This window comes from Rhizobium sp. X9 (assembly GCF_018873185.1).
Classification (GTDB): domain Bacteria; phylum Pseudomonadota; class Alphaproteobacteria; order Rhizobiales; family Rhizobiaceae; genus Agrobacterium; species Agrobacterium oryzihabitans.
The window spans coordinates 403701-519043 of record NZ_CP071312.1 but is presented as its reverse complement, the minus strand read 5'-3'; the positions used below and the strand labels follow the sequence as shown (position 1 = coordinate 519043).

Annotated in this window: 96 protein-coding genes and 1 riboswitch (1 of these 97 only partly in view); of the genes, 48 read left to right on the top strand and 48 right to left on the bottom strand. The window is 59.7% G+C overall.

What is annotated here, in order from left to right; translation table 11 throughout:
• The first annotated feature begins 110 nt into the window (after positions 1 to 110).
• Entirely contained in the window at positions 111 to 1208 is a 1098-nt protein-coding gene (locus tag JZY08_RS17340) for a TRAP transporter substrate-binding protein (RefSeq protein WP_003500548.1), read from the top strand.
• 194 nt (positions 1209 to 1402) lie between these two features.
• Here JZY08_RS17340 and JZY08_RS17335 read toward each other — a convergent pair whose 3' ends face one another.
• Together JZY08_RS17335 and JZY08_RS17330 are read right to left on the bottom strand one after the other, a co-directional pair.
• The gene (locus JZY08_RS17335) at positions 1403 to 3253 is read right to left on the bottom strand and encodes a TRAP transporter large permease subunit (protein WP_216332783.1); all 1851 of its coding nucleotides are present in this window, start codon (positions 3251 to 3253) and stop codon (positions 1403 to 1405) included.
• A gap of 1 nt (position 3254) precedes the next feature.
• Positions 3255 to 3824 carry a TRAP transporter small permease subunit gene (locus JZY08_RS17330; RefSeq protein WP_137038929.1) on the bottom strand — a complete coding sequence of 190 codons (570 nt, stop codon included), beginning with the start codon at positions 3822 to 3824 and terminating at the stop codon, positions 3255 to 3257.
• A 418-nt stretch (positions 3825 to 4242) separates the two neighbouring features.
• Here JZY08_RS17330 and JZY08_RS17325 point away from each other — a divergent pair, with 418 nt between their 5' ends.
• Positions 4243 to 4467: an aa3-type cytochrome c oxidase subunit IV gene (locus JZY08_RS17325; protein ID WP_082185721.1), complete on the top strand. Its 225-nt coding sequence runs from the start codon at positions 4243 to 4245 to the stop codon at positions 4465 to 4467.
• A 48-nt stretch (positions 4468 to 4515) separates the two neighbouring features.
• Positions 4516 to 5049, top strand: coding sequence for a hypothetical protein (locus tag JZY08_RS17320; RefSeq protein ID WP_216332782.1), 534 nt, complete (start codon positions 4516 to 4518; stop codon positions 5047 to 5049).
• Positions 5050 to 5109: 60 nt separating this feature from the next.
• Here JZY08_RS17320 and JZY08_RS17315 read toward each other — a convergent pair whose 3' ends face one another.
• The gene (locus JZY08_RS17315; RefSeq protein WP_216332780.1) at positions 5110 to 6363 is read right to left on the bottom strand and encodes an FAD-binding oxidoreductase; all 1254 of its coding nucleotides are present in this window, start codon (positions 6361 to 6363) and stop codon (positions 5110 to 5112) included.
• 331 nt (positions 6364 to 6694) lie between these two features.
• On the opposite strand from JZY08_RS17315, the gene JZY08_RS17310 reads away from it, so the two are divergent.
• Positions 6695 to 8431, top strand: a complete 1737-nt coding sequence (locus tag JZY08_RS17310) for a PAS domain-containing methyl-accepting chemotaxis protein (RefSeq protein ID WP_216332777.1) — start codon at positions 6695 to 6697, stop codon at positions 8429 to 8431.
• A 79-nt stretch (positions 8432 to 8510) separates the two neighbouring features.
• Here the strand turns inward: JZY08_RS17310 and JZY08_RS17305 are convergent, their stop codons facing one another.
• The 8 genes from JZY08_RS17305 to JZY08_RS17270 form a co-directional block, all read right to left on the bottom strand.
• Positions 8511 to 9830, bottom strand: a complete 1320-nt coding sequence (locus JZY08_RS17305; protein ID WP_216332775.1) for an LLM class flavin-dependent oxidoreductase — start codon at positions 9828 to 9830, stop codon at positions 8511 to 8513.
• 18 nt (positions 9831 to 9848) lie between these two features.
• On the bottom strand, positions 9849 to 11195 hold the full coding sequence (locus tag JZY08_RS17300) for an MmgE/PrpD family protein (RefSeq protein WP_216332772.1): 1347 nt from the start codon (positions 11193 to 11195) through the stop codon (positions 9849 to 9851).
• Between the two features lie 4 nt (positions 11196 to 11199).
• Positions 11200 to 12000: an amino acid ABC transporter ATP-binding protein gene (locus JZY08_RS17295; RefSeq protein ID WP_216332770.1), complete on the bottom strand. Its 801-nt coding sequence runs from the start codon at positions 11998 to 12000 to the stop codon at positions 11200 to 11202.
• A gap of 12 nt (positions 12001 to 12012) precedes the next feature.
• Complete coding sequence (locus JZY08_RS17290; RefSeq protein ID WP_216332769.1) at positions 12013 to 12795, bottom strand: amino acid ABC transporter permease; 783 nt, start codon at positions 12793 to 12795, stop codon at positions 12013 to 12015.
• On the bottom strand, positions 12792 to 13535 hold the full coding sequence (locus tag JZY08_RS17285; protein WP_137038924.1) for an amino acid ABC transporter permease: 744 nt from the start codon (positions 13533 to 13535) through the stop codon (positions 12792 to 12794). Before JZY08_RS17285 ends, JZY08_RS17290 begins: the two co-directional genes overlap by 4 nt.
• 193 nt (positions 13536 to 13728) lie before the next feature.
• Positions 13729 to 14568, bottom strand: coding sequence for a transporter substrate-binding domain-containing protein (locus tag JZY08_RS17280; protein ID WP_082185727.1), 840 nt, complete (start codon positions 14566 to 14568; stop codon positions 13729 to 13731).
• A 407-nt stretch (positions 14569 to 14975) separates the two neighbouring features.
• Entirely contained in the window at positions 14976 to 17264 is a 2289-nt protein-coding gene (locus tag JZY08_RS17275) for an NADP-dependent malic enzyme (protein WP_003500574.1), read from the bottom strand.
• A 160-nt stretch (positions 17265 to 17424) separates the two neighbouring features.
• A complete protein-coding gene (locus tag JZY08_RS17270; RefSeq protein WP_216332768.1) occupies positions 17425 to 18324 on the bottom strand; it encodes a LysR family transcriptional regulator in 900 nt (299 codons plus the stop codon).
• A gap of 399 nt (positions 18325 to 18723) precedes the next feature.
• Here JZY08_RS17270 and JZY08_RS17265 point away from each other — a divergent pair, with 399 nt between their 5' ends.
• Both JZY08_RS17265 and JZY08_RS17260 read left to right on the top strand, forming a co-directional pair.
• Positions 18724 to 21153 (top strand): glucose/quinate/shikimate family membrane-bound PQQ-dependent dehydrogenase, encoded by a 2430-nt coding sequence (locus tag JZY08_RS17265; RefSeq protein ID WP_216332767.1) that lies wholly within the window; start codon positions 18724 to 18726, stop codon positions 21151 to 21153.
• A gap of 278 nt (positions 21154 to 21431) precedes the next feature.
• On the top strand, positions 21432 to 22862 hold the full coding sequence (locus JZY08_RS17260) for a mannose-1-phosphate guanylyltransferase/mannose-6-phosphate isomerase (protein WP_216332766.1): 1431 nt from the start codon (positions 21432 to 21434) through the stop codon (positions 22860 to 22862).
• A gap of 70 nt (positions 22863 to 22932) precedes the next feature.
• Here JZY08_RS17260 and JZY08_RS17255 read toward each other — a convergent pair whose 3' ends face one another.
• A complete protein-coding gene (locus JZY08_RS17255) occupies positions 22933 to 23655 on the bottom strand; it encodes a CPBP family intramembrane glutamic endopeptidase (protein ID WP_216332765.1) in 723 nt (240 codons plus the stop codon).
• 251 nt (positions 23656 to 23906) lie between these two features.
• Between JZY08_RS17255 and JZY08_RS17250 the strand changes: the two genes are divergently transcribed.
• From JZY08_RS17250 to JZY08_RS17225, 6 genes are all read left to right on the top strand, one after another.
• Complete coding sequence (locus JZY08_RS17250; protein ID WP_216332764.1) at positions 23907 to 25139, top strand: ABC transporter substrate-binding protein; 1233 nt, start codon at positions 23907 to 23909, stop codon at positions 25137 to 25139.
• Positions 25140 to 25283: 144 nt separating this feature from the next.
• Complete coding sequence (locus JZY08_RS17245; RefSeq protein ID WP_216332762.1) at positions 25284 to 26186, top strand: carbohydrate ABC transporter permease; 903 nt, start codon at positions 25284 to 25286, stop codon at positions 26184 to 26186.
• A complete protein-coding gene (locus JZY08_RS17240; protein WP_082185733.1) occupies positions 26179 to 27120 on the top strand; it encodes a carbohydrate ABC transporter permease in 942 nt (313 codons plus the stop codon). The genes JZY08_RS17245 and JZY08_RS17240 overlap by 8 nt, the downstream gene beginning before the upstream one ends.
• A gap of 5 nt (positions 27121 to 27125) precedes the next feature.
• A complete protein-coding gene (locus tag JZY08_RS17235; RefSeq protein WP_216332760.1) occupies positions 27126 to 28214 on the top strand; it encodes an ABC transporter ATP-binding protein in 1089 nt (362 codons plus the stop codon).
• A gap of 60 nt (positions 28215 to 28274) precedes the next feature.
• Complete coding sequence (locus JZY08_RS17230; RefSeq protein ID WP_216332758.1) at positions 28275 to 29039, top strand: sugar phosphate isomerase/epimerase; 765 nt, start codon at positions 28275 to 28277, stop codon at positions 29037 to 29039.
• 25 nt (positions 29040 to 29064) lie between these two features.
• Positions 29065 to 30198, top strand: a complete 1134-nt coding sequence (locus JZY08_RS17225; protein ID WP_216332756.1) for a Gfo/Idh/MocA family protein — start codon at positions 29065 to 29067, stop codon at positions 30196 to 30198.
• A 260-nt stretch (positions 30199 to 30458) separates the two neighbouring features.
• Here the strand turns inward: JZY08_RS17225 and JZY08_RS17220 are convergent, their stop codons facing one another.
• Positions 30459 to 30596, bottom strand: coding sequence for a hypothetical protein (locus JZY08_RS17220; protein ID WP_216332754.1), 138 nt, complete (start codon positions 30594 to 30596; stop codon positions 30459 to 30461).
• Positions 30597 to 30819: 223 nt separating this feature from the next.
• On the opposite strand from JZY08_RS17220, the gene queC reads away from it, so the two are divergent.
• From queC to queE, 3 genes are read left to right on the top strand one after another with little or no spacing between them, the layout of a single operon-like run.
• Positions 30820 to 31530, top strand: a complete 711-nt coding sequence (gene queC / locus JZY08_RS17215; protein ID WP_216332752.1) for a 7-cyano-7-deazaguanine synthase QueC — start codon at positions 30820 to 30822, stop codon at positions 31528 to 31530.
• Complete coding sequence (gene queD, locus JZY08_RS17210; protein WP_082185738.1) at positions 31530 to 31886, top strand: 6-carboxytetrahydropterin synthase QueD; 357 nt, start codon at positions 31530 to 31532, stop codon at positions 31884 to 31886. Before queC ends, queD begins: the two co-directional genes overlap by 1 nt.
• The gene (gene queE / locus JZY08_RS17205) at positions 31883 to 32638 is read left to right on the top strand and encodes a 7-carboxy-7-deazaguanine synthase QueE (RefSeq protein ID WP_216332751.1); all 756 of its coding nucleotides are present in this window, start codon (positions 31883 to 31885) and stop codon (positions 32636 to 32638) included. The genes queD and queE overlap by 4 nt, the downstream gene beginning before the upstream one ends.
• 242 nt (positions 32639 to 32880) lie before the next feature.
• Here the strand turns inward: queE and JZY08_RS17200 are convergent, their stop codons facing one another.
• The 6 genes from JZY08_RS17200 to JZY08_RS17175 all read right to left on the bottom strand — a co-directional run bounded on the left by JZY08_RS17200 (position 32881) and on the right by JZY08_RS17175 (position 38956).
• The gene (locus tag JZY08_RS17200; protein ID WP_216332748.1) at positions 32881 to 33930 is read right to left on the bottom strand and encodes a Gfo/Idh/MocA family protein; all 1050 of its coding nucleotides are present in this window, start codon (positions 33928 to 33930) and stop codon (positions 32881 to 32883) included.
• Between the two features lie 6 nt (positions 33931 to 33936).
• Positions 33937 to 34722 (bottom strand): ThuA domain-containing protein, encoded by a 786-nt coding sequence (locus JZY08_RS17195; RefSeq protein WP_026363971.1) that lies wholly within the window; start codon positions 34720 to 34722, stop codon positions 33937 to 33939.
• A 59-nt stretch (positions 34723 to 34781) separates the two neighbouring features.
• A complete protein-coding gene (locus tag JZY08_RS17190; RefSeq protein ID WP_216332747.1) occupies positions 34782 to 35810 on the bottom strand; it encodes an ABC transporter ATP-binding protein in 1029 nt (342 codons plus the stop codon).
• A gap of 11 nt (positions 35811 to 35821) precedes the next feature.
• Positions 35822 to 36655, bottom strand: a complete 834-nt coding sequence (locus JZY08_RS17185) for a carbohydrate ABC transporter permease (protein ID WP_216332745.1) — start codon at positions 36653 to 36655, stop codon at positions 35822 to 35824.
• Positions 36652 to 37626, bottom strand: coding sequence for a carbohydrate ABC transporter permease (locus JZY08_RS17180; protein WP_082185742.1), 975 nt, complete (start codon positions 37624 to 37626; stop codon positions 36652 to 36654). The genes JZY08_RS17185 and JZY08_RS17180 overlap by 4 nt, the downstream gene beginning before the upstream one ends.
• 64 nt (positions 37627 to 37690) lie before the next feature.
• A complete protein-coding gene (locus tag JZY08_RS17175) occupies positions 37691 to 38956 on the bottom strand; it encodes an ABC transporter substrate-binding protein (protein WP_003500633.1) in 1266 nt (421 codons plus the stop codon).
• 268 nt (positions 38957 to 39224) lie between these two features.
• On the opposite strand from JZY08_RS17175, the gene JZY08_RS17170 reads away from it, so the two are divergent.
• From JZY08_RS17170 to JZY08_RS17160, 3 genes are all read left to right on the top strand, one after another.
• Positions 39225 to 40238, top strand: coding sequence for a substrate-binding domain-containing protein (locus tag JZY08_RS17170; RefSeq protein ID WP_216332743.1), 1014 nt, complete (start codon positions 39225 to 39227; stop codon positions 40236 to 40238).
• Positions 40239 to 40412: 174 nt separating this feature from the next.
• Entirely contained in the window at positions 40413 to 40610 is a 198-nt protein-coding gene (locus JZY08_RS17165; protein WP_035243556.1) for a hypothetical protein, read from the top strand.
• Positions 40611 to 40834: 224 nt separating this feature from the next.
• Positions 40835 to 40993: a hypothetical protein gene (locus tag JZY08_RS17160; RefSeq protein ID WP_003500641.1), complete on the top strand. Its 159-nt coding sequence runs from the start codon at positions 40835 to 40837 to the stop codon at positions 40991 to 40993.
• A gap of 5 nt (positions 40994 to 40998) precedes the next feature.
• On the opposite strand, the gene JZY08_RS17155 is transcribed toward JZY08_RS17160, so the two are convergent.
• Positions 40999 to 41574 (bottom strand): DNA-3-methyladenine glycosylase, encoded by a 576-nt coding sequence (locus tag JZY08_RS17155; RefSeq protein ID WP_216333436.1) that lies wholly within the window; start codon positions 41572 to 41574, stop codon positions 40999 to 41001.
• Positions 41575 to 41671: 97 nt separating this feature from the next.
• Between JZY08_RS17155 and JZY08_RS17150 the strand changes: the two genes are divergently transcribed.
• The 4 genes from JZY08_RS17150 to JZY08_RS17135 all read left to right on the top strand — a co-directional run bounded on the left by JZY08_RS17150 (position 41672) and on the right by JZY08_RS17135 (position 44854).
• Entirely contained in the window at positions 41672 to 42055 is a 384-nt protein-coding gene (locus JZY08_RS17150) for a hypothetical protein (RefSeq protein WP_216332740.1), read from the top strand.
• A complete protein-coding gene (locus JZY08_RS17145) occupies positions 42052 to 42837 on the top strand; it encodes an SDR family NAD(P)-dependent oxidoreductase (protein ID WP_216332738.1) in 786 nt (261 codons plus the stop codon). The genes JZY08_RS17150 and JZY08_RS17145 overlap by 4 nt, the downstream gene beginning before the upstream one ends.
• Positions 42838 to 42993: 156 nt before the next feature.
• The gene (locus JZY08_RS17140; protein ID WP_216332737.1) at positions 42994 to 44049 is read left to right on the top strand and encodes a murein L,D-transpeptidase family protein; all 1056 of its coding nucleotides are present in this window, start codon (positions 42994 to 42996) and stop codon (positions 44047 to 44049) included.
• 19 nt (positions 44050 to 44068) lie between these two features.
• Positions 44069 to 44854 (top strand): L,D-transpeptidase, encoded by a 786-nt coding sequence (locus JZY08_RS17135; RefSeq protein WP_082185746.1) that lies wholly within the window; start codon positions 44069 to 44071, stop codon positions 44852 to 44854.
• 112 nt (positions 44855 to 44966) lie between these two features.
• Here JZY08_RS17135 and JZY08_RS17130 read toward each other — a convergent pair whose 3' ends face one another.
• Positions 44967 to 46787 (bottom strand): methyl-accepting chemotaxis protein, encoded by a 1821-nt coding sequence (locus JZY08_RS17130; RefSeq protein WP_216332736.1) that lies wholly within the window; start codon positions 46785 to 46787, stop codon positions 44967 to 44969.
• A 146-nt stretch (positions 46788 to 46933) separates the two neighbouring features.
• Positions 46934 to 48268 carry an aspartate aminotransferase family protein gene (locus JZY08_RS17125; protein ID WP_003500656.1) on the bottom strand — a complete coding sequence of 445 codons (1335 nt, stop codon included), beginning with the start codon at positions 48266 to 48268 and terminating at the stop codon, positions 46934 to 46936.
• 146 nt (positions 48269 to 48414) lie between these two features.
• Between JZY08_RS17125 and JZY08_RS17120 the strand changes: the two genes are divergently transcribed.
• The 4 genes from JZY08_RS17120 to JZY08_RS17105 all read left to right on the top strand — a co-directional run bounded on the left by JZY08_RS17120 (position 48415) and on the right by JZY08_RS17105 (position 53060).
• On the top strand, positions 48415 to 48963 hold the full coding sequence (locus tag JZY08_RS17120; protein ID WP_003500658.1) for a cupin domain-containing protein: 549 nt from the start codon (positions 48415 to 48417) through the stop codon (positions 48961 to 48963).
• Between the two features lie 620 nt (positions 48964 to 49583).
• Entirely contained in the window at positions 49584 to 50264 is a 681-nt protein-coding gene (locus JZY08_RS17115) for a sugar transferase (RefSeq protein ID WP_003500662.1), read from the top strand.
• Positions 50265 to 50455: 191 nt separating this feature from the next.
• Entirely contained in the window at positions 50456 to 51742 is a 1287-nt protein-coding gene (locus JZY08_RS17110; protein WP_216332735.1) for a polysaccharide biosynthesis/export family protein, read from the top strand.
• A 7-nt stretch (positions 51743 to 51749) separates the two neighbouring features.
• Entirely contained in the window at positions 51750 to 53060 is a 1311-nt protein-coding gene (locus tag JZY08_RS17105) for an O-antigen ligase (RefSeq protein WP_216332734.1), read from the top strand.
• Positions 53061 to 53137: 77 nt separating this feature from the next.
• Here the strand turns inward: JZY08_RS17105 and JZY08_RS17100 are convergent, their stop codons facing one another.
• The 5 genes from JZY08_RS17100 to JZY08_RS17080 all read right to left on the bottom strand — a co-directional run bounded on the left by JZY08_RS17100 (position 53138) and on the right by JZY08_RS17080 (position 60504).
• Positions 53138 to 53632: a hypothetical protein gene (locus tag JZY08_RS17100; RefSeq protein ID WP_003500669.1), complete on the bottom strand. Its 495-nt coding sequence runs from the start codon at positions 53630 to 53632 to the stop codon at positions 53138 to 53140.
• Positions 53633 to 53717: 85 nt separating this feature from the next.
• A complete protein-coding gene (locus JZY08_RS17095; protein ID WP_003500670.1) occupies positions 53718 to 55076 on the bottom strand; it encodes an HlyD family type I secretion periplasmic adaptor subunit in 1359 nt (452 codons plus the stop codon).
• An 8-nt stretch (positions 55077 to 55084) separates the two neighbouring features.
• Entirely contained in the window at positions 55085 to 57286 is a 2202-nt protein-coding gene (locus JZY08_RS17090) for a type I secretion system permease/ATPase (RefSeq protein WP_216332733.1), read from the bottom strand.
• 78 nt (positions 57287 to 57364) lie between these two features.
• On the bottom strand, positions 57365 to 59383 hold the full coding sequence (locus JZY08_RS17085; RefSeq protein ID WP_216332732.1) for a hypothetical protein: 2019 nt from the start codon (positions 59381 to 59383) through the stop codon (positions 57365 to 57367).
• Positions 59384 to 59535: 152 nt separating this feature from the next.
• Positions 59536 to 60504 (bottom strand): MSCRAMM family adhesin SdrC, encoded by a 969-nt coding sequence (locus JZY08_RS17080; RefSeq protein ID WP_216332730.1) that lies wholly within the window; start codon positions 60502 to 60504, stop codon positions 59536 to 59538.
• 915 nt (positions 60505 to 61419) lie between these two features.
• Between JZY08_RS17080 and JZY08_RS17075 the strand changes: the two genes are divergently transcribed.
• Positions 61420 to 62184, top strand: a complete 765-nt coding sequence (locus JZY08_RS17075; protein ID WP_246231433.1) for a helix-turn-helix transcriptional regulator — start codon at positions 61420 to 61422, stop codon at positions 62182 to 62184.
• A gap of 57 nt (positions 62185 to 62241) precedes the next feature.
• On the opposite strand, the gene JZY08_RS17070 is transcribed toward JZY08_RS17075, so the two are convergent.
• A complete protein-coding gene (locus JZY08_RS17070; protein ID WP_003500681.1) occupies positions 62242 to 62592 on the bottom strand; it encodes a hypothetical protein in 351 nt (116 codons plus the stop codon).
• A gap of 395 nt (positions 62593 to 62987) precedes the next feature.
• Here JZY08_RS17070 and JZY08_RS17065 point away from each other — a divergent pair, with 395 nt between their 5' ends.
• Genes JZY08_RS17065 through JZY08_RS17045 form a run of 5 tightly spaced genes read left to right on the top strand, consistent with a single transcriptional unit; the run spans position 62988 to position 68413 of the window.
• On the top strand, positions 62988 to 64010 hold the full coding sequence (locus tag JZY08_RS17065; protein ID WP_003500682.1) for a UDP-glucuronic acid decarboxylase family protein: 1023 nt from the start codon (positions 62988 to 62990) through the stop codon (positions 64008 to 64010).
• A gap of 1 nt (position 64011) precedes the next feature.
• A complete protein-coding gene (gene galE, locus JZY08_RS17060; protein WP_216332728.1) occupies positions 64012 to 64995 on the top strand; it encodes a UDP-glucose 4-epimerase GalE in 984 nt (327 codons plus the stop codon).
• A gap of 56 nt (positions 64996 to 65051) precedes the next feature.
• Positions 65052 to 66920: a glycosyltransferase family 2 protein gene (locus tag JZY08_RS17055; RefSeq protein WP_253204165.1), complete on the top strand. Its 1869-nt coding sequence runs from the start codon at positions 65052 to 65054 to the stop codon at positions 66918 to 66920.
• 15 nt (positions 66921 to 66935) lie between these two features.
• The gene (locus JZY08_RS17050) at positions 66936 to 67439 is read left to right on the top strand and encodes a DUF995 domain-containing protein (protein WP_035243559.1); all 504 of its coding nucleotides are present in this window, start codon (positions 66936 to 66938) and stop codon (positions 67437 to 67439) included.
• A gap of 11 nt (positions 67440 to 67450) precedes the next feature.
• Complete coding sequence (locus tag JZY08_RS17045; protein ID WP_035243560.1) at positions 67451 to 68413, top strand: glycoside hydrolase family 26 protein; 963 nt, start codon at positions 67451 to 67453, stop codon at positions 68411 to 68413.
• Positions 68414 to 68466: 53 nt separating this feature from the next.
• Here JZY08_RS17045 and JZY08_RS17040 read toward each other — a convergent pair whose 3' ends face one another.
• Positions 68467 to 69651, bottom strand: a complete 1185-nt coding sequence (locus tag JZY08_RS17040) for an AGE family epimerase/isomerase (RefSeq protein ID WP_253204130.1) — start codon at positions 69649 to 69651, stop codon at positions 68467 to 68469.
• Positions 69652 to 70084: 433 nt separating this feature from the next.
• On the opposite strand from JZY08_RS17040, the gene bcsN reads away from it, so the two are divergent.
• The 5 genes from bcsN to JZY08_RS17015 all read left to right on the top strand — a co-directional run bounded on the left by bcsN (position 70085) and on the right by JZY08_RS17015 (position 79154).
• Complete coding sequence (gene bcsN, locus JZY08_RS17035; RefSeq protein ID WP_216332724.1) at positions 70085 to 70984, top strand: cellulose biosynthesis protein BcsN; 900 nt, start codon at positions 70085 to 70087, stop codon at positions 70982 to 70984.
• An 82-nt stretch (positions 70985 to 71066) separates the two neighbouring features.
• On the top strand, positions 71067 to 73256 hold the full coding sequence (bcsA, locus tag JZY08_RS17030) for a UDP-forming cellulose synthase catalytic subunit (protein WP_216332722.1): 2190 nt from the start codon (positions 71067 to 71069) through the stop codon (positions 73254 to 73256).
• Positions 73253 to 75760, top strand: coding sequence for a cellulose biosynthesis cyclic di-GMP-binding regulatory protein BcsB (locus JZY08_RS17025; protein ID WP_216332719.1), 2508 nt, complete (start codon positions 73253 to 73255; stop codon positions 75758 to 75760). The genes bcsA and JZY08_RS17025 overlap by 4 nt, the downstream gene beginning before the upstream one ends.
• Positions 75757 to 76812 carry a glycosyl hydrolase family 8 gene (locus tag JZY08_RS17020; RefSeq protein WP_216332717.1) on the top strand — a complete coding sequence of 352 codons (1056 nt, stop codon included), beginning with the start codon at positions 75757 to 75759 and terminating at the stop codon, positions 76810 to 76812. Before JZY08_RS17025 ends, JZY08_RS17020 begins: the two co-directional genes overlap by 4 nt.
• Positions 76803 to 79154: a cellulose synthase gene (locus tag JZY08_RS17015; RefSeq protein WP_216332715.1), complete on the top strand. Its 2352-nt coding sequence runs from the start codon at positions 76803 to 76805 to the stop codon at positions 79152 to 79154. The genes JZY08_RS17020 and JZY08_RS17015 overlap by 10 nt, the downstream gene beginning before the upstream one ends.
• Before the next feature lie 27 nt (positions 79155 to 79181).
• Here the strand turns inward: JZY08_RS17015 and JZY08_RS17010 are convergent, their stop codons facing one another.
• Both JZY08_RS17010 and JZY08_RS17005 read right to left on the bottom strand, forming a co-directional pair.
• Positions 79182 to 80336, bottom strand: a complete 1155-nt coding sequence (locus JZY08_RS17010; RefSeq protein ID WP_216332713.1) for an amidohydrolase — start codon at positions 80334 to 80336, stop codon at positions 79182 to 79184.
• A 60-nt stretch (positions 80337 to 80396) separates the two neighbouring features.
• Positions 80397 to 82043 (bottom strand): GNAT family N-acetyltransferase, encoded by a 1647-nt coding sequence (locus tag JZY08_RS17005; RefSeq protein ID WP_216332711.1) that lies wholly within the window; start codon positions 82041 to 82043, stop codon positions 80397 to 80399.
• Between the two features lie 235 nt (positions 82044 to 82278).
• Here JZY08_RS17005 and JZY08_RS17000 point away from each other — a divergent pair, with 235 nt between their 5' ends.
• The gene (locus JZY08_RS17000) at positions 82279 to 83013 is read left to right on the top strand and encodes an SDR family NAD(P)-dependent oxidoreductase (RefSeq protein WP_216332710.1); all 735 of its coding nucleotides are present in this window, start codon (positions 82279 to 82281) and stop codon (positions 83011 to 83013) included.
• Positions 83014 to 83050: 37 nt separating this feature from the next.
• Positions 83051 to 84403, top strand: coding sequence for an aspartate aminotransferase family protein (locus JZY08_RS16995; protein WP_216332709.1), 1353 nt, complete (start codon positions 83051 to 83053; stop codon positions 84401 to 84403).
• 58 nt (positions 84404 to 84461) lie between these two features.
• On the opposite strand, the gene JZY08_RS16990 is transcribed toward JZY08_RS16995, so the two are convergent.
• Positions 84462 to 84899, bottom strand: coding sequence for an EamA family transporter (locus tag JZY08_RS16990; RefSeq protein WP_216332708.1), 438 nt, complete (start codon positions 84897 to 84899; stop codon positions 84462 to 84464).
• Between the two features lie 191 nt (positions 84900 to 85090).
• Entirely contained in the window at positions 85091 to 86437 is a 1347-nt protein-coding gene (locus JZY08_RS16985) for a dicarboxylate/amino acid:cation symporter (RefSeq protein WP_216332707.1), read from the bottom strand.
• 236 nt (positions 86438 to 86673) lie between these two features.
• Between JZY08_RS16985 and JZY08_RS16980 the strand changes: the two genes are divergently transcribed.
• Complete coding sequence (locus tag JZY08_RS16980) at positions 86674 to 88515, top strand: sensor histidine kinase (protein WP_216332706.1); 1842 nt, start codon at positions 86674 to 86676, stop codon at positions 88513 to 88515.
• Between the two features lies 1 nt (position 88516).
• The gene (locus JZY08_RS16975) at positions 88517 to 89881 is read left to right on the top strand and encodes a sigma-54 dependent transcriptional regulator (RefSeq protein ID WP_216332705.1); all 1365 of its coding nucleotides are present in this window, start codon (positions 88517 to 88519) and stop codon (positions 89879 to 89881) included.
• 196 nt (positions 89882 to 90077) lie between these two features.
• Here the strand turns inward: JZY08_RS16975 and JZY08_RS16970 are convergent, their stop codons facing one another.
• Positions 90078 to 90581, bottom strand: coding sequence for a BA14K family protein (locus tag JZY08_RS16970; protein WP_082185763.1), 504 nt, complete (start codon positions 90579 to 90581; stop codon positions 90078 to 90080).
• Positions 90582 to 90758: 177 nt separating this feature from the next.
• On the opposite strand from JZY08_RS16970, the gene JZY08_RS16965 reads away from it, so the two are divergent.
• Positions 90759 to 91469, top strand: coding sequence for a GntR family transcriptional regulator (locus JZY08_RS16965; protein WP_082186079.1), 711 nt, complete (start codon positions 90759 to 90761; stop codon positions 91467 to 91469).
• A gap of 74 nt (positions 91470 to 91543) precedes the next feature.
• Here JZY08_RS16965 and JZY08_RS16960 read toward each other — a convergent pair whose 3' ends face one another.
• Both JZY08_RS16960 and alr read right to left on the bottom strand, forming a co-directional pair.
• Entirely contained in the window at positions 91544 to 92800 is a 1257-nt protein-coding gene (locus tag JZY08_RS16960) for a D-amino acid dehydrogenase (RefSeq protein WP_216332704.1), read from the bottom strand.
• A 7-nt stretch (positions 92801 to 92807) separates the two neighbouring features.
• The gene (alr, locus tag JZY08_RS16955; protein WP_216332702.1) at positions 92808 to 93974 is read right to left on the bottom strand and encodes an alanine racemase; all 1167 of its coding nucleotides are present in this window, start codon (positions 93972 to 93974) and stop codon (positions 92808 to 92810) included.
• 127 nt (positions 93975 to 94101) lie between these two features.
• On the opposite strand from alr, the gene JZY08_RS16950 reads away from it, so the two are divergent.
• Positions 94102 to 94560: an Lrp/AsnC family transcriptional regulator gene (locus JZY08_RS16950; protein WP_003500727.1), complete on the top strand. Its 459-nt coding sequence runs from the start codon at positions 94102 to 94104 to the stop codon at positions 94558 to 94560.
• A gap of 221 nt (positions 94561 to 94781) precedes the next feature.
• On the opposite strand, the gene thiD is transcribed toward JZY08_RS16950, so the two are convergent.
• The 11 genes from thiD to JZY08_RS16895 form a co-directional block, all read right to left on the bottom strand.
• Positions 94782 to 95579 (bottom strand): bifunctional hydroxymethylpyrimidine kinase/phosphomethylpyrimidine kinase, encoded by a 798-nt coding sequence (gene thiD, locus JZY08_RS16945; protein ID WP_216332700.1) that lies wholly within the window; start codon positions 95577 to 95579, stop codon positions 94782 to 94784.
• Positions 95576 to 96238: a thiamine phosphate synthase gene (thiE, locus tag JZY08_RS16940; protein WP_216332698.1), complete on the bottom strand. Its 663-nt coding sequence runs from the start codon at positions 96236 to 96238 to the stop codon at positions 95576 to 95578. The genes thiD and thiE overlap by 4 nt, the downstream gene beginning before the upstream one ends.
• A complete protein-coding gene (locus tag JZY08_RS16935; protein ID WP_216332696.1) occupies positions 96225 to 96965 on the bottom strand; it encodes a hydroxyethylthiazole kinase in 741 nt (246 codons plus the stop codon). Before JZY08_RS16935 ends, thiE begins: the two co-directional genes overlap by 14 nt.
• Positions 96966 to 96967: 2 nt before the next feature.
• A complete protein-coding gene (locus JZY08_RS16930) occupies positions 96968 to 97912 on the bottom strand; it encodes an ABC transporter substrate-binding protein (protein ID WP_003500731.1) in 945 nt (314 codons plus the stop codon).
• Complete coding sequence (locus JZY08_RS16925) at positions 97909 to 98694, bottom strand: ABC transporter permease (RefSeq protein WP_216332694.1); 786 nt, start codon at positions 98692 to 98694, stop codon at positions 97909 to 97911. Before JZY08_RS16925 ends, JZY08_RS16930 begins: the two co-directional genes overlap by 4 nt.
• Before the next feature lie 128 nt (positions 98695 to 98822).
• A riboswitch (TPP riboswitch) is annotated at positions 98823 to 98925 on the bottom strand.
• Positions 98926 to 98961: 36 nt separating this feature from the next.
• Entirely contained in the window at positions 98962 to 100953 is a 1992-nt protein-coding gene (locus JZY08_RS16920) for an alpha-glucosidase (protein ID WP_216332692.1), read from the bottom strand.
• Between the two features lie 12 nt (positions 100954 to 100965).
• Positions 100966 to 101823: a carbohydrate ABC transporter permease gene (locus JZY08_RS16915; RefSeq protein WP_003500737.1), complete on the bottom strand. Its 858-nt coding sequence runs from the start codon at positions 101821 to 101823 to the stop codon at positions 100966 to 100968.
• Positions 101824 to 101827: 4 nt separating this feature from the next.
• Positions 101828 to 102739 carry a carbohydrate ABC transporter permease gene (locus JZY08_RS16910; protein ID WP_003510821.1) on the bottom strand — a complete coding sequence of 304 codons (912 nt, stop codon included), beginning with the start codon at positions 102737 to 102739 and terminating at the stop codon, positions 101828 to 101830.
• A 175-nt stretch (positions 102740 to 102914) separates the two neighbouring features.
• Positions 102915 to 104150: an ABC transporter substrate-binding protein gene (locus JZY08_RS16905; RefSeq protein ID WP_216332690.1), complete on the bottom strand. Its 1236-nt coding sequence runs from the start codon at positions 104148 to 104150 to the stop codon at positions 102915 to 102917.
• 53 nt (positions 104151 to 104203) lie between these two features.
• Positions 104204 to 105280: an ABC transporter ATP-binding protein gene (locus JZY08_RS16900; RefSeq protein ID WP_216332688.1), complete on the bottom strand. Its 1077-nt coding sequence runs from the start codon at positions 105278 to 105280 to the stop codon at positions 104204 to 104206.
• A gap of 336 nt (positions 105281 to 105616) precedes the next feature.
• Entirely contained in the window at positions 105617 to 106321 is a 705-nt protein-coding gene (locus JZY08_RS16895; RefSeq protein WP_216332685.1) for a GntR family transcriptional regulator, read from the bottom strand.
• Positions 106322 to 106421: 100 nt separating this feature from the next.
• Between JZY08_RS16895 and JZY08_RS16890 the strand changes: the two genes are divergently transcribed.
• The 5 genes from JZY08_RS16890 to JZY08_RS16870 all read left to right on the top strand — a co-directional run bounded on the left by JZY08_RS16890 (position 106422) and on the right by JZY08_RS16870 (position 113778).
• Positions 106422 to 107579: an LLM class flavin-dependent oxidoreductase gene (locus JZY08_RS16890; RefSeq protein WP_216332684.1), complete on the top strand. Its 1158-nt coding sequence runs from the start codon at positions 106422 to 106424 to the stop codon at positions 107577 to 107579.
• Complete coding sequence (locus tag JZY08_RS16885) at positions 107579 to 108472, top strand: aldo/keto reductase family oxidoreductase (protein WP_216332683.1); 894 nt, start codon at positions 107579 to 107581, stop codon at positions 108470 to 108472. Before JZY08_RS16890 ends, JZY08_RS16885 begins: the two co-directional genes overlap by 1 nt.
• On the top strand, positions 108472 to 108996 hold the full coding sequence (locus tag JZY08_RS16880) for a flavin reductase family protein (protein WP_216332682.1): 525 nt from the start codon (positions 108472 to 108474) through the stop codon (positions 108994 to 108996). The genes JZY08_RS16885 and JZY08_RS16880 overlap by 1 nt, the downstream gene beginning before the upstream one ends.
• A 238-nt stretch (positions 108997 to 109234) precedes the next feature.
• Positions 109235 to 113212, top strand: coding sequence for an autotransporter domain-containing protein (locus JZY08_RS16875; protein WP_216332681.1), 3978 nt, complete (start codon positions 109235 to 109237; stop codon positions 113210 to 113212).
• The gene (locus tag JZY08_RS16870; RefSeq protein WP_216332680.1) at positions 113212 to 113778 is read left to right on the top strand and encodes an invasion associated locus B family protein; all 567 of its coding nucleotides are present in this window, start codon (positions 113212 to 113214) and stop codon (positions 113776 to 113778) included. Before JZY08_RS16875 ends, JZY08_RS16870 begins: the two co-directional genes overlap by 1 nt.
• Before the next feature lie 55 nt (positions 113779 to 113833).
• On the opposite strand, the gene JZY08_RS16865 is transcribed toward JZY08_RS16870, so the two are convergent.
• Positions 113834 to 115343: the 3' end of an efflux RND transporter permease subunit gene (locus JZY08_RS16865; RefSeq protein ID WP_216332679.1), read on the bottom strand. It continues 1631 nt past the right edge of the window; 1510 of the gene's 3141 nt are visible here — the last part of the coding sequence; the start codon falls outside the window, past its right edge; its stop codon occupies positions 113834 to 113836.

Sequence of the window (115343 nt, the reverse complement as noted above, 5' to 3'; positions counted from 1 at the left end):
CGCGGGTGCTTGTCAGCCGGGCGGTAACCGTGCTTACTTTGCTGCGATGCCTGAACAGCAAAGAGGGGAATTCAAAGCTGCGGGCAGCGTTCATATCTGGGAGGATATAGATGGATCGCCGTTCCTTTATGAAAAAAGGTGCGCTTGCGGGAGCCGCCACAGCGGCCCTGGCCGCACCCGCCATTGCACAGCAGAATACCAAGATTACCTGGCGCCTGACCTCGTCGTTTCCGAAATCGCTCGATACGATCTATGGCGGCGCCGAGGATATTGCCAAGCACGTTGCTGCCGCGACCGATGGCAATTTCACCATCCAGACCTTTGCCGCCGGTGAAATCGTGCCCGGCCTGCAGGCGGCCGATGCCGTGTCATCCGGCACGGTGGAAATGTGCCATACCTGCTCCTATTATTACGTCGGCAAGGACCCGACCTTCGCCATCGGCACGGCGATACCCTTCGGCCTTAACGCCCGCTTGACCAACTCCTGGTTCTATGAAGGCAACGGCAACAAGCTGCTTAACGAGTTTTACGCCAAGCATAATCTCTACGGCATGATCGCCGGCAATACCGGTGCGCAGATGGGCGGCTGGTTCCGCAAGGAAATCAACACCGTCGACGATTTCAAGGGCGTGAAGATGCGCATTGCCGGCCTGGCCGGCAAGGTGGTGGAAAAACTCGGCGTCGTGCCGCAGCAGATCGCCGGCGGCGATATCTATCCGGCGCTTGAAAAAGGCACCATCGATGCCGCCGAATGGGTCGGTCCCTATGACGACCATAAGCTCGGCTTCTACAAGGTTGCGAAATATTATTATTACCCGGCGTTCTGGGAAGGCGGCCCTGTCATCCATTCCTTCGTCAATCTGGAGAAATGGAACAGCCTTCCGAAGAATTACCAGATGGTGCTGCAGGATGCATGTGCCTTCGCCAATACCAGCATGATGGCGAAGTACGACGCCAAAAACCCGATTGCGGTGCGGCAACTGGTGGCGGAGGGTGCTATCCTGCGGCCATTCAGCCAGGAAATCCTTGAGGCCTGTTACAAAGCGGCGCTGGAAGTTTACGCCAGCATTTCCGCATCAAATCCTGACTTCAAGAAGATTTACGAGGATCAGGTGGCCTTCAAGCGTGAGGGTTATCTCTGGATGCAGCTTGCGGAATATACGTTCGATACCTTCATGATGATTCAGCAGCGCAACGGAAAGCTCTGATCTTTCGGTAAAAGGCGGACCGGCAAAAAGCCCCCGAAGCTTCGGACTCGGGGGCTTTTTGTGTGTTTGCAACAATGATTTCAGGGCCGCGAGGCCTCTGGATGAATGTGCAACTGGTTGCGAATTCATTGCGGGGCATTGGGAAAGCGCAGCGCTGCCGGGCCGATCTCCCGGATCAACGCTGCGCCATGCCGCTACGGTCCGATCTTGGGCGGTTGGCCAAGATCGGGCTGGGTGTTCTCCGGTTGCGGTCCACCCAAATTAAGGGGTGGCAGACCGAGCGCCGGCTGCGGGGCCGGTGGCTGACTTTCCTGACCTGACGTTGTGGGTGACGGCCCGCCAAGGTTGAGCGGCGGCAGTCCGATGGACGGCTGCTGCGGAGAAGCGCCGCCGCCGAGAGGCGGCAGGGAGAAGCCGCCGCTTCCTGGGCCGCCGGGTATCTCGATCTTGATCGTACTGGGATCGACGCTGGTGTGGCTGCTCTTGTAGTTCATCACCAGGCCGGGAAACGCTATGACCACAAGGATCATCACGAACTGGATGACGATATAGGGAAATACCCCCTTATAGATTTCCGTTGTTTTCACGCCGGGCATCTTTTTACCCGTCACTTTGTCCACCCATGTCGAGTTCGGAGCGATGGAGCGCAGGAAGAATAGCGAAAACCCGAAGGGGGGCGTCAGGAACGAGGTTTGCAGGTTGATGCCGAGAATGATGCCGAACCATACCAGATCGATCCCGAGCTTGTCTGCCACCGGCGCCAACAACGGCACCATGATGAAGGCGATCTCGAAGAAATCCAGAAAGCAGCCAAGAATGAAAATAATGATCGTGACCACGATCAGGAAGCCGTACTCCCCGCCGGGCAGGGCAAGCAGCAGTTCTTCGATCCAGACATTGCCATTGATGCCGTAGAAGGTGAGGCCGAAAACGCGGGCGCCGATGAGGATCATCATAACGAAGGCGGAAAGCTTCGTTGTCGCGTCGAGCGCATTTTTGACCGTTGCAATGGAGAGTCTGCCCTTGGCGAGCGCCAGGATCAGTGCTCCGGTTGCGCCCATCGCGCCGCCCTCGGTCGGTGTGGCGATGCCGAGGAAGATTGTGCCGAGAACGAGAAAGATAAGTGCCAGAGGCGGCACCAGAACGATGATGACCTGTTCAGCCAGGCGCGAAATGATCTTGGTACTTGCCGCGCTATTAAAGAGGGCGACGAGATAAACCGCGACCACGGCAAAGGCGAGCGCGGCGACCAGCTGCCATTCAGGGCTTGTTATGCCGGAGAAGAGGACGTGCATGCCCAGGAAATATAGCGCTATCGAAATGGCAATCATCACGAAAAGCGAGGTAATGCCGTTGCCAAGCGTGCGGGCCTCCTTCGGAAGGGCGGGCACGAGTGACGGTTTGAAGATAGAGATCGCAAAGATATATGCGCAATAGGCCGCCACGATCATAAGCGCGGGGTAAAGCGCGCCGACATACATATCGCCGACGGAGCGGCCGAGCTGGTCCGCCATGACGATCAGAACCAGAGAGGGCGGAACGATCTGCGCAAGAGTGCCCGAAGCGGCAATGGTGCCTGCGACGAGGGGGCGACTATAACCATAACGCATCATGATCGGCAGCGAAATGAGGCCCATGGCCATGACGGAAGCCGCTACGACGCCGGTGGTGGCGCCCAGCAGAGCGCCGACAAGAATGACCGCATAAGCGAGACCGCCACGAATAGGGCCGAAAAGCTGACCGATCGTATCGAGGAGATCTTCGGCCATGCGGGAGCGCTCAAGAATGATGCCCATGAATGTGAAGAACGGGATGGACAGCAGGGTGTCGTTGTACATGATCCCGTAGATGCGTTCGGGATGGGATTGCAATAGCGGCCAGAACAGTCGGATTTCCGGGGAAATCCACGATAGTTCCACGCCCAGTACGAAATAGATGAGGCCGCCGGCGGCGAGCGTAAAGGCGACGGGATAGCCCAGCAAGAGCATCAGCATCACGCTGCTGAACATGACCAGCGGCAGGTTATGCGCAATCAGATCTATCATGTCAGTTTCCTGCCGTTCCGTTGGTTTCTGCTTCGGATTCCGACAGTACCGTCTCACGGGGATCGGCAATATATCCGGCAATCACCGCATAACGCTTGATGATTTCCGAGAATGCCTGGACGAGAAGCAGGGCAAAGCCCAAAAGGACGACAAATTTGGCGGGCCAGATGATAAGGCCGCCGGCATTGGACGACATTTCTCCAGAATTGAAGGAATTCCAGAACCATGGCCAGGCGAGATAGGTCATCAGACCGGCGAAAGGAACGAGGAAAATGATATGGAGGACAAAGTCGACGATATCGCGCGTGCGCTTCGACCACGTGGACGACAGTATGTCGATCCTCACATGCTCGTTCTTGAGGAGCGCGTAAGCTGCCGCCAGCATGAAAACGGTGCCGTAAAGATACCATTGAACTTCGAGCCATGCATTCGACGACATGTCGAACATCTTGCGCACCACCGCGTTGGTGGCGCTGATCAGCACTGCGGCCAGCAATAACCAGGACACAGATTGGCCGATAACCGTGGTGACCGTGTCGACGGCCCGGCTTATTCCCAATAAAAACTTCACTTTCCCCTCCTCAGGACCAGATCCAAGGTCCGGACCGCGGCTTTTTTATCGGCGTTTTATTTGCCATTTCGACCGGCAAGTCCGATTTTTTCTTGTTTGCGGGTGCTTATTGAACAGCTTTTCGAAAATCAACTCCGAACGGTCATTCTTCCTCCAAGAATTCTGTACGGCATGCACCCTGTAACGATTTATCGTGCACTGATTTTATCTGGCGCGCTACAGGATGCGCCCAATTTGCAGTGCATTAATTTTACTTTTCCAACGTTACGGAAGGCAATCGGGTGGCTGACGATCCATTGCGCTTCTGCATGACTTCATGTTACCTCTGCGGATGGAGAATCCGGCATAAGCCCGCCATTGTTTGCAGGATGATGGTCTTGCGCGGCGGATCTGCGGATGGAGCATAAGGGGAAGCGAAATGAGCGAACACCATACGGGTCCGGTCGAAGTTGGCGCCGAGATGAATTACGGCGAGCACGAAAAGACCTATAACGCTTTTCTGGCCATGACGAAGTATGGCACGATGCTGGTATGCGTGCTGATGCTGGCCATGGTCGCTGGTTTCTTTACCTCAGCCGGTTTCCTTGGCGGATTGATCGTCTTTGTCTTCCTTTCGGCCGCAGGCTTCGTGCTGCTGCGCTGAACGACCCCACATAATGGAGCGGTGCCGGCCAACCCGAAAGGCAAAGCCATGAGACGCCTGTTATCCTGTCTGCTCTTGCTGGCGGCGATGTCGCATCATGCCTGGGCTCGCGATCTTTCGCCGTCCGAGCAGGACAAGCTCAAGACGCAGATCGAACGGTTCAGCACGGCGCTGAATACGCAGGATTTCGAGACCGTCGGCAGGACTGTGCCGCCGAAAATCTTCGAGTTCATTGCAGGCGACGCGGGTATTTCCGTCGACCAATTGCGCAGCGCCTTGACGGCGCAGATGCAGATGGCGCTTGCGGCGGTCAAGATAACCGAATTCACCATGGATACAGGGGCGATCAGCGTCGGGGAAACGCCCGACGGAACGCCTTATGCGCTCATTCCGACAAAAACGGTGATGGAAACCGGTGGCCAGACGATCGAGGCGAAATCCCACACGCTGGCGCTGATCGATGACGCAGACTGGTATTTGCTGCGTGTCAGCGACCAGCAGCAGGTGACCATCCTGCGGAAGGTCTATCCGGCCTTCGCTAACGTGAAGTTCCCTGAAGATTCAATGCAGCCTGTCAAATAAAGCAGTGTTTCCGTTTAAACCGGAAACACTCGAGCTGGCATTAACCGGGATCCCGCACGCTCAGGAAAAACGCCCCGGACGGAAGGGATCAACCGAGATCGCGGTCTCTTCGCCACTTGCGAGTTGCGTCACGAGGCGGGCGGTGGCTGCCGATTGCGTCAGTCCCAGATGGCCGTGGCCGAAGGCATAGATGACGGAGGGCGTGGCGCGCGCCGTGCCGATGACGGGAAGACAGTCCGGCATTGACGGGCGAAAGCCCATCCATTGCCGGCCGCCTTCCACCTTGAGGCCCGGCAGGAAACGTCCCGCCTTCTTGAGCATGGCTTCGGAGCGTTTGAAATTCGGTTTCAACTCCAGCCCGCCAAGTTCGACAGCGCCGCCGACGCGGATGCCGGAGGACAGCGGCGTCACGACGAAACCATGGTCGTTGAAATAAAGCTGCCGCGTAACGTTGAAGGCGTCGGCAGGCAGGGTGGTGTTGTAACCGCGCTCGGTTTCCAGCGGCACGATGTTGCCAAGCGTGGCGGCAAGTTTCTTCGACCATGCGCCGCAGGCGATCACCACCTTGTCAGCGTCGATCTTGTCGCCGTTTTCCAGCGTCACGATCGTGCTTTCGCCAACGGCATCGATGCGTTCGGCCTCGCCCTTGCGAAGGCTTGCCCCACGGGCGATCACCAGATCGAAAATCGCACGGGTGAAATCGTAAGGGTCGGAGACCTGCAGGCCGTCCGGCGAGAACATGGCATGACGGAACTGCGACGCAAGACCCGGCTGCAGCGTCTCGATTTCGGCGCGGCCGACGCGCTCAAAGGAGAAACCGGCCTGTTCCTTCTCATTCCAGTCCTTGAGGGCGGCATTAAAGCTTGTTTCGCTATCATAAAGATCGAGCGTGCCGGTCTTCGACACGAAGGGGGAAAGCTCCGGCATGGCGGTGACATGGGCCATTTCCGTGGCCGCCAGCCGGTTGATGTCGCTGAGCGCCTTCAGGCCGTAGCGGAAATTTCGCTCGGCGCTGGCGCGCCAGAAACGCCACAGCCAAGGGGCGATCCTCGCCGCATAGGCAGGCGGCACGCTGAGAGGACCGAGCGGGTCGAACAGCCAGCGCGGTGCCTTTTTCATGATGCCGGGAGCGGGAATGGGAATGATTTCCGGAAAGGCCAGGATGCCGGCATTGCCGGAACTCGCACCGCGGGCGATTTCGCCGCGCTCCAGAAGAACGACCTCGCGCCCGGCATTTTGCAGGTAAAGCGCCGCCATGGAACCGATAATGCCGCTGCCGATCACCAGCACGTCGCATTTCAGGGTTTTGGTCATCGGCGCTCCTGCAACACAAATCTTTCAGGCCCGCCATAACAACGAATGCTGTCTGGATGAAAGGCCGCATTGTGCCGCGGCTGCAGAAATATCAGCACTGTGGCAAATAAGCGGTGCCCATCCGGGAAAGATTCACAGGTAAAGGGCGCGTGTCTGAAGAATTTTTCGCTGGCAGATTCAGTCGTCGGATCAATAGTTATGGATCATTATTAATCGCTATTTAACGGTGTCGCGCTAGGTTGCGCGTGCAGGCAGACCGATCCGTTTTTTCATCTCTCCAGCATCGAGGGGGAGAGGTCCGCATACTGGTCATCTTTGGGGGTTCAAAGGCATGTCTCAATTTTTCAAACTCGGTACGGATGCATCCGCGGTGCTTGATGCACTCAGCCGCTCTCAGGCCATCATCGAGTTCGATCTGACCGGCAAAATTTTGAAAGCAAATGACAATTTCTGCAAGGCGATCGGCTATCAGGAGGCTGAAATCGTCGGACGGAGCCACAGCATGTTCCTGTCTCCCGATGACGCCGCCTCAGCAGAATACAAGACCTTCTGGGCAAAGCTGTCGCGCGGCGAATATGATCAGGGCCAGTACCGGCGCCGCGCAAAGAACGGCGACGATATCTGGATCGAGGCCTCCTACAATCCGGTTTTCCGTTTCGGCAAGCCTTACAAGGTCGTCAAGATCGCAACCGACATCACATCGATCAAGCGCAAGAGCGCCGAGGATGATGGCAAGCTGGCGGCACTTTCCCGGGCGCAGGCCATGATCGAATTTACACCCGACGGAAAAATCCTCAGCGCCAATGAGAATTTCCTGGCCGCACTCGGTTACACGGCGGAAGAAATCGTCGGCAAACATCATTCGATGTTCTGCGAGCAGGCCTATGCCCAGTCCCAGGATTATCGCAGCTTCTGGGACGAACTCCGGACTGGCAGATTCTCGTCCGGACAGTTCATGCGGCTTGGCAAGGATGGTAAACGCGTCTTCATCCAGGCTTCCTATAATCCGATCCTCGATGACCGGGGCCATGTCTTCAAGGTCGTAAAATTTGCTTTCGACGTCACCGACCGGATGCACGCGGTTGAAGAACTGGGTGCTGCACTCGAGCGGCTTTCACAGTGCAATATCCGTGTCACGCTGGACAAACCATTCGTGGGCGAATTTGAAAGGCTGCGCCGGGATTTCAACAAATCCATCGCGGAATTCCAGAAGACGCTGGAGAATGTTCTCGGCCAGACCGACGATCTGACCAGAAGCAGCCAGGAAGTCAGCGAAGCCTCCGTCAATCTCGCCGAGCGCTCGCGCGAGCAGGCGGTAGCGCTCGAAGAAACCTCGGCAGCGCTTGAAGAGATCACCGCCACGGTTCGCTCATCGACCGAAAATACCAAAGAGACCCGAAAGCTCGTTCAGAGCGCCCGGACATCCACGGCTGCTTCAACCGAAGTCGTCGAACGGACCGTCAACGCCATGCAGCGCATCGAGACGGCATCGCGTGAAATCAGCCAGATCATTGGCGTAATCGATGAGATTGCCTTCCAGACGAACCTTCTGGCGCTGAACGCCGGCGTGGAAGCGGCGCGTGCGGGCGAAGCCGGCAAGGGCTTTGCCGTGGTGGCGCAGGAAGTGCGCGAACTTGCCCAGCGCTCCGCCAATGCCGCAAAGGAAATCAAGGCGCTCATCAACAATTCCGGCACCGAGGTTCTCGAGGGCGTCAGGCTGGTGGGCGAGACCGGCGAGGCATTGAAGCAGATCGACGCGCTGGTAAGGCATATCGACGGCAACGTCGACATGATTGCCAAGGCAGCCGACGAACAGGCCATCGGCATCGGCGAAATCAACAAGGCGGTTAACCGGCTCGACCGGATGACGCAGGAGAACGCCGCCATGAGCGCCCGCACCACCGCGATCAGCACCACGCTGGCGCAGGGAGCCGATGTGCTCGCACAGCTTGTCAGCCTGTTCAAACTCAACCGCCGCACGACCCAGCGCGAAGACGGGTCGTCCATCCGGTCGGAGTTTTCGAATCCTAGCCGGCGCGATCAGCAGCCGGGGCGAGCGGCCGCGTGAAGGGGCGGGCTTTTGCCCGCTTCAACGTGTTGATGAGGTTTGGTGATGCGGATGCGTCTGGTGAGGCATCCGCATTCCGTCATCCGCGCAATGCCGGTCGTTCGATGCCGAGGTGATCGCGCAGCGTCGAGCCTTCGTACTCCCGGCGGAACAGGCCGCGTTCCTGCAGCAGCGGCACCACTTCGCGGTTGAATTCCTCCAGCCCGCCGGGGAAGAAGGGCGGCATAACGTTGAAGCCGTCGGCGGCGCCGTTTTCGAACCATTCCTGCATGCGGTCGGCCACGTCTTTTGCCGTGCCCATGACGATGTGGTGGCCGCGACCTGCGGCAACGCGCAGCGCAAGTTCACGGATTGTCAGCTTTTCGCGGCGCGCCAGCTCGGTCAGAAGTTCGGCGCGGCTGCGCAGCTGGTCGGAGATCGGCAGGTCCGGCAAGGGGCCGTCGAGATCGTATTCGGCAAGGCTGTGGCCGATGCGCTCTTCCAGCAGCGGCATGGCGCTTTTGATGTCGGTCCAGCGGTTCAGTTCCTTCAGCTTTTCGCCGGCCTCTTCGAAGCTCCTGCCGATGATCGGCATGAAACCCGGCATTACCGCGACGCTGGCCGGATCGCGGCCAAACTTCGCGACCCGCGCCTTGAGGCTGGTGTAGAAGGCCTGCGCTTCGGAAATAGCCTGCTGGGCGGTGAAGACGATATCGGCGGTGCGGGCGGCAAGATCCTGGCCCGGGCCGGAGGAGCCGGCCTGAATGAGAACCGGGTGCCCCTGCGGCGAGCGCGGAATATTGAGCGGTCCCTTGACCGTGAAATATTTGCCTTCGTGGTTGAGAATATGGACCTTTTCCGGATCGACGTAACGACCTGCCTGCTTGTCCTTGACGAAAGCGTCGTCATCCCAGCTGTCCCACAGACCGCGCACCACATTCACATATTCTTCCGCCACCGCATAACGCTCGTCATGCTCGGGGTGGTCCTTGGAAAAGTTTGCCGCCGTGCGGGCATAGGAGGTGGTGACGATGTTCCACGCTGCGCGGCCGTGGCTCAGATGGTCGATGGAGGCGAAGGCGCGGGCGGTGTGGTAGGGCTCGCCATAGGTGGTGGAGGCGGTGGCAGCCAGACCGATCTTGTCGGTCACCATCGCAAGCGCCGCCAGCAGGGTCAGCGGCTCGAAACGGGCGATCATCGAGGGATGGGCGTCGACGCCGCTGGTGAGGCCATCGGCCAGGAATACCATGTCGAATTTTGCCGCCTCGGCCATTTTCGTGACGCGGGTCAGGAGATCGAAATTCTCGCTGCCGGCCTCCGCATCCGGGTGGCGCCAGCCGGAAACGTGGTGTCCGGCGCCCTGCAGGAAAAGGCCGAGATGCATCTGTCTTTTGCGGGTCGTGGTGGTCATGGGGATCATGCCTTCATGTCGGTCGAGTTATATCTGTGTTGCCAGAAGCGTATCGAGCTTCCTGAGGTCGGCTGCGGTTTTCATGGACCGCACCAGTGCCGGAATTCCGGCGAATTTTTCACTGCCACCGGTGGCGTCGGCAAATTTTTCGGTCGGGTCATCGATGCCCGGAAGGCCGTCGATACGGCGCGATAGCACCGTGCCATCCTTCTTCGTCACGTCGATGACGACGAAACGGGTGGTCGGATCGGGTGAGAGACGGCGGGCGGTTTCATCATGCTGGCGCGAGACTTTTGCCGAAAGTGCGAGCAGGTCGGCGCGGGCCGGGCGTTCGTCGAAATGGCCGATGCCGAGTGCACCATCTGCCAGCGCTGCGGCAAAGACATATTCGGCGCTGAAGCGCGCATCGATGCCGGTGGCGGGAGAGGCTGAGCCGACAAGGGCGGCATCGCCGCCGGGCGGAAAGGTTATGACGACGGTTTCGACCTCGTCCGGCGTCAGTTCATGCGCGTTGCGCAGGGCAATTGCGCCGACGGCGACCGGGTGGCTGGCGGTGCAGCAGGGAAAGGCCTTGAGCGTCAATCCGGGAGAGATGATCTGCCATGGTGCGCCCCAGCCGGAGAGAACGCGCTTGGGCTGCTCCGCGCCGAAGGCGAAGGCGGAATAAAAGCCGATGGGATTTTCCAGAAAATCCGGTGCGCCCTGAAACCCTGATCGTGCCAGCCGTGCAGCCGTTAGGCCGGCGCGCGTGGCAAGCCCGGCATGCAGGGGCTTCGCATCAAACCCGAATTGCAGGCGCAGCCCGGCCGATTGCGTGGCGGCAAGCCCGAGCGCCACCGCCGTGGTTTGCGGATCGAATTTCAGAAGATGGGCGATGGCTGCCGCAGCACCGATCGGACCAAGCGTGGCCGTGGCATGGAAGCCATTTTCATAATGTTTGGTGCCGAGTGAGAGGCCAAGCCGCGCCATTGTTTCGAGCCCGACGATATAAGCGGCGATGAAGGCGTCGGCCGTCGAACCTTCCTCGACTGCAACAGTCAGCAGGCCGGGAATGATGGCGACAGTCGGGTGCCCGCGCACGCTGCCATGCACATCATCATAGTCAAGCACATGCCCGGCATGGCCATTGATGAGGGCCGCGGTAAAGCCATCCGTGCGCAGATCATGGCCGATAATGCCTGCGGTGCCTGATGTGCCCGGTGTAAAAGTGTCGATGAGGATTTTCGTGCTTCTGTCCGAAGCACCGCCCAGCACGCACGCGAAAAAGTCGATCAGCGCGGTGCGGGCGATTGTCACCGCTTCGTCGTCACGCAGCGGATCTGAGGCGGCGATGGCTTCGGCCAGATGAAGGGTGAGTTTTTCGTCGGCTGTCATGGCGTCAGATCCCTTCGCCGTCAGTGACCCGCGCCACCTGTCCCCCGAGACCCTTGACGAAGGCATTGATACGCGGATTGGTCGACTTGTAGAAGATATGCTCCGGCGTACCCTGATCGACGATCAGGCCGTTTTCCGTGAAGACGATATTGTCGCTGATTTCCTCGGCAAAGCGCATTTCATGGGTGACGAGAATGCTGGTCATGCCGTCATTAACGAGATCGCGGATGACGGCGAGCACTTCACCCACGGTTTCCGGGTCGAGCGCGGAGGTGACCTCGTCGAACAGCACCAGTTCCGGCCGCATCGCAAGTGCGCGTGCAATCGCCACGCGCTGCTGCTGGCCGCCGGAAAGCTGGCCGGGATAGGCGTCGACCTTTTGGGAAAGACGGACTTTTTCCAGCAGTTCGCGGGCATGACGTTCGGCTTCCGCCTTCGGCGTGCCGAGGATTTTGATGGGTGCGATGGTGATGTTTTCCATCACCGTCAGATGCGGGAAGAGGTTGAACTGCTGGAAGACGATGCCGATGCGCTTGCGCAGCGCGATACGCTCCGCCTCGGTCTTTAACAGGTCCACCCGGGTGCCGCCGACGGTGATCTTGCCGGATTGCGGGATCAGCAGGCCGTTGATGCAGCGCAGGATCGTGGATTTGCCGGAGCCGGATGGGCCGATGATGGAAACGGCGTCGCCCTTGTTCACCGAGAGGTCGATGCCCTTCAGGACCTGATTGTCGCCGAAGGACAGGTGTACGCCTTCAAGCTCAACCAGAGCTTTGGCGGCGGTTTGTGGTGCGGATGCGGACATGGCTTGTTCCAATCAGCGGGAAGCGAAGCGCCGCTCGAGGCGCTGCGTGAAACGGGATACGGGATAGCAGAACAGGAAGAATGCCATCAGGACGGTGAGATAGACCACGACGGTGAAATCATTGCGCTGAACGGCGGTGCTGGCATCCGTTGCCGCATGAAGAAGTTCATGCACGCCGACCAGGGAGGCCAGCGCCGTGCCCATTGTAATCGATGCATAGAGATTCATCCATGGTGGCAGCGAGCGCTTCACGCATTGCGGCAGGATGATCCAGCGCAGTGTCTGGTTACGCGAAAAGCCGAGGCCCTGCGCCGCTTCCCATTGCGCCGTCGGGATCGACTGGATGGCGCCGCGGGTGATTTCGGCGATATGGGCGCTAGCCGGAATGGCAAGGCCGACGACGGCCTTGATCCAGTCCGGGAAGGGAATATAGTTGCCGAAGGCGACGATCTCGAAGGGGAAGATGTAGGTCGCCGCGAAAATCAGCACCAGATGCGGCGCGTTGCGGAAGATCTGCACATAGGTGAGTGCGGGTGCGCGCACCAGACGATAGGGCGCAAGCTCCATGATGCCGAGGAGGACGCCGATGAAGGTGCCGATGGTGATCGCCAGAATGCTGATCAGCACATTCATCGCGAAACCCTTGCCGAGATAGGGCAGCCATTGCAGCAGCACCTGGCCGAGCGAAGGATCGAGGACCAGCCACAGCACGACGGCAACGAGCACGCCGCACAGGAGAATGGTGCCGAAGGGCAGCTTTTTTGCCGCCTGCTGCTGGGAAACTACCGCGCTCATTGACCGAACCCCGGAACCGCAAGACGCCGCTCGAGCCAAAGGCCCACCCTTGCGACGATGAAATTGATGACGCTGAAGAAAAGGAGGATGACGAGCATCAGCTCGACCACATTGTCGCGCTGCGTCCAGATCAGGATCGAGGCATAGGTGATTTCACCGACCGCAATCGCCGAGCCGACGGTGGTGAGCTTCACCAGATTGACGAGATTGTTGATGATGGAAGGGAGTGCTGTGCGGATCGCCAGCGGAAATTCGACGTAACGCAGCACCTCGAAGGAGCTGAAGCCGATCGCGCGCGCCGCCTCGATGGTGGTGGCGGGCACCGCCTCGATACCGCCACGCAACGCTTCCGCGTGGAAAGCGGCAATGTGCAGGCCGGTGATGGCGACGACCCAGAAGAACGGTGTCAGCGGGTTGTTCTGTGCCCCGCCGAGCACATTGGAAATCAGCATGTTGAGCACGAGGAAGCCGCACATCAGCTGCACCAGCGTCGGTGTATTGCGCGTCAGTTCCACATAGGCACGCACGGGGCCGGCGAGCCAGACCTTGCCGGAGGTGAGCATGGCCGCGAAAATGAAACCGAAGATGAGGCTGAGCGGCAGGGTGACGGCCACGAGGATCAGCGTCATCTTCATGCCGTCGAGCCAGATCTGGACCTCGTAGCCACTGTTCAGAAAATCATAGTTGAGGCCGATATGCGCGGCCAGTTCTATGAAGCGCGCTATAAATGCATCCTGCATCGGAAATCCATGCTGTTATCGCGGTGCCGCCCGGCAGGCGGCGCCAGAATGGCCTGTCTTGCTATAAAGCAGAAAAGAACGGCGGGCGAAACCAGCCGTTCCTGATGGTCATGGGAAGTCACCCCGCCTGTTCGGCATCATCCCCACCCTGCGGTGGAGGAGAGGCAAGGAACGGAGAGACCCTGCGCCGGTCTTATTGCGCGGCCGAAAGCTTCGTCTTCTGCTCTTCCATATAGCCGATGCTCGGCAGGCGGTTGGCCTTGGCGAATTCGATCATCTTGCCGGAAGCGTGCAGCTCCTTGACGATCTTGTCGAGAGCGGCCTGCGTGTCGGCCTCGCCCTTGCGCAGCCAGATGACGGAGTCCGAAGGGATAAGGTCGGTGGGGATGAGGATGCCGTAATCCTTCCACTCATCGGCGCGGTCCTGGAGCATCAGGCTCAGCGTGCCGTTGACGTGTACGGAAACATCGCAATTGCCGCCCTTCAGCGCCAGCAGCGATTCCGGCTGGCTCGGCAGCGCCTTTACCTGCGCGCCATATTGCTCGATCAGCGGCTGCGTGTAGTTCGATCCCTGCGAAACGCAGGCGATCTTGCCCTTCAGATCCGGCCAGTCCTTGATGCCCGAATCCTTGCGGCCGATGGCGGCGCCACCCTGGCGGTCATAGGGTGTCGGCACATAGTCAAGCGTTTTGGCGCGCTCTTCCGTATACTGCATGTTGGCGATCAGAATATCGACCTTGCCCTGCTGCAGGAACTGCACGCGGTTGGGCGGGGTCACGGTTTCGGTCACCAGTTCCACACCGAGACCGGCGGCCAGCGCCTTGGCGACGTCAATGTTGAGGCCCTTCTGCTCCTGCGTCTTCGGATCGATGAAGCCGAAAGGCGCGCCGGAGAGGATGACGCCGACGGTGAGCTTGCCACGACCCTTGATACGGTCGAGCGTCGCATCCGCGTGAGCGGCGGTGGCCAGCGAAGCGACAACGACGGTTCCGGCGATGAGTTTTGCGGCAAAACTGGAGAAAGAGAAGGCCATGGGTATTTCCTTTTGATTGTAGGAGGAAACTACATGAGGCACCCGCCAAGAGCGAGGATTGGCATTGCGTGAAAAATAGTATGAATAAAATCCGGTTCCAATAAATCTTTCAGGAAGAAAAATTATCCCAATAATTTGAAATCGTAGAATCCTGTTCTTTTCATCCGTTGTTTTACGTCTGGCCGTGAGGGCGGGAGGATAGTCCAGATAGTGTCTGCGGGCCAAATGGCCAGAGGGAGAACGAGCAAATACCGCTTGTTTCTTCTCCCCGTCGGGGAGAAGGTCGCGGCAGCGGGATGAGGGGCAAGCTCTCCGAAATCCGGCAACGTTGCCCCCTCATCCGACCCTTTGGGCCACCTTCTCCCGGGCGGGGAGAAGAAACGTGCCGCAAACGTTGTGCCCCGTCGTCAACGGCCGGCATTATAGGCCGCAATCGCCGCCATGTTGACGATATCGCTGTCCTTCGCTCCCATCGAGGTGATCTGCACCGATTTGTCGAGGCCGACGAGGAGTGGGCCGATGACGGTTGCGCCGCCCAGTTCCTGCAGCATCTTGGTGGAGATGGAGGCGGAATGGATGGCGGGCATGACCAGCACGTTGGCCGGGCCGGAAAGCCGGGCGAAGGGATACTGGCTCTGCATGCGATGATGGTTCAGTGCCACGTCGGCGGACATTTCACCGTCCACCTCGAAATTGACGTTGCGCCTGTCGAGGATTTTCACCGCCTCGCGCACCTTGTCGGAACGTTCGCCGGTCGGCTGGCCGAAGGTGGAGTAGGCCAGCATGGCAACGCGCGGCTCGTAACCGAAACGGCGGGCGAGGCCGGCTGCCTCTTCGGCGATATCGGCAAGATCTTCCGCGTTCGGCATGTCATGCACGGCGGTATCGGCAACGAAGACGGTGCGGTTGCGCGAGACAACAAGCGATACGCCGATGACACGATGGCCGGGTTTGGTGTTGATGCAGCGGCGGATATCCTCCAGCGCCGTGGAGTAGTTGCGGGTAACGCCGGTGACCACGGCATCCGCATCACCCATCGCCACCATGCAGGCGGCGAAATGGTTGCGGTCGTTGTGGACCAGACGTTGCACGTCGCGCAGCAGGAAGCCGCCACGCTGCAACCGCGCATAAAGATAATCGACATAGGCATCGACGCGGCTGGAAAGACGCGCATTGGTGATCTCGATATTGGCGCGGTCGAGATCGATGCCGGCGCGTTCCGCATTGGCCTTGATGATATCGTCACGGCCGAGCAGGATGGCGGTGCCGAGGCCCTGCGCAGTGAAGGAAATCGCCGCACGCATGACCTGTTCTTCTTCGGCTTCCGCAAAGACAACCCGCTTCGGCGAGCGGCGCACGCGCTCGTAAAGGCGCTGCGTGGTGGAGGCCATGGGGTCACGGCGGGCGGAAAGTTCGCGGGCGTAAGCGTCGAGGTCTGGCAGTTCACGGCGGGCGACACCGGTTTCGATGGCGGCCTTGGCGACAGCCACCGGAATGGCCGAGATCAGACGCGGATCGAAGGGCACCGGGATGATGTATTGCGATCCGAAGCGCGGGCGATTGCCCTGATAGGCGGCTGCCACGTCATCCGGCACGTCTTCGCGGGCGAGATCGGCCAGCGCCTGCGCTGCGGCGATCTTCATCGCATCGTTGATCTGGCTGGCGCGAACATCGAGCGCGCCACGGAAGATATAGGGAAAGCCGAGGACGTTGTTGACCTGGTTCGGATAATCCGAGCGCCCGGTCGCCATGATGGCGTCGTCGCGGATGCGCGAGACTTCTTCAGGTGTGATTTCCGGATCGGGGTTCGCCATGGCGAAGATGATCGGCTTCGGCGCCATGGAACGGATCATCTCTTCGGTGAAAGCGCCCTTCTGTGAGAGGCCGAATACGACATCCGCACCCTTCATGGCTTCAGTCAGCGTGCGGTTGTCCGTCTTCACCGCGTGCGCGGATTTCCATTGGTTCATGCCTTCGGTGCGGCCCTGATAGATCACGCCCTTGGTGTCGCAAAGCGTGATGTTTTCGGGGTTGAAACCCATGGCCTTGATGAGGTCCATGCAGGCGATTGCCGCGGCACCGGCGCCATTGCAGACGAGTTTCGTCGTCTTGAAGTCGCGGCCGGTCAGTTCGATGGCGTTGATAAGGCCGGCGGCGGCGATGATGGCGGTGCCGTGCTGGTCGTCATGGAAAACGGGAATGTCCATCAGCTCGCGCAGGCGGCTTTCGATGATGAAACATTCCGGCGCCTTGATGTCTTCCAGATTGATGCCGCCGAAGGAGGGGCCAAGGTAACGCACGCAATTGATGAATTCATCGGCGTCTTCGGTATCGACTTCAAGGTCGATGGAATCGACGTCGGCAAAGCGCTTGAACAGAACCGACTTGCCCTCCATGACGGGCTTGGAGGCGAGCGCGCCAAGATTGCCGAGACCTAGGATCGCCGTGCCGTTGGAGATGACCGCGACCATGTTGCCGCGCGTCGTATAGTCGTAAGCGGTTGCCGGATTTTCGGCGATGGCTTTCACCGGCACGGCCACGCCAGGCGAATAGGCGAGCGACAGATCCCGCTGCGTTGCCATCGGCTTGGTCGGGGTGATTTCCAGTTTCCCCGGTCTGCCCTGGGCGTGGAAATCCAGTGCTTCCTGATCCGTAACCGATGTTCTGGTGCTGGCGGGCTTTGTCGTGTCGGACATGGGCTGAGCGTGCTTTCCTGTCGATATTAATGTAAAAATATCCGCCGTTGTTATTGTATTTTTCGCGCCCCTGCCAAGCCTTGAATGTTGTTCAGTGCAGCAAATTTAGCCGTGATGAAATTTGCGGCCGATTCAATCGATTAAGTCCATGGGGTTGGTGTTAGAGAATGGATCGGTAAGCCTGTCGCGCCATATTCACGAAGGCTTCGACATGGAGCGCAAGCGCGCCGCGCCGGACAACCAGCACGCAATCTGACCAGGCGTCGGCGCTTTCCAGCGGGACGTCGGTGATGCCCCGTGTGGAGCGTACCGTGCTTTCCGGCAGGATGGAAATTCCCGCACCCGCTTCCACAAGCGCAAGGATGGTATTGACGTTGGCGATGCGCATGCCGATTTGCGGCTCGCAGCCAGCATCTTCAAAAAGCGAAAGCGCGCTGCTGCTGAGGCCAAGGCCGATCTCGTCAACCGGCAGCAGCAGTTTTTCCTGTGCGATATCGCCAATCGAAACGCTCGCTCGGGTGCCGAGCGGATGCCGTTCCGGCAGGGCTGCACACAGTTTCGACCTGTCGAAGGGCATGACCCGCAAGGTCTGCGGTAGCTGGGGAAGGGGCGCGCGAACAAAGGCGACGTCGGTCTTGCGCGTCGCCACCTGATCGATCAGCTGTTCCATCGTCATGCCGGGCAGAAGTTCCAGCGTGACCTCCCTGTGATCGCTGCCATAACGGGTAATCAGTGCCGGCAGTTTGCGTTCGGCCATCACGCTGGTGCCGTAACCGATGCGCAGCGTACCAAGCTGGCCGCGCCTTATCTGGTGCGCCTTCTCCAGCGCGCCACGGGTGCGGGCAAGGATTTCTTCCGCCTCTATCAGCATGGATTGCCCAGCCGGGGTGAGCTCCACGCCGCGATTGATGCGGTGAAAGAGTTTGAACCCAAGATTTTCCTCCAGTTGCCGGATGCGCTGCGTCACGGCAGGCTGGGCAATGCCGAGCTGCAGGGCGGCGGCCCGGAAATTTCTGGCTCTTGCGGCTTCCACGAAGATCGTGAGTTGGCGAATATCCATCGGCGGGCAGGTCTTTGTGTTGTCGGTTTGGTATGGTATAAGCATAGCTTATCAAAATTGCCTGTCTTGCGCATTGTCATCTTGTCGCAGGCGACGTTATACCGCGCCCAAGGTTTTGATCGCCGCCCGTCCGCAAGCGGGCTTTGCGATCCGGGCCGGGGAGGATTTGTTCTGGCACCTTGTCCGCCGCCAGTCGGGCCGGCGGTACCTGCAGTGAATGGGTCAAAAATGACAGTCACGACGGAAGTCTTCCCCACCATTGTTCCCCGTTCAGCCGCGCCGCCCTCATCGTATCCGCGCTCAGCCGCGCATGCGGCGGACTGTCCCGGTCTTTCCGGGCGCTGAACGATCATCGGGCGTCAGCCTTCAAGGCGGCTCTCCTAACCGGACATTCATTCCATGAGTAAACCAGCAACTTCAACGTCGCTTCCAGCCAGAGTATGGCTGTTTGTGCTCGGCGCGGTCATCGTCGCTGCAGGTCTGTTCTTCGCCATTCTCGGCGGCAAGCTCGCGGCACTTGGCGGCAGCCTCTATTTCATCACGGCGGGTATCGCGCTGATCGTTTCCGGCTTGCTGATCGTCTTGCGCAAACCGGCCGGCGCGCTTCTATTCGGTCTCGTCGTCATCTTCACCGGCGCCTGGGCGATCTGGGAAGCAGGATTGCACTTCTGGCCGCTCATCTCTCGCCTGCTGGCACTGGGCGTGGGGGCCACGGTCGTTGTCCTTTCTTACCCGCTGCTGCGTCGTGCGGCCGGCAAGACACCCGCTTATAGTGCTTCCTTTGCACTTGCTGCGGTTCTCGCCATCGCGTCCGGCGCGGGCATTGCCGGCATGTTCGTGCCGCATCCGACCGTTGCGTTTAATGGTGAAGTCGCTGCGCTGAAACCGGTGACGCCGGAAACGGAGCAGAAGAACTGGGTACATTACGGGAATACGGCGGGCGGCAGCCGCTTTGTCGCGCTTGACGAAATTACCCGTGACAATGTCCAGAACCTGAAGGTCGCATGGACTTATCGTACCGGCGACACCCCGATCAGCCCAGGCGCAAACGGTGCGGAAGATCAGGAAACGCCGCTGCAGGTTGGCGACACCGTGTTCCTGTGCACGCCGCACAACAATGTCATCGCTCTCGATGCCGATACCGGCGCTGAGAAGTGGAAGACGGAAATCAATGCGAAATCGACCGTCTGGATGCGTTGCCGCGGCCTTGCCTATTTCGATGCCAAGGCACCGCTGAAGCAGCCTACGGCGCCGGGCTCAACACCTGTCACACCGGCAATGGTTGCCGACGGCGCACTTTGCCAGCGCCGCGTTCTGATGAACACCATCAATGCCGAACTGATCGCGCTGGATGCCGACACTGGCGCGTTCTGCCCGGATTTCGGCACCAATGGCCGCGTCGATCTGAAGATCGGCCTCGGTGACGCGCCGGATCCGCAATATGTGCTGACATCGGCACCGACGCTCGCAGGCACCACCGTCGTCGTCGGCGGACGCATTGCCGACAATGTGCAGGTGGACATGCCTGGCGGCGTGATGCGCGGTTTCGACGTGGTGACGGGTGCGCTTCGCTGGGCTTTCGATCCCGGTAATCCCGAAATCACCGGATTGCCGCCTGCGGGCCAGACCTATACCCGCTCCACACCGAATGTCTGGGCGTCCATGTCCTATGATCCGGAGCTGAATACGGTCTTTATGCCCGTCGGCAGCCCCTCGGTCGATCTCTATGGCGCGACGCGCACGCCGCTCGACCATAAATACGGTGCTTCCATGCTGGCGCTCGATGCCACGACGGGACGCGAAAAGTGGGTGTACCAGACCGTTCATAACGACCTCTGGGATTTCGACGTGCCGATGCAGCCAAGCTTCATCGATTTCCCAAAGGCTGATGGTACGACCGTTCCGGCTCTGGTCTTCGGCACCAAGGCCGCCCAGATCTACGTGCTGGACCGGGCAACGGGCCAGCCGCTGACGAAGGTGGAGGAGGTGCCGGTCAAGGCGGCCAATATTCCGAACGAACCTTATTCGCCCACCCAGCCGCGTTCGGTCGGCATGCCCCAGATCGGCGCGCAGACGCTGACCGAGGCCGATATGTGGGGGGCGACCCCTTTTGACCAGCTTCTGTGCCGCGTCGCCTTCAAGGGCATGCGTTATGAAGGCCTCTACACCGCTCCCGGCACGGATGTGTCGCTGAGCTTCCCGGGTTCGCTCGGTGGCATGAACTGGGGCGGCCTTTCAACCGACCCGACCACCAACACCATCTTCGTCAACGACATGCGCCTCGGCCTGTGGATCCAGATGAAGGAGGCCGCTCCGACCAAGGCGACGGCGAGCGGTGGCGAAAGCGTCAATACGGGCATGGGTCTAGTACCAATGAAGGGCACACCCTATGCCGTCGACAAGAACCGCTTCCTCTCGGCTCTCGGCATTCCCTGCCAGGCTCCGCCCTATGGCACGATGACGGCGATCGACATGAAGACCCAGAAGATCAAGTGGCAGGTGCCAGTCGGCACTGTCGAGGATACGGGTCCGCTCGGCATCAAGATGGGCCTGCCGATTCCGATCGGCATGCCCACGCTCGGCGGCACGCTCGCCACCCAGGGCGGGCTGGTCTTCATCGCCGGCACGCAGGATTATTATCTGCGCGCCTTCGATACGGCGACCGGCAAGGAAGTCTGGAAGGCCCGCCTTCCGGTCGGCAGCCAGGGCGGCCCGATGAGCTACAAGTCTCCGAAGACCGGCAAGCAATATATCGTCATCTCGGCCGGCGGCGCCCGCCAGTCGCCCGACCGTGGCGACTATGTGATCGCTTATGCCCTGCCGAACTGATACTCACGGCTCATCATTATGAAAACGCAACCCCGGGCCGTTGGTCCGGGGTTTTTCTTTGCCGCTAGTGGGTGTGACCGATCCCGGGCAGGGAACCTCACCTTCTGCCTTGCGTTAGCAAAACGGTCCGTCGGCAAACACGGTCCGCTGTTCACCAAGCTTTCACAAGGCGGATTTATGAGCTTGCGCTTATCCGCCCGCGAACCGATGATGGCGGTATTGGCAAATATGTATATTGTCCGGCGCGCCGGGAATTTTTTAGTTGGAAAGGTTTTGTTGTGAACGCACATTCTCGAAAGATCACGCCGGTTCTTCTTGCAGGCGGGGCGGGATCGCGGCTTTGGCCGGTATCGCGCGATCAGTTGCCCAAGCAGTTCCAGCCGCTGGTCGGCAATCTTTCGACCTATCAGCAGACACTGACGCGGGTGGGTGACAAGACGCTTTATTCCGAGCCGCTGGTGATCACCAACGAGGATTTCCGCTTCTTCGCCCGCCGTCAGGCGGAAGAGATCGACCTGCCGGCAACGGTGGTTCTAGAACCCGCCCGCCGCGACAGCGCCGCCGCCATGGCCGCCGCCGCCGTGCTGGCTGAACGTCGTGAGCCCGGATGTCTGGTGCTGGCGCTTGCCGCCGACCATGTGGTTCTCGATGCCGACAAGTTCTCCGAGGCCGTGAAGCTTGGCGCGAAAGCCGCCGATCAGGGCAACATCGTCGTCTTCGGTCTGGTGCCGACCGAGCCGCGCACTTCCTACGGCTATATAAAGCCGGGTGAGGCGATCGACGGCGAGGCAGACCTCAGCACCGTCGAGGCTTTTGTGGAAAAGCCTGATGTGAAGACTGCGATTTCCTATCTGGAAAAGGGCTATCTCTGGAACTCCGGCAACTTCCTGTTCCGCTCCGACGTGATGATCGCCGAGTTGAAGGCCTTCGCACCGGAGATTCTTGCGGCGGTGACACAGGCAGTCGAGCAATATGAAAGCGACCTTGGCTTCGTGCGCCTGCATCAGGCGAGTTTCGAGGCCTCGCCGAAAAACTCCATCGACTATGCGGTGATCGAAAAGACCAAACGCATGGCGGTGGTGCACGGCCATTTCCGCTGGTCAGATATCGGCAGCTGGGATGCCATCTGGGAAATCGCCGAAAAGCACGGCAATGACAATGCGCTCGAAGGTGATGGCGTCTTCATCGATTCCGAGGGTTGCCTGATCCATTCCACGCAATTGCTGACGACCGTGGTGGGCGCGAAGGACTTGGTGGTGGTGGCCACCAAGGATGCGGTTCTGGTGGTGCCGAAAAACCGGGTGCAGGACGTGAAAGGCCTGGTGGAGAGGCTGAAGGATGGCGAACATGCGCCGCGCACGCAATCTCACAAGCGGGTCTATCGTCCATGGGGTTACATCGAACACATGTATGTCGACGAGCGTTACCGCGTGGGCCACATCACGGTTGACCCTGGCCACCGCATCTCGTTCCAGAAACATTATCACCGCTCGGAGCACTGGATCATCGTCAAGGGCACCGCGACGGTGACGATCGGCGAGGAAACCCGGCTGCTGACGGAAAACCAGTCGGTCTATATTCCGATCGGCCAGCCGCACCGGCTTGCCAATGAGGGGCAGATCCCTCTCGAACTGGTCGAAATCCAGACCGGTGCGTATATTGGCGAGGATGATGTCATCCGCATCGAGGATGATTATAAGAGACAGTAGGATCGGGTGCGTGCCGACGCCGCATCCTAGAGGCGAGACGGGCCGCAGCCCGTCTCGCCATTCCACCTGCTCAGGTGGCCAGCGCATTCACGCAATGGGCGAAGGCATGGGAAAGCATCGCCGCCTCCAGTCCCCGACGCCAGAAAAGCCACCCGAACAACACGCCCGGGATAAAATTGGCGATCAGGATTGCGACGATCAGCGAAGGTTGCGGACCGGTTGTAATGGCAAACAATAAGGGCAGGTGGCCCGCCGCGAAAAGGGCTGCCGCAACCAGGATAGCGACCCACAGCATAGCCGGACGCAGCTGACCCCTTCCTGCCATGCGCCAGAGCGCCCATGCGAAAAACGACATCAAGCCCCATCGGGTCAGAAGCTCTTCCGTTATTCCACCGTAGAGAATTCGCGTCGCCAGCGGAACGGGAAAAGCGGTCATTATCGCCTTGGTCGTAGCATCCGTAACCGCAGACAGAATTACTGTCGAATAGGCAATCATCAGCAGGCCGACGGCAAGACCCGCCGACAATGCGGGCAACGCCTGTCTCCGCAACACTGCGCGCAAGCTGCCTCCTTGCACCAAAGCATCAATTAGCGGCGTGCCAAGCCCGACTCTTCCCGCCAAGGCCTGACCGATCGCCACTGCCGCAATGGTCAGGATTGCCGGCTGGATGAGCATCAGCAACCTTATCTGAAAGGATAGCTGCTGTCCCGGTGCAAGCTGCTCAAACGTTGCAAGCAAAAGCGATGCGACACCCGTCAATCCGGTGATCAAAAGAATGTGCCAACGTTTCATTGTCGCTTTCACCTGTTTGTCCCTTGGGGTTGGCGGTTAAGGCCGGAGCCTGATTCTGAAACCTTGTAAAACGCCTGCATTACCTGTGGGTTACGTTGTTGAATCCCGCTTGCTGCCCGGCCATCCGGTGTGGCCCTCGGTTGGCTGAAACACCTCCGGGAGCGCTTTTGAGATTCGTATTTAAGGCGGTTGCCTAATCAAAAATCTTCGCATACGTTCCAACTGCAACGTTTCAGTGAGGGAGGAGACTCATGCGAATGCGTGTTATTTCTGCGGCCTTTTTGGCCAGTGTAATGATTCCGGCGGGCATGGCGGGGGCCACGGATCTTGAGGTGACCCACTGGTGGACATCGGGCGGCGAAGCTGCCGCCGTCGCCGAACTGGCCAAGGCCTTCGATGCTACCGGCAACAAATGGGTGGATGGCGCCATCGCCGGTTCTGGCGGTACCGCCCGCCCGATCATGATCAGCCGCATCACCGGCGGCGACCCGATGGGCGCCACCCAGTTCAACCACGGCCGGCAGGCGGAAGAGCTGGTGCAGGCCGGCCTCATGCGCGACCTGAGCGACGTTGCCGAAAAGGGCAAGTGGAAAGACGTCATCAAGCCCGCAAGCCTGCTCGACAGCTGCACCATCGACGGCAAGATCTATTGCGCCCCGGTCAATATTCATTCCTGGCAATGGCTGTGGCTTTCCAACGAGGCCTTCAAGAAAGCGGGCGTCGAGGTTCCGAAGAACTGGACGGAGTTCGTTGCAGCCGCGCCGGCGCTGAAAAAAGCCGGTATCCAGCCGCTCGCGCTTGGCGGGCAGGCATGGCAGGCCAACGGCCTGTTCGACACGCTGACGCTTTCGATTGGCGGCAAGGACCTCTATCAGAAGGTCTATGGCGACAAGGATGCCGAAGCGGCGGCCGGTCCTGATATGGCGAAAATCTTCGCAGCGGCTGTCGAAGCACGCGAGATGGCCAAGGGGACCAATGTTCAGGACTGGAACCAGGCCACCAACATGGTCATAACGGGCAAGGCCGGCGGCCAGATCATGGGCGACTGGGCGCAGGGTGAGTTCCAGCTTGCAAACCAGAAGGCCGGTACTGATTATTCCTGCCTGCCGGGTCTCGGCCTCAATGACTATATCACCACCGGCGGCGATGCCTTTTATTTCCCGGTCCTGAAGGACGAGGCGAAAACCAAGGCGCAGGACGTGCTGGCTGAAACCATCGTCGATCCGAAAACGCAGGTCGCCTTCAACCTGAAGAAGGGCTCCTTGCCGATCCGTGGCGACGTCGATCTCAACGCTGCCAATGACTGCATGAAGAAGGGTCTGGCAATTCTGGCGAAGGGCAATGCGCTCACCAGCACTGACCAGCTGATTTCTGCCGATACGCAGAAGCAGAAGGAAGACCTGATGGCGGAATTCTTCGCTGGCTCGATGTCTGCGGCAGATGGCCAGAAGCGCTTCGCGGACCTCATCGGTTCCGCTGACTGATTGTGATCTCTCCGGGTCGGGGAGCGGTTTGCCGCTCCCCGCTCCAACGTCCGGTCCGTGCGATAGTCACCAGTGTGGGCAGGGGTTTCATGCGGTAGGGCTTTTGCCTGACCGTTTACTGTAACGTTACAGGAGGGAGGTAACATGGCAGGTCAAACGCGCTCCAGGCGTCCCAATCAGCTTTTTCGCAATCTCAATTCCAAGATTGCCTCCATTCCCATGATCTTGACCGCCATGGTGATCTTCCTCGGCGGCACGGTCTGGACGGTTGTTTATTCCTTCACCAATTCAAAGCTTCTGCCGCGGGCAAGCTTCATCGGTTTCGACCAATATGAACGTCTATGGGCCGCGCCGCGCTGGATCGTGTCGATCCAGAATCTGGCGATCTACGGCGTTTTGTCGCTGATCTTCAGCCTTGTCATCGGCTTCGTGCTGGCGGCGCTGATGGATCAGAAGATCCGCTTCGAAAACACTTTCCGCACCATCTTCCTTTATCCCTTCGCGCTGTCTTTCATTGTCACCGGCCTTGTCTGGCAATGGTTGCTCAACCCGGAATTCGGCATCCAGTCCGTGGTTCGTTCACTCGGTTGGGAAAGCTTCACTTTCGATCCGCTCTATAATTCGCAGATCGTCATTTACGGCATCCTGATCGCCGCACTCTGGCAGGGCACGGGGCTCGTCATGTGCCTGATGCTGGCCGGTCTTCGCGGTATCGACGAGGACATCTGGAAGGCAACGCGCGTCGATGGCATTCCAATGTGGAAGACCTACATCCTCATCATCATTCCCATGATGCGACCGGTCTTCATCACCACGCTGGTCATCATCGCCAGCGGCATCGTCAAGGTCTACGATCTGGTGGTGGCGCAGACGAGCGGCGGCCCGGGCATCGCGTCCGAAGTGCCGGCGAAATATGTCTATGACTACATGTTCCAGGCACAAAACCTGGGGCAGGGTTTCGCCGCCTCGACCATGATGCTTCTGACCGTCGCCATCATCGTCATTCCATGGGCCTACCTCGAATTCGGAGGCAAGAAGCGTGGCTAATATCAGCACATTGAACACAGTCGCCGCCGCCACAGATGCGGTCGCAAGCGACCTTTCCGGCCCGCGCGGCAGGAAGCCGAGGAAAACCTTTTCCCGCCGCAACATCATTCTTTACGGCACGCTGTTCGTCGCCGCCGCCTATTACCTGTTGCCGCTTTACGTCATGGTCGTCACCTCGCTAAAGGGCATGCCGGAAATCCGTCTCGGCAACATCTTCGCACCGCCGGTGGAAATCACCTTCGAGCCGTGGGTGAAGGCTTGGGCCAATGCCTGCACGGGCTTGAACTGCGACGGGCTTTCACGCGGCTTCTGGAATTCGGTGCGCATCCTCGTGCCTTCGGTCGTCATCTCAATCGTCGTCGCTTCCGTCAGCGGCTACGCCATGGCCAACTGGAAGTTCAAGGGATCGGAGCTGTTCTTCTCCATCCTCATCATCGGCGCCTTCATTCCCTATCAGGTGATGATCTACCCGATCGTCATCGTGCTGCGCGAAATGGGCGTTTATGGAACGCTGACCGGCCTCGTCATCGTGCACACCATCTTCGGTATGCCGATCCTGACGCTGCTGTTCCGCAATTATTTCGCCTCGCTGCCGGAGGAGCTGTTCAAGGCGGCGCGCATCGACGGCGCCAATTTCTGGCAGATTTATTTCCGCATCATGCTGCCCATGTCGTTGCCGATCTTCGTCGTGGCGATGATCCTGCAGGTGACCGGCATCTGGAACGACTTCCTGTTCGGCGTGGTGTTCACGCGGCCGGAATATTACCCGATGACGGTGCAGCTCAATAACATCGTCAACTCCGTGCAGGGGGTGAAGGAATACAACGTCAACATGGCCGCCACGCTTCTGACGGGTGCCGTGCCGCTGATCGTTTATTTCGTCTCCGGCAGGCTTTTCGTCCGCGGCATTGCTGCCGGCGCAGTAAAAGGTTGAGCTATATGAATAAAAGCGTTTCCATCCGCGATCTTTCCCTGTCCTTCGGTGCCGTTACCGTCCTGAAAGACCTCAATCTCGATATTTACGACGGCGAATTCCTCGTGCTGCTCGGCTCTTCCGGCTGCGGCAAGTCGACCCTTCTCAATTGCATTGCCGGCCTTCTGGAGCCGACCGATGGGCAAATCTTCATCAAGGACCGCAACGTTACCTGGGAAGAACCCAAGGATCGCGGCATCGGCATGGTGTTTCAGTCCTATGCGCTCTATCCGCAGATGACTGTCGAAAAGAACCTGTCCTTCGGCCTTCAGGTCGCCAAGGTGCCGAAGGAAGAAATTGACCGGCGCGTCAAAAGGGCGGCCGGTATCCTGCAGATCGAGCCGCTGCTGAAGCGCAAGCCGGCCGAGCTCTCCGGCGGCCAGCGCCAGCGCGTGGCGATCGGCCGGGCGCTGGTGCGGGATGTGGATGTGTTCCTATTCGATGAGCCGCTCTCCAATCTCGACGCCAAGCTGCGCTCCGAACTGCGCGTCGAGATCAAGCGGCTGCACCAGGCGCTGAAGAACACCATGATCTACGTAACGCATGACCAGATCGAAGCACTGACGCTGGCGGACCGCATCGCCATCATGAAAAGCGGCGTCATCCAGCAGCTCGCCGATCCCGTCACCATCTACAACAAGCCGCGAAACCTCTTCGTTGCCGGTTTCATCGGCTCGCCGTCGATGAATTTCCTGCGCGGCGAGTTGATCGAAAAGGACGGCAAGGTGGCCTTCACCACCAATGGCGTGACTTTTGCGCTGGATGGCTATCATGCGGAAGCGCCGCTCGCCGCGGGCCGTGCCGTGGTGCTGGGCGTGCGCCCCGAACATGTGCGCGTCGATGCCGATATTGTCGGCGGTGAAGTGCATGAGGCGATTGTCGATATCGAGGAGCCGATGGGCGCCGACAATCTGATCTGGCTGAAACATGCCGGCCATACACTTTCCGTGCGCGTTGGCGGCCACAGGCGGTTTTCGCCGGGCACCAAGGTCCGGCTTGGCCTCGACCTGACGATGGCCTCGCTGTTCGACGCTGAGAGCGAGGAGCGGCTTTAGACGCTGCGACACTTACCCCCACACCCTTTCCCAAGACCCAGCATCTCTATGGAGGAGACAATGACAGAACTCGGTTTTCAGCTTTACAGCGCCCGCAATTTCCAGCCTTTTTCCGGGATTTTGAGGAAACTTTCGGCCGCCGGTTACAAACAGGTTGAAGGTTATGGCGCCATGTACGCCGCACTGGATGATGCCGGGCTGAAGAGCCTGCGTGCCGAACTAGACGCCAACGGCCTTGCCATGCCGACAGGCCATTTCGGCCTCGACCTTCTTGAGGGCGATCCGAAAAAGGCCCTGAATATCGCCAAGGTTCTCGGCGTGGAGGCGATCTATTGCCCTTACCTGATGCCTGACCAGCGCCCTGCCGATGCGGCCGGATGGTTCGCCTTCGGCAAGCGTCTGCAAGAGGCGGGCAAGCCTTTCGTCGATGCCGGACTGACCTTCGGCTGGCACAACCACGATTTCGAGTTCAAGGTGCTTGGCGACGGCTCCACTCCGCAGGAGCAGATCCTTGCCGGCGGGCCGGATTTGAAATGGGAGGCGGATATCGCCTGGATTATCAGAGGCAATGCAGATCCGCTCGCCTGGATCGAAAGCTATGGCAAGCGCATCACCGCCGTGCATGTGAAGGACATCGCGCCATCGGGCGAAAACACGGATGAGGATGGCTGGGCTGATCTCGGTCATGGTACAGTCGACTGGAAGGGTATTGTCGCCGTGCTCAAGGCAAAATCGGCCACGAAACATTTTGTGCTGGAGCACGACAATCCGAAGGATATCGACCGGCTGATCACCCGCTCGATCGCTTCCTTCAAAGCCTATTGAGTTTCAATTTTTCGGAGTTTCCATCATGGCCAGAGATCTTGGCGTCGGCATCATCGGATGCGGCAATATCTCGTCTGCTTATTTCTCGCTGGCGCCGCTCTTCAAGGGCATCAAGGTGCTTGCCTGCGCCGACCTCAACCGCAATGCGGCGGAGCTGAGGGCGGAAGAATTCGGTGTTGTCGCGCAGTCCATCGAGGAACTGCTCGCCAACAAGGATATCGATGTGGTGGTGAACCTCACCATTCCCGCCGCGCATTTTCCGGTGTCGAAAGCCGCCCTTGAGGCGGGCAAACACGTCTATTCAGAAAAGCCGCTGGTGCTTTCGCTGGAGGAGGGCGAGGAGCTACGGCGCATCGCCCGCGAGAAGAAGCTTTCCGTCGGCTGCGCGCCGGATACCTTCCTTGGCGGCGCGCATCAGCTTGCCCGGCAATATATCGATGAGGGCAAGGTCGGGCGCATCACCTCCGGCACCTGCCATGTGATGAGCCCCGGCATGGAAATGTGGCACCCCAATCCGGGCTTCTTCTTCCTGAAGGGCGGCGGACCGATCCTCGATCTCGGTCCTTATTATGTCGCCAATCTCATCAACCTCATCGGTCCGGTGAAGCGTGTGGGGGCATTGACCTCCATGGCCAATCCGACCCGTACGGTGACCAGCCAGCCGCTGAACGGCGAGATTATTCCGGTCGAAACGCCGACCAACATCCATGCCCTGCTAGAATTCGGGAACGGCGCGACGATCACGCTTTCGGCAAGCTGGGATGTCTGGTCGCATCGCCACGCCAACATGGAGCTCTATGGCACGGAAGGCTCGATCTACGTGCCGGATCCGAATTTCTTCGGCGGTGTGGTGGAGGCAAGCGGCCGTGACAAGGATATCCAGCCGCTGGAAGACTGGGCGCATCCCTTCGGCATTGCCAATCAGGAAAGCCCGAACGGCCCGCGCGCCAATTATCGCACGGCGGGCCTTGCCGATATGGCAATCGCTATTCTGGAAGGCCGCGATGCCCGTTGCTCGCTGGATCGCTCCCTGCACGGCATCGATGTGATGACCTCCATCCTCAAATCCGGGGAAGAAGGGCGCTTCATCGAGATGAGAACGACCTGCACCCAGCCGGCAGCGCTCGGTATCGAGGAGGCGCAGGCGCTGCTGCGCTGAGCGCACAGCCAATGAAAAAAAGGCCCGGCGCACTGCCAGTTCGCCGGGCCTTTTCCGCTCTGCCATTTAGTGGCGAGCGTCGCGTGTTCGTTCGACTTCACAGCCCGATAAAAAGACCCAGCCAGCGCGCAACGGTCCTGACCATCCAGATCAGGAACACGAACGACGCTAAGCCGGTGGCGGTGACGAGCGCTGCAGAAGCGACGAGGAGGCCGGTTGTGAGATTGCGCCTGAACCGATGACGTTTTGGCTCGAGTGCTCTATCCATGGCGGAGAGCGGTGATCAGCCCGCGAATGGTGAGCGTGATATAAAGCATACCCGCCATCGCCATCAGGACGCCGGTGCCAAGAGAGCTGAGATTGCTCAGCGAAAACAGAATCTTATCAGCCACCATCATTGGCACAACCCTTCAAGAACAGTGAATTCGTCATCGTTCTAGATCGCGCCGGTTTCCGGCATATGTCCCGATTGTTTCGTCTTGTTTCTGCGGCGGGGCGATTTCGTGATGGAGCGGATTTCCCGCGAATTCGGCAAAGCCCTTCACAAATCCGCCGGTTTGGTTTAAAGCCGCGCCGTAATCCGGTCGCAGCCCACCCGGTCAAAACAAGGGATCCCAACTTATGAAAACCATCGTCATCTGCTCCGGCGGATTGGACTCCGTTTCGCTTGCGCATAAAATCGCAGCGGAACATGAACTTCTCGCTCTCGTCTCCTTCGATTATGGCCAGCGCCACAGGAAGGAGCTGGATTTTGCCGCCGATTGCGCAAAACGGCTCGGCGTGCCGCATCATGTCATCGATATCCGCACCATCGGTGCGCATCTCACTGGCTCGGCGCTGACGGACAACATTGCGGTGCCGGACGGACATTATGCGGAGGAGACCATGCGCTCCACCGTGGTGCCGAACCGCAACGCCATCATGCTCACCATCGCCTTCGGGCTGGCTGCCGCGCAGCAGGCGGATGCGGTGGCGATTGCCGTGCATGGCGGCGACCATTTCATCTATCCCGATTGCCGGCCGGGCTTCATCGACAGCTTCAACGCCATGCAGGCACATGCGCTGGAAGGTTATGCCAACGTCAAGCTTTTCGCGCCCTATGTGACGGTCTCCAAAGCGGCGATCGTCACCGACGGCGTGAAATACGGTACGCCGTTTGGGGAAACATGGTCCTGTTACAAGGGCGGCTTTCGCCATTGCGGCCGCTGCGGCACCTGCGTGGAACGGCGCGAGGCCTTTCATCTGGCCGGCGTTACCGATCCGACCGACTATGAAGACCCGGATTTCTGGGTGGCGGCCACCCATGCCTATGCGGCGCAGGAGGTGCGCTGATGTTCCGCATCACCAAGGAGTTTCACTTTTCCGCCTCGCACCAGCTGAAAAGCCTGCCGTCGGATCATCAGTGTAATCGCCTGCACGGGCATAATTACATCGTCGAGGTCGAACTATCGGGTGAAGAGCTAAACGAGCACGGTTTCGTGCGCGATTATCACGAGCTTGCGCCGCTGAAGCGCTATATCGATGATCATTTCGACCATCGCCATCTGAACGACGTTCTTGGCCATGACCGGGTGACGGCGGAATGCCTGGCCAAGCATTTTTATGACTGGTGCAAGGATCGTCTGCCGGAAACCAGCGCCGTACGGGTCAGCGAAACCACCAAGACCTGGGCGGAATACCGGCCATGACGGCGGCTGCACAGATGGTTGCAGCGAAGGAAACGGCGATCCGCATCAGCGAAATCTTCGGCCCGACCATTCAGGGTGAGGGGCCGCTGATCGGTCTGCCGACCGTTTTCGTGCGCACCGGCGGCTGCGATTACCGCTGCTCCTGGTGCGATACGCTGCATGCGGTCGACAGCGATTACCGCGACACATGGAAGCCGATGCCGGTCGAGGCGATCTGGCAGGAGGTGCGGCGGCTTTCCGGCGGCGTGCCGCTGACGGTCTCCTTGTCAGGCGGCAATCCGGCCATCCAGCCACTCGGGGCTTTGATCGCGAAGGGGCAAAGCGAGGGCTATCGTTTCGCGCTGGAAACGCAGGGCAGCATCGCGAAAGACTGGTTTGCCGATCTCGACCATCTGGTGCTGAGCCCCAAGCCGCCATCGAGCGGCATGGAAACGGACTGGCAGGCATTCGAAGACTGTCTTGCCGCCGCCGATGAGGGGCCGCAGGTGGCGCTGAAGATCGTGGTTTTCGATGATGCTGATTATGCCTATGCCAAGGCGGCATCCGCGCGGTTCCCGCATCTGCCGGTTTACCTCCAGCCCGGAAACCACACCCCGCCGCCGCCCGATGACGACGATGCGCGCGTGGATATCGATGGGGTGATGGACCGGACGCTGTGGCTGGTGGACAAAGTGAGCGAAGACCGCTGGTTTTCCGCCCGTGTGCTGCCGCAGCTTCATGTGCTGTTGTGGGGGAATAAGCGCGGCGTATAGATTGTGCGGGAGTGAAATTCCACGCCGTAGTCCGCGTCTTTGAGAAAGCACATAGCGGATTGAGCGAGCGGGTGCCACTTGCTTCTTCTCCCCGAGGGGGAGAAGTCCGCGGCAGCGGGATGAGGGGGCAAGGGCAGAGATCGACTGTGAGCTTGCCCCCTCATCCTACCCTTCGGGCCACCTTCTCCCCCTAGGGGAGAAGAAACATGCGGCAACGTCGTGCCGCATATTGTTCTTTCACATCAAGCCGAAACGGCCAACTCGCGCCTCTCCCGATCCGCGATGATCGATAGATCGAGCACCTTCTGCAGATTAGCCGCATGACGGAAATCCGGATCGGCAGGGCCACCTTCCATGACGGCCTTGGCGAATTTCTCGTAATTCGTCGCCACCGGCTCCACATCGATCGTTTTCCAGATCGCTTTCTCCACGTCTTCGCCTATGCAGGCCCGCAGGCTGGAATAGTCAGGCGTGTGGATGACTTCCAGCGCGCCCTTGTCGCCATGGATGCGCAGGCGCAGTTCGTTCAGGTGGCCCGTCGCCCAGCGGCTGGCATGGATGACGCCCATGGCGCCGTTTTCAAGCTCGGCGGTCATGGTGAAGCTGTCATTGGCGTCGAGATCGTAGACGCCGATCCTGTTGCCCTCATATTTGTCGAAGGTCTTCAGCCGCGTGAAGATACGCTCCACATCGCTGCCCGCGCCATAGGAAGCGAAGTCGAGAATGTGGATGCCGACATCGCCGAGAACGCCGTTCGAGCCGTGCTTGGTGGAGAGCCGCCACAGCCACTTGCTCTCCGTCATCCAGTCGCCCCAGGCCTTGGAAACGAGCCAGCTCTGGAGATAGGAAGCTTCGAGATGGCGTACCTTGCCGATCTTGCCCGCCAGCACCATTTCGCGTGCCGCCTGCAAGGGGGCGACATTGCGATAGGTGAGGTTGACCATGGCGACGAGGCCAGCCTTCTCGGCGGCATCGGCCATTTCGGCGGCCTTGGCGTAGTTTTCCGCCAGCGGCTTTTCGCAGAAGACGTGCTTGCCCGCCGCCAGCAGCTTCAGGCTGGTCGGATGGTGGATGGCATCCGGCGTGACATTCGCCGCCGCGTCGAATTCACCCCAGGCAATGGCGTCATCCAGCGAGGTGAAGGAGAGCGGAATGTTGTGACGGAGCGCGAAGCCCCGCACCACCACATCGTCCACATCCACCGCAGCCACCAGTTCGACACCGGGGATTTGAGAGAAATAGGTGGCATGGTTGTTGGCCATGCCGCCGGTTCCGAGAACGAGAAGTCTCATGGCTTTTTACCTGTAACCTGCTTCGCCGGCTTTGTGCAGCTTGGGGCCGCGTTCCTCGATCGGCTCCAGCGCCTTGTCGACGGGAACATTGGGGGCAGCGTGGATGCTCGTCAGTGCGCCGGCCGGATTATAGGCCCATTTCACCGAATTGCTGATGACCTTTTGCACATTGGCGTCGTGATAGGTCGGATAGGTCTCGTGACCCGGGCGGAAATAGAAAATATTGCCCGCGCCACGACGCCAGGTGAGGCCGGAACGGAAGACTTCACCGCCCTGGAACCAGGAGATGAAGACGGTTTCCAGCGGCTCCGGCACGGAGAACTGCTCGCCATACATTTCTTCGTTTTCCAGCTCGAAATGCTCGGGCAGGCCGGCTGCGATCGGGTGGCGCGGATTGATCGTCCACAGACGCTCGCGTTCACCGGCCTCACGCCATTTCAGTGCGCAGGGCGTGCCCATAAGCCGCTTGAACGGCTTGGAGAAATGGCCGGAATGCAGGACGATGAGGCCCATGCCTTCCCAGACGCGCTTGGCGACACGCTCGACGATCTCGTCCTGAACCGCGCCGTGGTCCTTGTGGCCCCACCAGACGAGCACGTCGGTCTTGTCCAGACGCTCCTGCGAAAGGCCGTGTTCCGGCTCCTGAAGCGTGGCGGTGGTGGCGTTGATCTCCGGGTTCTGGTTCAGCGCGTCGGCGATGGTGTTGTGCATACCGTTTGGATAGATCGAACGCACCGTCTCATTGATGTGTTCGTGAATATTTTCGCCCCATACAACGGTGTTGATGGTCATTTTCATGCTCCTCGGTGAAAGCCGGTATCTTGGGTGATCCCCGGCGAAAAGTTGAATGTTCAGGCCGCACCCCGGGCGGGATTGCGGGCGAGTGCCTGGCCTTCGGCATCGAAACGGTGGATCTGTGCCGCATCCGGCACAATGGCGACGCGCTCGCCCGGCTTGCGGCCGGTCACGCCCTCCTCGCGAACGACGATGGGCTCGCCGGCACCAATCTCGACATAGATGTAGCTGTCAGATCCGAGCATTTCCGAATGCACGATCTCGCCGCCCCACCCGTTCTCGCCGGTGGTGATGGTGATGTGTTCGGGGCGGATGCCGATGGTTTTGGCGCCTTCCGTCTCGGCATATTTGCCGGCAAGGAAGTTCATCTTCGGCGAGCCGATGAAGCCGGCAACGAAGGTGTTGACCGGGCTTTCGTAAAGCTCCAGCGGTGTGCCGATCTGTTCGACGCGGCCGTCGCGCAACACGCAGATGCGGTCGGCGAGCGTCATGGCCTCCACCTGGTCGTGGGTGACGTAGATCATCGTCGTATCATGCATCTCGCGGTGCAGCTTGGCGATCTCCAGCCGGGTTGCGACACGCAGCGCCGCATCGAGGTTGGAGAGCGGTTCATCGAACAGGAACACCTTCGGGTCGCGCACGATGGCACGGCCGATGGCGACACGCTGGCGCTGACCGCCGGAAAGCTGCTTCGGCAGGCGTTCCAGATAGGGCGTGAGCTGCAGCATCTCGGCCGCCGCTTCCACGCGCTTGCGGCGCTGTTCCTTGTCAGCACCTGACAGCTTCATGCCGAAGGCCATGTTCTCGAACACGGTCATATGCGGATAAAGCGCATAGGACTGGAAGACCATGGCGACGCCGCGTTTGGCGGGCGGCAGGCGGTTGACCGTCTCGCTGTCGAAGGAAAGCGTGCCACTGGAAATTTCCTCCAGCCCGCATATGAGGCGCAGAAGCGTGGACTTGCCGCAACCGGAAGGACCGACGAAGACCATGAATTCGCCGGAGCGGATATCCATGTCGATGCCCTTGATGACATCGAAAGCGCTGAAGGATTTGCGAAGATCGCGCAGTTGAATGGTGGTCATTTGGTTTTCTCCTAGCCTTTGACGCCACCGGCGGTGAGGCCGGAGATGATGCGTCGCTGGAAGATCAGAACGAGGACGACGAGGGGTGCGGTGACGATGACGGACGCGGCCATGATCGTTCCCCAGGGGATTTCGAACTGCGAGCCGCCCGACAGGAGCGCGATGGCGACCGGCACCGTGCGCTGCTCGTTCGATGAGGTGAAGGTGAGCGCGAAGAGGAACTCGTTCCATGCCGCAATGAAGGCAAGAAGCCCTGTCGTGACGAGCGCCGGCCACATCAGCGGCATGAAGACCTGGGTGATGATGACCCACGGCGTCGCGCCATCGACGATCGCCGCTTCCTCGATCTCGATCGGCAGGTCTCGCATGAAGGTTGTCAGCACCCACACCGTGAAGGGCAGGGTGAAGATCATGTAAGAGAAAATCAGCGCTAAGGGCGTGTTGAAGATTCCCGCCCAGCGGATCAGTTCGAACAGGCCGGCGAGAACGGCGATCTGCGGGAACATCGAAACCGAGAGGATGGTGAGCAGCAGCAGCGAGCGGCCCCGGAAGCGGACACGGGCCAGCGCATAGGAGGCCGTTACAGCAAGAAACAGCGACAGTACGACGACTGAAGATGCAACGAACAGCGAATTGCCGAGATTGCGCAGGAACGTGCCGTTGCCGATGACGAAGTTGTAGTTGGTCAGCGAGAATTCACGCGGCCAATAATTGACCTGGAACAGCGCCGAGCCGGATTTAAGACTCGTCAGGATCGCGTAGTAGAACGGGAATACCGAAATCACCATGATGATGGCGACCAGCACATAGAAGGCGGTGGTTTTCAGGATGCTTGGCACGGTCATCGCGAAGCTCCATCGGTGTTGACGCGCCCGAGCCACATATAAATCACTGTGATCGAGGCGATGATGAGAAACAGCATGGTGGAGGCGGCGGCACCATAGGCGAACTTGTCGAAATCGAACAGGTTCTCGCGCGCCAGCACCGACATGGTGCGGGTCTGTGCGTTGTTCGGCGTCAGGATGTAGATGAGATCGAAAACGCGCATCGCATCCAGCATGCGGAAGATGACCGCGACCATGAGCGCCGGGCGGATCATTGGCAAAGTGACGCGGAAGAACACTTTTACGGGATGGATGCCATCCACCTTGGCCGCCTCATACATGTCCTTCGGAACCATCTGCAGCCCGGCGAGGATGAGCAGCGCCATGAATGGCGTCGTCTTCCAGATGTCGACGATCAGGACGGCGACCATTGCGGTATCCGGATTGGCGGTCCATGCGATTTTGTGGGAGATCAGCCCGAGACTGAGGAAGAGGTCGTTCAATATGCCGAACTGGTCGTTCAGCATCCACGCCCACATCTGCGCCGAGACGATGGTGGGAATGGCCCATGGCACGAGGATGGCGGCGCGGACGAGGCCGCGCCCCTTGAACTCGGCATTCAGCACCAGCGCGACGATGAGGCCGAGCACCGTTTCGAGACTGACGGAAACGACGGTGAATTTCAGCGTGTTGAGAACCGCACCCCACCATGCGGGATCGGCAAGCAGGCCGCGATAAATGGTGCGGCCGCTGCTGAGCGTGATCCAGGTGAGATAGTTCTTGAGGCCGACAAATTGCGCGCCCTCGAGATTGGTGAGCGACGCGTCGGTAAGGCTGAACCAGACGGTGCGCACAAGCGGCCAGCCGGCCACCATCGCAAGCACCAGAAATGTCGGGGCAAGAAACAGCCAGGCGGATTTCAGTCTTTCCGACTGCAGATCGGAGCCGGTGGCAGATGCCACGACCGGTCTTTGAAGGGCGGTGTCGTTCATGGGTATATCTCGCGGTTGGGGCGCGGGAAACGATCATGAATGACCATGTCCCGCGCGAGCCGGATTACCAGCCGTTGCCTTTGAGATCGGTCAGTTCAACCTCGAGAAGTTCGAGATTTTCCGCCGCCGTGCCGTTGCCGGAGAGCGTGTTGTGAACAGCGCCCCAGAACTTGGCGGAAACCTCGTTATATTTCACCTTGGCGGAGGCGGATGGGCGAGGAACTGCGGTCTCGAAGATCGGCTTCCATGTCGGCATGAAGGGCTGTGCCTCCGCAACATCCTTGTCGTCGTAAAGCGAAGCGATCGTCGGCATGTTGGAAAGCTGGATCGCACGCATTTTCTGGGTGTCTTTCGACGCCAGGAATTTCACGAGCTGGATGGCGGCTTCCTTGTCGTCGGAATATTTCGAAACGGCAAGGTTCCAGCCGCCGAGTGTCGAAGCGGGCGCTGCACCCTCTTCGCCGGCCGGCAGCGGGGTGACACCGAACTTGCCCTTGATGGCGCTGTCGGCACCATTTCCAAGTGCGTAGGCATAGGGCCAGTTGCGCATGAAGACGGAATTGCCGGTCTGCCAGACGCCGCGCGCTTCCTCTTCCTTGTAGGCAAGCACGCCCTGCGGCGCGATGGTGCCGACCCAGCCCTTGGCCGCTTCAATCGCGGCTGCGGCTTTCTCGTTGTTGATGGAGATATCGCCATTGGTCTCGACGATATGGCCGCCGCCGGCGGATGCGATCCATTCCAGCGCGTTGCAGGTCAGGCCTTCATAGGCGCTGCCCTGGAAGACGAAGCCCCAGAGGTCCTTCTGTCCACCCTCGCGCTCCTTGTCCTGAATTTCCTTGGCGGTTTCGCTCAGCTCTTTCCAGGTTTTCGGCGGCTGCTTGCCGTATTTTTCCAAAAGGTCCTTGCGGTAGAAGAGGGCGGGTGCGTCGGTAAACATCGGCATGGCGACGAGCTTGCCGTCCACGGTCTGCGATGCCACGATGGAGGGGAAATGATCGCCGATGACATCCTTTGTCGCTTCGGTCAGATCCACGAATTGCTCGGCCAGCTGCGGCGCCCAGATCACGTCTGTCTGGTAGACGTCAACATCCTTGTTGCCGGCCGCAAGCCACAGCCGGTACTGGCTGAATTGCTCGCTGGACGACGAAGGCATCGTGACGAGATTGACCTTGTGGCCCGTCTCTTTCTCAAAGGCGGCGATCCGCTCGCGGAAGAATGCGACGTTCTTGCCGGTGGAATTGGCGGCGATGGAAAGCTCGGCGGCTTGAGCGGAGACGGCTGCAGAAAGTACACTGCCGCACAGGAACAAAGTCTTCATGGAAATATTCATTGTCAAACTCCTCCGTTGACGCTTCCGATCATCCTCAAAATTGAAAGCGCTTTTGACTGATGCGAGGCTCGCAAAAGCCAGGCAGTCTGTCAATACTCTTTCTAATGGTAGGGAAATCGGGCATTTTGGCGTGGGATTTTTAGGGGTTTGCCTTTCAGAATAGTGACCTGTAAGGTTTCAGGTGAAGAAAAATTGAAATCGTTTTCAATTTTTGTCGGCTTGAAAAATCCGCGGCGGCAACGCATGCAGTGGCAAATTGGCAAAAAACATGAAGCTCAAGGAATTCGCAGAAAAGGTCGGGCTGTCGCCCACCACCGTCAGCCGTGCGCTGGGCGGCTATCCCGAGGTGCGCGAGGAAACGCGCCGGCGGGTGATGGAGGCTGCGCTGAAGTACGGCTACCGGCCAAATGCCAATGCTGTCAGGCTGGCGACCGGCAGGGCGGGCGCCATCGGCGTCGTCATGGGCCGTTCGGGCGGCGGGCATTTCTTTTCGGAATTCATGGGCGGAATGGCGACCCGGCTCGAAGGCGAAGAGACCGATATTCTCGTCAGCGTGACCGTTGATAATAATATCGACGAAGAGCTGGCGATTTTCAGCAGGCTTGCCTCGAGCGGGCGTGTGGATGGCATCATCGTGCATTCACCGCGCCCGGAAGACGAACGTATTGAACTGCTCCACAGGCTTGGCATACCTTTCATCGTGCATGGCCGCTCGAAGACGCCTTTCGAGCATGCCTGGCTCGATATCGACAATCATGATGTGACCTATCGCCCGACGATCCATTTTCTGGAGCGCGGCCACCGTCGCATCGTACTGATCAACGGTCCGACCGGCCGTACTTTTGTGCAGGACCGCGAACAGGGTTTTCGTGATGCGCTGGCGACCCATGGCATCACGCCGGACCCGCGCTTGATGATGAGCGAGCATTTCAGTGAGGAAGCCGCTTTCCGCTTCGCCCGCTCGTTGCTGGAGCAGACGCCGCGCCCGACCGCCTTTGTCGCGGGCGCGATGATGACGGCGCAGGGGGTCTATCGCGCCGCAAGCCAGCTCGGTCTGACGATCGGCAAGGACGTCTCCGTCATCGCCCATGACGACGTTTTTCCCTATCTGACGCCACAGAGCATGATGCCGCCGCTTTCCACAACGCGTTCGCCGATGCGCATGGCGGGTATGCGGGTGACGGACCTGCTTTTGCAGATCGTTGGCGGCCGTCCGGTCCGCGAGGTTCAGGAATTGTGGCCTGTCGAACTGATCTTGCGGGAGTCAGTCGGTCCAGCCTGAACTTCTCGCCATAGCTCACTGATTCCACTCCATTTTGTGAACGTCAGTTGATAGCGTTCGCCTTTCGTCATCTATACGCCGACGCCATCTCATGTATAATCGGGACTGTCATGTTCGTTATGGAACAGGACTTGGGCCGGCGCGTTGAGGGGACGTGTCGAAGGAGGACGATGGATGTTTGAATTTCTAAAACCGCAACAGCAGCCTGTGATCGATGATGTGGAAGCAACCGGCACCTATGCCGATGCGCTTCTCAACGTTCCAAGCCCGGAACTTACCCGTTCAACGGCCCGTGAACATGGCCATGAGGCCCATTCTCGCGACTATTGCGAAAACCGCGATATTTCCCGCAGCGCGCTCGGTTTTGCCTGAGCCACTGCCAAAAGCTCTCCAAAAAAACGGAACGGACCGGCTTTCCCCGCGTTCTCCTTTCACGACCCACCGGGCGGCGCAACCGAACCGAAGGGACCTGACCGGCGTTTGACCGATGGGCGAATTGGGTGTTGCGCCGCCTGAAATCGACGGCGCAATGCGTTGTCCCTAAAACGCAGTCCCGATCCGTTCAGGACTAAGAGCGTTGACGCAAGGAGGCCGCAATGCCCGCTGTTCCAGTCGAGCCCTATCCCGAACCGCCGATGCCGGTGCCGCCGCAGCCCGATATTCCACCGGTGCAGGAACCGGAACCCGAAAGATTGCCAGACGAGGTGCCGACACCGAACCCCGACGAAAACGACCAGCCGCCAAAGGTACTATAGGTCGTTTAGTCTCTTTCGAACTTCTTGCTGACGAACGACGAACCTTCAAGCCCGAAGCGCCACGGATATTCCTGCGCGCGGCTGATGCCGATGCGTCTGCCGCTTTTCACTGAGGCCGCTTCTTTCGGCAGGCGGATAAAAAATGGCGGTGCGTCGAGCGGAGCGCCGTCCATGTCTCCGGTAATGGCCAGGGCCTGACACAGCCTGCCGGGACCGGAACAGAGAAGTTTCAGCTTGTCAGTTCCCCGCCGCAGTTTCATCATGTCTATGCCGGTGAGGGGCTCGATTGCGCGCAGAAGCACGGCGGAGCCCGGCGCGCAGACGAAGTTGGCGCACCAGTGAATGCCATAGGACCGGTAGACATAAAGATGACCAGCCGGGCCGAACATCGCCCTGTTGCGTGGGGTTTGACCGTTGAAGCTGTGAGATGCCGGATCGTCCGGGTGATAGGCTTCGGTTTCCACGATGATGCCGCCAGCATTGCCAATGCGAAACTCCGCACCGATGAGGGCGCGGGCCACGTCCACCGCATCGCGCAGGAAGAACCTCTCCTGCAATTCCGGGTCAAAGGCCTGATCCATCTGGAACCCCTTCTGCTCTGCCATCGTTGTGAATTCAGGTTTCAGTGTGTTTTTGCATCGGATTACGCCGATGTTTTTTCAAACCGGAGGGCATGTCATGCAACTTTCTACGACCTATGTAAAACGGGATAACGGGGTGATCTCCGTGGAATTTGTCGGCAGCGACGGCGATCAGGTCTCGGTTCGCCTTGCCGACGGCCTGGAGGGTATCGGCGATGCGGAGGCCATCAAACGCGCAAGCGCGGTCATGGTTCAGCTGACGGCATTCGGAACGCGCCAGGGCGCGGATGCATCTTCGCAATTCTCCGCCCTCGGCACGGCGCAGGGTGAAGCACCGCATGGGCAGGCGAGTGCACGCACGTCGAAAGATCGCGACATTCTGGAGGAGGAGCTGGAAGAGGGGCTGGAAGACAGCTTTCCGGCGAGCGACCCCGTTTCGGCGACGGTCACCTCGATCGCGTCGAGAAAAGGAGGGCTGTGACGTTGGCCAATGGTAAAGTCGCGCTCGTCACCGGTGCCGGCTCCGGCATCGGTCGGGCCGCCGCCCTTCATCTGGCTGCGGAAGGTTTTTCCGTCGGCCTTCTTGGACGTACCGAATCCGAATTGCAGGCGGTGGAAAATGAGATTTCCGCTGCAACGGGCGCGTCGAAGGTCCTTGTCGCCGATGTGGCGGACGAAACGGCCATGCGACATGCAGTCGCAACGCTTGTGCAAGATTTCGGCCGTCTGGATGTCGTGGTGGCCAATGCCGGCGTCAACGGCGTCTGGGCACCTATTGACGACCTGAAGCCTTCGGAGTGGGATGATACCATCCGCATCAACCTGCGCGGCACCTATCTCACCGTCCATGCCAGCGTGCCGCATATGAAGGCTGCAGGCGGCGGCTCCATCGTCATCATCTCTTCCATCAATGGCACCCGTACTTTCACCTCGCCGGGCGCCACTGCCTATTCGGTGACGAAGGCCGGGCAGCTTGCCATGGCCCAGCAATTGGCGCTTGAGCTTGGGCGTCATCGCATCCGTGTCAACGCGGTGTGTCCGGGCGAAATTGAAACGGCAATTGACGAAAATACCGACATACGCGGGCGCGACAAGACCGAGGTGCCGGTGCGTTTTCCGGAGGGCGACATTCCGGTCACAGGCGGGGTTGCAGGGACGAGCGAGGATGTCGCTGCGCTGATCGGTTTTCTGGCATCCGACCGGTCTCGCCACATCACCGGCACGCCGGTATGGATCGATGGCGGGCAGGGGCTCCTTCGGTAACAACAGTTCCATCACAGGCTTGTGTGCGTATGATTAACGAATGGGTAACGTCTGTTCACGAGACTTTGTCCATGTGCGAGGTTGCCGCGTTGTGGCCACCTTCGCTAGTTAAGCGTCTGCCGGAAAGGCGGGCAAATCAGGCGGGTAGAACGATCCATGGGCATGAAGGCATTGCTGGATTTCGCGGTTGCGGGGTTGCGGCACAGGGCAAAGGCGGGTGTGAGAATGGCTGCGATCGTTGCGATCGGCGGCAGCCTTGCCGCGTGCACCTCCATGGGTCTCGATAGCGTCAAGAAGGACCCGCCGAAGCTGTCGTCCAAGATGATGGCGCAGATGTCCGCCAAGAGCATGCGCCCGGAAAGCCCGGTTCTCGTTCGCATCTTCAAGCAGGAAAGCGAACTTGAGGTCTGGAAGATCGACAGAACCGGAAATTATGCGCTGCTGAAGACCTATCCGATGTGCCGCTGGTCCGGAAAGCTCGGACCGAAGATGAAAACGGGCGACAGGCAGGCGCCTGAAGGTTTTTATCATGTCTCAGCCGGCATGCTTAATCCCAATTCGCAATATTTCGTCTCCTTCAACCTCGGTTACCCCAATCGGCTGGAATCGGCGCTCGGTTACACCGGTGAAGCGCTGATGGTGCACGGCGCCTGTTCCTCTTCGGGCTGCTATGCCATGACCGATCAGCAGGTTGGCGAGATTTATGCGGTCGTCGCGCGCGCATTGCAGGGCGGTCAGGACCGTTTTCAGGTGCAGGCCTATCCGTTCCGCATGAGCGCCCGCAACATGGTGGCGCATCGGGATGATCCCAACATGCCCTTCTGGAAGACGCTGAAGGAAGGCTACGACTATTTCGAGGTGACGCGCCGGCAGCCAAAGGTATCCGTCTGCGGCAGGCGATATGTCTTCAATAGTGAATTTGCCGAAGGCGAACCTGCCGATCCGCTGGCCGCCTGCCCGCCTGCCATCAACCAGCAGGACCCGCTGGTCGCTTCGAAACTGGCCGAAGAACAACAAAAATTTGCCGCCGCTATGAACGAGGGAACCACAGCTCCCCTCAGCGCGTATGTAGACGGCGGCATGCATCCGAGCTTCCGTGCCATCCTGAAATCCAGTGGCGCCAAGGCCATGGCATCGCAGGTTTCCGGCACGAAGTACCCTATCAGCCGTCCCGAGGCGGCGCTGGCAGATCCCTTTGCCAGTGTGAGATGACGTAAATGAGGTTTTTCAATTGAACGACACGACAACGACCCGGCGGGGTTTCCTGCTTGGAGCAGGTGGACTGGCGCTTGCCGGCCTTGCTGGCTGTAACACCACGGCGCGTGAGGCCAGCCGGCCCGCCGCTCCGGCCGACGACCCGATGTATGCCCTGATGTACGGCCCCAAGCCGGACGAGCAATTTCCGCTGCCGGAAATTCCCTACAAGAGGATCCCGCGCCAGTTCCTGCGGCAGATGGTGGAAAACCCGACCGGCGAGCGCCCCGGCATCATCGTGGTCGATACCGCCAACCATTTCCTCTATCTCACCTATGAGAATAATCAGGCCATGCGTTACGGCGTCGGTCTTGGCCGCGCGGGCTTCGAGTGGTCCGGTCGTGGCGTGATCCAGTACAAGCGGCAATGGCCGCGCTGGACGCCGCCCGATGAGATGGTGGCCCGCCAGCCGGAACTCGAGCCCTATAGCAGCCGCAATGGCGGCATGGAGCCGGGGCTCAAGAATCCGCTCGGTGCGCGTGCGCTCTATATCTTCAAGGACGGCAAGGACACGATCTATCGTCTGCACGGCTCGCCCGAGTGGTGGACGATCGGCAAATCAGTCTCCTCGGGCTGCGTTCGTCTGCTGAACCAGGACATCGTCGATCTCTACAACCGTGTGCCGGATGGTACCCCGATTGTGGTTACGGCGCTTGGACCGGCACAGCAGGGCGTACCGATCGGTCAGGCAGGCGTGCCGGTCGCGCAATATGGCGGCGGCGTGGTTGGCGACGGCCTGTCGCAGCCGATGCAGACCTATTGATTAGATTAAGGTTTCCAGCCGCCTGCGATGGCGGCTGGAAATGACGGATGATGAAGACGCATTCGATGCGCTTCGATTCCGATCTTGCCGGCTCGATTCTGCGGCAGCCGCCTCAGGCCACGCGACGGGTAACGTCGTGACCACCGATGCTTTCCATCTCAAGACGGAAACGGGATACCAGCGCGCGCAACTTGGCCGTTTCGGCGGCGAGCATTGCCGAGGCGGCGGTTGATTGTTCCACCATGGCCGCATTTTGCTGGGTGGCCTGATCCATCGAATTCACCGCGGCGTTGATCTCGGCAAGACCGGTCGCCTGTTCGGCCGCCGATGTGGCGATGGCGTTCATATGGCGGTCGATGCCGGCGATGCGCTCGCCGATATCTTTGAGCGTCGTGCCGGTATCGAGCACCAGTTTGACGCCGCTCTCCACTTCGGTCGATGATTGCCGGATATGGCCGCGGATTTCGCTTGCGGCCTTTGCCGAGCGCTGCGCAAGATCACGCACTTCCTGCGCCACCACGGCAAAGCCTTTGCCGGCTTCGCCGGCACGGGCAGCCTCCACCCCGGCATTCAGCGCCAGAAGGTTGGTCTGGAAGGCGATTTCGTCGATGACGCCGATGATGCCGGTGATCTGCCGCGACGAGGCCTCGATGCGGCGCATGGCCTCTTCGGCATGGCCGACGACTTCGGCGGATTTCACTGCGCTTTGGTTGGCATCGGTGGCAGCAAGGCGGGCTTCGGCGGCACGCTTGTTGGCATTGGCGACATTGACGGTGATTTCTTCAAGGGCTGCGGCTGTCTCTTCGAGGGATGCGGCCTGATGTTCGGTGCGGCGAGAAAGATCGTCCGCGCCCGCTGCGATTTCGCGGGTGCTGCCATCGATGGTGGCGACGCCGTCGGAGATCGCGAGAAGCGTTTCAGCGAGCTGCTTGACCGAACTGTTGAAATCACGGCGCAGGGTTTCGAATTCCGGAGCAAAGGCGACATCGAGCTGGAAGGCGAGATCACCGGATGCAAGCCGCTTCAACCCTGCGGCAAGCCCGGATGTCGCGATGCGCAGCCGTTCCGATGCATCCTCTTCCGCCTGGTGTCGTGCCGCCTGCTGATCAAGTTCAGCCTTTTCACGCGCAGCGGCGGCTTCCTGTTCCAATGCCCGATTGGCGATCGCTGCTTGCCGGAATATTTCGACTGCGCCGGACATGGAACCGATCTCGTCCTTGCGGTCGACACCCGAGGGCGGCTGAGACGTATCGCCACTCGCAAGGATTTCCATCGTCTCCGACAGGCGCAGGATAGGACCCGTTACCGTTTTGCGGGTAAGGATGAAGAGGCTGACGCAGAAGAGTGTCGCCAGAGCCAGCAGCCCTTTCAAAAGAAAGTCGATGACGGCCTTGGTCTCCTGGCTTTTTGCGACGGTGGCCTGCGACAGCGTGTCGATCTGCTCGCCGGCTTTCTCCATCGCCGTTTCAAGCGTGGTGAACTGCCGCATGAAATCCGGGATCATTTTTGTCGCTGCGCCCGGATCGGACCCTACAAGGCCGACCACTGTCTTGGCTATTTCCAGATAGGAGTGAAGCGGTTTTTCCACGCTGCCGATAACGGCTTTGGCCTCGGTGCCTTCGGACAAAGCCGCGTTTTCCTTTATGGCCTCGAGGAATGTCGCTTCGTGTTCGGCAAGGTCGGCCTTTACCGCGTCGAAAGACAAACCCATCGTGTCATTGGTAGAAAGAATGGCTGCGAGCACATCCGAGCGCAACGCATCGTGCATCATGTCGGCGCGCATATGATTGTGAAGTATTTCGGCAGAGCGTGATACTTCCGCACTATTGCGGTTGAGCGTCTCCGTCGCCCAAATGCCGATGCCAACGGCGCTTCCGGTGAGAGAGAATATTGCGATGCTTGCTAATATTATCTTTTTTTGAATCGACGCCATGGGGTCGTTCCCGCTCCGTTGGTTATACTGCGGGAAAATAATAGAACGTGCTTAAGAAATGATATATTTTTATGATGGATTTGATAAAAAGCAAAAAAAGGCTGCAATTTGTATTGCAGCCTTTTCTATATTAGAGATTTATACTTTTAATTCGCTCTTTTCAGCGCGTCGCCGAGGATCGAGACGATGTCGTCGAAATGGGATTTCTCCGCGATCAGCGGCGGTGAAAGGGCGATAATGTCACCGGTGACGCGGATGAGCAGGCCGCGCTCGAAGCAATCCGTGAAGACCTCATAGGCGCGCGCGCCGATGGCGCCGTCGCGCGGCTGTAACTCGATGCCGGCGATGAAGCCGATGGTGCGGATGTCGATGACGTTCGGCAGGCCCTTCAGGGAATGGATGGCGTCGTGCCACACGTCCTGCATTTCGGCAGCGCGGGTGAAGAGCCCTTCGTCGCGATAGATGTCGAGTGTGGCGATGCCAGCGGCGCAGGCGACAGGATGGCCGGAATAGGTGTAGCCGTGGAAAAGCTCGATCTGGCTTTCCGGCCCGTGCATCAGCGCATCGTGAACCTTGCGGCTGGTGAAGACCGCGCCCATCGGGATTGCGCCATTGGTGAGGCCCTTTGCGGTGGTGACGATGTCAGGGGTCACACCGAAGTAATTGCTCGCAAAGGACGAGCCCATGCGGCCGAAGCCGGTGATGACTTCATCGAAGATCAGCAGAATGCCGTGCTTGTCGCAAATCGCGCGCAGGCGTTCCAGGTAACCCTTCGGCGGCACCAGCACGCCGGTGGAGCCGGCGACTGGCTCAACGATGCAGGCGGCGATGGTTTCCGCGCCATGCAGGGCAACCAGCCGTTCCAGATCGTCGGCAAGCTCGGCACCATGCTCGGGCTGGCCCTTGACGAAGCTGTTCTTCGAAAGATCGTGGGTGTGACGCAGATGGTCTGCGGGGATTTGCGGGAAAACGCGGCGGTTGTTAACGAGACCGCCGACAGAGATGCCGCCGAAACCGACACCGTGATAACCGCGCTCGCGGCCGATAAGTCGGCTGCGGGTGCCCTGGCCGATGGCGCGCTGATAGGCAATGGCGATCTTCAGGGCCGTATCGACCGATTCCGAGCCGGAGCCGGTGTAAAACACGCGATCAAGTTTTGCACCTTCCGGACCCGGCGCAATTTCCGCCAGCCGCTCGGCAAATTCAAAGGCGACGGGGTGGCCCATCTGGAAGGAGGGCGCATAATCCATGGTGGAAAGCTGGTGTTTCACGGCAGATGCGATCTGCTGGCGGCCGTGGCCGACATTGACGCACCATAGCCCAGCCGTGCCGTCGAGAACCTGGCGGCCGTCATTGCTGGTGTAATACATGCCCTCTGCGCTCGTCAGCAGGCGCGGATTGGCCTTGAACTGCCGGTTGGCGGTAAATGGCATCCAATAGCTGTCGAGTGAGGTGGAATTGGATCTGCTGGGGTTATCCATAGTGGCTCTCCTGTTCGGTGCCGATGATTGAAAGCTATTTTCCGGACTGAACAAGCCCTTTTCTCGCTGTGGCCAAGCCATTGAAAATGTTATAGGCGGAGAGGAGAGTTTTCGATATTTCGAACAAGGGCAACGGGGGCTCCTGCATGTCGGTGGATATAGGCGGGCGTTTGCGCCATTTGCGGCTGCGTCACAATATTTCCCAGCGTGAACTGGCAAGGCGCGCCGGTGTCACCAATTCGACGATTTCGCTGATTGAATCCAATACCTCCAATCCGTCCGTCGGCGCGCTGAAGCGTATTCTCGACGGCATACCGATCGGTCTTGCCGAGTTCTTCGCCTTCGAGCCGGAGACGAGCCGCAAGGCATTTTATCGCGCGGACGAACTGGTCGAAATCGGCAAGGGGCCGATATCCTTCCGGCAGGTTGGCGACAATGTTTTCGGCCGCAGCCTGCAGATCCTCAAGGAATGTTACCAGCCGGGCGCCGATACCGGCAAGGTGCCGCTGGTGCATGATGGTGAGGAAGGGGGGATAATCCTCTCCGGGCGTCTGGAAGTGACGGTGGACGAGGAGAGGCGGGTGCTTGGGCCGGGCGACGCTTATTATTTTGAAAGCCGCAGGCCGCATCGCTTCCGTTGCGTTGGACCCGTGCCCTGCGAGGTCATCAGCGCCTGCACGCCACCCACCTTCTGATTCCCGGGTCTTTTACCCGATATGGCACCCGGCGGACGTCCGGCCTATCTTGGTAGAGACAGAATCTCTGCCGAAGCCGGAAGATTTTCGACGATTGGTCGGGGCTTTGACAGGAATTTTTGCCATTGTTTCGCCACTTTTGCGCCGCTCTTGCAATTTTTCCATCGCTTTTTCTTGGCAAACACAAAATGCCAGACAGAAAAATCCCGGCTAATATGTCAAATTTTATATGCATTGCCGCAATCTTGCTGCGCCGCAAAAAAATTTATTAGTCTGTTACACGCATGGCTGTTCTTGGCGTTCCTGTCTCATCTCACCAAGTCATAAGAAACATATAAGAAAAGACTATCCGGGGTCGAAAACCCTATACATGCGGGACGGACACCCATGCTCTGGGAACATGGCCATCTGCACATTTGTTTCTTTTTTATGCAACCGTTAATATTGCCCGGACGTTGATCGGCCGCTCACGCAAGAAATCGCATAGACGGTCATAGGCAATGTGCCTTACAAAAAATCCATTAGCATCAAATTCAGAACACAGACTTGTTATCTCCTTTAGACGGAAAGACGCGCCTCCGGGCACCGACCAATCGCAAAACATAAATGGAGTTCTCTCTATGAAGTCCGCGACCCAATCGGCTGAACAGACACTCAGCAGCTCCGAAGACTTCGATGTCAGTTTTCCTATCGGGGGCATCGCAAAACGTAGCTTCGATATGACATCGGCTGCACTTGCGCTGCTCATATTCAGCCCGCTTTTCCTGTTGATCGCCGCGCTGGTGAAATTTTCCGACCCTGGCCCGATCTTCTACGGCCACCGGCGTGTGGGACATAATGGCCGCTATTTCCATTGCCTGAAATTCAGGACGATGGCGATGAATGGCGACGAGATGTTGCGCCAATATCTTGCCGCCAATCCGGAAGCCGCCGAGGAATGGCGTGCTACCCGCAAGCTCAAGAACGATCCGCGTGTTACGGCCGTTGGCGCCGTGCTGCGCAAGCTCTCCCTTGATGAGCTGCCGCAGCTCCTCAATATCATCCGCGGCGAAATGAGCGTGGTTGGCCCGCGCCCCGTCGTCGATGAAGAGCTGAGCTACTACGAAAGCGCTGCCGCTTATTATCTCAGCACCCGTCCGGGCCTGACCGGCCTGTGGCAGATCAGCGGCCGTAACGACGTCTCCTACAAGACCCGCGTGGCCTTCGACACGCAATATGTGCAGAACTGGTCGATGCGACAGGATGTCTTCATCATCGTCAAGACCATTCCAGCCGTGTGCCTGTCACGCGGAAGCTACTGACCAATATTGAGTTCGGTTTTATCGACCTTCATTTCGACACGCACCCTGACCGGGATCCCAAGTCCGGTCTTCGGGTGCGTCATTGGTGCTAATCATACTGGCCGCTTTTTGCGGCGCTGCGCAACCGGCACCGTCCGGTTGCTCTATCGCCTGATCGCCCGCGTGGCGATCCGCAAACAGGGAGTTTCCCGATGAACGGCCTTTTCGCCGCCTCCAATCGTCCGCTTGCCAAAAAGACGGCCAGACAGACCCTCACCGCACTTTTGCTTGCCGCAACCGTCGCTTTCGGCGCGCCGCTTTCCGCAATGGCTGCGGACGGTGGCCAGTACAAGCTCGGCACAGCCGACAAGCTGCGCATTCGCGTGGCCGAATGGCAACCAGCCGATGGCAGCATCCGCAACTGGGATGTCATCAATGGGGACTATTCCGTCGGTCCATCGGGCTCCTTGTCTCTGCCCTTCATCGGCCAGCTTGAGGTTGCGGGGAAAACACCATCTGAAGTCAGCGAGGCGATCGGCGCCCAGCTTCAGAGCAAGTTTGCCCTTCGCAACCTGCCATCGGCCTCCGTCGAAATCGCTCAGTTCCGGCCGATCTTTTTGAGCGGCGACGTGCAGACGCCGGGCGAATATCCATACGCCGCCAATCTGACAGTGCTGAAGGCCGTCAGCCTCGCCGGCGGCTTAAGGCGCTCCGATGCAGGCCAGCGTTTTGCCCGTGACTTCATCAATGCGCGCGGCGATGCCGCGGTCTATGACAACCAGCGGGCAAGGCTGCTTGCCCGTCAGGCGCGCCTCGTGGCCGAGGTCAAGGGTGATACGACCATTGCCAAGACGCCGGAAATGGAAAAGATTACCGAGATCGATACGCTTCTCGCGAGCGAAAGCGCGCTGATGAAGTCCCGGACCGAGCGATATACGCTTCAGCTCAAGGCGTTGACGGATCTGCATGCGCTGTTGCAGAGCGAAGTCGAATCCCTGAACAAGAAATCGGAGACACAGAACCGCCAGCTCCAGCTTGCCAATGAGGACCGCGACCGCGTCAACCGGCTGAACGAGCAGGGGCTTGCCCTGTCGCAGCGGCGTATTTCTGCGGAAGAACGGGCGGCGGAAGTGGAATCCACCCTGCTCGATATCGATACGCAGTCACTGCGCGCCAAGCAGGACATCAACAAGGCGACGCAGGACGAGATCAACCTGCGCAATGACTGGGTGGCGCAACGCTCCAAGGAATTGCAGGATACCGAAGCGGAACTCGACAAGCTCAATCTGCAGCTGACCACCAGCCGCGAATTGATGTCGGAGGCGCTGGCGCAATCTGCCGAGGCGATCCGTTTCGACCCATCGGGAAAATCCGCGACCATCAGCTACGTCGTGGTGCGTGAGGAAAACGGCAAGCCGAAGGAAGTGAAGGTGGATGAAAATGCCATGCTTCAGCCTGGCGACGTTATCAAGGTCTCGTCCGAAATCCTGATGCAGTGAGGTTTCCATGCGGATCGCCAAATCGGCGCTGATCGATCCCGAACGCAATGAAGTCTACGGAATGGCGGCAATCGCGCTGTCATTCTTCGTTTTCGCCTATTCGTCGCGTTTCGGGCAAATATCGGTTCTCGCCTATTATGGCATGTGGTTGCCGCTGGTGGTGGTCAACTACCGGCAGGTGCTCGGCAATTATCCGCGTTATCTGTGGATCTTCGCCTTCGGCATACTGACCGTGCTGTCCAGCTTCTGGTCTGAAGCAGCATCGGTGACCATGCGCGCCTCTATCCAGTACATGACGCATATCGTCTGCGCGCTCATTGCCATGCGGGTGATTTCCATCCGCACACTGACGCGTGGAGCATTGATCGGCATCGCCGTGGTGCTGCTGTATTCGCTGCTTTTCGGCATCTATCTCTTCGATGCGCTTGATGGCACCTATAGTTTCGTCGGCGCGTTCTCATCGAAGAACCAGCTTGGCTTTTATGCCTCGCTCGGCGTCATCTTTGCTGCCTCTTCCGTGCTGGTCCTCAAACAAAGGGGCATCTGGCTGCCGATTGCGGGTGTCACCGGGCTTTTATCGGCCTATAGCCTCATCGCGTCGCAATCGGCTACATCCGCCATCACAACGGCCGCCGTGGTCGCCCTCATCATCGGCTTCATTCCAATCGGCATGCTTTCGCCCGCCAACCGCAAGATGACCTTTTTCGCGCTTGGCGGTCTTGGCGCGCTGCTGGCCGTTGCCTCCCTGCAATTCGGCCTGCTGGACGCCATTCTCGGCATTTTCGGCAAGGATTCGACGCTGACAGGTCGTACCTATCTGTGGCAGCAGGGCATAGAAGCGGCGAAACAGACGCCCATTCTCGGTGTCGGCTATCAGGGTTTCTGGGTGGTGGGTTTTGCCGATGCCGAACGCCTGTGGAACGACTTCTTCATCACGGGCCGCAGCGGCTTCCACTTCCACAACACCTATATCGAAACGGTGGTGGAGAACGGTATCGTCGGCATGATCCTGCTCGGCATGGTGCTTTATGGCACGCTGCTTGGCCATCTGCGCTCGGTCCTGATGCGAAAGAGCGATCCGCAGGGCGTCATTCTCTTCGCCATTTGTGCGCTCTTTGTCGTTCGCTCCTTCGTGGAGATCGATATCATTTTCCCGTATCAGATCGGCTCGTTCCTGCTCTATTTCGCGGCCGGAAAACTGTGCCTTCCGGCGAAAGCTGCGCGGGGCAGCGTGCACCTGACGGGCGTTCTTGGCGGTTTCTCTCATCGTCATTCCCGCCTTGAGGCTGAATCCAGCCAGCCCAAGTCGTCGGGCTGAAACAACTCGTCTTCGCCGCGCGGACGCGCGTCGGCTACATCCCGGCCCAAGGGCGCAATGACGGAGAAGAGGTGGTTCTAAAGATAGTCCGCCGAGACATGCGGGCTGGCGTGGATGAAGCTCCACATATCCTTGCTGACCTCGACAATATCCGCGATCGACTTTTCGAGGTGCTCGATTTCCTTCTCGTCCATGCGTTCGACCTTGCCGTAACGAACCTTGCTGTCGTCCTCCACCAGCCGCATCAGCTGGGTGCTGGCGATTTCGCCCTTTTCGTCGAAGGAATAGATGCAATGATTGTATTTGTTGCGCGTCTTCGCTTCTTTTTTCAGCCGCGCCATGATGGAGAGAATGGTCTTGCGGTCCTTCGCGTCCGTGGACGGAAGCTTCGCCAGGCGCTCAATGAGATCCATGCGCGCCCGCGTGGTGTTGAGCGTCAGAAACACCACGATGGCCGCTTCCTTCTCCACTTTCAGGAGATGGACGATGAGATAGATCATCAGGCTTTCGGTGTTGGTCCACACGTAATTAAGCCTGCCGACCAGCAGCAATACATCCGACATTGCCGCCATGCTGCTTCTCCCGCCCCAACGAAATACATTGAGCCATCATATGCTGATTGCTGCGGAAAAGACAGTCTAGGTTACTGATATTTATTCATCTTTCCTTGAAGGCGCGGGACATGCTGTCAGAGATCGGCTTGGTCAGATATTCGAAGAAGGTGCGTTCCGACGTCTGGATCAGAACGTCGGCCGGCATGCCGGGCACGGGGTGGAAATTATGAACCTTGGCGATCTCCTCGTCGGGAACCTGCACGCGCACGATATAGACGTCCTTGACCTGCAGGCCGGCATTTTCCTCGATGCTGTCGGCGGAGACGTAGAAGACCTTGCCGTTCAGAACCGGTGTCGTGCGGCGGTTCAGCGCTGAGAGACGGATCGCGGCGGTCTGGCCTTCGTGCAACTGGTCGATCGATGTTCTGAGAACCTGTGCCTCAAGGATCAGGGGAACATGGGCGGGCAGGATTTCCATGATCGGCTTGCCGGTGGTGATGACGCCGCCCGGCGTGTGGTAATAGGCGCGCACAACGGTGCCGTTGACGGGGGAGCGGATGACGGTGCGTTCCAGCACTTCGGCGGCACCGCGAACCTGTTCGCGCACGCTGTCGAGATCGGACTCAGCCGTTTCGAGCGCGTCGAGCGCGGCCTGCTTGTTGGCGTTGACGGCGATGACAGCTTCCTGCTTGAACTTGGCGATTTCCGCCTCGCTCTGGTTCATCTCGCCAGTCAGGCGGGCGATATCTCCCATGGCATCGGCAATGGCGCGCTCCAGCGCCAGCATGTCGGTCTTGCGGATAACGCCGTCCTTGGCGAGCTTTTCCTTGGAGTCGCGCTCCTGTGTCAGAAGCGCCAGCTGCCGGTCGAAGGACTGTTTTTGTCCATCATAGCCGGTATAGCGAAATTCCAGCGACCGGATGTTCTTGTCGATCAGGTTCAGCTGCTCCTCAAGCTTTATGAGCTTGCTGTGGAACACGATGTTCTGGCTCTGGATGATTGAGTTGATATCCGGATCGCCGGCTTCCTTCATGACGATGTCAGGCACCTTGAAGCTTTTTTCGCCCTGCGCCTCGGCGCGCAGGCGCACCACGATGGTTTCGAGGCGAAGCCGCCGCAGCTGCAACATGCGCTCATTGGCGAGTGCCGTCGTCTTGTCGAGCGTCAGGAGAACGTCGCCTTCCTTGACGGTATCGCCCTCGCTGACCATCATTTCCTTGATGATGCCGCCTTCCAGATGCTGGACGACCTTGTTGTTGCCGGTGGCGACGAAGCTGCCCTGGGCGATAATGGCCGAGGAGAGCGGCGCGGTGCCGGCCCAGAATCCGAAGCCGCCGAATGAGGCGAGCAACACCGCAAGACCGATGGAGCTGTGCAGGCGGATGGAGCGTGGCACCTCGCTGTACCATTCAAGCTGGCCCTGGGGTTTGACTTCGACGATGGCGTTTTTCTTCTTGAACATGACGATCCTCAACCCTCGATCTGCGGGGACTGGCTGCCCTGACGGCCGCTGCCGGAAAGCGCTTTCAGCACCTCCATTCTTTCGCCGAACATGGCGACGGACCCATCCTTCAAAACCATGATCTTGTCGACACATTGCAGGAGTGCGGGCCGCTGGGTGATGGTGACGGTGGTGATGCCCTGTTTCTTGGCGTGCAGCAGCGCCTTGGCCAGCGCCTGTTCGCCCTGTGTGTCGAGGTTGGAGTTGGGCTCGTCCAGCACCACGAATTTGGGATCGCCGAAGAAGGCGCGGGCAAGCGCGATACGCTGCTTCTGGCCGCCGGAAAGCGGTGCGCCATCGGCCGCGACCACGGTCTCATAGCCCTGTGGGAAACCGGCGATCAACTCGTGCACATCGGCCAGCACCGCTGCCTCATAAATCTGGCGGTCTTCGACATCGTCGCGCATGCGGCAGATATTGGCCTTGATGGTGCCGGGGAACAGCTGCACGTCCTGCGGCAGATAACCGATGCTCTCACCGAACTGCCGCTGGTCCCAGTTGCGCAGGTCCATGAGGTCGAGGCGGACATTGCCTGACGTGGGGAGGATGGAGCCGACCAGCATCTTGCCAAGCGTCGTCTTGCCGGAGCCGGAATTGCCAATGATGGCGAGCGACTCTCCCTTTTTCAGCGAAAAGGAAATGCCGTTCAAGATCACCTTCTTCTGCGGCGGCGGCACGAAGAGGATGCGCTCCACATCCAGACGCCCTTCCGGGTTGGGCAGGCGCAGGCGTGGGAAGTTCAGCGGCGAGCTGATGAGAAGCTGCTTGATGCGGCCATAGGAGGCTGCGGATTTGTTGAACTGGTGCCAGCCTTCGATCGCCCCTTCGATGGGCGCAAGGGCACGGCCGGAAATGATGGATGCTGCGATCACCATGCCGCCGGTCAGTTCGCCTGATAGCGACAGATGCGCGCCCCAGCCCAGGAGCGCCACCTGGGTCATCATGCGGGCGGCCTTGGAGACGCCTGAGAACATGATGTTGCGATCCTGCGCCGCCACATGCGACTTCAGCGATCCGGCCGTTTCGCGGCCCCACATCTTCACCGCTTCGGGGATCATTGCCAGCGCATTGATGATCTGCGAGTTGCGCGACATGGAATCGAGATGGAAATTGGCGCGGCTCAGATAGCCGGAAGCTTCGGCAAATTGTCTCGCGGTAAAGCGCTGGTTCAGCCAGGCAATGATGAACAGCACCGCGCAGCAGACCATGATGATGATGCCGAGATGCGGATGGACGAGATAAACCACCACGATGAAGAGCGGCATCAGCGGCGCGTCGAGGAAGGCGATCAAGGTGCCGGAGGTGAGGAAGGAGCGCAGTTGCTGCAAATCCTGCAGGATCTGGTAGTCCTTGCCGCTGCCATGCAGGGAGGCGCGGGCGGCGGCCGAAAGGATGGGCGCACCAAGCTGGACTTCAAGCTCGACGGCGGTGCGCATCAGGATGAAGCGGCGAATGGCGTCCATGAAAGCCTGCAGCAGAACCGCGCCGAGCACGGCGACGGTTAGCATTATCAGCGTATCCATCGACCGGCTGGTCAGCACCCGGTCCGATATCTGGAAAAGATAAAGCGGAATGGCGAGCAGCAGGATGTTGATGGCGATGGTAAACAGCATCACCACCACCATGTTGCGGCGTACGGCGGCAATACCCTTGGCGAGACTTGCGGCGAAATTGATCGGCTCGCTGCGCTTGTGGAACCCGCTCTGGCTTCCGCCACCGCCGCCACCGCCGCCGCCATTATCCGTCGGCTCCTTGCCGTTGCCACCACCACCCGTCACCGGCCGGCGCTCGTTTTCCCGGATAGGCCCGTCATTATTGTCGATGGTCTTGACGAAGGGCAGGTCGGTATTGTCGACTTTCGCTTGGGGTTCGAGCGGGGAGGCGGGCTGCGGATCCTGTTGCGGAGCCGGTCTTTCCGGCGGAACGTCGCGCAATTGCGCCGGTTGTTCCGTTCTCGCCAGCGGTTGGGAAAGAGTTTGTGGGGGAGCAGCCTCCTGGGAGGAGGGAGTGTTTTTCGCCTGTTCTGCGCCGGATAATTGGCGAAGGTTCTCAACGGCTTCGTTGATGGCCGAAATGCAGGCATCGGTTAGCTTGCTGTCTTCCGCATCCTGATCCAGCGGCAAATCCAGCGAGCGCCCGTCGGCAATGGTTTTTCTTGAAATATGATCCATTTTTTATCGGTCCCCTGGTGATCTTGCGGTAACTGCGGTTTCGGCGGGGCGTGGGTTTCCCGTCCCGCTTGCCAAAACCTAGGCAGTGACCCCCTGCATGACGTCGGCCGAATGCGCGTTCGACCATGACAGGTCGTGACCGACATTGATGACGCCATCGGATTCGTTCTGGATGGTGGCGGGATCATCGTGAAGAAAGGCGATGACCTCGTTCGCAAGTTGGCCGGGCTGAGCCGGATGCGACGTGTCGTTTTCGATAATGCCGCCCTGAATGAGGATGGCATCGGAATAAAGGCCGCCGGCAACATAGGTGGTGGAGCCGAAGCTGTCGTAGTCGACGATCTGTGCGAGATTGACGACAGCATTGCTGCCGGTGTCGATATGGACGGTCGCATCCTGGTTGTTTTCCAGAACCTTGGCCGCGGCCTGAGTCACATCGTCGGAATCGCCCAGCACGCTCACCTGTTTGATGATGCTGACGTCGTAAAGATTGCCGGTGATGTAGAGAACATTCAGCCCCTGATAGCCGGCAAAGTTGGCGTCGTGGGCGAGCGCGTCCGGCATGTTCGGGTCACGCTGGTTGATCGCGTTCACCGTCTGGTTCATGTAGTCTGGCATGGCTTCGAAACGATCATTGCTGCCGACATTGTGGATGGAAGCATCGTTCCACAGAAGGTTATTGCCGGACTGGATGGTTGCGCCATCAGGCGCATCGGGATTGGCGCGAGCCCAGTCATTGTCGTAAAGCACGGCGATCTGGCTGATCAGGTTCATGTCCAGCACATTGCCGCCGACGATGATCAGATCATATTGCATGCCGATGCCGAGGAAATTGGCGATGTTCAGGGCAGCGTTGCCGCCTGTCAGCAGGCTGACGCTGGAGCCCGCCGTGGTGATCGTCATGGTGTCGTTGTCACTGATGAACTGATATTGCTCGATCCAGTGCACGAAGGATACGTCCCCCTCCAGCACGCTGACGCGCCAGGCGGTGGGGAATATCGGCGTTTCACCCGTATCATGGCTGTCGGCCGCGTTCTCTGCGCCGGGATAGACGGTGCGCTCGAAGCTGGCGATGTTGTACGCAGCCGTTGCCGCCTGATCTTCGGAATGGGTGAAGACGGACGAAATCTCGTCCCGATCGCTATAGATATAGGCCTGGGTGATCGCGTCGATCTGGTGATAGTCACCCATGACGGCGGTGACGGAGGTCATGACGCCGGTATTGACCAGCGTGGCGACATTGGCGACGATGTTGGCGCCTGCGGCCACATCGATGCTGTTGCCGGCGGGGCTGTCCTCATGCAGCGAAACATCGCTCTTTTCCGGCTCTTCCGCTGGCTTGGCAATGCCGCGATCCGGCATGAAGTCGTCGAGCATCGGCTTGTCGTAGGAAACCGCGCCATTGATATAAAGGCCATTGATATCGTTGCCAGCCAGGACGAAATCCTGATCCGCCCCGGTGCCGAGCGAGGTGACGTCGTTTTCGCGGGCATGGTCGATGTAATCATGTGCGGATTTGGCGAGCGCCTGCAATGCATCGTAGCTGTCAGTGCGCTGGAAAGTGGAAAAGGGCGTGAAGACGGCCGCTTCATTGTAGAACTCGACGGTGCGCTCGGTCACGAAGGTCGTGTCGCGCGCCACATTGGGGCCGTCCGTCATGTTCACATAGTCATCGTCCTGAAGAATATTGACCTGCGTGACATGAGCGGCAACAGAGCCGGGGCCGGTGTGAACCACCAGTTCGCGTTCTCCCTCGAAGGAAACACGGCCGGGAAAGCGGAAATGCGCGCCGGAAATATCGACCGGTATGGCATTTGCAAGCTGCTGCATGTCGTATTCGACAGCGCGCGCGAAATGCGGCCGCATGTAATCGAAATCATAATAGCCGGAACGATATTTGACGCCGGGATCGTAATCTTCAAGCGGAACGTCGTAATTCTTGTCGAGCAGCCGTGCCGCTTCATCGTCGGGCAAGTGGTCCGGATTGGACTGGGCCGGGCCTTCGCTATAATTGGTTCTCAGACGCGCATCCTCGACCTCGGTATCGAACAGGCCGATGAAATGCGCAATCATGTCGGAAATCTTGTCGATATGCATTGGAGGTCCCTCCCTGATCATCGCGGCAGGGCCTGAGCGTTGCGGACGGCACCCGTCTCACAGGCGGTGCTTCGTTTTCGCGCAAACCGGTCCTTTAACCGCGAACTGCACCGGCGGATGCCGGTGCAGCTCTTTTCGTCAAGAGGTGGTTATCAGGAGTGATCCTCACCGACATCCGATACATGCGAGTTGCCGCCTGTGATCGTGACGTCAACGGCATTGGAGAGCATGTTGGCGCCCTGCACCAGTTCCAGATGGAAGCCGGAATTTGCAAGGATTGCCGATGCATCTGCAGTGCTGGTACCTGCGGCGTCGTCGCCGGCCTTGAGGTCCCATCCCTTGCCGTCCATGCCTTCGGCGCCGTAAGCGTCACCGGCATTGGCGTTCAGGTGGTTCTGGGCGCCACCGTTGTCCATCTTGATATCCCAGGCCTGATCCTGATCCGCCAGGTGGTTGGCCTGCACGAGGCTGAAGCCCGTGTCGTTACCGTCGCCGTTAAGCGAGCTGTTGAGGATATTGTCGACGTCGAGTGTGAAGGAGAAGTCGTCACCCAGGTTTAAGGTGAGGTCTCCGCCAGCGATGCCGAGATTGCCGACATCCTTGACGCCGGAGATGTTACCGAAGTCGTCATCCGACTTGTAGTAGCTGTCTGCGGAGTTGAAGCTGTCGGAGGTCGTCGTGGTCTTGGTGGAGGTGTCGTTGTCGGAATAGGAGAATGTTTTGGTGTCCGTATCCGTGACCGTCTTCACATTGGTATCATTGTCGCTGTATGACTTGCTTTCATAGCTCCAGTCGTAGTCGACCTTGATATCTGTGTTGGTTTCGGTGCTTGTCTTGGTGGTTGTGTCGTTGTCGCTATACGACTTGCTGTCGTAGCTCCAGTCATAGTCGTTGTCGCGATTGTCACCGTTATTGGCGGCTACATCAATCTTGGCGTCAACATCCACATTGGTGCTGTGATCGCTGTTGTCGTTGTTGCGGTTTTCACCATTTGCGGTGCCGACGTTGCTATCTTCCACCTTGGCGTCATTGGTCGAGGTGTTGGCGAAACCATCGGAAAGCGCGCCGATCTTGGTGATGTCGTCGTCGCTACCGCCGGATGACTTTGGATCATAACCCATTTTTATTTCCTCCGAAAAAGCTCGGAGCAGCTTTCGAAATCCCTCTCATCTTAAATGGGATTTTTTCGCGCTTGCTCCGTGTTGCACAAAGATTGATGTTTTGCAGATGTACTCGTTACGCATCACCTGCGGTTTGGCATTGGCCCGTGACCGGGCTCTTTTCGTTCAGCCCCTGTGCGCTACTCGGTAAAAAGGCGCACAAATCCGTTCCTCGCTCCAATGGGGAGCGCGGTGGCTTTCGTCTTTTCGTTTTCATGTTTCTTGAAAAGGAACCGGCGTCTGCAAACACACGTCAAAGGCCGGGGTTGTCTTTCCATCGATCGCCGTTTCAGCGACGGTCAGACTGTGCAGCAGAAAAATTGCCGTTCCTAGATATCAATTCGGGTTAAACATATCGGCGCTTTCACCCCGATTATATATGTCAGAGGGTGGGCAACGGGGTGCATTTCGCCGGCTTGGCCGGAAATAATGCGGCTTCGACAGCCGGCAGCGGCTTTTTCGAAAAACATGGTTTATTTCGGTGAGAAAAGTCCAGCATCCCGAAATGGCACATTCTCCAGCGTCACTCGACGGGGAGGTATGCAAAGGGATTTCAACTGAAAGTTATATTTTCCCGGATTGCAAAACCGCAGCGAAAGCTTTTTCGATGTGTTTGTTTTTCCAACGTTTCCGGGATCAGTGATTCTGTCATTGCGTAACCTATTTTGTACGTCAATTGTAAAAAATAACCCGTTTGGGCCATTTATTTACACAGCTTTTCGTATTAGCCTCCTTAATTAACGGGTAATTAATGATAGTTGACATGGCTTGAGGCGGGGATTGCCCCATAAGTTTTCAGGGGCCGCTTCAGCAAACAGCAGACGACACAACCAAAAGACCGTAATGCGTAAGCGCTTTAGGGAGGCGTCAATGTTCATGGGAACTTCAGATTATGCGGCAAAACCAAGTGGTGCCGTTGCTCCTATAAATGGAACTTTATTAATCATAGCGGATCCGGACCTGTTTTCCGAGTGCCTCGTAGAGGCGTTGGGCAAAAAGTTCCCCACATTCGCCGTGGTGAGCGTCACGTCGTCGGCAACGATTGACGATGATTACGGTGCGAATGTCCGGTTGGTCCTGCCATACCGCATATCGTCGGAGCGGCTTCATGGCGTCCTTTCAGCCGTCCGCGAAAAACATCCGGACGCGCCGATCGCACTCGTCGTTGAAACCATCGAGAAGTTCGAAGAGTCGCTGAAGCAGCTGGTGGGGACGCGCATTATAGATGGCGTGCTGCCGCTCAATCTGCGGCTCGACGTCTTCATGGCGGCCGTTGACCTGCTCATGAAGGGCGGAGAGCATTTTCCGGCCGCGCTTCTCGGCAAGCTCACACCTTATTCCCAGGCGGTTCATGGCAAAAGCGTTCAAAGCAGCGCCGTGATCGCCAATCGTGCCGACGCCCTCTCTGCCAGTAGAAGCGAGATATCCGCGCTGACGACGCGCGAGGTTCAAATTCTCGACCTGCTGTGCAAGGGAACGCAAAACAAAATCATCGCGGACCGGCTTCATCTGTCGGAAAACACTGTGAAAGTACACGTCCGCAACATCTACAAGAAGATGCACGTCCGTAACCGCACGGAGGCGGCGTCACGCTTCTTTAATAAGGACGAGGACGCGGCCTTTTCCGGCTGGAGAAACTGAACGTCAGGCAGCGAAGGTTACCGGGCGCCAGTTTCAATCAGGTTTTCTTGCCGAGGCTCAGGGCCTCAGGAAACAACGGGACTTCTGACCAAATCCGCTCGGTGAGCAGATATAGGGAGAGGAACCGGAATAGGACGGCCGCGATATGGAGGGCGTCCCGGACGACGCGTCGGCAACAAGCGTCACTGCTGCATTGCCTGTCTTGTCGTAACCGTAGGAGGTCCTGGCCGGAGCAACCCGCGTCTTCATCGTGGCCGTATTCGCAGATGCGGTCTTGATGAGAACGGCGTCTTCGACCACGGAGCATGAAGCAGTGGCGAAGGTGAAAGCCGCAAGTGCTGTGGCAACAAGTGCGAAGTGACGGCGGCGAGCTGCTTTGCCGCTATGGGAATAAGGCATTTCATTCATCGTGTATGTCCCCTGAAACCGACTGTCTGTCGCATCTCGCCGGGCGGTTTTGTCCCGGTGGACCGAGCCTTACAAAACCAGGATAGCCCCGACTGGTTGAGCGAAGCTTGCGCTAATGCTCAATAAGAAAGGCATAATGGAGGCATAGTTAAAAAGTATTAAATCAAGGGCTAATTTGAGTAGTGAAGGGTAATCAATTGTAATATTTCGACAAAATGAAGTTGACCTGTTTTTCACCGCGCCTATCATAAAAGTTGAAATCTATCGAATCGAAATATTAAACCTCCAGAAGAAATAAAAACCGGAGGCTGATATTCAAGATACCGCACAATCGGAAGTTTGATCCAGTTCAAGTTGAATCAGCCGGGCTGATTCCTCATGGGGAGGAGTGTGTAATGCGTAATTTCGTTCCCAACGAGCATGACAACGGCGTCACAATCTATGACGAGTGGAGGCCAGGCCAGCGCGTTCTTGTTAATGGCGGTGCCGGTTTCCTTGGCTCCCACCTTTGCGAGCGTCTGCTGGGCTGCGGCCACGAAGTGGTCTGTCTCGACGATCTTTCGACCGGACGAACCGCAAATATCGAACATTTGCGCGACAATAAGCGCTTTCTGTTGGTTGAGCACGATGTGCGCAAACCCTATGACATCGATGTCTCGCTGATCTTCAACTTCGCCTCTCCGGCCTCGCCGCCGGATTATCAGCGCGATCCCGTCGGCACCCTGCTCACCAATGTGCTTGGCGCGGTCAACGTGCTGGAAGTTGCCCGCAGATGCGGTGCAACCGTGGTGCAATCTTCGACATCGGAGGTCTATGGCGATCCGCTCGTCAATCCGCAGCCGGAAACCTATTTCGGTAATGTAAATACAATCGGGCCGCGAGCTTGCTACGATGAAGGGAAACGCAGCGCTGAGACGCTGTTTTTCGATTATCACCGCTGCCACGGTGTCGATATCAAGGTGGGACGCATCTTCAACACCTATGGGCCGCGCATGCGCCCGGATGACGGACGCGTTGTTTCCAACTTCATCGTGCAGGCACTGAAGGGTGCCGACATCACCATTTATGGCGATGGCAGCCAGACGCGCTCCTTCTGCTATGTCGACGATCTCATTGACGGTTTCCTGCGATTTTCGGCCAAGCCGAAGGACTGCATCGGGCCGATCAATCTCGGCAATCCGAGTGAAATTCCGGTGCGGCAGCTCGCCGATATCGTCATCCGCATGACGAATTCCCGCTCGCGCATTGTCCATCTGCCCGCAGCGATCGACGATCCGCAGCAGCGCCGCCCAGATATTTCGCGGGCCAAGGAGCAGCTCCGGTGGCAACCCCGTGTACCGCTCGAAATGGGACTTGAAAGAACCATCGTCTATTTCGATGCGCTCCTCGCAGGCAGGAAAATGGCGGAGGCCGTATGAGATGCCCCGCACAATCCTCGTCACGGGCGGGGCCGGATTCATAGGCAGCCACATCTGCAAGGCGCTGGCTCAATCCGGCTTCAAGCCGATCGCATACGAAAATCTCTCAACGGGTCACGCGGATTCGGTTCGCTGGGGACCCTTCATCGAGGGTGACATTCTCGACCGCAGTCTGCTGAAGGCTACGCTCAAGGAGTTTGCGCCGGCCTTCGTCATTCATTGCGCGGCCAACGCCTATGTTGGCGAATCCGTCGAAGATCCGCGTAAATATTACCGCAACAATGTCGGCGGCAGCCTGGCGCTTCTGGATGCCTGTCTCGATCAGAATATTGGCGGGCTGGTGTTTTCCTCCAGCTGCGCCACCTATGGCGTGCCGCCGCACTTGCCGATCCGTGAGGAAACGGCGCAGATGCCCGTCAATCCTTACGGGCGCACGAAGCTGATCTTCGAAATGGCGCTCGATGATTACGCCGCCGCCTACGGTATGCGTTTCGTCGCATTGCGCTATTTCAACGCGGCAGGTGCCGACCCGGATGGTGAGCTCTGTGAACGCCACGAGCCGGAAACCCATCTGATCCCGCGGGCGCTGATGGCCGCCGCTGCGCGACTGCCGCAGCTTGATGTCTTCGGCGCGGATTACGATACCAGCGACGGCACCTGCATTCGCGACTATATCCATGTCAGCGATCTGGCTGATGCGCATGTCGCCGCCGTCAACTATCTGGCGGATGGCGGTGAGACGCTGCGCGTCAATCTCGGCTCCGGCCATGGCACGTCGGTTGGCGATATCATAAGGGCGATCCACCGGGTGACGGGGCAGGAGGTGCCGGTGCATTTCGGCGCAAGGCGTGCCGGCGATCCGCCAGCTCTCTTCGCGGATATAAAGCGGGCGGAAGAAACGCTCGGCTTTACCCCGAAACGCTCGGATATCGACACCATCATCCGCACGGCCGGTCCGGGCTTCGGGCTGGAGGTGCTGTCATGAAGACACGCTCCACTCCTTCTGTCACATCGTCGCGCGTCGCCAAAGGCGAATTGCGGATGCTGTCGGTCTTTACCGGATGGAACCGCACAGCCTATCTTCTCGGTATCGGCGGTTGGCTGGTCACACTTGCCTATTTCTGGATCTGGTGGCTGGACCGGGACCGGGTCATCGACTGGCCCTATTACACCATCGTCACGATGACTTTGGCGTGGATCACGCTGTTGCCGTCCTATTTCATTTTCATCTTCCTGAATGCAAGAGTCGTCGATCGGCGCTCTCCTCTGCCCAGGGGCCGAGTGGCGATGGTCGTCACCAAGGCGCCATCGGAACCCTTCGCCGTGGTGCGCAAGACGCTGCTGGCCATGCTGGAGCAAAAGGGGCTGGAATTCGACGTGTGGCTTGCGGATGAGGATCCGGATGCGCAAACGCTGAAATGGTGCGGCGCGCATGGTGTTTTCGTTTCGACCCGCAAAGGTGTTGCCGACTATCACCGCAAGACCTGGCCGCGTCGCACCCGTTGCAAGGAAGGCAATCTCGCTTATTTCTATGATCATTACGGTTACGAACGTTATGATTTCGTCGCCCAGTTCGACGCCGACCACGTGCCGGAGCCGGATTATCTGAGCGAGATCATCCGCCCCTTCGCCGATCCGGCGGTGGGATATGTCTCCGCGCCGAGCATCTGCGATGCCAATGCCGGTGAAAGCTGGGCCGCGCGCGGCAGGCTTTATGCAGAGGCGAGCCTGCACGGCGCGCTGCAGCTGGGTTACAACAACAGCTGGGCGCCGCTTTGCATCGGTTCGCATTATGCTGTGCGCACGAAAGCGCTGCGTGAAGTGGGCGGTCTGGGCCCCGAGCTTGCGGAGGACCATTCCACCACGCTTCTGATGAATGCCGGTGGCTGGCGCGGGGTCCACGCCGTCAACGCCATTGCGCATGGCGATGGGCCTTCGACCTTTGCCGACCTCATTGTGCAGGAATTCCAGTGGTCGCGCAGCCTGATGACGATCCTGCTGCAATATTCACGGCATTACGTGCCGAAACTGCCCCTGCGGCTGAAGTTCCAGTTCTTATTCTCGCAGCTTTGGTATCCGCTGTTTTCCGGCTTCATGGCGCTGATGTTCGTGCTTCCGGCCGTCGCGCTCCTGAGTGGGCATGTCCTCGTCAATGCATCCTATCCGGTGTTTCTCGCGCATTTCATGCCGATTTCGCTCATCATGATCGTGTTCGCGTTTTTCTGGCGGGCCACAGGGGCTTTCCGCCCGCATGATGCAAAACTCTTCAGCTGGGAAGCCACGGTGTTTCTGTTCCTGCGCTGGCCCTGGTCTTTGATGGGTGTGCTGGCAGCGATCCGGGATACGATCCGTGGCGACTTCGTCGACTTCCGCATCACGCCGAAGGGCACGCAGGCAAAACCCCCACTGCCGCTCCGGGTAATCGTGCCTTACATGGCTTTGGCCGCGTTGAGCCTTTTGGCCATGGTTTTGGCGCCGCGCGAAAGCGGAGCGGAAGGCTTCTTCGTCTTCGCCGCGATCAATGTGGCGATCTATGCGGGCCTCTCGGTGTTTCTGCTTATCCGCCACGCGATGGAAAACGGTTTGCCGAGGCTGCCGGCATTGCGCGGTGCGGCGACTGCCGCTGCCTGTTCGTTAATGCTTGTGGGCGGCAGTGCCGCGGAACTCAGCTCCCATGCAATTGGCGGGCTGGAAGCCCTGTCGCACGGGCAGCCCTATGTCAGCTTCACCGAAACGCGGTTCACCGTGGCCGGCGCTGGCGTGGAAGGAGCAAGATCGGTGCGTCTGAAATTGCGCATCGTACTGCCGGGAATGCCCGGAAATCGAAACATGCAGGCGGAACCCATGATGCCGCCACCGGCGATGACAACCGGAGAAATCATGCTGGCCGACAATAGGGTCGGACAATAGAAGGAGGAGGCTGTGATGAGAACAACAATAAGCAACTGCGGATTCTCCGCTTTCGTACTCTGCCTTGCGGTGATCGCACCAAGTGCCGTCCACGCCGCAGGCGGCACGAAGACGCCGAAACCGCTCCGGACCAGCGAAGTCGTTGACATGTATTACGACAAGACCTGGAAATGGGATACGGGCGGCGGGCGCTTCATCGCCGATGGACGCAAGTTCGTTGCCGCCACGGAAGAAAAAGGCGTCAAGTCGGTCGGCGATGGCCGTTGGACGGTGGATGCCAATGGCACGCTGTGCATGCGCGCCACCTGGAAAAGTATGGCGGGAAGCGGCAAGGCCGATACCTGCTTCGACCATGGTCGCATCGGCAAGGTGCTCTACCAGCGCAAGCAGGGCGGCCCGTGGTACGTCTTCCGGCATAACCCGCCACGGCCCGGAGATGAATTCCTGAAACTTGTCCGCAAGGACGATGTCACCCCGCAAGTCGCCGCCTATGGCAAGGCGACGATGGCGACGAGGTAGGAGGAAGTGTCATGCAAATAACAAGAAGAAAACTGCTTTTCGCCAGTGGGGCGGCTGTCGCTGCATCAGCCAGCATGTACCCCATGTTCAAACTGGACGCCCAGGGGGTCGCGCCCATGGGCTCCACCGGCATGAAGACACTTGCCGACAAACGTCCGACATTGCATGCGGACGGTATCCGCTTCGGCGCTTACGATCCGCACGGCGATTTCACCGGCCAGACCGGGGTGGCAACGGAACATCTGTTCCTGCCCTGGGAGGACGTGGATCTCGACAGTCTGGCGCTTGCGGACGCCTATGCCATGGAGCGCAAGCGCAATGTTCTGATCACGGTCGAGCCCTGGTCTTGGGACGTCAACTGGCGTCTCACCTCCGACGAGTTGCGCCGCAGGGTGCTGGGAGGCGACTACGACAAGAACATGCAGGCGATCGCCGCACGCATGTCGGCAATGAAAAGCCCGCTCATCCTTCGCTGGGGGCAGGAAATGGAAGACACGTCCGGCCGCTTCTCATGGTCGGGATGGAACCCGCAGGACTATATCACGGCCTATAAGCGCATGGTGGACATGACCCGCAGGGCGGTCCCCGGCGTCAAGGTGATGTGGTCACCGAAGGGGCTCGATGGTCTTCGCGCCTATTATCCCGGTGACAGCTACGCCGATCTGGTCGGGCTATCGGTCTTCGGTCTCGAGGACTACGACAAGATCGAATATGGCGGACCGCAGAAGTTCTCCGATCTGCTGCGCAAAGGCTATGGGCTTGTCGAAACCTTCAATAAGCCGGTCTGGGTCGCCGAACTCGGCTATGAAGGCGGCGATTCCTACGTCCGTCCATGGATGAACGACGTGACATTGAAACAGGCGGATTTTCCGAGGCTGGAAGAGGTCGTCTATTTCAATGACAAGGACGTGCATCCCTGGCCGCACAATCTCGGTAAGCCCGACTGGCGCGTCGTGCGCCCGGCCAAGGCTTGAACGAGGCCGGAGCGAGCTGAGCGGACGCCCGGCCCGCTCGCTCGCCCGGATATTTATTTGCTGACTGCCAGCACCGCCTCGGCCTCATAGATGGCGCAGACGATGTGATAGAACGTGCTTGCCGGTGCCGGCTCGTCGAGCATCGGCTTGTCGGCCGGCCATTTGTCGAACCACAGCCCTTTGACCGGCGTGTCGAGGAAGGGCTGCAGCGCGCCGATGGCTCTGAGGCCAGAGGCGAGGTAACGCTGCCTCTCCTCGCCGGACGTGACAGTGGCAAGGCGCACCGCCGCCTTCAGCCATTCCGTCTGCGGCCATAGCCGCGCCAGCCCGTCATGCACCGAAAAATCATCATAGAGGCTCATGATCGCGACCTTGCGGCGCGGGCAGGTGCCGTGCTCCTCGCCGATCTCGAACAGGCGCCTGGCCTTGGCGATCGCCACCTCATTGTTGCGCAGGCTGCCCCAGCGCACCAGAAGCCATGCCCATTCGAACTGATGGCCCGGCTCCATGATGCGGCCTTTGTCGCCCTCATAGGGTGCCCAGTCATGGCCGAAGAATTCCCGCAGGCCTCCATTGCCGCTATCGATGAAGCGGTTCAGCGCAAGATCGGCGATCTCATCGGCCAGAGCCGACCAGGGACCTTCCGGGTCCTGTACTTCCCAGGCAAGCATCGCCTCGAAAAGATGCATGTGCGGATTGGAGCAGAGCGGCGTGCGCGGCGGATTTTCTTCCTCGAAGCCGGCGACGGGATGTTTGTAGTCGCGCTTGAGGATAGCGAGAATATCGAGCGCCCGGCCGCGCATCTCGTCCTTGCGGTCGGGAAGGGCAGCCGCCGTCTGTGCGGCGGCGAAAAGCGCAAAAGCCTGATTGTAGAGATCGAAGGAGGGATCGATCAGCCTGCCGGTCTGGTCGGCGAGGTTGCCGTAAAGACCATTGTCGAGGCGATAGACCTTTTCGAACCAGCTCAAACCATGCAGCAGCGCGTCTTTCCAGGGTCCCTGCCAGCCGTGCTGGCCGGCTGCGGCGAAACAATAGGCCTGGCGCGGCTGGACACGGGCGCGGCGGTCATCGGAAAAAATCGGTTTCGCATCCTGGCCGAGGCGCTCGTAAAAACCGCCGTCCGGCCGGGCTGAACCCGCCTCCCACCACAAGGGCAGGGCGTCCTCATCCAGCCATTTCCGTAATGTTCCGATTTCTTCGGCAAGCGCCTGCGCGATACTCGGAAATTGCACAGTCATGCGTCAACTCTCTGTTTTTACAGTTGAATGAAAAATTAGACCAATAAGAATACGTAATTATAGAGGCAAGTAGACCATGGGACATATTGCGCTGCAACCGTAAAAATTATCGACCTAATGGTGAGCCAACCCGCGCGGGCGCGATTTGTTCCGCGCTCCTTTGTGGCAGATCACGGATCAGAAGTGATTCGAAACCCATAAAGTCTCAGAAATTACAACGCAAATTTGAGATTGCTTATTCGTAGTCCTCACGTATTTCGTAACAATGGTCTGGTCACGTTTGATTCGGTCTCTTTTTAACCTGGGTGGGATGGGGGACATAAAGGGGCACAAGGCAGTGAAATTTTCTGCCTATTCTTCATTGCTGTTCTCTGTTGCGGTTCTTGCGGGCTGCAATACTCCCTCGGGCGTTCGGTCGTTCGGGGGCGCGCAGATGCTGTCTCCGTCCGAGGCGCTGGTTTTCCCGCCGCCCGGTGGCCCGGAAATCGTGACCGTCATCAACCGCACCTATTCGAACGCCGTGGCGCAGCAGGTCATATTGCGCTCCGATGCCGCAACGCCCGGCCAGAACTATATCAAGGCGGAGTTTTTCGGTCCGCAGCAGGCTGGCGACACCGATCGTGACGCTTTGACGTTTACCGGTTTCAGGGCCGCATCCGTCGCACGCGAAATCCGTTCGGAGTTTCCGGGTGAAAACATCACCATGTCGGCCAATTACCTGCAAAACGGCTACGGCGCCTTTTCCTATGCGGCCGGCAGCGGCAGGGGTGGCGACACCTGCCTTTATGGCTGGCAGGATATTCGCTCGCCGGAAAGCATGCGGCAGGATTTCCGCAACCTCGGACGCATCAAGGTCAGGTTGCGGCTCTGCCAGTCGGGGTCGAGCGTCGAGCGGCTTCTGGCGGTCATGTATAATTACACCATCACCGGCACCTATGCTTCGCAAAGCTGGAACCCCTATGGCACGCCGCAGGCGGTGGATCAAAATCTCGGCCGGCCGGGCCATCCGGTCTATCCTGTCAGGTCGGATGACGTGCCGATGCGGCCGGGTGGCGAAGTGACGGCGAGCGTGCCGAGGCAGCCTGCGCGCCGTGCCGCCGCAGCCATCACGCCTGTTCAGCCGGAGGCGCAGCCGCTGCCGCCGGTGGCGGCAGTCAGCATTCCGTCGCCCGTCTCGGCCAGTGCGCCCGCCCAGCCCGCAAGGGACGCTGTGGCCGGCACTCGCGCGGAGAACGTCAAGGTGGGGAGCCAGCTGCCGTCGCAGGTGCCGCAGGTATCCATTCCCTCGCCAGCATGCGTGTCCGGTTCGGGGGTGGCTCAAGGATGCAGATGATCGCGGGACGAAGAGCGGAAGAGGGCGTTGCAGAAAATCCCGGTGAGACGTCCGGGTGGGGAAGAGAACGGAAAGTTTCTGGATGAACAAGGCCATCACGATCATTGTCTGGTTGCTTGTCTCGCTTTGCGTTCTGGCCATCATTACGATGCCGGTCAGCCTGCAGACGCATCTGGTCGCCACGGCGATTTCGCTCGTCCTCCTTGCAACGATCAAGAGTTTCAACGGGCAGGGGGCCTGGCGTCTGGTGGCGCTTGGTTTCGGCACGGCCATCGTGTTGCGTTATGTCTACTGGCGCACCACCAGCACATTGCCGCCCGTCAATCAGCTTGAGAACTTCATTCCGGGCTTTCTGCTCTACCTTGCGGAAATGTACAGCGTCGTGATGCTGGGCCTCAGCCTCGTCATCGTCTCGATGCCGCTGCCTTCGCGCAAGACCCGGCCGGGTTCGCCCGATTACCGGCCGACGGTCGATGTCTTCGTGCCGAGCTACAACGAGGATGCGGAGCTTCTCGCCAATACGCTGGCGGCCGCCAAGAACATGGATTATCCGGCCGACAGGTTCACCGTCTGGCTGCTGGACGATGGCGGTTCGGTGCAGAAGCGTAATGCCAGCAATATCGTCGAGGCACAGGCGGCGCAGCGCCGCCACGAGGAGCTGAAGAAGCTCTGCGAGGATCTTGACGTGCGTTATCTGACGCGCGAGCGCAACGTCCATGCCAAGGCCGGAAATCTCAATAACGGCCTTGCCCATTCGACCGGCGAACTGGTCACGGTGTTCGACGCCGACCATGCACCCGCCCGTGATTTCCTTCTGGAAACGGTGGGTTATTTCGAGGAGGATCCCCGGCTCTTTCTCGTGCAGACGCCGCACTTCTTCGTCAATCCCGATCCCATCGAGCGCAATCTGCGCACCTTCGAGACGATGCCCAGTGAGAATGAGATGTTCTACGGCATCATCCAGCGCGGCCTCGACAAATGGAACGGCGCGTTCTTCTGCGGCTCCGCCGCCGTGCTGCGGCGCGAGGCGCTGCAGGACACGGAAGGGTTCAGCGGCGTCAGCATCACCGAGGATTGCGAAACGGCGCTGGCGCTGCATTCGCGCGGCTGGAACAGCATCTATGTCGACAAGCCGTTGATCGCCGGGTTGCAGCCGGCCACCTTCGCCAGCTTCATCGGCCAGCGCAGCCGCTGGGCGCAGGGCATGATGCAGATCCTGATCTTTCGCCAGCCCCTGTTCCGGCGCGGCCTCTCCTTCACGCAGCGTCTTTGCTACATGTCATCGACGCTGTTCTGGCTGTTCCCGTTTCCGCGCACGATCTTCCTGTTTGCCCCGCTGTTCTACCTGTTCTTCGATCTTCAGATTTTCGTCGCCTCGGGTGGCGAGTTCCTGGCCTATACCGCCGCCTATATGCTCGTGAATCTGATGATGCAGAACTACCTCTATGGCAGCTTCAGATGGCCTTGGATTTCGGAGCTTTACGAATATGTGCAGACGGTCCATCTTCTGCCAGCCGTCGTTTCGGTGATCTTCAATCCTGGCAAGCCGACCTTCAAGGTGACGGCAAAGGATGAATCCATCGCAGAGGCGCGGCTTTCGGAAATCAGCCGGCCTTTCTTCGTCATTTTTGCGCTTCTGGTCGTAGCCATGGCCTTTGCCATCTGGCGTATCTACAGCGAGCCCTACAAAGCCGATGTCACACTCGTCGTCGGCGGCTGGAACCTGCTCAACCTCATCTTTGCTGGCTGCGCGCTCGGTGTCGTCTCGGAGCGCGGCGACAAATCGGCATCGCGCCGCATCACCGTGAAACGACGGTGCGAGGTCAAGCTTGAGGGCAGCGATGCATGGGTGCCGGCCTCCATCGAGAACGTCTCGGTGCATGGCCTGCTGATCAATCTGTTCGACAACGCCACGGCGATCGAAAAGAACACGACGGCGATCGTGAAGGTCAAACCCCATAGCGAGGGCGTGCCGGAAACCATGCCCATCAACGTCGTCCGCACGGTTCGCGGCGAAGGGTTTGTGTCCATCGGCTGCACGTTCTCGCCGCAGCGTGCCATCGATCATCGTCTGATCGCAGACCTCATCTTCGCCAATTCCGAACAATGGAGCGAATTCCAGCGCGTGCGCCGCAAGAACCCCGGCCTCATTCGTGGTACGGCGATCTTCCTGGCGATTTCGCTGTTCCAGACGCAGCGTGGCCTCTTTTATCTGGTCAAGGCGCTCCGCCCTGCCGCCAAAACCGTCAAACCTGCCGGAGCCGCGAAATGACCGGCCGCAAAACGATCAGAAGTTCACTGACAGTTTTGATGTGGGGTGCCGTTGCAACCGGTGCGATGGCGCAGTCCTCGCCCTTCGATATGTCGCCTGAAAGGCCGGCGCAGACGGCACCGGCACCCGTGCCGCCACCTGCCATCCCTCCTGCAGCGCCTCGCCAGCAGCCTCCGGCTCAAAGCCCAACCCAGCCGCCGCAGGTTCAGCCGCCCTTTGCGGTCCAGCCTTCACCCGCGCCGCAACCGCCACAGCGTCCTGCTGCCGTTCCGCCTTTACCATTGCCGCCCGTCGCCGTTCCGCCGCGGCAGGAGGGCGCACGGCCAGCATCTGCCCAGACACCGTCACTCGCCGCCGACAGCCGCCGCCGTTATATATTGCCCTATGAAAAGCTCAGCCTTTCCGGCGAGATAGACAGGCGGCAATGGAGCATCTACCTGACGCCTGAGCAGGTGAATGCCGCCGTCGCGCTGAATATCGGTTATCAGAACGCCATTGTCGTCGCGCCGGAAAGCTCGAACTTCCAGGTCAGCCTGAACAATGTTCCTCTCGATGCGGCGCGTATCGAAGCGCCGGATAGCGAAGGCAATATTTCGCTGAAAATTCCGCCTGGTGTCTTGCAGGTGGGGGCGAATGTCGTGACGCTTGGTGTGCAGCAGCGCCACAGAACCGATTGCACGATCCAGTCCACCTATGATCTTTGGACCGAGATTGACCCGGCAAGCACCTATATCGCCTTCAACGCCGATGTTGCCGGCAACTTCGCCAATATAGACGACATTCAGGCAACCGGGCCGGATGGCAAAGCGGCGACGTCGATCGAGATCGTCGCGCCCGGGCTCGGCAATCCGGCATTCGCGGATTCGCTCCTGCGGCTTTCGCAGGCTCTGGCGCTCAGAACCCAGATGCCGAACCAGACGATCCGTTTCGTTTCCACCCCGTCTGCCGAACCCAGGGCCGGAACGCTGGTGGTCCTCGTCGGCACCGCGCGTGAGATTGCGGGCCTTTCCGCTGCACTGCCGCCCGAAGCATCGGCGGGCGCCTTTGCCGGTTTCGGCAATGCCGCGCCGGGCGGTCTTTCTCCGCTCTTCGTCAGCGGCCCCTCCACGCAGGCGGTGCAGGCGGCGATAGAAACGCTGTTTTCTTCGATTTCGCGCACCCCCGGCGCGCAGAGAACGACCTTTTCGACCCGTAGCTGGCATGCGCCGGATGTACCGCTCATCATGTCGGACCGCCGCATCGCGCTTTCCGAGCTGGGCATTGAAAGCGCCGAATTTGGCGGGCGGCGTTTCCGCAACGAATTTTATATCGGCATGCCCGCCGATTTTTATGCCTCGGCCTATGGCGAGGCGTCCCTCCTGCTTGATGCCGCCTATTCGTCGCAGGTGTTGCCCGGCAGCCATATCGACATCTACGTCAATGACGAGATCGCTTCGACCGTACCGATTTCCAACAATGGCGGCGGCATTTTCCGGCATCTCCCCATCAAGGTGACGATGCGGCATTTCAAGCCGGGTCCGAACAAGGTGACGATCGAGGCCGTATTGATGACGGCGCAGGATCAGGCCTGTGCGCCCGGCGCACCGGCCAGCGCGACCCCGCGCTTTGCACTGTTCGACACCTCGGAAATCCAGGTGCCGGACTTTGCGCGGATCGGCCGCAAGCCGGATCTGGCGGCGATGGCGGGCGCCGGGCAGCCCTACAGGGCCGCTGGAAGCCCGGTTGCGCTTTCGCTTGACCGTTTCGACACTGATACGATGTCGGCGGCTGCGACGCTCGTCAGCCGGCTGGCGAGTGTGTCTGGCCATCCGATCAATGTCGAGACCGTGGCCTCGCCGCTGGTGATCGGCGATCGCGACGCCCTTTTCGTCGGAACGATTTCGCAAATCCCGCAGGCGCTGATCAGCCAGTTCAATCTCGTGCCCTCAAGTCAGATATCCTGGAAGATCGGGACCGGCGTTCAGCCGCCCACGCAAAACAGCGATACCCTCTTCAACGACTGGCGGGAGCGGGTGGATGGCGGCATCTGGGAGGGGCAGGTCTCCTCCCTTGAGGAATGGATGAAGCGGAATTTCGACCTCAGCTCGGACACGCTGCGCTTCCTGCCGGCACCCGAGCAGCCCTATGCGCCGACCGGAAATGTCTCCTTCATGATGGCGCAGGGTCTCAGCCCTTCCGGAGAAGGCGTCTGGACACTGGCCACTGCACCGACTTCGGCGGAGCTTCGTGACGGCATGACGGCAATGGTGCGCGAAAACCATTGGCGCGACGTCACGGGACGGGTCGCCGCTTATGATGCGGCAGCCGAAAAGATCGAGACAGTGGAAGTGGAGAGACCGTATTTTTATACGACACGGGATTTTTCCCTCTCGAACTGGAGGCTGATTGCGGCCAACTGGCTGTCTTCCAATGTGCTTTCCTATTCACTGGCATTCATCGGGTTTGTATCGCTTCTCGGCCTCGCCACCTTCGTGATGCTGCGTTTGATGGGGCGACATCGATGAAACTTGGGATCTCTCGACTTGTCGGCATTTTTTGTCTTTCGCTGATGGCATTGATTGCCAACATCCCCGCCAGCCGCGCCGCCTCGGTTTCCCCGGAGGCATGGGCGGCCTATAAAAGCGCATTCCTCGATCCCGGCGGTCGCATCATCGATACCGGCAACGGCAATATCAGCCACAGTGAAGGGCAGGGCTATGGCATGTGGCTTGCCGTTCTTTCCGACAACCTTGCCGATTTCGAACTGATCTGGAGCTTCACGCGCACCGAACTGCTCGTGCGCGATGACGGTCTTTCCGCCTGGAAATGGGATCCGCGCACCAGACCGCATGTGACTGACATCAACAACGCCACGGACGGCGATATTCTGATCGCTTACGCGCTGGCGCTCGCAGCTGGGCAATGGAACCGGCAGGACTATGCCGAGGCCTCGGCAGCCATAGCGTCGGCCATCCTCAAGAAGACCGTCGTGCAGCGCAGCGGGCGAACGCTGCTTTTGCCGGCCGCCAGCGGGTTTGGTGAAAATGACAGGGACGACGGGCCTGTGGTCAATCCCTCCTATCTGATCTTCGAGGCCTTTCCGGTCCTCAATCTCGTCGCGCCATCGCCGCTCTGGAAAGCCCTTTCCGATGATGGGGCGGCGCAGATCGGCGCATTCGCCTTCAGCGACAAAAAACTGCCCGCCGACTGGGTGTCGGTGAAGACGAAGCCGCAGCCGGCGTCGGGTTTTCCGGCGGAGTTCGGCTATAATGCGGTGCGGATACCGCTTTATCTTTCGCGGGCGAAAATGGGCTCTCCGGAACTGCTTGCCCGGCTGAAAGACGGCATGACGCTGGAAAGCGGTGCGGCGGGTACGTTCGATCTGAAGAGCGGGGCGGTCAAGGATGTGCTGTCAGACCCCGGCTACCGCGTCATTCCGGCGCTGGCGGCCTGCGCTGCCGGCGGCCCGGCCGTTTCCGCCGAACTTCACAGCTTTCAGCCAACACTTTATTATCCCTCTACATTGCATCTTCTGGCATTGTCGTTTCTGACAGGGAATAACGGGGAATGCCGATGAACAAGCCTCTGTCGACCTCGGCTCTCATCCTGCTTCTGATTGCGCTTGCCGCCTTTCACTGGCGTGACAGCATTCTCGGGCGGGTGTCGGACGTGCATACTTCGGCGGTCGGTGACAATCGTGGGGTGCCGCGCATTTCGCCGGCTGCGGCCAATCCCGCGCAGATCAATGCGTTCCTCAAGAACCGTGAAGTGGCGCAGGTAACGCAGCCTGCGACGCCACCGGTCACCGTGCCGGCTACAGACCCGCAGCCGATGACGCAGACACAGGCTGGCGGACAGACATCGCAGCCGCAAACGGCGCAGGCGCCCGCACCCCGAGCGACCCGGCCGGCAGCTCCCGATATGCCCGAGGTTGATCTCAGTGCGCTGCGCTATTTCGCGGCGAGGGGCGACACCCAGCGCCTTCAGGCCGAAATCGCCCGGCTGCGCACGCTTTATCCCAACTGGACACCGCCTGCCGACCCGCTCGCCATTCCAGAGAATGGTGATCCGCAGCTTGACGCCATGTGGCAGCTTTATACCGACGGCCGTTATGCCGAGGTAAGAAAAGCGATCGCCGACCGGCAGCAGGCGGAGCCCGGCTGGCAGCCGCCAGACAATCTGACAGGCATGCTTTCGCTTGCCGAAGCCCGCCAGCGGCTCGTCAACGCGTCCGATCTCAAGCAATATGCAACCGTGGTGGATGCAGCCGCCAACAATCCCGGATTGTTGACCTGCAGCGAGGTGGATGTGCTGTGGCGGGTTGCCGATGCCTTCGCCAATACTGACCGGATGGGACGGGCGCGGGACGCCTATCTCTACATCCTCAACAATTGCACGGTGCCAAGCGACCGGCTCGCCACGGTGCAGAAGGCATCAGCACTTCTGCCCGCGGAGATGATGGACGAGCTGCTGGCCAAGGAAAGACCCGGCGCGGACGGTCAGCTGGAATTCGAGCCGGTCAAGAATGATCTCGCGCGCCAGTTCGTGGCAAAGGCAGGGGAGAAAGAGGGTATTTCCGTTCCCTCCGCTTATCTGATGCGGCTTGAACGGCTTGCGGAGACAGATAAGCTTGCAAGCGATGCCCTGCTGCTCGGCTGGTACAATATCCGCCAGAAGAACATGACCGAAGCGGAAAAGTGGTTCCGCAAGGCGCGCGAAGACGATGATAGCGCCTCTGCCTCGCAAGGGCTGGCACTGGCGCTGATTGACCGCAACGAGCCGCGCGAGGCCGAAGACGTCATGTATAAATGGCGTAATGCATCCGATGATGCGCTTGCGACCTATCTGGCCGCAACCGCCAATCTTCTGGCACTCGAGCCGCCTGTCGTGCTGCCGCCTGACGTGCTGCAGCGCATTGCGACGGAAACGATGGCGCGCAAGGATGCCGCGACCGCGCAGCAATTCGGCTGGTATTCGCTTGCCTTCCGGCAGACGCCGCTCGCCTTGCAATGGTTCGGCACGGCGCTTGGCTGGAAAGCGGATGATGAGCCCTCTGCCTATGGCATGGCGGTCAGCTATCATAATCTGCGCAATCTCGCCGGTCTGCGTGCCATCCAGCAGCAATGGGCAAGCCGGTCGCAGCGCATCGCCGATGTCGGAACGGCACGCATGGTGGACCAGTCGAGACAGGCGATGACGCCCGTTGCCGCGCCGCCTCCCGCCTCAGCTTCTCCGTCAACAGCACCTGCGCCCTATGCGCCGCAGACCGCAGAGACGGCGGTGGCTTACAGCCAGCCGGTCGTGCAGCAGCCCGCTCCCGAACCCTCGCGCAAGCAGGCGCGCCTGCCTTCGCAGACGCAGAGGTCGAGCAGCGCCGCGTCACGTCCGCGCTCCTGCGCCGTCTATCCTGATCCGCAGCGTCTGCCGGCGCAGCAGGCGCTCGATCTCGGCTGGTGCCTGATGGAAACGAACCGGCCGGCGGAAGCCCTGAAGGCCTTCGAATCCGCCATTGCCAGCGGACAGTCGACTGTGAAAAGCGATGCGGCCTATGGCCAGAGCCTTGCCTATCTGCGCATGGGACTGACGGACCATGCCGCCGTTTCGGCAACGAAATCCCAGATGGAGCGTCCACGGGCGACGGAATTGCAGGTCTCGATCCTGGCTGACAGGGCGGTCTCAGCCTTCCAGTCGAAACGTTATGCGGAAACGCTTCTCCTGCTCGATCAGCGGGCACGGCTTGCCGATGAGCGCACCGATCTTATGGTGCTGCGCGGTTATTCCTATCTCGCCATGCGCCGCTACGCCGATGCAGCGCAGATTTTCGAAAGCCTGACGTCCATTGGCGATAAGGAGGGCATCAAGGGGCTGGCTGCGGTTCGCGCCGCCCGGCCAAGCAATGGGCCGCAGGGCGGCGGCTGATGGCGGTTGCCAAAGAGTGGTCGCCGCTTATGTCGCGTCTGTAAGGTTGCGGATGATGCGCATGAAGATGCGTGCGCCGATGTCGATCAGCCCGTCCGGAAAGTCATAGTCGGGATTGTGCAGGTTGGGGTAATCCCTGCCTGCGCCCAAAAAGAACATGGCCGATGATGAGACGGCTCGGAAGCGGCCGAAATCCTCAGAGGCCCGCATGGGCAGGCCTTCCGAACTACTGGAAATCTTCTCCTCGGTCAGCGCCTGCAGGATATGGGCGACGGCTTCCGGTGCATTCTCGCAATGCAGGAAAATATCGTCGTAGGTGATGTCGAGGCTCAGATTCCGTTCGTGCGCGACCTTTTTCGCCAGCAATTCCGCATCCGCGCAGAGCTTCTCCATCCGGTCGTCAGTCAGTGTCCTGAGCGTCGCCCAGATTTCCGCATCCGCCGGAGAAATGCCGAAGGCGGCTTCACCCATCGTGGCATGGGTGATCGTCACCATGGAAAAATCGGGCTGCGGGGGAAGGCCGGAGCCGAGATCGGTCAGGGCAGGCATCAGTTCTGATATCGCCCGCATGGGGGAGACGCCGTGCTCCGGGGAGGAAGCATGCGCGGTCTTGCCGGACAGGCGGATTTTAATGCCGCGCGAGGCGCAGTTGACCGGCCCTTCCACCACGCTGACATGGCCGAATGGCAGGCCGGGAAGATTGTGCAGCGAGAAGGAATAGTCCGGCTTTATCTCCTCAAAGCGCGGATCGGCGATGACGGCGGCCGCACCTGCACCGGTTTCTTCCGCCGGCTGGTAGAGAAGGATGACGCTGCCGGTCTGCGGACGCTGTCTGGAAAGGCCAAGCGCCAGCGCCGTCAGAATGGTCGAATGGCCGTCATGGCCGCAAAGATGGCCCTTGCCGTCGACGCTTGAGCGATATTCGGCCTCGCTCTTTTCCTGGATGGGCAGAGCGTCGAGTTCCGAGCGGATCAGGATCGCCGGACCGCTTTTTCCGCTGTCATAGACCGCTGCCACGCCATGACCGCCGAGATCGGCAACAATCCGGTCCGGTTTTGCCTGCTCAAGGAAATTGCGGATGCGCCGCGCGGTTTCCTTCTCTTCGCCGGAAATTTCCGGATGACGGTGCAGATCGTGACGCAGCTCAATGAGGTCGAGCATATCCCTGTTGGTCAGAAACATATAAAATCCTTGCAAGTCGTCCGGCCGGGGTTTCCTGCCGCAACTTACAGATCATTGTCTTCAATGCAAAACCTTTGGCGGGTGCCAGCGTTTGCCCGTTGTTTTCGGCTTGGCTACCAGCGTGATGACATCGGCCGGAACCGGAACCTTCGCCTTCGGCAGGTCCAGCCGGGCAAGTGCCGTGCGCGCCTTTTCGGCATATTCCAGATGGGCGGCGTCGTCCGAATGATAATGCTGCAGCCTGTCGAGGATTTCCGCACCTTCCACCGTTCTTTCGGCGGCAATGAGGGCGACGGCGCATTTATAGAGCGCCTCGCGGTGGAAGGGAGCGCGATTGGTCACCTGACGGAAGGCCTCGGAGGCTTCATTATATTGTTGCTGCGCCAGCCGGGCCTCGCCGATGCGCAGCCACAGGAGAACCGGGTCCTGACCGCTGCCGAGAAGCCCGAGGAAGGCGATTTCCGCTTCCCGAAATTCGCCCCGGTCGAATGTCAGATTGGCCAGCCCGAATTGCGCGCCGAGATGGTCGGGTGCTGCCGCCAGCACCTGGGAAAAGGCGATATTGGCGGCCGCCTTCTTGCCCATCTTGTAAAGCTTGAGGCCCTCCTGATAGACGAAGCGTATGCTGCGCGGGTGGAGCGTGCCGCCGAGATTGTCGCCGGAGCGGGTGCGGAACAGCGTGCAGCTGAGCTTGTGCTCCTCCGGTCCGAAGAAATATTTATATGGCTCGTTGCCGCGCAGGAAATCATAGGTCTTGAAACCCTGCTCGATCGCCCTGCGAATGCAGTGCCCGTGCAGCACGAGGCCGGGTGAAGGGGTCTTCCAGTTCTCGTCGCGGCCGGTGATGTAGAACAGCACCGACATTTTCTGCCGGTCGATGATGTTGGCGAGCGCCCCGAGCGGCTGGTCTCCGAACCAGAGGACCGGTACTTCCAGATCGCCGCGAATATAGACATCCATCAGCATTTGCCGCGTCGCGCCGATCAGGAGTTCCGTGCGCTCCTTGCCCTTGTGGGGCGCCCAGCGGATGCGCCAGAAATCGAACAGGATATCCATGTCCCGCTTGATCGTTTCGCGCGTCGCGAAAGTGATGCGATATTCGTCACCGCCTTCCACCTTCCTCATGAAACGCCGCAGCTTCTGACGTGTCTGGCTGCTCATGTGGCTGTCGAGATAGCCGTCGAAGGTATCCGGCAAGGCCACGACCGGGCAGATGCAATTGTTGATGTTGTAGGGGTTGGTCGGCATGTTGTCGCGGAACATGACGAGTGGCCCCTGAAGTGCGCGGATCATCGCATCGCGCCGCTCCGGCGGGCCGGAGAGATAGTCGAGCTTGAGTTCGGTCCAGTTCTGCTGCCGAATAAACGAACAGAAACCGGCAACCGCGTGATTTTCATATTCCGGCAGGGTAATGAAGCCGGTGTAGTCCGCCGCCGCATTGCCGGCCATGACGATGCTGTCGTGGAAGCGGCCGGTTTTCTTGTCCGGTTCAGTGACGATGCGCAGCGGAAAAAACGCCACATAGGGCGAGCCTTCGGGGCGTTCCCTGAGCGCCAGAATGAACCAGCGCTTGCGGCGCGGCATGTAATCCCGCAGCCAGCCCCAGGACAGGAAATGACGGGAATGGGGATCGGCCATGAACACCGCTTCCCAGTTTGGCCGGATCGCCTCGAAGCCGGCGTCGGTGTCGATGATGTCGATACGCATTCTTGCCCCCTCCCAATACAGATCACAGATTCGGGAGGTTTCATTTTATGGGCAAATGGCTGGCTTCAAATATTCCCTTCGGGTGAAAGGCCTGCATCAAATGGGATTAGCCCGTGGCCTTTTCCGCCATCACCCGGCCGCGACAAAAAAGCCCTTGTCAGCCGGTGGCAGCACTCTAACATGCGGGTCGAATGTGCGATCGGCTCAACGGTGCACATGGCACGGGAGTTCTCATATGGCTGTTCCTTATATGCTTCTGACCGGCGCGAGCCGCGGAATAGGGCATGCCACGGTCAAGCTGTTTCAGGAGAAGGGCTGGAGAATTCTCACCGTGTCGCGGCAACCCTTTTCGGAGGAATGCCGCTGGCCTTCGGCACGGGAGAGCCACATCCAGGCCGATCTCGAGGACCTGTCCCGCATCGATAACCTCGCCGACGAAGTGCGCTCGCGCCTGCCGGAAGGAAAGCTTGCCGCTCTCGTCAACAATGCCGGTATCTCGCCGAAGGGCGAAGGCGGCAGCCGTCTCGGCGTTGCAGATACCACGGCCGAGATGTGGACACGGGTGCTCAACGTCAATCTCGTCTCCACGGCGCTGCTTGCCCGCGCACTTTTGCCGGAACTGGAAGCGGCCAAAGGCTGTATCGTCAACGTCACATCCATTGTCGGTTCACGGGTGCACCCTTTTGCAGGGGTCGCCTATGCGACATCGAAGGCAGCGCTTGCGGCGCTGACGCGGGAGCTGGCGCATGAATTCGGCCCGCGCGGCGTGCGCGCCAACGCCATTGCGCCCGGCGAAATCAACACCGCCATCCTTTCCCCTGGAACCGCCGAACTGGTGGAGGCGCAGGTGCCGCTCGGGCGGCTCGGCACCACGGCGGAGGTGGCGCAGACCATCTATTTCCTGTGCTCGGAGCAGTCGAGCTACATCAACGGCGCGGAAATTCTCATCAATGGCGGCCAGCACGTCTGACGCTTCAGCCCATCCAACCGAAACGGAGCCTTTATCCATGACCATCCTGCCAAATTCCGTCGAGGCACGCGATATCGCCTACCAGATGCATCCGAACGTCAATCTGCGCAAATTCGAGAAGACCGGCGGTCTGGTGATCGAAAGCGGCGAAGGCATCTACGTGACCGATAGCAGCGGCAAGCGCTATATCGAGGCGATGGCGGGGTTATGGTCGGTGGCGCTTGGCTTCGGTGAACAGCGGCTGGTGGACGCAGCGACGAAGCAGATGCAGAAGCTGCCCTATTATCACACCTTCTCCTACAAGACGCATGGCCCGTCCGTCGATCTTGCCGAGTTGCTGATCGAGCTTTCGCCGGTGCCGATGTCGAAGGTGCACTTCACCTCTTCGGGGTCTGAGGCCAACGATCTTGTCGCCAAGATGGTGTGGTATCGCTCCAATGCGCTTGGCAAAAAGGAGAAGAAGAAGATCATTGGCCGCATCAAGGGCTATCATGGCGTGACGATTGCTTCCGCATCGATCACCGGCCTGCCGCGCAACCATGAAAGCTTCGACCTGCCGCTGGACCGCATGCTGCATACCGCCTGCCCTTCCTATGTGCATTTCGGCAGGGACGGCGAAAGCGAGGCGGATTTCACCGCACGCATCCTGAAGGAACTTGAGGACCTGATCCTCAGCGAAGGCCCCGAAACCGTCGCCGCCTTCTGGGGTGAGCCGGTGATGGGTGCGGGCGGGGTTCTTCTGCCGCCTGAAGGTTATTGGAAAGGCGTACAGGCAATCCTGAAGAAATACGACATTCTGCTTGTCGTAGACGAGGTGATCTGCGGTTTCGGCCGCACGGGCAAGATGTTCGCCTGCGAGACCTATGGGATCAAGCCGGATGTTCTGGTGGTTTCCAAGCAGATATCCTCATCCTACATGCCGCTTTCGGCGATCATCATGAGTGACGATTTTTACCAGCCGATCGCCGACGAGTCCGACCGCATCGGCTCCTTCGGCCATGGTTATACCGCCTCCGGCCACCCGGTTGCGACGGCCGTGGGCCTGGAGAACCTGAAGATCATTCAGGAGCGCGATCTGGTCGGCAATGTCGCCCGGCTTGAGGGCAGGTTCCTCGATCATCTGAAGGCGCTTGCCGATCACCCGCTGGTACACTCCTCGCGCGGTGTCGGCCTTCTCGGCGCGCTGGAGATAAAGCCATGGGAAGGCACAAAGCCGGGCGACGCAACGCTTGCCATCGCCGCTGCCATTGAGGACGAGGGCGTTATCACCCGTCCGATCGGCGAATCCATCTGCTTCTGCCCGCCGCTGATCATCACCGCCGAGCAGCTTGACGACCTGTTTGCCGGTGTGAAGCGTGGTCTGGACAAGGCTGCGGCGGCACGCGCCTGATGACTTTGCGAATGTCCCGGCCGGTTCGTCCGGCCGGGAGATTCGCTGCTAGCTCACCTTATCCCCGGTATGCCACAAGCACCGCGCCGCACGCGATCAGCACCACGCCCAGCCAGTTAGGCAGCGACAGCTTTTCCCCCAGAAACAAAACCGCGAAGACGGCGACGAACACGACGCTGAGCTTGTCGATGGGGGCGACACGGGCGGCATCGCCGATTTTCAGCGCCCGGAAGTAACATATCCACGAGGCGCCGGTTGCCAGACCGGAAAGCACGAGAAAGATCCAGGTCCGCCCCGAAATGGTGGAGGGCTGCTGCCAGTTGCCTGTGACATAAACCATCAGGCCGGCAGCGGCGAGGATGACGATAGTGCGGATGAAGGTGGCGAAATCGGAATTGACGTTTTCGATGCCGATCTTCGCGAAAATCGCGGTCAATGCAGCGAAAGCCGCCGATAGCAGTGCCCAGAATTGCCAGGCCAGAAACAGGTTCTTCATATGGGCCTACTCCGTTCTTCGCATTCGTTCTTCCTATTCGGCTCTACAACATCGGAAAGCTTATAAAAACCGTTTTCGGTACGCAGGTGGTTTTGAACGATGAAAGGCCGGAACATCGATCCCGATGCGCCGGCCTTCATGCGAGAGCCTGCCCGGACAAACCGGGACAGGCCGGACCTTGGGAGGTCGTATTATTCGGCGGGCTGAACCGAAGCCGGAAGCTGATCCACATCGGCGATGCCGGTGAATTCTTCCTTGCCGCTCAGGACGCGGGCGAGCTGGTCCTGGTCCAGTTCACCTTCCCAGCGGGCAACAACGATGGTGGCGACCGCATTGCCGACGAAGTTGGTGAGGGCGCGGCATTCCGACATGAAGCGGTCGATGCCGAGGATCAGCGCCATGCCGGCGACTGGAACGGAAGGCACGACGGAGAGCGTGGCAGCCAGCGTGATGAAGCCCGCGCCGGTGATACCGGCAGCACCCTTGGAGGAGAGCATGGCCACGAGCAGCAGCAGGATCTGTTCGCCAAAGGACAGGTGGATGCCGGTCGCCTGCGCGATGAAGAGGGCCGCCAGCGTCATGTAGATGTTGGTGCCGTCAAGGTTGAAGGAATAACCGGTGGGGATGACGAGACCGACGACGGAGCGCTTGCAGCCCGCCTTTTCCATCTTGCTCATCAGGCCCGGCAGGGCGGCTTCGGAAGACGAGGTGCCGAGAACCAGAAGCAGTTCTTCCTTGATGTAGCGGATCAGCGCGACGATGGAGAAGCCGTTATAACGGCAGACGGCGCCAAGAACCACGAACACGAACAGGAAGGACGTGACGTAGAATGTGCCGATCAGCATGGCGAGGTTGGTGACGGACGAGATGCCGTATTTGCCGATGGTAAACGCCATGGCGCCGAAAGCACCGATGGGGGCGGCCTTCATCAGGATCGCGACCAGCTTGAAGATCGGATACATCAGGGCATGCATGAAATCGGTGACGGGCTTGCCCTTTTCACCAACGATGCCGAGCGCGATGCCGAACAGAACCGAGAAGAACAGCACCTGCAGAATGTCACCGCTGGCGAAAGCGCCGACAATGGTTGTCGGGATGATGTTCATCAGGAAGCCGGTGATGGTCTGCTCATGGGCCTTGTCGGCGTAAGTGGCGACGGCCTTGGCGTCCAGCGTAGAAGGATCGATGTTCATGCCGGCGCCCGGCTGCACGGTGTTGGCGACGATGAGGCCGACAATGAGCGCGAGCGTGGAGAAGACCAGGAAGTAGATCATGGCCTTGCCGGCCACGCGTCCGACCTTCTTCATGTCGTTCATGCCGGCAATGCCGGTTGCGACGGTGAGGAAGATGACGGGGGCGATGATCATCTTGACGAGGCGAATGAAGCCATCACCAAGCGGCTTCAGCTGTTCTCCGAAGGTCGGATAGAAATGGCCGAGCGCGATACCGGCGATGATGGCCACCAGAACCTGGAAATACAGGTGCTTGTAAAATGGCAGTTTGGCGTGGCCCGCGGCCACGGCTGTCGTATCGATCATGTTTTTTCCTCCTCGGCCTCACCCTGCCTTTATTGGCCTCCCGGGTTCGCCGTGACGTTGACGGCTTCGCGCCGATTGAGGAGTCATGTGCAATACGCATGCCAGACTTGCTTATTTGGCGTAACTGACTGATTTGAAAAGTACTTTTTATTGATGCTTCCCCGGCTCACAGCCATTTGTGTGGAATTCCGGACAAAATCCCTTGCGGTCTGTGTGTAAATCCGCACAATTAGTGCATGAGCTATCAAGATCCGGCACCTCATTCCCAGGCGAAACGGCGAGCGCAATGGCTGGCGCTGGCCGGCCTGTGGCTGCTCGTCAGTCTGGGTATTTTGCTGGTGGCCGATGAGTTTGCGCGAAACCAGGCAATGCGCACCGCCGCGTCCGAGGCTTCCACCGATGCGGAACTGAAGATTGCGCTTCTGAATGTCGCGCTGGAGAGGCCGCGCGCCATTCCGCTGGTGCTGTCGGGTGATCCTGATCTTGCAACAGCGCTGGACGGTGGTGGCGCCGCCGCCCTCGACCGGCTGAACCGTAAGCTGGAAGGGCTGATCGAGGGCACGCAATCCTCGGTAATCTATGTGACCGGACCGACCGGATTGACCATCGCCTCCAGCAACTGGCGGCAGGCCGATAGTTTCGTGGGCTCCAATTATGCATTCCGGGAATATTTTCAGGCAGCGATGAAGACCGGCATGTCCGAACATTATGCGCTTGGCAATGTCAGCCGCCGGCCGGGTCTTTACATCTCCCGCCGCATCGATGCCGCGGATGGGCGGCCGCTCGGCGTCGTCATCGCCAAGGTTGAGTTCAACCGGCTGGAAGCGGATTGGAATATCGGCGGCAAGCCGGTCTATGTGGTCGACAGGAACGGCGTGGTGCTGATGACGAGCGTGCCGGAATGGCGCTTCAAGACCGTCACACCCATTGACGAGGCGCAGCGGAAAACCATTTCCGAGAGCCTGCAATTTGGCAATGAGGCGCTTTCATTATTGCCATTCCGGGCGGGCCGGTCGCCGCAGGATGGAACACCACTCATCCACGTTGACGAACCCGGCCGCGAGCGCGGCGATTATCTGCGGCTGGAAACGCCGGTGCCGACGACGTCCTGGACCCTGCATTATCTGCAACCGGTAGCGCCGGCGCTGAACGCCGCCATTCGCGAGGGCAGGGTGGTGGCGTTGGCGACGCTGATGCCGTTGATGGCGCTTTCGGCTCTGTGGCTGTGGCGCAGGCACAAGGCGCTCAAGGAAAAGGAAGAGGAGCAGCGTGCCCGCACCGAGCTGGAAATGAAGGTGCAGGAGCGGACCCGCGACCTGACGAAGACCCGCGACCATCTGCAGGCCGAAATCGCCCTGCACGAAAAGACCACGGGTGAGTTGCGCAACGTGCAGCACGAGTTGGTGCAGGCCAACCGCCTTTCCATTCTGGGGCAGGTGGCGGCGGGCGTGGCGCATGAGATCAACCAGCCGGTGGCGACAATCCGCGCCTTTGCCGACAATGCCCGCACCCTGCTCAAACGTGACCGCATGTCGGAGGCCACCGAAAACCTCGAAAACATCGCGGCGCTGACCGAGCGCATCGGCACGATTACCGGCGACCTGAAAATACTGGCCCGCAAGGGTCGCACCGCTGCTGAGCCTGTCAGTGTCAGACTGGTCATTGAAGGTGCGGTCATGCTGTTGCGCAGCCGTTTTTCCGGCCAGATGGATGCGCTGAATATCGTATTGCCGGATCAGGACCTGAAGGTGCTCGGCAGCCGCATCCGGCTCGAGCAGATCCTCATCAATCTTCTGCAAAACGCGCTGGAAGCCACTGAAGCGATTGAGGCGGCCCGTGTCGAAGTGCGTGTGCGCGACGAAGGTGACATGGTCGTGCTCTCGGTCAGCGACAATGGCACGGGCATTCCCGAAGCGATCCGCGCCCAGCTTTTTTCACCCTTCAATACTTCCAAGGAAAGCGGCCTTGGCCTTGGCCTCGTCATCTCCAACGATATCGCCTCCGACTATGGCGGGCGTATCGAGGTGGCGAGCGGCGCGGCGGGCACGTGTTTTTCCGTATATCTGAAGCGAGCATGACATGACGGTGGATGGAACCATATTCCTGGTGGATGACGACTCCCAGCTACGCAAGGCGATGGTGCAGACGCTGGAACTCGACGGACTGCCGGTCACCTCCTTTTCCCGTGCCGAGCAGGCGCTGGCGGCGCTGAACGAGGATTTCGATGGCGTCGTCATCACCGATGTGCGCATGCCCGGCATGACCGGGCTCGAATTTTTCGACCATGTCCGCAAGATCGATGCCGATCTTCCGGTCATTCTCATCACCGGCCACGGCGATGTGCCGATGGCGGTCGATGCGCTTCACAATGGCGCCTATGATTTCATCGCAAAGCCTTTTCCCGCCGAACGCATGGTGGAGAGCGCCCGCCGGGCGCTGGAAAAGCGCCGTCTCGTGCTGGAAAATCGTGCGCTTCGCCGGGCGGCGGGGCAGGCGGAAGACGATCTGCCGCTGATCGGCCAGACGCCCGCCATGGAGCGCCTGCGCACCACGCTTCGGCACATTGCCGATACGGATGTGGATGTGCTGGTGGCGGGCGAGACGGGCAGCGGCAAGGAAGTGGTGGCAACGGCGCTTCATCGCTGGAGCAAGAAGCGCGCCAAGGGCAATTTCGTGGCGCTGAATTGTGGGGCGCTGCCGGAAACGGTAATTGAAAGCGAGCTGTTCGGCCATGAGCCGGGGGCTTTCACCGGCGCACAGAAAAAGCGCGTGGGCCGCATCGAACATTCCAGCGGCGGCACGCTGTTTCTGGACGAGATCGAAAGCATGCCGCTTGCCGTGCAGGTGAAGATGCTGCGCGTTCTGGAAATGCGCGAGGTCTCCCCGCTTGGTTCCAACGAGGAGCGGCCGGTCGATATTCGTGTGGTGGCGGCGGCCAAGGTCGATCTTGGCGATCCGGCCGAACGCGGCACGTTTCGCGAGGACCTCTATTACAGGCTGAATGTGGTGACGCTGTCCATTCCGCCGCTGCGTGAACGCAAGGCGGATATTCCGCTCTTGTTTTCTCACTTCGTCACCAAGGCCGCCAACCGTTTCAACATGCCGGTGCCGCAGATCAGTGCCGGCATTTCCCGTCGTCTTAACGACCATGACTGGCCGGGCAATGTGCGTGAACTCGGGCATTTCGCTGAAAGGGTGGTGCTGGGTCTGGAGACGGAAGCGGCCGCCACGCCTGTTTCGCAATCGACCACTCTGGCTTCCGGCACTCTCCCGGAGCGGATGGACGAGATCGAGGCGCAGATCATTCGCGAAACACTGGTGCAGTCGAACGGCGATGTAGCGGAAAGTATCGCGACGCTCGGCATTGCCCGCAAGACCTTTTACGACAAGCTGCAACGCCACGGCATCAACCGGGCGGATTATGTGAAGAACGGTGGGGCGTGAAAAGAGCCGTGACGCTTTGAGCTGCGCTTCCCCAAACTAGGCGTCATCCTCGCCCCTGAGGCGAGGATCCATCGGCGCTCGGAAGTGTGGATCTTCGCCTCAGGGGCGAGGATGACGGAGAAGAAATTCTAGCGCGTTGCCAGCATTTGCGCTGAAGGCTTTCGGCTGTTGCTTCTGCCGGCACCCGCTTTCCCGATCAGCCCGCTACGCAGAAATGACGCTGACCGTCATAATCCGTGTAAGTGCCAGTGCGGGTGTTGAAGCTTCTGTAACGCTGCGAGCAATAGTCGTACCAGGCGTTGGTCCACGGCTCGATGGTGCGATAGGTCTGGCGCTGGTTATAGACCGGGCGGCTGTCGTAGACCGGCTGGGCGCGGTAAACGGGTGCCGGGCGGTAAACCGGCTGCGGCGCTGCACGGTAATAACGGTAGTCCGGCTCTTCGTAGACATAGCTTGGCTCATAGGCCTGATAACGGCGCGGCGGCTCATCTATGTAGACGCGCTCGTCGTCCACCGGTGCCGGGCGGGAGAGGGCGGAACCGACGGCGACACCGGCGGCAAGGCCAAGCACGCCACCCAGAATGGCGGCATCGCGACGGTCGCGGCGGCCCCAGTCATCAGCGGATGCACTGTTGAAGGGCACGATGGTGGCGGCGGCGACGGCGATAGCCAGAACGGTTTTAGCTGCAAAGGACGACATGGTCTTCTTCCATCCGGATGGCAGGGCGCTGCCAGTTGCAAATTCGATGGTTAAAGAAATATAGCCCCCCTGCTGAACGGGCGCTGAATGAATTGTGGCGGGCTGGCGGCAGCTCGCAATTCCTGTTTGCGCAGGCCGCGCTTCGCGCTAGAACTCAAGTTCAAACAGGACACGTCCATGAGCCTTGCCCATATAACCGTCAATTCCGATTCATCCCACGAAGATCGTGCCCAGGCTATTCGAGATACGTTGCGCGATGCGATTGTCGACAGACGGCTTGCACCGGGAACGAAACTGTCGGAATCGGAAGTGGGAACGCTGTTCGATGTCAGCCGCACGGTGGTGCGGGCGGCTCTTCAGATGCTGGCTTACGAAGGGCTGGTCAAGGCCGAGCGCAACCGCGGCGCTTTTGTCTCCAATCCCACACCGGACGAAGCACGGCAGGTTTTTGCTTCGCGCCGGCTGATCGAGCCCGGCGTTCTGGACGCCGCAATCGACAAGATTACGCCTGCGGCGGTCAAGCAGCTGAGAGAGCATCTTGTTCAGGAGAGCCGCCACCAGCATGAGCGCGGCCCGAACGCCAGACGCGCGGAAATCAAGGCATCAGGCGATTTTCACCTGATGCTGGCCTCGCTTGCCGGCAATGCCATCCTCGAGAAATTCATGGACGAACTGGTTGCCCGCTCGTCGCTGGTTATTGCGCTCTACGGGCGCTCGGGCGTTTCAAGCTGTGGCCACAACGATCATGCCGACCTGCTCGATGCATTGGAGGCGAAGGATGCGGCAAAGGCCCGGGCGCTGATGCTGCAGCATCTCGATCACATCGAAGCCGATCTCGACCTTCGCATGAAGGAAGGTCTGGCGCTGAAGGATGCACTGGCGCTTTAGGATAATTGTGCGACCCGCCCAGTCTGGTGAACCCTCGCCCCAAGGGCGAGGGTGACGGAAATTTATCCTTCGGACTAAGCCGCGTAACGGCTAAGAGCCAGATCGTGCGTGTCGATCTCCGGCTTGTTTCCGCTGATGAGATCGGCAAGCACACGGGCCGAGCCGCAGGACATGGTCCAGCCAAGCGTGCCGTGGCCGGTGTTGAGATAAAGATTGCTGTAGCGGGTGGCGCCGATCACAGGCGTGCCATCCGGCGTCATCGGGCGCAGACCGCACCAGAATTTCGCCTGGGTCTGGTCACCCGCGCCGCCGAACAGGTCTTCCACGGAGTGGGTCAGCGTTTCTTTTCTCGCTTCCGGCAAGTCCTTGCTGAAACCGGCAATCTCCGCCATGCCGCCAACGCGGATGCGTGAGCCGAGCCGGGTGATGGCAACTTTGTAGGCCTCGTCCATGACGGTGGAGACAGGCGCACGTTCTTCTTTCACCACCGGAACCGTGATGGAATAGCCCTTGACCGGATAGACCGGCAGATCAAGGCCGAGCTGGCGCACGAATTGCGGAGAATAGCTGCCCAAGGCGGCGACGAAAATATCCGCTTCCACCCGCCCCTTGGTGGTCTCCACGGCCTTGATGCGGCCTGCCTCGACAATGGGGCGCATGATGCCGGTATCGTAGATGAAGGTGACTCCCGCCTCTTCGGCCATACGCGCAAGTTCGGTGGTGAACATGAAGCAGTCGCCGGTCTCGTCGCCGGGCAGGCGCAGGCCGCCGACAATCTTTTCCTTCGAAGGGGAAAGGCCGGGTTCGATGGCGGCGCAGCCGTCGCGGTCGAGAATTTCAAAGGGCACGCCGCCCGCCGTCAGCACGTCCACGTCCTTGCCAATGGCATCGAACTGCTTCTGGGTGCGGAATACCTCCAGAGTGCCCTGCATGCGCTGGTCGTATTCTATGCCGGTCTCTTCGCGCAGCGCCATCAGGCAATCGCGACTATATTCGGCCACACGCACCATGCGGCTCTTGTTGGTGGCATAACGCGCCGAAGTGCAATTGCGCAGCATCTGGCTCATCCAGCGCCATGCGGCCGGATCGGCCGTCGGGCGAATGATGAGCGGGGCATGTTTCATGAACAGCCATTTCATCGCCTTCATCGGGATGCCTGGTGCGGCCCACGGTGAGGAATAGCCGGGGGAAACTTCGCCCGCATTGGCAAAGCTGGTTTCCAGCGCTGCAGCCGGCTGGCGGTCGATCACCGTGACCTTGTGTCCGGCTTTGGCCAGATACCAGGCGGAGGTCACGCCGACGACGCCGGCTCCGAGGATAGTGACGTTCATGATCGTCTCACTTATGGCTGACAGATGTTGAAGCGACTGCCGGGGTTTCGCCCGGCTGAATATAGGTGCGGCGGTAACGGCGTCCGAGCCCGGTCAGGATTTCATAGGCGATCGTGCCCGCATCCTCGGCAATGTCTTCCAGCGTCTGCTCGGGCCCGATCATCTGCACGAGACTGCCCTGGGTCAATGTTCCCTCGGGCAGGGCGGATATGTCGAGAATGATGCTGTCCATCGAAACGCGTCCCGCAATCGGCAGGCGTACGCCGTTATACCACGCCGCGCCGCGATTGCTGAGCGAACGCGGCAGCCCGTCAGCGTAACCGGCGGCGATCGTCGCAAGGCGCGTCGGGCCGGCTGTTTCGAAGGAACCGCCGTAACCGACCAGCGAACCTGCGGGCACCGTGCGGGTCTGGACGACGGCGAGATCCAGACGGACGACCGGCTTCATCGGGTTGGGACGGGCAATGGAGGGCGCGCCGCCATAAAGCGCGATGCCGGGGCGCAGCAGGTGGTTGTGGTAATCATTGCCGAGAAAGATGCCGCCGGAATTGGAAAAGCAGACAGGGGCATCAGGAAAGGCGACAGCGGCTTTTCGCATCACGGAAAGCTGCGCAGCATTGGAGAGGTGATCCGGCTCATCAGCGCAGGCGAGGTGGCTCATCACGAAGGCGATGTCGATACCCTCCAGCAGCTGCGGCCGGGAGGCGAGGACTTCAAGCTCTTCGGGAGAGAGGCCGAGACGGCACATGCCGGTATCGATCTGCACCGCGGCGGGCAGCGGCTTGCCGAGCTTTTTGGCATGGGCCGCCCATTGTGCGATCTGTTCCAGTGAATTCAAAACCGGAGTGACGGCCATGGCGGCGCAGGAGGTCTCGTTGCCGGGCTGAAGCCCGTTGAGGACGAAAATCCGCGCTTCCGCTGAAAGACGCAGCCGGAGCGCCAGCGCTTCATCAATGTGAGCGACGAAGAAATTGCGGCAACCTGCATCGAACAGGGTCTGTGAGACGATATCGGCACCGAGGCCGTAGGCGTCAGCCTTGACGACCGCTGCCGTCTGGGCTGTGGGGGCCATTGCCGCAAGGGTCAGGTAATTGTCGCGCAATGCGCCGAGATCGATGGTCAGATGGCCGCTTGCACCACCGGCTGCCTGCTGGCGGCTGATCTGCATGTCCATGGTCGTTCACCCTCATTCTTATCATATGAGAGTATTGCAACGATTATCGAATTTCTTGGCTATTGTTCGAAGAACATGCGATGAAATTCCACTCTACGCAACTTTCCTTGTCGTATTGGAATTTTCTATGTCGTCACTCGATGCGACCGACCGCCATATCATCCGCCTGCTCAGGCTCAATGCCCGCATCAGCAATGCGAAACTCGCCGCAGAGGTCGGCCTTTCGGCCTCCGCCTGCCTTCGCCGGGTCGATATTCTGGAGCGGGAAGGTATCATCAGGGGTTATACGGCGCTCACCAGCGGCCTTGCGGGCGGCGAGGTGATCTCGGTCATCGTGCAGATCACGCTCGATCGCCAGACGGAGGATTTTCTCAACCGTTTTGAAAACGCGGTGCGGCGTTATCCGGAAATCCGCGAATGTTACCTGATGACAGGCGGATCGGATTATTTCCTGCGTTGCGAGGCGGAAAGTGCGGGGGATTTCGAGCGTATTCACAAGGAGATTTTATCGAAGCTGCCGGGTGTTTCGCGGATTCATTCGAGTTTTGCGATCCGGAATGTGCTGGCGACGCCGAAGGCGCGGTAGCGTGGAGGGTGGGGCTTACCCCCCTCTGTCCTGCCGGAGATCTCCCCCTCAAGGGGGGAGATCGGGTGGGGCGACCGCCCGTTTCCTCGCAACCGTTTCACTATCGATACAGTGGTTTACTGAATGCGGTAAGCAAGCCGCTTGTCAATCTCCCCCCTTGAGGGGGAGATGTCCGGCAGGACAGAGGGGGGTGGTTGCGCACTCCATGCCCACCAATTCCCTCACCCCCACCACTTATAAAAATGATGCACCGGCCCCCGTCCCTGACCAACGGCAAGCCCCCGGCCAGCATCAAGCGCCCCATTCAGGTAGTCCTTCGCCAGCCCCACCGCTTCCGCCAACTCATAGCCCATGGCGAGATAGGCGGTAATCGCCGCCGCCAGCGTGCAGCCGGTGCCGTGGTCGTTTTTCGTGGCCACCCGTGTCGCGGAAAGCGCCTGCATCGTGCCGCTTGCGAACAGATAATCCGTACTCTCAGGCCCATCGCCATGGCCGCCCTTGATGAGCACGGCTTTCGCGCCCGCCGTCAGGATCTTTTCTGCCTGACGGGTGATTTCGCTCTGCGTGGTTGCCAGCGGCGTGCCTGTCAGCAACGCTGCCTCTGGCAGGTTCGGCGTGACGATGGCGGCGAGCGGCAGGAGGTCGCGACGCAACGTCTCGATGGCGTCCTCATGCAGCAGCCGGTCGCCTGATGTTGCCACCATGACCGGATCGAGCACCACCGGTTGGGGCTGCTGCCGAAGCCGCGCCGCGATGGCGGCGATGGTTTCGATCCGCGATACCATGCCGATTTTTACCGCATTGACGGCAAGATCGGAAAAAACCGCATCCATCTGCGCGACGATGCTTGCGACGGAAATATCCTCCACCGCCGTCACGCCCCTGGTGTTCTGCGCGGTGATGGCGGTGATGACGCTTGCGGCATAAGCGCCGAGCGCCGAGAAGGTCTTGATGTCGGCCTGGATACCCGCGCCGCCGCCGCTGTCGGAACCGGCAATGGTCAATGCAATCGCTGTCATGGCTGTCTCGCTTTCAGCGCCGTGTCGACTGCCGCGCGGAAGTCCTTGGTTGCGCTGGCAATATCGCCCGCGCGGAAGATGGCGGAAATGACCGCGACGCCATCCGCACCGGCGGTGACGACGGGTGGCACACGGGCAAGATCGATGCCGGCGATGGCGCCCACCGGCATCTCCGGTCGCCACTCACGCAAAAGGCCGCGCAGCAGCGTAAAACCATCGATACCGACCGGCTTGTCCGGATTGACCTTGGAAACCGTCTCGAACACGCCACCGATGCAGGCGTAGTCTGCGGGCATGGAGGCAGCCCGTTCGGCATCTGCCCGGTTCTTGACGGTAAGGCCGATGATCGCCTTTTCGCCGAGAATACGTCTGGCGGTTTTGGCATCCATGTCGTCTGCGCCAAGATGCACCCCGTCCGCACCGGATGCGAGCGCCACATCCACCCGGTCGTTGATGACGAGCGGCACGCCGGTGCCGGCGATAGCCTCGTGGATGGCCCGCGCGTTCTCGATCATTTCTCGAGTCGAGCCATGCTTGTCACGATATTGCAGGATGGTTGCGCCGTTGAGCGCGGCCGCCAGAGCAAGCTCGGCCAGGGGCGCGACATCGCCGAGGCTCGCATCGACCAGCGCATTCAGGCGGTAATCAACCTTGTTCATGCTCGATCCTTGCATGTCTTGTTATCTCCTCACTGGAAACTTCGGAAAGCGCATCCAGAAACGCCGGTTCGAATGTGCCCGGACCCTTTGCGTTGATGGCGGCGAGTTCGGCGGAAACGCCGGTGACGGCGAGTGCAGCGGCTGCAGCTGTCAGCGCGTCCTTTTCCACCGCCATAAAGGCGGCGATGACGCCGCCAGAGAGGCAACCGGTGCCCGTCACTTTCGCCATCCACGGGTGGCCGTTGACGATGCTGACGCTCCGGGTGGCATCGCGCAGATGATCGACCGGCCCGGTCTCGATCCGCACCGCATCCGGCACGTCGCCAATCAGGCTCATCTCCGCGCGGTTGCCGCGCACGATAGTGGGTGAAAGCGCGATCAGTTCGCGTGCGAATTCCAGCCGCGACGGCGAATAGTCGCAATGGACGGGGTCGACGATCCAGGGTTTTGCCGATGCATTGGCGATCTCGACCGCGAGCCGAATAACCCTGCGCCGTTCCGCATCCAGCGTGCCGAGATTGACGGTAAGCGCATCCGCCTTGGCGACGAAACTCTCGATTTCCTCAAGCGAGGTGGTCATCGATGGAATGCCGCCGACGACGGTGATGCCGTCGGCGGTGAATTTTTGCACGACGGTGTTCATCAGGCAATGCACGCGCGGGCGCGCTTGCCTCACACTTTCGAGGATCTCGGCGGCCTTTGCCGCTGTCGGAAAACTGTCTGCCATGGTCACTGCAGCTCCACGGCGATGTCGTCCGCCGCCGGCGCCTGCTTGATCAGCTGCATGTCCCGCATGAATTCGCCGAAGCGGGTGTAGCGGGTGCGATCGAGTGCGGCGGGACGCTTGGCGAAACGGGGCAACGTGTCGAAAAACGCCTGCTTGTTCAGCGCATCGTCAAGGTTCGGATAGGCCTTGATGAAGAGCTGCCAGGATTCCTGCGGATGGTTGGTGATGAAGATCGCGGCCTGTTCCACGGCGGAGAGGAAACGCGGCAGGCGGGTGTCCTTCGCAAGATCGCGATGGCTGACAAAGATCAGCTCGTCATAGGCAGGCACGCCATGTTCCTCTGGGAAGAAGGAGCGACCCTCGTGCCCCTCAAGCTTCATCTGCGTCAGTTCGAAATTGCGGAAGCCGCCAAGCGTGGCGTCCACCTTGCCGGCGATCAGGGAAGGCGAGAGCGAAAAGTTGACGTTGACGAGTTCCACATCGTCTTTCGTCAGGCCGTCCTTCTCCAGCATGCGCTTCAGCATGGCATCTTCAAAACCGGAAACGGAAAAGCCGATTTTCTTGCCCTTCAGGTCCTTCAGGCTTTTGATTGGCCCATCGGCCAGAACGGTGACGGTGTTGAGCGGCGTTTCCACCAGAGTACCGAAGCGGACGAGCGGCAGACCGGCATCGTGGTCGAGATAAAGGTTCGGCTGGTAGTGGACGCCGATATCGGCCTGTTTTGCCGAAACGAGGCGCGGCACGGCGGATGGGTCTGCCGGCGGAACCAGTTCGACCTCCAGCCCCGCATCGGCAAAGAGCCCGCGTTCCTTGGCGATCACCATCGGCGCGTGGTCCGGGTTCACGAACCATTCCAGCAACACGGTCAGCTTGTCGGCCGCCTGCGATTGCATGGGGGAAAGCACGCTTGCTGCCGCGACGACGAGGGAAAGAAGAGTTCGCTTCATGGTGCTGAAAGTCTCCGCAAATATTTGAAAGGAATGAGGTGTTCTGTCTCTTTGGCCCAGGGGGCCAGATTGGCTGTCGCCCGGTCGACGGCAAGCCGCAGCAGCACCGCCATGACGGCGAGAATGGCCATGGCGGCGAACATGGTGTCGGTCTGCATGCGGGCATTGGACTGGATCATGACGAAACCGAGCCCGGCCGAGGCGCCCACCCATTCGCCGATGACGGCGCCAAGCGGGGCGAGCGGTGCTGCGACCCTCAGACCGGAAATGAGCGAGGGAAGCGCCAGCGGCACACGCAGCCGGGTGAGGATCTGCCAGTGGCTCGCCTCCGTCAGCGAGGCGGCATCGAGGATCGCACGGTCGGTGCGGTTGAGACCATCGGTGAAAGAGGAGGCGACGGGAAAGAAGATGATGATCCCTGTCATGACCACTTTCGAGGCCATGCCGAAGCCGAACCAGAGGACGAGGATTGGGGCCAGCACGAAAACCGGAAAAGCCTGCAACACCAGAACCATCGGCCAGACGAGGCGGCCAAGCCGCGGGATGGCGGCAATAATGAACGCAACGAGAATGCCGGCCGTGACGCCCGCCGCAAGCCCGACGGCCATTTCGCCAAGCGTCACCATGGCCTGTCCGAACAGAAAACCCGGCTGGCGCAGGAAAGCGGCGGCGACATCGGCAGGCGAGGGCAGAATATAGCGCGGCGGCGCAAACAGCCATGTCCCTGTCTGCCACAGAATGAGCAGAAGCAGGACGCCGTTCAGCGCATGGGAGGGACGCATGGGCCGGACCTCAGACGCAACCGCACCATGTGCGAAGGACGGGAGGTTTCAGCATCATCATTCGGTCTCCAGATGTAACAATCACGGAGATCCGGGAAAAGCGGAGAAGAGAAAGGGCAGCACCTTAAAAGCGCGACAGTTTCCGTTCCTACGCCGGCATGACCCGGATCAGGTTCAAGGGTCCGGCTCATCGCCATCTCAGCACCGTCAGGTGCTCCCCTCGGAATGGGTCGGAAACTGTCGCTTTTTTAGCTGGCTGTCAACGGCTCAGATGCTGCGAAGCTGTTCAAACAGCTGCCGATGGCTGCTATCGGCGCGATAGAAGACAGCCGGTTGGCCAAGCGGCGCTTCGACGGTCGCCTCGCGCCCGCCGGGATGATGCTCGCCGCTCCACAAATGCACCCATTCCCCGTTGCCGGGAAGATAGAGCGTGCGCTGCCCTTCTCCGGCTTTCCAGACAGGTGCGACCAGCATATCGGCTCCGTAGAGATAGCAGTCCTGGAGGGTGTAGGTCTGCTGGTCATCCTCGTAATGAAGGAAAAGCGGGCGCTGCACAGGCAGTCCGGTCCTGGCCGCTTCGGCGGAAAGCGATTTCAGGTAGGGGGCGAGTGCGGTGTAGACGGTCGTCATGCGGGCGAAATGGGAAAGAACCGCGTCGTCCTGGTCGATCTGGAGGTTGTCGCGCGGGCGGTTGCCCTCATGGGTGCGCATGACGGGGGTGAAGGCGGCCATTTCCGCCCAGCGCATGATGAGTTCCGCTGTTCTGACATTGCCGAACAGGCTGGTATATCCGCCAATATCGGAATGGTGATAGGCGTTGCCCATGAGGCCGGAAGAGAGCGCGCCGCAGATGACGGTGACAAGGCCGTCGTGACGGGAGAAATCGACCGACTGGTCGCCGCCCCAGATGAGCGGGCAATGGGCCTGCACGCCGGTGAAGCCTGCCCGCATGAAGAACAGCGCCTCGCCAGTCTTGCCGCGACTTTCGACGCCTTTCGCATTGACCTCGGCCCAGAGTGTGGGCCAGGCATTATGCATCAGCTTGGCGTCGATGCCGTTCGACAGAGTGATGTCGATCGGCAGATATTCGCCGAAATCGGCCATCCAGCCGGAAAGGCCGAAATCCAGCATGTTCCTGCCGATGATCTCCTCGGCAAACCATTCGGCTGCGGCCGGATTGGTAAAATCGACCACGCCGCAATCGAATTCGCCGAAATCCACCAGCGCCGTCTTGCCGTCCGCGCCGGTGGCGAAATAACCGGCCGCTTCGGCCACGGGGAAAAGCGGTCCGTCGACGCAGAGATAGGGGTTCACGTAACCCAGAAAGCGGACGTCCTGATCGGCAAGCTCGGCTATCTTCTGGCGAAGATGCGGATAGCGGGTGTCATTGGCCTGCCAGTCCCAGAAAAGGCGCGCGCCGAAGGATGTCTGGCGAAGCCCCACCCAGTCCTCGCACCACAGGCCTGAGACCTTCGTTCCAGCCGCGCGGATTTTTTCCAGCCGGGCAAAGGAATTGGCGCCGTCTTTTAACCCGATGATCGCGCCATTATAGACCCATTCCGGCAGTTCCGGCTGGCGACCGAACCGCAGCGAGAGGGCGGAAACGATATCGGTGAAATGATCGCCCGCGAAGAATTCGATACGCTCCGGGATCGTCCAGATCTCGATTTCGTGGAAATCGGCATTGCGGAAATCGAAGACCGAATAGGCGGTGGTTTCCACATGCAGCGCATATTTGCGCGAGGAGAGATAGGTCGGCTGCGGGTAGTTGGTGTTGTAATAGTCACCACCCGCCTTGCCGCTGACATCCGACTTGAAGGTGATTTCCGTTGTCTTGTCGCGGCCGACACCGGGCTCCGACGTCCAGAGCGGGAAACGCCGGCCGCGCATGTCGAAATAGGACATTTGTTCGCCGCCGCCCCAGACATGCTCATCCGTTTCCGCGACGACCCGCAGCCACATGCGGTTTATGGTCTCATCCAGCGCCGTGAACTGAATGGCATTGCCGTTCAGTGTAAGGCGAAGGCGTGGGGCCTGTCCGGGTGCGGAGGAAAACGTGACGCTATCGCCGCTGACTTCGGCATGGCGCAGCGCGGTTCGTTCGATGACATAGTCTTCGATATCGAAATTGCCGCGATACATCTCCATCCGCTCCTTGCCGAAGCCGGCAAAGATGGCCGGGTTCTCAGGCGAATGGGAAAGGATGATGCGGCCGCCGATTGCAAGCGTGAAGCCGTTGCTGGTCTTTTCGAATGACATGATTGTACCTGTTTAGCCCTTGAGACCGCCGGCGGTGAGGCCGGAGACAACGCGTTCCTGAAAGATGACGATCAGGATGGCGACCGGCACGATGCCGACCACAAGCGCCGCCGAGATGACGGGCCAGGGGAAAGCGAACTCGCCCTGATAAAGCTGAATGCCGACCGGCAGCGTGCGCAGTGCTGGATTGGAATTGAAGGAAAGCGCCAGCAGGAATTCGTCCCAGGCATTCACGAAAGCAAGAATGCCGGCGGTGAATACGCCCGGTGCGCAGAGCGGCACCACCACCTTGAACAGCGCGCCGATGCGGGTGCAGCCATCGATCATGGCGGCGTTTTCCAGATCGCGCGGGATGCTTTCGAAGAAGGACACCAGCATCAGCGTGCAGACCGGCAGGGAGAGCACGGTGTAAGGCAGGATCAGCGCCGTCCAGCTATTGAGCAGGTTGAGCGCGCGCATGATTTCGAACAGCGGCACCAGCAGCGTCACTAGCGGGAATGTGGAAACGGCGATGATGAGCGAGAGGATCAGCGCCCGGTATTTGAGGTCAAGCCGCGCCAGCGCGTAAGCCGCCAGCACCGAAATCAGGATGGTGAGTGCGGTTGAAAGAAGCGCCACCATGAAGCTGTTGAAGAGAAACAGATGCAGCGGCTGGTCGGAAAAAGCCTGCATGTAATTGGCAAGCGTCGGTGCATGCGGAAACCATGTGATCGGTTTGACCGTCAGTTCCGCTTCGGTTTTCAGCGAGGTGAACAGGATCCAGATTGCCGGAAACAGGCCATTGACCAGCAATATGGAGGCCGCAATGAAGCGCAGCGGCTTGCCGGAAAAGAAGGAGGACAGGCCGGAGGAGGTCGCAACGGTGCTCATGGGATCAGTCCTTCGTCCGGATAATGCGGAGATAAACGGCGGTGACGCACATGGAGAGCGCAAACATCATGACCGCCAGCGCCGAACCGTAACCGAGATCGAGGAAGGAAACGGTGTTCTGGTGAATATACATGGCAAGCGTCGTGGTGGATGTGCCGGGTCCGCCGCCGGTCATCATGTAAGGGATATCAAAGGTCTGCAGCGCCGTGATCGTGCGGAAGATGAGGGCAACGACGATCGAGGGCTTGAGCAGCGGCAGCGTGATCTCGAAGAATTGCCTGAGCTTGCCGGCGCCATCCACATCGGCCGCTTCATAAAGCGAGCGCGGAATGGTCTGCAGCCCGGCAAGGATCATCAGCGCCATGAAGGAGGAGGTCTTCCAGATGATGGTCAGGCAGATGGCTGCAAAGGCCCAGTTCGGCGAGTTGAACCAGATGATGCCTTCAAAACCCAGCCGGTTCAGCACGTCGTTGACCACGCCATATTCGTAATGGAAGAACCATGCGAAGATGAGGCCGGCAAAGGACAGCGGCAGCGCCCACGGAATGAGCAGCGACAGGCGCATCGGCCACTGCATGGAAAAGGGCAGGTTGGCGAGCAGTGCCAGCCCGAGCCCCATGAACAGCGCGCCCGGCACGGTGATCAGCGTTATCAACACCGTGTTCCAGGTCGTTTCCCAGAAGATCGGGTCATCGAGCATCGCCGTGTAGTTTTCAAAACCGATGAATTCCGCCGGCAGGCCCGAGGTCAGCGAAAGGCTGAAAAACGAGGTATAAACGAGCCGCGCCACCGGATAGACGATGATGAGCGAGAGAAGAATGGCCGCAGGCGCCAGCAAAAGCACGGCAAGCGACCGGTCGCCGAGATCGAGCCACCGCGTCCAGCGCGGCTGCGGTTTCTCGTCCACCCTGACCATCGTTCGTTCCGGCATCGTCACGTCTGCCACTCCCGCAACTGGATTCACGTCATCGTCTCCCGATCGGACCGGTTAAGACCCGGCCCGTTTATCGCACCGCTTGCGCGGTTTTCACTGGTTCGATCAAAGCGGCCGGAAAGGGCATGGCAGGCATGCCGCTCCCCGGCCCTGAAGCTTAGCGCAGCACGCGCCGCAGACGGCTTTCCATCTGCTTTGCGCCGTCCTCCGGCGTCATCACACCCGCAAGCACGCCGTTGACGGTGGTGCGGATGGTTTCGCTGACCTCGTTGTAACGCGGCGTGACGGGGCGGGCCTTTGCCGTTTCGACGACGGGAAGGGCGTCCGCAAACCACGGGATCGCCTTGGTGACATCGGCATCCTTGTAGAGCGAGGCATAGGTGGGCAGCAGCGTGGCGTTGATGGCCATGAATTTCGACACATCCTGACTGGAGAGATATTCCACCAGCTTCTTTGCTTCATCCTGCTGCTTGGAATAGGCGGACACGCCGAATTCCCAGCCGCCGAGGCAGGTCGTCTGTTCACCGCCCTTGACGGCCGGCAGGCGGGCGACGCCGACCTTGTCATTCACCTGCGATTCCTTGCCCTGGAAATGGGTCCACGCGTAAGACCAGTTGACGGCGAAGAGAACCTTGCCCGCCTGGAATTCCTTGCGCGTGTCGTCGGTCGCCACTTCGGAAATATTCTTCTTCGAAATGCCTTCGTCGACGAAGCTCTTCCAGAGCTTCAGCGAATCCACGGCCGCCTGATTGTCGAAGTTCAGCTTGCCATTTTCGACCAGCGACTTGCCTCCGCTCCAGTAGGGTAGCAGGAATGTGCAGACGGCGCCTTCGATTGCCTTGCCCTGGAAGGAGAGACCTTGAAGTTCAGGGTTCTTTTCGCCTTCCATCACTTTCTTGGAGGCTTCCTTCAGCTCGTCCCAGGTGGTCGGCGGCTGGATGCCGTATTTGTCCAGCAGATCCTTGCGGTAATAAAGGAACATGGAATCGGCGAAGGCCGGCAATGCCACGATCTTGCCGTCCACGGTGTTGGCTTCGGCATAGGTCGGCAGATAGGCCGACATGTCCTTGCCGGAGAAGTCGCTGGTCCAGCCGGCAGTGGCGAATTGCGCGGGACGGATGACGTCGAGCATCAGCACGTCGAGGCTGGAATCCTTGGCCGACATGACGGTGTTGAGATATTGCGCCTGCATTTCGGACGTATTGCCGCCGGTCTCGATCACCACTTTCACGCCGGGCGTCTTCGCCTCATATTGATCGAGCGCCTTGCGCCAGACATCGGGCTGGTGCTGGCTGGAAACGAAGACTTTGAGTTCGGCGTCGGCGAAGGCCTGTCCCGAAAAGGTGAGCATGGTCGCGCAGAGCGCTGCCCCCGTGATGGCTTTAAATTTCATGTTTTCCTCCCGTTATATAAATCTTTGGCCGGGCCGGTTGCGGCCCTGGCCGGTCAGTGAATGGAGCGTTCCGTCGCAGTGTCGAAAAGATGGACCTTGGACGGATCGACGCCGATCTTCAGCTCCTCGTTCGGTGCGGGTCGGAGCTGCGGCGGCATCCTTGCGGTGAGCGCCGCATCGCCAAGGCTGAAATGCACCAGCGTATCGGAGCCGAGCGGCTCCACCACCTGCACCTTGACGGCAAGCTGCGTATCGAAGCCCTCGGCGGGGCCGAAATGTTCCGGGCGAATGCCGACGATGACCTCCCGTCCATCGAGCGCCGCTTCGCGGGAAGGCCGGATGGCCGCCATCGGCAGGGAATTGCCGTCGGCAAAGGCAAGCCTGTCGCCGGTGACCCTGGCGCGGGCGAAATTCATGGCGGGAGCGCCGACGAAACCGCCGACGAACACGCTTTCCGGTCGGTTATAAACCTCATCCGGTGTGCCGACCTGCTCGATGTCGCCGCCGCGCAGGATGACGATGCGGTCAGCCAGCGTCATGGCCTCCACCTGATCGTGGGTGACATAGATGATCGTGGTGCCGAGCTGCTGGTGCAGACGCTTGATTTCCGTGCGCACCTGGCCGCGCAGCTTGGCGTCGAGGTTGGAAAGGGGTTCGTCGAACAGGAACACCTGCGGGCGGCGCACGATGGCGCGGCCCATGGCCACGCGCTGGCGCTGGCCGCCGGAAAGCTGGCCCGGCCGCCGGTCCAGAAGATGCTCGATACCGAGCATCCTTGCCGCCTCGTCGATGCTGGCATTGGCCTGCGATGCGCTGACGCCGCGCACCTTCAGGCTGAAGCCCATGTTCTCGCGCACCGTCTTGTGCGGATAAAGTGCATAGTCCTGAAACACCATGGCGATGTCGCGTTCGCGCGGCGGCAGCTTGTTGACGACGCGATCACCGATCATGACCTCGCCGCCGCTGATGCTTTCAAGCCCCGCGACCATGCGCAGCGTCGTGGATTTGCCGCAGCCGGAAGGGCCGACGAAAACCACGAATTCACCATCGTTGATTTCAAGGTCGATGCCCTTGACGATGCGCAGGGCACCGTAACTCTTGTCCAGCTTGCGCAGGCTGACCGAAGCCATATTTTCCTCCTCACGACCGGCGCGTCCAAAATCCGGATGGACGCAAAAGCCGGCATCAACCTTCAAGTTCCACGCATCGCATATTTGAAAAATCTGTCTCGATTGTCCGGCGATACCGTGGGATGGCTCAACGCCTGTCTCCCTAATTCCGTGATATTACCTTTCATAAAAAGGAAATCAATAGTGTATCAATTTTATTTCTGACAGAAATCAAAAACTATTAAGTCTTTGATTTAAAGAAATATATCCGCAAAATCCGGTGCGCGACAGGCTGCTGCTTCCTTGTCTGCCGTCAAATTTCCCCATCGGCGTGGATCACGCGTATTTCTCGCAAACTCAACGTATGCGAGAAACGTATCTTGCGACCGTGTGGTCAAACCATGTCCATGAGACTTCGGCAACGGCGCCATCCTGCGCCTGGCTCAACCGCAGCACGCGGGGTACGGGCGTGCCCGGTTTCTGGCCAAAGGGCGCAGGCGCCCATTCGGGGACTTCGCCCAGATCGATCCGGTCCTCTGCCTTGGAGATCCAGAGGTTGAGGCGTGTGCGATAGTAAAGATAGAGAGATTCCGACATGTTCTCGATGGCGATCGTGTCGACATAGGAGCCGTCCAGCCAGATTTCCTCGATAGCCGCCGGCTTTCCGGCAATGCGCCGGAGGCGGCGGATGCGATGTCCTTCCGCCGATGTACCGAAAGCGGGAAGGGTGGAAGGCTTGGCAAGGCGCGCGACATCCAGAACCTCCGCCGTCGGCAGGCCGCCACCCTCGATCATCTCGAGGCGAAAGAAAGCATAGACGCTTTGCGGGTCGCTGACGGCGCGAATGTAATTGCCCGAACCCTGCACGCGCTCAAGGAGGCCGCGCTCCTGCAACTCCGCGAGCGATTTGCGAAGCGTGCCGACGGCAATGCCGAGATCGGCCGCCATATCGCGCTCGGGCGCGAGTTTCTCGCCGTCTATCAGTCGACCCGCCGCCACCTCGCGCACCAGCATTTCCGCGATCTGCAGATACATGGGCAGGCTGCCGCCAGTGTGTTTCATGATGCCGTTTCCTCCCCGAAACAAAAATTGATACATCATTGATTTACATATTTCTTGATGTTATGCAAGAAAAACGAGAGCGGCTTTGAGGAGGAATTGAATGACCGTCGTACCCGTAACATCCGCTGATCTCGATGCTGCCGAGGTCTCCTGGTTTTCCGCTTTGTGTTCCGATGATTACGCCTATCTCGGCGTGCCGGACGGTAGCCTGCGCTCCAGTTTCGACCATTGCTCCGACATCGTCAAAAAGGCTGAAGAACTCGGTTTCCGCAATATCCTCTGCCCCTCTTCCTATCAGGTCGGGCAGGATACGCTGAGTTTCGTCGCCGGCTGTGCGCCGATCAGCGACCGCATCAATTTCCTTGCCGCGATCCGCTGCGGCGAGATGCAGCCGATCATGCTGGCGCGCACGGTCGCCACGCTCGATCACATGCTGAAGGGTCGCCTGACGCTCAACGTCATCAGTTCCGATTTTCCTGGTGAGGTGGCCGACAGCGCGTTTCGTTATAAGCGCAGCCATGAGGTCGTGGAGATCCTGCGCCAGGCCTGGACGCGTGACACCATCGACCATGACGGTGAAATCTACCAGTTCAAGGGTATTTCAACCGAGCCGGCGCGGCCTTATCAGCAGAATGGCGGTCCGCTGCTCTATTTCGGCGGTTATTCGCCGGACGCGCTGGAGCTTTGCGGCGCGCAATGCGACGTCTATCTGATGTGGCCCGAAACGAAGGACCAGCTGGCAGACCGCATGCGCGCCGCCAATGAGCGTGCAGCCGCCCATGGCCGCACGCTGGATTACGGCCTGCGTGTCCATATGGTGGTGCGCGATACCGAACAGGAAGCACGGGAATATGCCGAGCATCTTGTCTCGAAGCTCGATGACGAATATGGGCAACTGATCCGCAACCGCGCGCATGACAGCGGTTCGCTCGGTGTGTCGCATCAGGCGCGTGCCCGCGAACTGGCCGACAAGTTCGGTTATGTCGAACCCAACCTGTGGACCGGCATCGGTCGGGCACGGTCGGGCTGTGGCGCGGCGCTGGTCGGTTCGACCGACAAGGTCCTGTCGGCGCTGGAGGAGTACCAGAAGATGGGCATTCGTGCCTTCATTCTTTCCGGTTATCCGCATCTCGATGAGGCGGAGCACTTCGGCACCAAGGTTCTGCCGCAGATGAAAACCTGCTCCCTGCCGCATGCTTACGGCCGGGTGCCTTCTGAAACACCTGCCACGCCGCTCGGCAACGGGGAACGCCACTGATGGAACGTATCGCTCTTTCTGAAAACCTGGAACTCAGCCGCATCGTTTACGGCATGTGGCGCATCGGCGACGATGCGGACACCTCGCCCGCCCATGTGCAGGCAAAGATCGAAGCCTGCCTGGCGCAGGGCATCACCACCATGGATCAGGCCGATATCTACGGCGGATACACGGCGGAAGCTATTCTCGGCGCGGGCCTGAAGGCTGCGCCCGGACTGCGCGACAAGATCGAAATCGTCACCAAATGCGGCATCGTGGCGCCGGCTGGACGTCACGCCGCCGCCCGCGTCAAGCATTACGATACGACGGCTGGCCATATCAACGCCTCGGTCGAGGCCTCGCTACGTGATATGGGAACGGATCATGTTGATCTGCTGCTCATTCACCGGCCCGATCCGCTGATCGACGCGGAAGAAACCGGCAAGGCGCTCGATGCACTGGTGGCGTCGGGCAAGGTCAAGGCCGTGGGCGTTTCCAATTTTCGCCCGTGGGATTTCTCGTTGCTGCAATCGGCCATGGAAAACCGGCTCGTCACGAACCAGATCGAAATGAGCCTTCTTGCCACCGATAGCTTCACCAATGGCGATCTGGCCTTCCTGCAGGAAAAGCGCGTTTCGCCAATGGCATGGTCGCCGCTTGGCGGTGGCTCGCTATTCTCCGGCGCACATGGTGGAACGATGGCTGCCCTGCAGCGCATTGGCAAGGAGCAGGGCGTCGATGCCACCGCTGTCGCCATTGCCTGGCTGCTGCGGCATCCGGCAAAGATAGTGCCGGTGCTAGGCACCAACAACATTCAGCGCATTAAAACGGCGGCTGATGCTCTCAGCGTCACGATCGACCGCCAGACCTGGTTTGAGCTCTACACACTTGCAACCGGAAGCGAGGTGCCGTGATGACAGTCGCAGAAGCGATCAAAATGCCCAATGAGCATGTATTTGTTCCCGGCGGCGAAAACAGCCGCAGCTTTCGCAACGCGCTCGGCGCTTTCACCACCGGCGTCACCGTGGTGACGGCAACGACGCCCGAAGGGCCGATCGGCATGACGGTCAACAGCTTCGCGTCGGTTTCGCTCGATCCGCCGCTGGTGCTGTGGTCGCCGGCAAAAAGTTCGTCCCGCTATTCGGCCTTCAGCGGTGCCACCCATTTCGCCATCCATGTGCTGAGCGCCGATCAGGACGTGCTGAGCGCCCGCTTCACCCGCAACGGCCGCGCCTTTGACGATCTGGACTGGGAAATGAATGACGAAGGCGTTCCGGTCATTCCCGGCACGCTCGCCCGTTTCGAATGCCGGCAGGCCGCCGCCCATGATGCGGGTGACCATACCATCATCGTCGGCGAAGTGCTGCGCGCAGCCCATCGCGATGGCGAACCCCTTTGTTTTTCAGGCGGTACCTTCGGCCGGTTTTCGAAACAATAGGCAGAGTGGGATTTTTCGCCCGGTCTGCGGCGAGATCCTGTTACTCCGGCCATCTATTGCTTATTTCACGGAGCACGCCTGTCGTGCTCCGTTTTTGTTTTCGTCTGCCAGTAAAAAACACGCTTTCCGCTATTCATACTGGAAATCATCTTTCAAACTGGCCTAGTTGATCTCATTCAACAAAATGATTCGCTTCGATCGAAGGAAGACCGCACGCCGCGCGGGTGAGGGAGACTGAATGTCCGCTTGTTTCTGCCATGTTTCGGAAGGGGAAACCTGTCCGACAGCAGAAATGCGCGCAGTAGCGCCGAGCCGGTTTTTCGTCCGTGGTACAACAGGTCTATTTTTCCTGACATTTTCCCTTGTCGCCGTGCCGCATGCTGTCGCCGAAACTTTGCGCTGGACCGGGGCCGATGGGGGCGACTGGTCGACCGACGCGGACTGGGGGCCCTCGCGCCGGGTACCGAATGCCGGCGATGATGTGATGATCAATTCCTACGGCCCGGTCATTACCATTGGTACGAGTGCTGAAGCCCATGAATTGTTGATAGGCACCGTACCAAGCGCCGGTACGCTGGTCGTGCAGGGCGACTTGCGGACAAATTCAGTTGTTCTCGGCACAGCCAGTGGCGCGTCCGGCACTGCGAATTTTATCGGTGCGAACTGGGTGAATGATGGCGACGTCTCCATCGGTGGCAGCGGCACGGGCAGCGTTTTCCTTTTACACGGCACGACGGCGTCGTCGGAGAATATACTTATTGGAGGAAGTGGGACTGGAAACGGTTCCCTCAAGCTCGATAATTCATCCTCCCTCACAGCGTCCGACACTGTTTTTGTGGGCAATGGCGGCGGGTCGTCTTCCGGAGCTGGCGGAAGTGGCAGCCTGGATGTGCTAGGCGCCAGTGCTCTCTACAGCGTGAGAGGCGTTCTGGCCGAGGACCCCGGCACGACGGGAACCGCACTGGTTTCCGGAGAGGACAGCCGGTGGACGATGTCTGGGGATATGGTCGTTGGTGAAGCAGGTGTTGGCACGCTCACCGTCACCGGAGGTGGCACAGTCTTCAGTCAGACGACAACGATAATTGCCAATCTGGCTTCTGCGGACGGAAGTTCTATCACGGTGAGCCGTCTGAACTCTTCACTGCAAAGCGGCGGAGCACTTGTCGTCGGCAATTCGGGCGCTGCGAAGCTTCTGGTCGAGGCTGCGGGGACCGTCACCAGTGGCGGGGCCATTATCGGCCGCCATTCGGCGAGTGAGGCGACCGTGACCGGCGACGGCTCCAACTGGAGGACCGGCAATCTGCAGATCGGCGGCGACACCGCCGATCCGGGCGGTGCCGCTGGCAATGGCAAGCTCAACGTCCTGGCAGGTGGCTCCGTGGATAGCACGGCGGCGCAACTCGGAGTTGTGGCGAGCGCGACCGGCGCTGCCGTTGTGGATGGGCAGCGGTCGATCTGGACAGTCGAGCGTGGCGATCTCGAAATAGGGGTAAATGGCACGGGTTTGCTGGAGGTCACCGGCGGCGGCCGTGTCGATGCCGCGAATATCATTATCGGAACAAACGCCGGTGGCACTGGCTCCGCGCGGGTATCCGGGGCAGGCAGCCAATTGCAAAGCCGTGCCGATCTCAATGTCGGCCTTTACGGCAATGGCTCCATGACCGTTGAGGCCGGTGGCGTGGTCGAAAGCCGCGACGGCTATGTGGCGGCCCATGGCGGTTCCACTTCCACGGTAACGGTGACCGGTGGTGGGTCGAGCTGGGCGATGGCCGGAACGTTTTTTGTCGGATACGGAGGCGGGGCCGCAGGAAATGTGTCGGTCAGCGCCGGTGGCGGTATCAAAGCGGCCAAGGTCATGCTCGGTGATCTTGCCGGTTCCTCCGGCACGATGACGATCACAGGAACGGGTTCGAACGTCACCGCTTATGTCGACAACGGCGTTGTAAACTCCGGCTCCGTCGATGTTGGCTTTGAAGGTTCCGGCAGCTTGACCGTTATGAACGGCGGATCGCTTGATGCCTATGATCTCTATGCAGGCAGTGCGGCTGGATCGAATGGTACCGTTCTCGTCAGCGGTGTGGGGTCGCGTCTTGCGGTTGGCAACCTTATGGTCATCGGCGATGCCGGAACCGGCTCCGTTGAGATAACCGGTGGCGCTGAACTGGCTGCGCCCACTATTCTCATTGCTGCTTCGGCGGGTTCCACAGGGGTGTTGAACATCGGTGCGGCCTCCGGGCAAACCGCCCGTTCCGCCGGTGCCTTGGAAGCTCGCACGATCGCCTTCGGTGCCGGCAACGGCAGCATCGTTTTCAATCATTCCGAGACCGACTATACGCTCTCAGCCGATATCTCAGGCGCAGGCAAAGTCGTTGTCGAAGGTGGCGTCACGACGCTTGCCGGCAATAACAGCTATTCCGGTGGCACCACAATTTCTGCGGGCACGCTGAAAGGCACCGCAAAAAGCTTCGGCTCGGGGGGCATCGCCAATGATGCGCAACTTGTCGTCGATGGCGCAGGCGCGCTTTCCAATGTCATCAGCGGTACTGGCACTTTTGAAAAGACCGGCGAAGGCAATCTGGTTCTGACCGGAAACAGCACGTATACGGGCGTCACCGCGGTTTCCTCTGGAAAGCTCAGCGTCAATGGCTCACTTTCAAGCGCTGTTTCTGTCGGCAGCGGAGCGACGCTTGGTGGTTCCGGCAGCATCGGCGGTTTGACCGTCGGCTCTGGTGGCACGCTTGCGCCCGGCAATTCGATCGGCACGCTGACTTCCACGGGCAATGCAACATTTGCAAGTGGCTCCAGCTATGCGGTCGAAATCGACGCTGCCGGCAATTCCGACCGGCTTGCCGTGACGGGAACCATCACCATCGACAATGATGTCAGCCTCGTCGTCACACCGCTGACGAACCATTCAGCCTTTAGCCTCGGCACCCGTTATTCGATCCTGACGGCAACGGGTGGAATTACCGGTACATTTTCAAGTATCGACGAAAATTTCGTCTATCTGACCGCAAGAGTAGCCCGGAGTACCGATGACGGCACCACCTATCTTTCCTTTCACCGGGCATCGCCGGATGCCGGCTTCCTGGCCGCCGCAACGTCTACCGCGAATGCGCGCGCGGCCGCCAATGCCATAGAGGCGCTTGGGGAAAGCTCGCCGCTCTATGGGGCGGCCGTGTTTCTGCAGCAGGGCGAAACGCAATCCGCCTTCTCGCAGCTTGCCGGGGAAATTCACCCCTCGCTCGCCATGGCGCTGATCAATCGCAGCGGGCAGACCCGGGATGTCATTCTCAGCCGGCTGCGCAGTGCCTTCGAGGGCGTCGATGCGCGTCCGATCCTGCCGGTCGCTTATGCGGAAGGTGGATCAAACCCGTTTGACTTTGACGAGGGTTCCCTCACATTCTGGTCGAGCGGGTTCGGGTCGCGCGCACGTATCGACGGGGACGGAAACGGCGCGGCAACCGATGTAAAGGGCGGCGGTGTTCTTTTCGGCGTTGATGGAGAATTCGGCGATGGCTGGCGCGGCGGTGTAGCGGCCGGCTACGGCCACGACAATATCAGCGAGGGCGCACTTGCTGCGTCGGCGGATGTGGACAGCTATTATCTGGCCGCCTATGCCGGCACGGCCATCGGTCCCGCCTCCCTTCGGCTCGGCGCAATCCACGCCTTTCAGGATGTCGAAACCCGCCGGGCTGTTTCCTTTTCGACGCTGAAGGAGGAGCTCAGCGCCGGCTACAATGCCTCCACCACCCAGGTCTTTGCGGAAGGCGCCTGGCGTTTCGATTTCGACCTTACCCATATCGAGCCCTACGCCAATATCGGCTATGTGAATACGCGCACGGACGCTTTCCAGGAGAAAGGCGGCATCGCCGCCGTTTCTGCCGGCTCTGCCAACCAAGGTCAGTTCTACACGACGCTCGGTGCGCGCATCAGCCGCGATATCGCGCTCGAAGGCATGCTCGGCCGCGCTATGTTCGATCTGGCATGGCGTCACAATTACGGCGATCCGACAATCGGCGGCACGTTGTTTTATGAGGGCGGCAGTTCCTTTTCCGTTACAAGTTCTGCAAGGGCGCGCGATGAGGCATTGCTGAATTTGGGGCTGAGCTACGATCTTAATCCATCCGCGACCTTGACGTTCCGCTACGGCGCGGTTTTCGGGTCAGGTTTGCTGGATCAATCCGCTTTTGCAGAACTGGGGGTTCGTTTCTGATGAAGCGCAGTCAAAACACGCTTGCAGCCCTCGCTGCTCTCCTTTTTGCTGGCGCGACAGCAGGTGGTGTACACGCGCAAGAGGTGGCCGCACCACTGCACGAGGTTTACGGAAACTGGCAGATTGCCTGCGCGGCGCCGGCGAAGAAAGAGGGTGGCGACCCGAATACCGCGGCGGCGGAAGGCGCAAAACCGCTTTGCGCCATCGCGCAGGTTCAGCTTGAGGAAAAGACGCGCAAGCTGGTCGTTTCCGCCGAATTCCGGCTTGATGATGTCGCCAGGCAGGACAAGCTCTCCGGCACCTTCGTCATGCCTTTCGGGCTTGCCGTCACAAAGCTGTTTTCGGTGAAATCGGGAAATGTGCGGTTGCAGGAAGTGCAGGTCAGTACCTGCCTGCCGGTGGGCTGCATCGTTACCTTCACGCCCTTTGTCGAGCTTGTTTCGGCGCTAAAGGCCGGCAAGACCCTGACAGTCGAGGCCCCTGATCTGCAAGGCCGCACGGTTTCTTTTCAGCTTCAGGCGGAAGGTTTTTCCGAGGCGCTCAAGCGCCTCGAAAGTCTGCGTTGAAAAAAGCAGGTCCGGTCTAAACGGAATCCCTTTTACGCACTTTTACGGCAATGCGTCAGGCGGCCACGGAATCCGGCTCGCTTGCCCCTTCCGGCTTTTGTGGTTCCGCATGCTTTCCAGCCGTTTTCTTGCGCGAAAACAGCCCGGTGAGGAAGTGACCAAACCGGTCCATTTCCACGAAGATGACCGGGGTGATGAACAGCGTCAGCAGTTGCGAGACAATGAGCCCGCCGACCACCGCGACACCGAGCGGCTGGCGCAGCTCGGAGCTTGCGCCTGAGCCGAGCGCGATGGGCAGGGCGCCGAGCAAAGCACAGAACGTCGTCATCATGATCGGCCGGAAACGGCGCACGCAGGCTTCGTGAATGGCGCGGGCGGGCGGCTCCGCCTGTTCGCGGATCAATTCCACCGCCACGTCGATCATCATGATCGCATTTTTCTTGACGATGCCGATCAGCATCAGCAGGCCGATCAGCGCGATGATCGAGAAATCCATGCCCATGACCTTCAGCGCCACCAGTGCGCCGAAGGCCGCCGCCGGCAGACCGGACAGGATGGTCAGCGGGTGGATGAAGCTTTCGTAGAGCACGCCGAGAACCACATAGATGGTCAGCACCGCCGCCAGAATGAGGATGCCGGTATTGCCCTGGCTCTGCTGGAAGATGGCCGCCGTGCCGCCATAACTGGTGAACACGTCCTGCGGCAGGCCTATCGTGCTTTTGATCTCGTTGATCCGGTTCGTGGCATCGGAAAGCGCCACGCCATCCGGCAGGTTGAAGGAGATCGTGGTGGAGACGAGCTGACCCGTCTGGTTGATGGTAACAGGCGCCTGTGTGCGGGTGAGGGCAGCGAAGTTGGAAAGCGGAACAAGCACACCAGATTTGGCGGAGAGGATATTGATATCGCTTAGGAAGTTGTCGTCCCATTGCTTCGAGCTGTCGAACTCCACGATCACGTCATAACTGTCGCCGGTCGATTGGATCTGCGCCGCCGTATAACCGCCAAATGACATTTCCAGCGTCTTGCGCAATTGATCGTTGGTGATGCCGAAGGCTGCGGCCTTTTCCGGATCGACCGAGATCGTTGCGGCGATCGCACCATTCTGGGCGTCAGAGGTGACGGCGGTGAATGTCCGGTCGCGACGCATTGCCTCCATCAGCTTGTTCGACCATTCATTGGTGGTATCGGCGTTCAGGCCCTGAACGACGAGCTGATACTGGCTGGCGGAACTGCGCCCACCGAAACGCAGGCTCTGCTGCGGATTGATATAGGTGCGGATACCGGCCACCTTTGATGTGGCCTGCCCCAGTTCGCTCAGCACCTGGCTGAGCGGCGCGCGCTCTTCCTTGGGCTTCAGTTCAACGAACATCGATCCGTTGTTCAGCGGATTGCGGGAATTGCCTCCAACGATGGAGGTGACATGCACGACGGCCGGGTTCTTGCGGATCTGATCGGCAACCTGCGCCTGGAGATCGCGCATCGCGGTGTAGGAAATATCCTCGCGCGCCTGCGTTGACACGGAAAGGCGGCCAATATCTTCCTGCGGGAAAAAGCTGGAAGGCAGC

Excerpts from the sequence above, each read along its gene's own strand:
- JZY08_RS17280 (WP_082185727.1), bottom strand. The coding sequence starts at position 14,568 with ATGGCCTTCTCTTTCTCCAGTTTTGCCGCAAAACTCATCGCCGGAACC.
- JZY08_RS17105 (WP_216332734.1), top strand. The coding sequence starts at position 51,750 with ATGCGGATCGCCAAATCGGCGCTGATCGATCCCGAACGCAATGAAGTC.
- JZY08_RS17150 (WP_216332740.1), top strand. The coding sequence starts at position 41,672 with ATGCAACTTTCTACGACCTATGTAAAACGGGATAACGGGGTGATCTCC.
- JZY08_RS17140 (WP_216332737.1), top strand. The coding sequence starts at position 42,994 with ATGGGCATGAAGGCATTGCTGGATTTCGCGGTTGCGGGGTTGCGGCAC.
- JZY08_RS17015 (WP_216332715.1), top strand. The coding sequence starts at position 76,803 with ATGCCGATGAACAAGCCTCTGTCGACCTCGGCTCTCATCCTGCTTCTG.
- JZY08_RS17005 (WP_216332711.1), bottom strand. The coding sequence starts at position 82,043 with ATGCGTATCGACATCATCGACACCGACGCCGGCTTCGAGGCGATCCGG.
- JZY08_RS16990 (WP_216332708.1), bottom strand. The coding sequence starts at position 84,899 with ATGAAGAACCTGTTTCTGGCCTGGCAATTCTGGGCACTGCTATCGGCG.
- JZY08_RS17165 (WP_035243556.1), top strand. The coding sequence starts at position 40,413 with ATGTTTGAATTTCTAAAACCGCAACAGCAGCCTGTGATCGATGATGTG.
- JZY08_RS17200 (WP_216332748.1), bottom strand. The coding sequence starts at position 33,930 with ATGAGACTTCTCGTTCTCGGAACCGGCGGCATGGCCAACAACCATGCC.
- JZY08_RS17050 (WP_035243559.1), top strand. The coding sequence starts at position 66,936 with ATGAGAACAACAATAAGCAACTGCGGATTCTCCGCTTTCGTACTCTGC.
- JZY08_RS17295 (WP_216332770.1), bottom strand. The coding sequence starts at position 12,000 with ATGTCCGCATCCGCACCACAAACCGCCGCCAAAGCTCTGGTTGAGCTT.
- JZY08_RS17335 (WP_216332783.1), bottom strand. The coding sequence starts at position 3,253 with ATGATAGATCTGATTGCGCATAACCTGCCGCTGGTCATGTTCAGCAGC.
- JZY08_RS17025 (WP_216332719.1), top strand. The coding sequence starts at position 73,253 with ATGACCGGCCGCAAAACGATCAGAAGTTCACTGACAGTTTTGATGTGG.
- JZY08_RS16980 (WP_216332706.1), top strand. The coding sequence starts at position 86,674 with ATGAGCTATCAAGATCCGGCACCTCATTCCCAGGCGAAACGGCGAGCG.
- JZY08_RS17045 (WP_035243560.1), top strand. The coding sequence starts at position 67,451 with ATGCAAATAACAAGAAGAAAACTGCTTTTCGCCAGTGGGGCGGCTGTC.
- JZY08_RS17305 (WP_216332775.1), bottom strand. The coding sequence starts at position 9,830 with ATGATCCCCATGACCACCACGACCCGCAAAAGACAGATGCATCTCGGC.
- queE (WP_216332751.1), top strand. The coding sequence starts at position 31,883 with ATGACGGCGGCTGCACAGATGGTTGCAGCGAAGGAAACGGCGATCCGC.
- JZY08_RS16935 (WP_216332696.1), bottom strand. The coding sequence starts at position 96,965 with ATGGCAGACAGTTTTCCGACAGCGGCAAAGGCCGCCGAGATCCTCGAA.
- JZY08_RS16875 (WP_216332681.1), top strand. The coding sequence starts at position 109,235 with ATGTCCGCTTGTTTCTGCCATGTTTCGGAAGGGGAAACCTGTCCGACA.
- JZY08_RS16965 (WP_082186079.1), top strand. The coding sequence starts at position 90,759 with ATGAGCCTTGCCCATATAACCGTCAATTCCGATTCATCCCACGAAGAT.
- JZY08_RS17300 (WP_216332772.1), bottom strand. The coding sequence starts at position 11,195 with ATGACAGCCGACGAAAAACTCACCCTTCATCTGGCCGAAGCCATCGCC.
- JZY08_RS17190 (WP_216332747.1), bottom strand. The coding sequence starts at position 35,810 with ATGACCACCATTCAACTGCGCGATCTTCGCAAATCCTTCAGCGCTTTC.
- JZY08_RS16890 (WP_216332684.1), top strand. The coding sequence starts at position 106,422 with ATGACCGTCGTACCCGTAACATCCGCTGATCTCGATGCTGCCGAGGTC.
- JZY08_RS16880 (WP_216332682.1), top strand. The coding sequence starts at position 108,472 with ATGACAGTCGCAGAAGCGATCAAAATGCCCAATGAGCATGTATTTGTT.
- JZY08_RS17000 (WP_216332710.1), top strand. The coding sequence starts at position 82,279 with ATGGCTGTTCCTTATATGCTTCTGACCGGCGCGAGCCGCGGAATAGGG.
- JZY08_RS17095 (WP_003500670.1), bottom strand. The coding sequence starts at position 55,076 with ATGTTCAAGAAGAAAAACGCCATCGTCGAAGTCAAACCCCAGGGCCAG.
- JZY08_RS17010 (WP_216332713.1), bottom strand. The coding sequence starts at position 80,336 with ATGTTTCTGACCAACAGGGATATGCTCGACCTCATTGAGCTGCGTCAC.
- JZY08_RS16920 (WP_216332692.1), bottom strand. The coding sequence starts at position 100,953 with ATGTCATTCGAAAAGACCAGCAACGGCTTCACGCTTGCAATCGGCGGC.
- bcsA (WP_216332722.1), top strand. The coding sequence starts at position 71,067 with ATGAACAAGGCCATCACGATCATTGTCTGGTTGCTTGTCTCGCTTTGC.
- JZY08_RS17320 (WP_216332782.1), top strand. The coding sequence starts at position 4,516 with ATGAGACGCCTGTTATCCTGTCTGCTCTTGCTGGCGGCGATGTCGCAT.
- JZY08_RS16870 (WP_216332680.1), top strand. The coding sequence starts at position 113,212 with ATGAAGCGCAGTCAAAACACGCTTGCAGCCCTCGCTGCTCTCCTTTTT.
- JZY08_RS17080 (WP_216332730.1), bottom strand. The coding sequence starts at position 60,504 with ATGGGTTATGATCCAAAGTCATCCGGCGGTAGCGACGACGACATCACC.
- JZY08_RS16910 (WP_003510821.1), bottom strand. The coding sequence starts at position 102,739 with ATGGTCAGGGTGGACGAGAAACCGCAGCCGCGCTGGACGCGGTGGCTC.
- bcsN (WP_216332724.1), top strand. The coding sequence starts at position 70,085 with ATGCTGTCTCCGTCCGAGGCGCTGGTTTTCCCGCCGCCCGGTGGCCCG.
- JZY08_RS17115 (WP_003500662.1), top strand. The coding sequence starts at position 49,584 with ATGAAGTCCGCGACCCAATCGGCTGAACAGACACTCAGCAGCTCCGAA.
- JZY08_RS17020 (WP_216332717.1), top strand. The coding sequence starts at position 75,757 with ATGAAACTTGGGATCTCTCGACTTGTCGGCATTTTTTGTCTTTCGCTG.
- JZY08_RS17245 (WP_216332762.1), top strand. The coding sequence starts at position 25,284 with ATGGCAGGTCAAACGCGCTCCAGGCGTCCCAATCAGCTTTTTCGCAAT.
- JZY08_RS17085 (WP_216332732.1), bottom strand. The coding sequence starts at position 59,383 with ATGCATATCGACAAGATTTCCGACATGATTGCGCATTTCATCGGCCTG.
- JZY08_RS17310 (WP_216332777.1), top strand. The coding sequence starts at position 6,695 with ATGTCTCAATTTTTCAAACTCGGTACGGATGCATCCGCGGTGCTTGAT.
- thiD (WP_216332700.1), bottom strand. The coding sequence starts at position 95,579 with ATGACAGCGATTGCATTGACCATTGCCGGTTCCGACAGCGGCGGCGGC.
- JZY08_RS17155 (WP_216333436.1), bottom strand. The coding sequence starts at position 41,574 with ATGGATCAGGCCTTTGACCCGGAATTGCAGGAGAGGTTCTTCCTGCGC.
- JZY08_RS17090 (WP_216332733.1), bottom strand. The coding sequence starts at position 57,286 with ATGGATCATATTTCAAGAAAAACCATTGCCGACGGGCGCTCGCTGGAT.
- JZY08_RS17340 (WP_003500548.1), top strand. The coding sequence starts at position 111 with ATGGATCGCCGTTCCTTTATGAAAAAAGGTGCGCTTGCGGGAGCCGCC.
- JZY08_RS17180 (WP_082185742.1), bottom strand. The coding sequence starts at position 37,626 with ATGAACGACACCGCCCTTCAAAGACCGGTCGTGGCATCTGCCACCGGC.
- JZY08_RS17130 (WP_216332736.1), bottom strand. The coding sequence starts at position 46,787 with ATGGCGTCGATTCAAAAAAAGATAATATTAGCAAGCATCGCAATATTC.
- queC (WP_216332752.1), top strand. The coding sequence starts at position 30,820 with ATGAAAACCATCGTCATCTGCTCCGGCGGATTGGACTCCGTTTCGCTT.
- JZY08_RS17170 (WP_216332743.1), top strand. The coding sequence starts at position 39,225 with ATGAAGCTCAAGGAATTCGCAGAAAAGGTCGGGCTGTCGCCCACCACC.
- JZY08_RS16930 (WP_003500731.1), bottom strand. The coding sequence starts at position 97,912 with ATGAAGCGAACTCTTCTTTCCCTCGTCGTCGCGGCAGCAAGCGTGCTT.
- galE (WP_216332728.1), top strand. The coding sequence starts at position 64,012 with ATGCCCCGCACAATCCTCGTCACGGGCGGGGCCGGATTCATAGGCAGC.
- thiE (WP_216332698.1), bottom strand. The coding sequence starts at position 96,238 with ATGAACAAGGTTGATTACCGCCTGAATGCGCTGGTCGATGCGAGCCTC.
- JZY08_RS17070 (WP_003500681.1), bottom strand. The coding sequence starts at position 62,592 with ATGAATGAAATGCCTTATTCCCATAGCGGCAAAGCAGCTCGCCGCCGT.
- JZY08_RS17120 (WP_003500658.1), top strand. The coding sequence starts at position 48,415 with ATGTCGGTGGATATAGGCGGGCGTTTGCGCCATTTGCGGCTGCGTCAC.
- JZY08_RS17315 (WP_216332780.1), bottom strand. The coding sequence starts at position 6,363 with ATGACCAAAACCCTGAAATGCGACGTGCTGGTGATCGGCAGCGGCATT.
- JZY08_RS17275 (WP_003500574.1), bottom strand. The coding sequence starts at position 17,264 with ATGTCCGACACGACAAAGCCCGCCAGCACCAGAACATCGGTTACGGAT.
- JZY08_RS16915 (WP_003500737.1), bottom strand. The coding sequence starts at position 101,823 with ATGAGCACCGTTGCGACCTCCTCCGGCCTGTCCTCCTTCTTTTCCGGC.
- JZY08_RS16985 (WP_216332707.1), bottom strand. The coding sequence starts at position 86,437 with ATGATCGATACGACAGCCGTGGCCGCGGGCCACGCCAAACTGCCATTT.
- JZY08_RS16975 (WP_216332705.1), top strand. The coding sequence starts at position 88,517 with ATGACGGTGGATGGAACCATATTCCTGGTGGATGACGACTCCCAGCTA.
- JZY08_RS17225 (WP_216332756.1), top strand. The coding sequence starts at position 29,065 with ATGGCCAGAGATCTTGGCGTCGGCATCATCGGATGCGGCAATATCTCG.
- JZY08_RS16995 (WP_216332709.1), top strand. The coding sequence starts at position 83,051 with ATGACCATCCTGCCAAATTCCGTCGAGGCACGCGATATCGCCTACCAG.
- JZY08_RS16895 (WP_216332685.1), bottom strand. The coding sequence starts at position 106,321 with ATGAAACACACTGGCGGCAGCCTGCCCATGTATCTGCAGATCGCGGAA.
- JZY08_RS17235 (WP_216332760.1), top strand. The coding sequence starts at position 27,126 with ATGAATAAAAGCGTTTCCATCCGCGATCTTTCCCTGTCCTTCGGTGCC.
- JZY08_RS17285 (WP_137038924.1), bottom strand. The coding sequence starts at position 13,535 with ATGCAGGATGCATTTATAGCGCGCTTCATAGAACTGGCCGCGCATATC.
- JZY08_RS17100 (WP_003500669.1), bottom strand. The coding sequence starts at position 53,632 with ATGGCGGCAATGTCGGATGTATTGCTGCTGGTCGGCAGGCTTAATTAC.
- JZY08_RS17265 (WP_216332767.1), top strand. The coding sequence starts at position 18,724 with ATGAGTAAACCAGCAACTTCAACGTCGCTTCCAGCCAGAGTATGGCTG.
- queD (WP_082185738.1), top strand. The coding sequence starts at position 31,530 with ATGTTCCGCATCACCAAGGAGTTTCACTTTTCCGCCTCGCACCAGCTG.
- JZY08_RS17175 (WP_003500633.1), bottom strand. The coding sequence starts at position 38,956 with ATGAATATTTCCATGAAGACTTTGTTCCTGTGCGGCAGTGTACTTTCT.
- JZY08_RS17040 (WP_253204130.1), bottom strand. The coding sequence starts at position 69,651 with ATGACTGTGCAATTTCCGAGTATCGCGCAGGCGCTTGCCGAAGAAATC.
- JZY08_RS17125 (WP_003500656.1), bottom strand. The coding sequence starts at position 48,268 with ATGGATAACCCCAGCAGATCCAATTCCACCTCACTCGACAGCTATTGG.
- JZY08_RS17055 (WP_253204165.1), top strand. The coding sequence starts at position 65,052 with ATGCTGTCGGTCTTTACCGGATGGAACCGCACAGCCTATCTTCTCGGT.
- JZY08_RS16900 (WP_216332688.1), bottom strand. The coding sequence starts at position 105,280 with ATGGCTTCGGTCAGCCTGCGCAAGCTGGACAAGAGTTACGGTGCCCTG.
- JZY08_RS17230 (WP_216332758.1), top strand. The coding sequence starts at position 28,275 with ATGACAGAACTCGGTTTTCAGCTTTACAGCGCCCGCAATTTCCAGCCT.
- JZY08_RS17075 (WP_246231433.1), top strand. The coding sequence starts at position 61,420 with ATGGGAACTTCAGATTATGCGGCAAAACCAAGTGGTGCCGTTGCTCCT.
- JZY08_RS16885 (WP_216332683.1), top strand. The coding sequence starts at position 107,579 with ATGGAACGTATCGCTCTTTCTGAAAACCTGGAACTCAGCCGCATCGTT.
- JZY08_RS16950 (WP_003500727.1), top strand. The coding sequence starts at position 94,102 with ATGTCGTCACTCGATGCGACCGACCGCCATATCATCCGCCTGCTCAGG.
- JZY08_RS16970 (WP_082185763.1), bottom strand. The coding sequence starts at position 90,581 with ATGTCGTCCTTTGCAGCTAAAACCGTTCTGGCTATCGCCGTCGCCGCC.
- JZY08_RS17195 (WP_026363971.1), bottom strand. The coding sequence starts at position 34,722 with ATGACCATCAACACCGTTGTATGGGGCGAAAATATTCACGAACACATC.
- JZY08_RS17185 (WP_216332745.1), bottom strand. The coding sequence starts at position 36,655 with ATGACCGTGCCAAGCATCCTGAAAACCACCGCCTTCTATGTGCTGGTC.
- alr (WP_216332702.1), bottom strand. The coding sequence starts at position 93,974 with ATGGACATGCAGATCAGCCGCCAGCAGGCAGCCGGTGGTGCAAGCGGC.
- JZY08_RS16925 (WP_216332694.1), bottom strand. The coding sequence starts at position 98,694 with ATGCGTCCCTCCCATGCGCTGAACGGCGTCCTGCTTCTGCTCATTCTG.
- JZY08_RS17250 (WP_216332764.1), top strand. The coding sequence starts at position 23,907 with ATGCGAATGCGTGTTATTTCTGCGGCCTTTTTGGCCAGTGTAATGATT.
- JZY08_RS16960 (WP_216332704.1), bottom strand. The coding sequence starts at position 92,800 with ATGAACGTCACTATCCTCGGAGCCGGCGTCGTCGGCGTGACCTCCGCC.
- JZY08_RS17160 (WP_003500641.1), top strand. The coding sequence starts at position 40,835 with ATGCCCGCTGTTCCAGTCGAGCCCTATCCCGAACCGCCGATGCCGGTG.
- JZY08_RS17270 (WP_216332768.1), bottom strand. The coding sequence starts at position 18,324 with ATGGATATTCGCCAACTCACGATCTTCGTGGAAGCCGCAAGAGCCAGA.
- JZY08_RS17110 (WP_216332735.1), top strand. The coding sequence starts at position 50,456 with ATGAACGGCCTTTTCGCCGCCTCCAATCGTCCGCTTGCCAAAAAGACG.
- JZY08_RS17065 (WP_003500682.1), top strand. The coding sequence starts at position 62,988 with ATGCGTAATTTCGTTCCCAACGAGCATGACAACGGCGTCACAATCTAT.
- JZY08_RS17220 (WP_216332754.1), bottom strand. The coding sequence starts at position 30,596 with ATGATGGTGGCTGATAAGATTCTGTTTTCGCTGAGCAATCTCAGCTCT.
- JZY08_RS17325 (WP_082185721.1), top strand. The coding sequence starts at position 4,243 with ATGAGCGAACACCATACGGGTCCGGTCGAAGTTGGCGCCGAGATGAAT.
- JZY08_RS16905 (WP_216332690.1), bottom strand. The coding sequence starts at position 104,150 with ATGAAATTTAAAGCCATCACGGGGGCAGCGCTCTGCGCGACCATGCTC.
- JZY08_RS17255 (WP_216332765.1), bottom strand. The coding sequence starts at position 23,655 with ATGAAACGTTGGCACATTCTTTTGATCACCGGATTGACGGGTGTCGCA.
- JZY08_RS17290 (WP_216332769.1), bottom strand. The coding sequence starts at position 12,795 with ATGAGCGCGGTAGTTTCCCAGCAGCAGGCGGCAAAAAAGCTGCCCTTC.